Genomic DNA, 115343 nt, shown 5'->3' on the forward strand with positions numbered 1-115343 from the left:
GCGGAAGGCATATCAATTTACAGAAGCCAAAGAGGAACGGGATGAGATTGAGAAAGATATCTGGAAATTAGAGAATCTGGACATTGCCTATAAAAAGAATCCGATTAAAAATGTACAGACTTTGAATTTTACAGCGATTATCCAGGATGACTTACGGGAAGAAACAAAAAAGGCAGTTTATGAGCATTTACATCATGAAGCGATTGCAACGATCATCAAAGAGTTGACAGCCATCCGGAGACTATCCAGATATTTGAAAGAAACATATCCCCAAATCCATTCGGCAGAAGAACTGAATCGGGAGTTGCTGGAAGAATATCTGACGTACCTTGCAACGGAAGCGGAGGGCGTGAATAATTACCGAATGGATTTGACGAGACTCCGAGGACTGCTGGAAACCATTGGAAAATTATATGGGTATCCACACTTAGAAATTTTATTCCTAGCCAGTGACTTGCCCAGACAGGTGCAGCCGAAACTGAAATCTTATTCAGATAGTGAGCTGATTCGTTTTAATGCAGCGCTTGCGGAGCTGGATGAGCAGATGGAGCGGCTTATGGTCATCCACCAGATGTTAGGAACAAGGATATCTGATACCCTTACCCTACAGACAGACTGCCTGTATCGACAGGACGGACATCCTATGATCCAGATCCGGCAGATGAAAACAACTACCTTTGTGAAGCCTATCAGTGCAGAACTGGAATTGCTGATTGAAAAAGCAATAGAGTATAGCAAGAAAAGGTATGGAGATATGGCTTACATTTTTGTGGATGAGAAAAATAGCAAGAGACCGATGCAGTACAATACCGTTCAAAACAAGGTGATGGATCTGATCCAGAAAAAAGACTTGCGGGACGACCATGGAGAACTGTTCGGATTCGGAACGCATATGTTCCGCCATGTATATGGTATCCGCTTAACAGAACTGCATCTGGATGACTGGACCATCGCAAAACTACTGGGGCATACATCTGTAAAGAATGTGAAATTTTACCGGAAGATGAGTCTTCAGATCATTGCGGATGAAACAAGAGAAATCAGAGCAGAGATGAGCCGGATGATCCGGGCGAATCTGGCAGGATGGGGGAAAGAGTATGAGCAAATATGACAAGATGCTGGAAGTAAACCATAAGCAGAGCGTGGAGAAGATTCAGAGGGCAAAACTGACGATCCAAGAAATGATCGAAGAAGAGGATAAAGTGACTGTTCCCAAACTGATGCAAAAGACCGGGCTCTCCAGAGGATTCTTTTATAAGAACCCGGAAGTGCGAAAGGCAGTAGATCGTGCCTTGCAGCTACAGGCTGGCATGGTAGATAAGAGAAGAAAGATTTTAGATATGGCAATGGACAACCGTATCCTGCAGCTGGAGCAACAGGTAGTGAAACTGAAAAGAGAGAACGAGACATTACGGAAAGAAAATGAAGCAATGCGGAAAGCATTGAATAAAAGAGACTTGAATCTGATCAAGAATTTTTAATGAAGAAGAAAACAATCAGCGACTGGCAGGGGCGTGAAGAACGCGCCTGCTGGTGGTTGTGGGGATAAAATATCTAGAAACGTAGTGTGCTATATAGTATAATGTAATAGAAAACAATCAACTTTCAGAAATGAACAACTACATGGAGATTCAGATAAATGAGTAGTCAAGAAACATTTTCTATAACAACACTACAAAGAATGTGTGCTAGATCTGAATATTTGGATGAGTCAGATATTCATATGAATGACAAAACAGTTTCATGGGATGGAAATATCATATATTACAAAACTAAAAAGCCGGCTTCGACAGGAAATGAATTTCTTATTCCTATTCAAGTAAAGGGAAAAGAGTATAATATTCTTCCGGATTCGGATAGCATAAGTTATCCAGTGGATATAAATGATTTGAAAAATTATTTAAAGAATGGCGGAGTAATATTTTTCGTTGATGCAATTTCAAAAACGGAATATAATGACAAAATGTATGCAAAAATCTTACTTCCGGTAGATATTGTCCATATAATGAAAGGAAAAGAAGAACAGGGGAGCATTACGGTACATTTAAACCATGTAAAAACTGTCCGAGAATTAGAAGAACTGTGTGTTCTTTTTAAAGAAAATAGACCTAAACAGGCAATGGTAGGAGTGGGAAAATCAATTCCCGATTATGATAATATATCTAATTTTACTATATCAACATTGCCAACTCCATATATGAATCCTGCAATCGCAATTGCGAAAAGTCCTTTTAAGTATGTGTATACCAAGAAGGATGGGATGGAGATACCAGTTTTATTGACAGATTTAGTTACTGCGACCGAGAGTGAGTGGTTAATAAAAATCGATGATAAAATAGAACAAAGATATCCTGTCCGACATATTTATGAATTAAATCAAACGACTACAAGGATTAGTGAGATCATCGAATTTGTATTAACAGAAAAAAGCCAAAAAACAACCATTCGTTGTATTGAGGCAACTAACTATAATTTTGAAACAGTTTTTCAAGCATCAAAAATTATAATAGCTGTTTCTGATGCAGAGGAAGTAATGATCGAAAATATAAGTCTGGGAAAAAATTTCTTAGGGGAAATACAAACAGCTTTTACAGAAGGATTTCTTGCATATCACAAACGGATTGTTCAATTAGGAGAAACACTTACAGAACTAAATATTAAAAGAAGTTTATTTAAAACGAAAGAAATTTTAGATGCAGAACCTACCATATTTTTTCTGAAAAAGGGATTAGTGGAAATGAAAGTTTTATCGTTACCATTCCAAGCAGATGAAAATTGTGGTCTTTACAAACAAATAATTGGACGTAGGAAATTGCTGTTAGAATATGAAAAGATTCAAGAAGATGGATATATAATTCGTAATTATTTGAAGGATGGTAAACGGATTGCTATCTTTGCCGATATACCAGATGGAAAAACACAGAAAATCAGCAGATGGTTTGCGTTACGAGATGAGGATATATCTCAGATGATATTTGATGAAAATGATCTGTTGGAAGAAATGTACAACACCGGTGAAGAAGAAACGGATCAACTTTTGGGACTAATATTGGATTTTCTAAAATCTTATGATAAGGAAAGAGATAAAAATTTATTGTTATTGGCTGAAAAATTAATAAATATCTTAGAGAAATATTCGATGGATTCAACCATTCTTACAATAAATAGACTTCAAATCATTGCCCGTAAAAGGGAGCTAGAGCTTGAAGAAAGGAAAACATTGGCACAGATTAAATATTCTGAGAATATATTTGCGAGGTGCTGTGCATGTATTTTGCTGAAACAGTTTGATGAATTTGATATACATATGCAGCAATTATCTGCAACAGAAAAAGAAGAATTTTATAGTTGGCCGATAGCTTCTTTATTACCAAATGTAGAAAAAAATGAATAATACAGAAATTAGTGCGGAAGATTCTAAAAAGGATCTTCCATTTTTATTGGGAAATAAGCAGTACAGAAATATGTAGCCTCTATACCAAAACTATTTTGCCAATTTTTGTATGATTAACTCGACTTATTATTTATTTGTCGTATAATGAGAGTATAAAAATTATAAGGAGTAATGGTCGTGGGTAGAGGTAATGATGCAATACCAACATGGAGTGGATTTAATTATCAAGGAAAAATGATGCTATTGTATGTCCTAGAGTTAATAAATCAAATAGCCAAAGATAAAAACAAAGATATAGACGCCTATTCTGTTGAATTAGAAAAAACAGAAGATTTTTGTATTATTTGCGATTCAGAATATAAATCATTTCATCAGGTTAAGGCATATTTGTCTAAAGATAAATGGAACAGTTATAGCAAAGCAATGGACAAATTGTTGAAACATCGGGCTGAATCAAATAATCCAACAGCAAAATGTTATCTTACAGTTGCAAAGGAGATAAAAGATTGGGATGATGCATCTAATACATACAATGTAAGTGTTGAATTATATAAAAGGGCATCAAAAGTAGTTGGTGTATGTGATGTGAGAAATGAAATAGATATGGAAATCTTAGCATATTTGAAAAGTAAAGGCTATTCTGATAAGGCAGAAGAGATTGTATATGGGGAACTATGTTTATTTTTAGATGATAGCATCGCAAGGATGCACAAGCAGGACTCTAAAAAAAGAAAATATATAATAAAATTTTCTGATATCGTAGGAATTATGGAGTCTGCTATCGATAAAGAAGATGTGCGAAAAGAATATTTTTTGAAAGAGAAAATTTACGAATATGTTATGCAGAATATTGAAAAGGCTTTAAATAATTTATGTCAAGATGAATGTGATACTTCTTTAGAAAATTGTAATAGAATATGTGCTGCTAAATGTGGATATGAAAAAATGACTGAAATTGTTGATTATGGTCAGTTTTGTAAATTACTCAATCCGGGTAAAGTAGATGAGTGGGATAACGAATTGAACTTAGTAGAAAATCTTTCAGTTGATAAAATTCAAAGTGAAATTTATGAATTACTGTATAGAAGCGATACTCCAGAAAAAGTTACGGGAGATAATTGTGGAATATATTTACAATCAAAGTATTCACAAGCGCCAAGAAAACAGGTCATACCTACGTTTTTAGATCTTACACGTGGTGCCAGGAAAGAACGGGCGTTACAGAGTATTTTCCAAAATATTATTAATAATACAGACATTATTGATATATTGGCAGGAAATAGTATTACGGTTATTCCGGGAAGCTATTCAGGAACTTTATCCCAAGCACAAATTACATCTGGATGGAAAAATAGCTCTCCAAATAAAGTAGGCGAATATTATAGAGATATAGAATTGATTTCTGCTCAGGAATTGAAGGAAAAATTTGAACAAAATGGAGGTAATCATGATTAATACTATATTGGATATAATCCGTTTATTAAATGATGGAAATATTGTACCGATGCAAAAAGATGAAGATACAAAGATTGATTTGTATAATGAAAAAGTGCAACTGTTTATGGATGCATCTGGAGAAGAAAGCAAGTATTACTATTTTTCGGAACTTGAGATAAATGATGAAAATCAGGATAATTTAGCAGAGATTGAAGATGTAGCATTAAATAGTGATGCATACACAGTCATAGAAAAACCGACACCAAGCGATTCTTACATGATATTGTTCTGGAAAGTGGAGTGTATAGAGGAAAGAATGTATCCAGATATTATAAAAATTGAAGAAAATGAATTCTTTTATAAAAAATATGTGTTCTATTATACAGAAAAAGAACTGCAATGTTTCGAAAAATGGTGTAGGTCATTGAAAACTAATGGGAAACCGATGCTTGATACAGTATTAGAAGCTGTACAGTTCTTGAACGATGAATCGGAGCAAGTACAATTTTTGACGCGTTTATTAAGTAAAGTTCCATTTTTTAATCCAATCTTTCCAAAGGCAGTCATGAATGACTTTGATGAAATGGTAAAACAAAAGATAGATGGAATACGGAAACAAAAACAGAATGTTGAAATGCTAAATGATATGTTTATAAGATCAATAGAAGAAGCATCTTTTGACGTAGAAGTATTGTCCGATATGATATATCAAAAATTATTGGAGGAGTAATTGGATGGGTACACATTTAAGAGTTTATGTATTAGAAATTTTAAGTATATTACAAATAATAAACCTTTAAAATTTGATTTTATGAATAGTAATATTGTGATTTTAGATGGTCAAAATGGATATGGTAAAACTACATTATTTGATGCTATTGAAGTTTTGGTGACTGGGAAAATAAAGCATTTTAACCCTAGTTTACAAAATAGGAAGACGGAAACATTAGGAACACTGGCAAATGATGTAAATAAGGATATAGTTATTTCGGCAATTTTATCATCTGATTTTTCAGATGAAATACATGTAGAAAGAAAACTTTTATGTAAAAATGAATTTCAGAGTATTATCACACTTAATAGTCAAGAAATTAGTCAAGAAGAATTGTATGATAAATTTCATTTGAGTTCCAATATGTTTGATATAGGGACATATATTTCTCAAAGTGAATCTTTGGACTTCTTACAAAATAAGTATAAAAATAGAAAAGATTCTGTATCTTCTCTTTTAGATGACACCGAGATAACTGATAAAATTCAAATGCTGAAATCGGTTCAAGAACATATTCTTGGAAGAGTAGAAAAAGAAATTGGGGATAAAGAAAAACAAATAGGTGTAGTAAGTCAAAGAGTAAATGAGATAAAACGTCAGACAGATCACATTGTTATGAATGCAGAACTGCCAGGGGAAAATATACGATTATTTGACGAAGTTGAATATGAATTTGATGTCATAAAATTAGACCAGGGAGTTACATATGAGACTGTTATTCAGCAGCTTAAACAAATTGAAGGGTTTATAGAAAACTATGAAGAATACCTTCGATATAAAGATAATGCTATCATAAGGGAATTGAAAGCATCACCGAAACGATTATATATGGCATTGTTTTATCGACAGGAGATTGAATTACTTAATAAAAAAGAAAGTCTCATAAAAGAGTTAAATAAGAGCAAAGAATTAGTGACGAATTATAGCAATAATGTCTGGTCAGTAGATGAAACATTGTTCAATAAGATTAAAATAAAAGCAGAAATTATAGCACAAATAAAAACATTATTATTGAACCAGAAAAAAGAACAAAGTCAATTGGATGATGCTGATAAGGTTCTGGCACAGATGACAAAGGCACGAAGGGGACTTATTAAAGAATTTTATAATGCTGCGGAGTCTGGAAAGTTTGATAAAAACAAATGCCCATTGTGTGGAACGGATTTTACGGATATAGATTCAGCTATTATAGAAACAGAACAATTTATAAAAAATATTCATACAGATGGGATAAAAATAATAGAAGATATTGAGACACAAATAACAAATTTATTTCAAAAAGAAATTATTCCTGTGTTGAAAGTGTTTCTTGAGGAAAATAAAGTACTAATAAAAATGGATGATACTTTATCAGGATGTAAGAATCTAGCGGTGGAGAAATTACAGCAGTTGTTGGATAAGGTAAAAATATCAGAGTTTAAATCTCAGGGAATAGAAAAATTTGATATTGAAGAATTTTCTCAACAATATGAAAACTTATTGAAAGAACTTCAAGAAAAGGAAGTTCCAAATAAAATTATTTTTCAAGAAAAGCAGGTTGAATTGTATAAATCCATTCACAATACCTATTATCATAATGAAAAACCGTATCACACAGTGGGAGAGTTACAAAGCAAGGAACAATATGTTGCAAAGTTATTTAATGACAATCTTTCTCAGCAGCTTTCTACGGAAGAGGCCCGACTAAGAAAACTAAAAAGAGATTATGAGGAATACAAGAATAAAACAAAGGATATGACAGATGCAATAAAAGTATTGGTTGGTAAATATGAAGATGCGAATAAAGAATATCAAACACAGCTTCTTAATGCAATTAAAATTCCTTTAATGGTGTATAGTGGAAGGATTATACAAAATTATCCGTTAGGGTTGGGAATTAGAGCAGTCATTAAAACCAATCAGTTAGTATTTGAAGCAGCTTCTAAGAGTGGAAGTGATGTTTATAATATTTTAAGTACAGGACAATTGAATGGTCTTTCGATTGCGCTTTTACTTTCAATAAAAAATGTGTATGGTGATACGAAAGGGTTAGACATTTTACTGATAGATGATCCACTTCAAACAATTGATGATATTAGTGCAATTTCGCTTGCGGATTTGTTGACACAGCAGGGAATAGGGCAAATTGTATTGTCTACGCATGAGGAGGCAAAAGCAGCATTGCTACGATATAAATTTAAACATGCAGGAATGAGTGTTCGGGAACAGAACATGCAAGCACTTTATATGAAAACAGTAACAGAAGAATAGAAAAAGAGAGAAAAGCTAGTAGTGGAGGGCTGAGACTTTGCTACTAGCTCTTCTTATGGAAAATAACACACAGTACACAAGTGTGCATACAGTTAAAGCCTCTATTTTCAAGGCATAAGGGGATAGGGGTACAGTTTACCGATGAGCCTACCGGCAATCTGGACAGCAGGACCAGCCAGGATGTGCTGGGACTGATCAAGACTTCCAGCGAACGTTTCGGGCAGACGGTGGTAATGATTACTCACAATCATGAGATTGCCCAGATGGCGGGCAGAATCATCCGGATGGAAGATGGGAAGATCCGTGGAGGTGGCAAGGCTTATGACGAAGATCAATAATAAAAAGGTGATATCGCAGATTGCCGCCACAACCTATAAGGCAAATAAGAAGAGGAATGTGCTCACGGTATTTGCCATCATACTTACCACATTTTTGATCGGCGTGGTATTCGCTGTCGGCATGAGTTACTGGAATACCATATCCCTTCGCCAGATGCGCATGAACGGGATGGATTACGACATTGAACTGACCGAGCCCAAGGAATCACAGGTTCAGGCAATTCGAGCCATGGATAAGGTAAAGACGGCAGGAATATCGGTCAAATGTGCAATCGTAGAAAAGTACCAGGATAAGGAACTGGAGAAGATCCAGATGTACTGGCTGGATCAGACTGCGTGGAAGGAACAATGCATCCCCGCCCTTGAGGCAAAGGAAGGAACCTATCCTCAGAAAGACAATGAGATCATGCTGTCGTCCGACGCTTTAAGCGCCATGGGAATTAAGGATCCAAAGCAGGGCATGGCGCTTCCGCTGGAATACTTTAAACTGTCACAGGAGAATGAGACGCAAGAATCGCAATACGGGCAATTCGTGCTTTCCGGCTGGTTCCGGGATTATTCTGGAAAAGCGAGAGGATTCGTATCCCGGGAATTCTATGATAGATCCGGGGCGAGCCAGACAGACCTGACCCAGGGAAAATTGCTGATAACCTTGAAAAGTCCCTTGTATTCCAAGAAAGACATTGTAGATATGCAGAATGCCATCTCCCTAGGAAGGATGCAGTCCTTGATCGCTGACTATGACACGATTTCCAACTTTCTGAAGACAGCGGCTATCCTGCTGGGGATGCTGGCGATGATCCTGCTCAGCGGCTATCTTTTTATTTATAATATGCTGTATATATCAATCTCAAAGGATATCCGATACTATGGGCAGTTAAAGACCATTGGCATGACATCCGGGCAGATGAAGCGGATGATCGCAAAGGAGGTCGTATGGAACTGTGCTATAGGGATTCCGCTGGGACTGCTGCTTAGCCTGGTCGTTTCGAGAGGCGTGATACCGCAGATCCTGCAAATTGTGAATCCTACTTTGAATGCGGCGGAAATTACCATTATCAAGCCATGGATCTATCTACTGGCTGCAGCCTTTGCGTTCCTTACGAACCTGGCAGGCAGCAGGAAGCCTGCAAAGATCGCGGGAGATTGCTCGCCGGTGGAGGCCATGCGCTATATTCCGGAATCAGGAAAGAGAAGAAGGGGAGGAGAAAGGGACGCGGGGATAGGCGCTATGGCTGTCCGGAATATTACCCGTGACAAGAAGCAGGCGGTGGTCATCTACGCTTCTTTCATCGTGGCAGTGACCGTCTTTCTCATTATGAATGTCGTGGTAAGGGAGAATGATGCCAAATCTATCTTGAATGCGACTTACAATTATGACATACGGTTCAAGAATGAGACTACCTTGGATGACCAAAAGCCCTTGCTCACAGAAGAAAAGATCCAGGCAATCCGGAAGATAAGCGGGGTTAAGAGCGTAGAAAGCGTGACATCCACAGAAGCAGCTGTCCCATATCAGGAGGAGGTATATGGGGAATTTTATAAAGAACTGTACCAATCCAGGTACACGCCGGGAGGCGATTACGAAGAAGATATGGAAGCCTACCAAAATGATCCTGCGGGCAGCCGGTTTACAACGCGGCTTGTAGGGATTAGCCAGGCGGAATTTCGAAGAATAAACAAGGAACTGGGAAATGTGCTGGATGAAGAGGCGTTCCGGGAAGGAAAGATTACGGTTTTGGATGACTTTCTGCAGGTTGATATGGGCGATGTAATCGGAAAGACGGTTGGATTCACTCTCCCGGACGGCCTACGGCCAAGCCAGGAGGAGGAAGTGCGGATCGCGGCGATCAGTCAAGAATCTCCTGCTTATTTTGCCGGAGGCTATAATCCGGTCATGATGGTCAGCCAGGAGTATATGAATACCCTCATGGGAGAGCCATTCTGCGAGCTGATTCAGGTAACCTATGACGAGCCATTTACCGGGAAAACGGAGAAAGAAGTAAAAAAAGTATTCGAAGGTGAGACGCAGATTACTTATGACTCAAAACTGGAACGTTATGCGGAGATGAAAAGAACAGAGACGCAGGTGAAGGTATTGGGAAACAGCGTTGCGGCCATCATGGCGCTGCTGGCCGCGCTTAACTACTTTAATATGATGGCTGCCAGCGTGCAGAACCGTTCCAGGGAATTTGCCACGTTAGAAAGCATTGGAATGACCTCGAAGCAGATCAGGAAGATGCTGGTCCTGGAAGGAACTGGATATGCAGTGGTATCGATCATTATATCCGTTATCCTGGGGCTGCCTTTAAGTTATGCCGTATTTGAGGGGATGAATATCTACAGGATTGACTATTCTATGCCGTGGCCATGCAATCTCCTTTTGTTTGCCGGAATCCTTATCCTGTGCATGACCGTTCCGGCGGCTATCTATCAGCGGACGCAAAAAAACAGTATCATTGAGCGTCTTTTGTGCTAAGATATAGTCAAGCATAACAGGAGGTGGATTACTAATGATCAGAATAGAAAAAGAAAAGTGCATTGGCTGTGGCGCATGTATAAAGGACTGTCCGGCATCGGCAATCAGGATGACGGAAGAAAAGGCGGAGGTGTATAAAGACTGCCTGCACTGCGGTCACTGCGTCGCCATATGCCCGTCGGAGGCAGTCTCTATCCCGGAGTACGATATGGAGGAGGTAGAAGCATATGACAAAGATGCCTTTACGCTGAAGGCGGAACATTATCTTCATGCAGTAAAGTTCCGCAGAAGCATCCGCAATTTCAAGCCGGTTAAGATTGAGCGCGAGAAGGCGGAAAGAATTCTTCAGGCAGGCCGCTATACTGCCACCGCCAAGAACCGGCAGGCGTGTACATACGTATTTATCCAGGAGCAATTGGAAGAGTTCAAGGATCTCGTCTGGAAGGAAATGCCGTCCATCTTGGAGGAACTTAAGAAAAGCGCCCCGGATTACGCCAGGGCATTCGAATTCTTTTACCTAAAATGGAAGAAAAATCCCAAGGACGATACCTTTTTCTTTAATACGCCTGCGTTTCTTGTCATCGCTTCCGACAATCCTCTGGATGGAGGACTGGCGGCAGCCAATATAGAGAACATGGCTGTAGCAGAAGGCCTGGGAGCGCTGTATAGCGGCTATATGATGCGGGTGATAGGATGCAGTCAGGCGCTGCGGGAATGGCTTGGAATAGGGGAGAAGAGAGTTTCCTGCTGCATGCTCCTGGGCTATCCCGCTGTATCGTATAAAAGGACCGCGCCCAGAAAAAAGGCGGATATTATCTGGAAATAATCTTCAAATTTTTTGGTCTTTCAGCTACAGAAGCCGAAAGACCTGTTCTACGGAAGCGCGCATATTCTCCCGGGCATTCTCCGGCTTCATGGCTTCCTCAAGCGTGGTAACGCCCCGGATGATGGGGAAGAACGCGTCAATACCGGCCTGGTTGCAGGCGGCAGCGTCCTTGGTTACGCTTCCGGCAAAGGCAAGGACTTTCGCGTTATACTTTTTGGCCAGCCGGGCAACTCCGACAGGAGCCTTTCCCATGGCGGTCTGATGATCCAGACGGCCCTCTCCGGTGACGGCCACATCCGCGTCTTTTAACTCTTCTTCCAGCCCCACGGCGTCCAGAATCAGGTCGATTCCCGGGGTAAGTCTTGCATTCAGGAAACTTAGGAAGGCAAAGCCAAGGCCGCCGGCTGCTCCCGCGCCTTCTGTTTCTGCGTAACTGCAGCCGAAGGTATCGGCGGTTATCTGCGCATAGTGCGCCATTGCCTGGTCCAGTGGTTCTTTCTGCGCATCGGTCACGCCCTTTTGCGGCCCATAGATGTAGGTAGCGCCGTTTTTGCCGCAGAGCGGGTTTGTTACATCGCAGGCCACTTGGAAATTGCATTCGGCAAGTCTTGGATTTGTTCTGGTACTGCTGATGGCGGCAACTTTGGAGAGCGCCTGCGCGCCTTCTCCCACATCATTTCCCTGACTGTCGAGAAATACGAATCCAAGCGCCTTTAGCATGCCGATGCCGCCGTCATTGGTGACGCTTCCGCCGATTCCGATTATAAAGTTCCGGCAGCCTTTTTTGATGGCATCGTTGATCATCTCGCCTACGCCGTAGGTGGTGGCAGCCAGGGGATCCTGCCTGTCCGTGGGAACAAGCGTGATTCCGGCGGCAGAAGCCATCTCGATGATGGCGGTCTTCGTTTCTTCCAAGTATCCGTAATATGCTTGGACCTTTGTTCCCATAGGCCCGGTGACCGTAAGATCGACGCGCTCGCCTTTCATTCCTTCGATCAAGGCATCCGTGGTGCCCTCTCCGCCGTCAGCCAGGGGCTTTACAATGACTTCTGCATCCGGCCTGGCGGCAAGGATTCCCTCCTTGACTGCAATACCGGCTTCCATGGAAGTCAGGCTTCCTTTTAAGGAATCGATTGCTACAACAACTTTCATTTCTTTGAACCTCCTGTGTCTGTTATCCATTTCGATACTTTGTTAAGGCGAGTATAGCACATCAGAGTCAAATGGAAAATGTTCCCCGAGACAAAAATGAGACGAATTAGTTAGGAAATATGTTACGGAGTACAATATTTCGCGAATATTTACTCAGGTATCGTATACTTTAGCAATACGGCCAGATACAAAAGAACAGAATCCTTAAAGTCCCGGGGATTCAATCCGCTGATCCGGTGGATGCGGTCAAGTTTATACTGCAGCGTATTTTTGTGGAGAAATAACTTCTCGCTTGTCCGTAACAGGGACCGCCCTTCCTCAAAATAGACACGAAGCAGTTCCTTCTCCTCTTCCGAGAGAAGGGACAGCGTTTTAGCCAGAAATGCTTCCTTGCTCCTGGTACTTAAGGAGGCAAGCAGAATCTCCAGATCCATGTCATCAAACAGGACGAAAGGCTTATCTGATGATGCGCTTTTTAGGGCGATCTGTGCTGTGGAGTAGGAATGTGCCAGATGAAGCAGATGGTCCGCGCAGCCGACGCCGGCAGATAATATATCTGTGTTGGAATCTGCGAAGCCCTTAAGCTGCGCCTGATTCTGTTCGAAGACCGGCTCGTCCAGGATGCCGACGTATTCATTGGGATATTGGAAGCAATAAAGGGATATTTTAAGCCGGTCGAACATCTGGCAAAGCTTCATCTCGGCAGAGGATGGCACGGTAGCATTGGCAGCGGGATGGAGGCGGTAGAGCAGAACCCGTTTCTTAACGGTCCTGTCTATGCGAAGTTCTGCGAGCAGTTCTTCTATGCGGGACAGTTCTTCGGTCCCAAGTTCCGCCGGATTTTCAGATAGAAGCATCTGGATCAGATAAGATTTCTTTTCCGTCAGCGTGCGTGCAGCAGCATTGACTTCCTGTTCCCGTATCAGCAGGCGGGTGATCCGCTCCGCCAGATAAGCGTATTTGCGTACGGACTCGGGCTCTCCGCTGATTCCGATGACGGCAATGAAGGCGCCGTCATGGGAGATGGGGATATTCACGCCTTTGCTGGTGCCTTCATAATTGTCTTCCTCAGCCACTTCGATGGCTGTCATGGTATCTGCGGCCTTTTTTCCGATCTCATGGAATGTGCCGATTCGTTCCTCGTTCGTGCTGGCAAATATTATTCCCTTCCGGTTGATGAAATTAATGTCATGCCCGCAGATATCCTGCACGGTATTCACGATCTGCTGGGCGAGAGTGCGGCTGACGGTAGTGATCATAAGTTTCTCCCTTCCTTGCTATTATCCTGATTATACCGCCTTTGCCTCATGGTTGCAATCAATAAGGCGGTCATTAGATATTGCAACTGCGATAAGGCGGCCTTATAATAAGGACAAGCAAAAAGCGCCCATGATATCAAAGAATCCAGGAAAGAGCAGGTGAAAATAGTATGACATTTTATGCGATCAATGGAAGCCCGAGAAAAAGAGGAAATACGGCAGTTTTGCTGGATAAGGCTTTACAAGGAGTTAAAGATGTAATCCCGGATGCGGATACGAAGATAATTCATGTATATGATTATTCCTACACAGGCTGTGTCAGCTGCTATGCCTGCAAGCGAAAGGGAGGCAAGTATTATGGGCGGTGCGCCAAAAAGGATGCGATCTCTTCGCTTCTGCCGGAACTCTCGCAGGCAGATGGGCTTATCATAGGGTCTCCGGTATATTTTCATAGTCTGACAGGCCAGCTGCAGGCTTTTCTGGAAAGGCTGCTCTATCCATACCTGGCGTATGGAAAGGAATATTATTCGATTGCTCCTAAGCAGATGCCGGTCGCATTTGTATATACGATGAATGCCACAGAAGAGAAAGCACAACAAATGAATTATCAAATAAAACTGTCGCCGATGGAAGAATACGCCGGAGTCGTTTTTTCACCTCCGGCGGTTCTGTACTGCTATGATACTTGCCAGTTTGATGACTACAAGCGATATATGGCACAACGGTTTTCCGAAGAAAAGAAACTACAGCGCAGGCAAGAGCATTTTCCAATAGACTGTGAAAATGCCCGTGGAATGGGGCGGGCAATGGCACAAAAGATTACAGGTCAGAATCCCACTGCCGAAGGAAGTCCTGGCAGAATTTGATGAACTCAATCTGGTTGGCGTGAAAATAACTGTTGTGCAGCGATACCAGATTATAGGCATGAAATTCATAATAATTCTCAATAAAGATCTGCTGCAGGATGCCCTCCCGCAGTTCGGAGGCGACAGCGCTCTTGTATAAAAAAGAGATGCCGATATTGTGCAGCAGCAATTGCTTGACCAGCGGAAGGCTGTTGTTGATCTCGATATGGTTATGAAAATGGATGGTGGATATATGATTATCCCGGAAGATGGATTCCAGCCGTTTCCTGGAGGGAGTCTTATCTGCGCCCAGGATCAGGGTGTTATTATAGACTTCCTCTATGGGGACGGTTTTTCCTGCCAGCGGATGCATGGACGAGCATACGCAGACCACGCTGGAATGGTATAATTCGTAATAATCATGTTCCGTTTTTGATACGATGCCATCCATAAGAAAGAAGTCCAATTCTCCATCGTTGAGCATCTGCGAAAGCGTATTATAGTTATCTGTTACAATTCTCATCCTGCAATCAGGATTTTTTTCCAAATATGAAATAATCAAATAAGGCAGAAAAGATTCTCCGGCAGACTGCTCTGCCCCCAGGCGCAGCATGGCGGAAGCGGAATTGGATTGCCGCAGCTGTTCTTTGATCCGTTCCGAATCGGTATAGAAAGAACTGACGAACTGATACAATACCTCGCCGGAGGTGGTCAGATGGAACTTTTTGCCCACATAAGTATAGAGTTTTACATTGTAGTATTCTTCCAAGTACTTGATATGGTGGGATACCGCGGGCTGTGTAATGTGCAGTTCTTCGGCGGTCTTTGTAAAACTCTTTGTCTGGCATAGGACAAGAAATGTAAAAAATCGTGTGTCAAGCATAGGACTCCTCCAATATTATTCTGAGTAATAGTTGAATTACGAATTGTAATTTTATTGTAATGGCAAAAGATGATATAATCAAGCATAAGTTAGAATAATCGGAAAGCACTTCTAAAAAACGGAAGAACAACACGAATAGTGCGACTACTTCCGGCGATTCAAACAACATACTATAAAGGAGGAGAATGTATGAAACGATTTTGGGCAGGTATTTTGTGTGTAACCATGGGACTTATGCTATTGACCGGATGTGGCGGGTCATCATCTGATTCTGGAAGCGCATCAGGAGGATCATCCGCGGGCAAGGGTTCGGACGACGGAGAGGGGGTTGTCAGATATACTTTGACATCCACGCCTCAGATCGACCCTGGCGTCGGATCAGATCTAGGAGCCGCAACCGTGCTGATCAATGTATATGATCCATTGGTAATGCCTCAAAAAGACGGCAATATCGAGCCTTGGATTGCAAAAGAGTGGTCCGTATCCGAAGATGGCAAGACCTGGACATTCAAATTGAGGGATGATGTGACATTCCACAGCGGCAATCCGCTAACAGCGAATGACGTGGCGTATACCATGCAGCGCCTTCTGGATATGGGAGAGGGATTTGGATACTTATTCAGTTCCACGATCGAGGCGGTCAATGTCATTGATGATACGACGGTAGAGTTTGTCTGTACAAGGCCTACGGGAACGCTTCTTGCATCCCTGGTCAGGCTTTACATACTAGACAGCAAGCTGGTGGCAGAAAACTATGCATCCGGAGATTTTGGGGACAAAGGCGATTATGGAAAAGCGTTTCTTCTGGAGAACGATGCCGGATGCGGACCGTATAAGGTAAAAGAATACGCGGCAAATTCCCATGTACTGTGCGAGCAGTATACAGACTACTGGGCAGGACTAGATAAGAACGCGCCGAAAGGATTCAAGGCAATCGGCTCCAATGAGGCAGTAACCGTCAAGACCATGATGGAACGAGACGAGCTGGAACTGTCGGATGAATATCAGACCTCTGAGACCATCGAAGCGCTGGATAAGATGAAAGGCATTGACATCATGGAGACCACAAGCGGAGATATCATCTATCTTCTTCTTAACAATTCCAAGGCGCCGACGGATGACGAGCATATCAGAAAAGCATTGGCATATATGCTGGACTACGATGTGGTATGCAATCAGGTATATCCGAATTCTAAGAAGGCCGATAGTATTATTTCCAAGAATCTTCTGGGACATAAGAAGATGACGGACTATAGCTTTAATATTGAGAAAGCCAAAGAGGAGATCGCAAAATCCAAGTATGCGGATAATATTCAGGATTATCCGATCGAGGTGTGCTGGGTTGCCGAGACTCCGGACCGTGAGAAATTAGCGCTTCTGATCCAGGCTGCGGCAGACCAGATCGGAGTAAAGGTAAATGTCGTAAAGACGCCATGGGCAAGCGTAGTAGAGAAGTCGGCATCAGCGGAGACGACTCCGAATGTGACGACGACATGGTTTGCGGGAGATTATTCAGAGGCAGGAGCAATATTTGATTCGGCACTAAGTTCTAAGAATGCGGGAACATGGATGAATTGCTGCTGGATAAATGACAGCAAGCTGGACGAAATGATCGATGATGCCCTGACAACCCTTGATACGGATGAAAGAGTTGCAAAATATGAGGCGATCCAGGACTACCTGGCGGATAAATGCGTGATGATCCCGATGGCTGAGGTTACGCTCCGGCTGGCTTACCAGTCCGACTATGTGGAATACAATTCAGCGGATCCTGAGAATTTAAGGCCAGTCATGGGCTATATCAACTATATGCCTGACATCAGGATCTATCCGGATAAGAAGTAGTGAACGTCAAAATAGGAGAGGAGGATCAGGGATGTCACTCCTAAAGAGTATATTAAAACGTTTGGCAAGTTCCATCGTCGTGCTGCTTGGATTGACCATTATTATATTTATCCTGATGCGGATCGTACCAGGGGATCCGGCAAGGCTGGCTTTGGGGGCAAATGTTTCGGAAGAAGTACTGGAAAATTACAGGGAGATCAATCATTTAAATGATTCACTTCCGATGCAATACGTATATTGGATATCCGGAGCCATCCGGGGCGATTTTGGAATGTCCGCCGTGACAAAGCGGGCGGTCATTCAGGATATCAAGGATTTTGCGCCGGCGACGATCGAGCTGGTGCTCTGGGCCGGCTTCCCGTCCATTCTGGTCGCGCTGTACCTGGGAGTCACCAGCGCGCAGCATAAGAACAAATGGCAGGATTACTTGTGCCGCTTTTTAGGATACATATTCGTAGCCACCCCCACCTTCGTGTTTGCGGTGATTTTCCTGCTGGTGTTCGGCTACTGGATCCCTGTGCTGCCTACGATAGGAGGACGGCTCAGCCCGTCCTTTACTATCCCGGATATCACGGGGCTGTATGTGCTGGACGCGCTGCTGGGCGGACAGCCGAAAGCCGCATGGGACGCCTTTCTCCATCTTCTGTTCCCCGCCCTTTCATTGGCATTGGGGAAGACGATGCAGGAGGCCAGGATTACCAGATCCAGCATGCTGCAGAATGCAGATAAGGATTATATCACGATGGTAACGTCCCAGGGCGTGCCAAAGTCGGTGGTGAACAGACGGTTTCTTCTGAAGCCTTCCGTAATTCCTACGGTAACGGTGGTAGGAATGGATATAGCAGCTATGTTCGGCAATGCGTTCCTGGTGGAACGGATCTTCAACTGGCCCGGCCTATCCAGCTATGGAATGACGGCGATACTTAATAAGGACACGAACGCGGTCTGCGCGGTGGTTCTGATCATTGGCCTGGCTTTTGCGCTTACAAGCATAGCGGTAGATATCGTGGCCATGATTCTGGATCCGAGAATGAGACAGAAGCGTACGCGGTAGGAGGTGGTGTAAATGAAAGCAGAGCGAAAAGAAACGATGATAAGAAACTGGTACAAGTTTTCTTCTGGCGGGGTATCCGTGATCGGGCTTGCGATTGTAGTGCTGATTATAGTGCTTGCTATCTTTGCACCAGTGATCGCGCCATATCCGCAGGATGTGGGCGCAGTGGTGAACTTTGAGGAAAGTTCTCTGGCTCCAAGCATGGAGCATATTATGGGAACCGATACCATGGGACGAGATGTATTTTCGAGATTGCTGATCAGCCTGCGAAGCAGTCTGCTTATGGGGATTCTGGTACTGTCGATCGCTGTGCCGGTGGGATTTGTCGTTGGCGTTTTGGCCGGATATTACAAGGATACCTGGATCGAAACGGTGCTGATGCGGATCGTGGATATTTTCCTTTCGGTACCGGCACTGGTACTTGCGCTTGCGATTGCGGCGATATTGGAGCCGAATCTTCGCAATTCCATGATCGCGATCACGATCATGTGGTGGCCGTGGTATGCGAGGCTGTCCTTTGGAGTCGCGTCTTCGCTTCGAACAGAGAATTATATTGTATATGCGGAACTGACAGGCGCGAAGCTAAGCCATATTATCTTCAAAGAATTCCTGCCGAATACCTTCGACCAGATTCTGACTAAGATGACGCTGGATATGGGCTACGTCATCTGTATGGGGGCAACCCTTAGCTTTGTAGGTCTTGGAGAGCAGCCGCCCACGCCGGCCCTTGGCAATATGATCAATGACGGCGTGAAATTCCTGCCGGATATGTGGTGGCTTGCGATCTTCCCGGCGGCGACGATCATCATTATCGTATTGGGCTTCAATCTGCTGGGTGATGGCGTAGGCAATATATTTAATGTGGAGGGCAAATAATGGAAGAAAAGGCAAAAGTATTAGAAGTCAAAGATTTGTCCGTATCCTATACAGTCGCAAATGTAAAGACGCACATATTAGAGGATGTTTCCTTTGCCGTCAGCAAAGGAAAGAGCGTAGGGATCGTCGGGGAGTCCGGCTGCGGAAAGACGACGACGATGCGCGCCATCCTGAATGTTCTTCCTTCCAATGGGAATGTAGAAAAGGGCGAGATATTATACTGCGGCGAAGACGTGCTTAAGATGGCCAATGCCAAACTGCAGGAATACCGGCAAAAAGGCGCGGGCATGATCTTTCAGGATCCATCCAGCGCGCTGAATCCGGTAATATCCATAAAGAACCAGTTTTTAGAGGCCTTGAAATACGCCCACAAGGATAAGAAACTTACGAAAGCGCAGCTCTTAGAAAAAGCAGGGAAATCGCTGGAAGCGGTATCTCTTGCCGACCCGGAGCGAATTCTGAACAGTTATCCGTTCCAGCTATCCGGAGGAATGAGGCAGCGAGTGTGCATTGCCATGACCTTGGCTGCGGAGCGCCAGCTGCTGCTTGCGGACGAGCCGGGAACCGCGTTGGACGTGACGATACAGGATCAGATTCTTAGGCTGATCAAACAGCTGGTGGATTCCGGGGAACTGTCGGTTATCATGGTGACGCATTCTCTTGGGGTCATACGCCAGGTTACGACGGAAGTCAATATTATGTATGCAGGCACGATGGTAGAAGGCGGGGACACCAAAAAGGTATTTGAGCATCCGATCCATCCGTATACAGAGGCGCTGATGAACTGCCTCCCGAAACTGACAGGAAACGGAATCGCTGAAGGTATCCCCGGAAGGATTCCGGACTACAGCAACCCGCCAAAGGGGTGCAGATTCGCTCCCCGCTGTCCTTATGCGCTAAAGAAGTGCCAGAACGAAAGGCCTGTCCGCCATGAAGTTGACGGGGATCACTGGGTAGCATGCTTTCAAGCAGAGGAGGGGAGATCATGAGCGAAGTAATATTGGAAATCAAAGATTTGAAGAAGTATTTCCCTCTGGCCAATGGCAAGACAGTAAAAGCGGTAGACGGCGTGAGCATGAAGATGTATAAGGGAGAGACGCTGGGGCTGGTCGGAGAATCCGGATGCGGAAAAAGTACGATTGCCTATACGGTAGTCGGGATGTATGGAGCAACCTCCGGCCAGGTTATCTATGACAATATGGATATTGTAAAGAAGGGATATAGAAGAACCCTGAAGCAAAAAGGCGATATACAGATCGTGTTCCAGGATCCAGGATCTTCCCTGAATTCCCGGCGCACGATTGAGAAGAGCATGGAAGTGCCGCTGGATATCCACGATAAGATGAGCAAAGAAGAGAAAGAGAAGCGCGTCGAAGAATTGCTGGAAATGGTGGGCCTTCCAAAAGACTATAAGAACAAGATGCCAAGAAACATCGGCGGAGGCGAGAGGCAGCTGGTTTCCGTAGCCAGAGCGCTGGCGACCAACCCGGAACTAATCATTCTGGATGAGCCGACTTCAGCGCTGGACGTTTCAGTCCAGGCAAAGGTCATCAGTACATTGATAGAATTACAGAAGAAGCTGGAACTGTCTTACCTGTTTATCACGCATGATCTGAGCCTGATGCGCAACGTGGCATCCCGTGTGGCGATCCTGTATCTGGGCAGGCTGTGCGAGCTGGCGCCGACAGCGGAGTTCTTCCAGGCGCCGCTGCATCCGTATACGAAGATGCTGCTATCCTCCATTCCGGTAGTTACGGAGGAAGAGGAGGCGATGAAGCCAGATCAGATCGTGTCCCAGGGAGAGATCCCCTCTCCGGTGAATGCGCCAAAAGGATGTACCTTTCACACCAGATGCAAGGACTGCATGGAAATATGCAAGACAACAGCGCCAGTAATGGTGGAAGTAGCGCCGGAGCATATGGTCTGCTGCCATAAGTATACGGCGCAGGCAATCAAGAAAGAGGGGGAGACGGACGTATGATAAGCGGCGATTTGCAGAAAGCGGCAGAGGTTCTGGTAAACGTTCTGCTGAAGACTCAAAAAGGAGAAACCTTCGTGATCACGGCGGATACGGCTGTGGATGCGTCGGTAATTGAAGTAATTGGGCGGGCAGCCTTCGCTGCGGGCGCAAAGCCACTGGTCGCCCTGATTCCCACGCCAGGAGGGGTCAGCCTGGCAGCAGATCCAGATATTCAGGTAGAAGGCTTGAGCGGTATGATCTCCAAAGCGGATGTCTGGGTGGAGTTGAATGTGAAATGGCTGCTGTATTCTACTCCATTTTACAATGCCAAAAAGGCCAATCCAAAACTACGGCATATGTGCCTTACGGGAACCAACGCCGATACACTGATACGCTGTGTCGGAAAAGTCAACTATCCGGCGATGAGAAGATTTTCCGAGATCCTGCGTGAAAGGATCAAAGAGGCCCATAACGTGCGGATGGTCTCCCAGGATGGAGATGAGATTACCTTCGTCAATGTGCCGGACCGCCCTGTTTCCTGCAAACTGGGCGATGCCAGCGTGCCGGGAACACATCTGTTCGTAGGCCAGATCGGATGGACTCCGATGCTGGAGAGCGTAAATGGCACGATCAGCCTGGACGGATCGGTAGCGCCGGATATTGGATTGATCGAGAGTCCGGTAAAAATAGAAGTAAAAGATGGCTGCATTATCTCGATGTCAGGTGGAGAAGAGGCCAAAAGGTATGAGATGTGGCTTAAGAGCTTCGGACATCCCCAGATGCTGCGCATCTCGCATGCCGGCATTGGCTTCCATCCCGGCGCGAAACTGATCGGAGACATTCTCCTGGATCAGCGCGTGTGGGGCTCCACCACGTGGGGATTTGGAAGCATCGGCGCAGGAATGCTGCCTCCAGACGGAGTCTACGCGCCGTCGCATTCAGATGCGGTTTCGTTAAATACAGATATCTATCTGGACGATCAGCCATTGTGGATTCGCGGGAATCTTGTGGACGAGGAATTGAAATCATTCGAAAGTGAATTGACAGCGTTAAGATAGGAGGGAGCATAAAAATGGGAGAGTTCTTATACGAATTTGAACTAGGAAAAGCAGCCGATGTGATTGTAAAAGAATTATTCAAAGTAAAGCCAGGCGAAAACTTTGTGATTACCGCGGACAGCAGAAGCGATGAACGGGTGGTAAACGCCACCGCGCGGGCAATCTATGCCGCCGGGGCCAAGCCGATGGTGATCTGGACGGCTACGCCGCCGGGGCCGGGAAAGCAGGTGGATGACTTCCTGCCATCCGGGGCGATCAAGGCAGCCTTGATGGAAGCCGACTGCTGGATTGAATACAATACGATGTACATCTTATATTCGGATACCTATGAGGAAGTTGCGCATACGAATAAGAAGCTTCGCCTCCTGTGCCTTCCGGGCATGCACGTAGACGTTTTCATCCGCCTGTTTGCCAATACAGACCATGAGGCATTGCGGGATCTATTGCACGCGGTAAGGGATAAGATCCGCTCGGCAAAGCATGTAAGGCTTACCAGTACGGCAGGAGAGGATATCGAGTTTGACAATCATCCCGATTATCCGATCAATGCAAGAGACGGCTATGCCGATGAGCCGGGAACCTTCATGCTGGCAGGAATGATCTCCTGGACCCCGGATCTGGATACCGTAAATGGAGTGATTGCAATTGACGGCTCTCTGGTGCCGCAGTTTGGCGTATTGGAACAGCCGGTAAAGATCTATATGAAGAATGGCGTGATCGATCATGTGGAAGGCGGAGCAATCGCAGAGCAGTGGGAAAAATATATGCGGGACTTCCAGCATCCCCAGATGCTGCGTCCGGCCCACGTTTGCGTGGGATTCCACCCGAATGCAAAACTTACGGGACAGCTGGGAGAAGATGAGCGCATCTATGGAGGCTCCCAGTGGGGCTTTGGGGCAATTGGTAGCTTCCTGATGCCGCCAAATGGCATCCCGGCTCCGTCCCATATAGACGCTACCTGCCTCAGAGTATCCATTTATCTGGACGGAGTGGCGATTACGCAGGATGGCGAGATCGTAGACGAAGAGTTAAAAAAATATGCTGCCAGATTAGGCAGATAGATAAAAAGAGGTTAATGCGTGGAAAAAATATTAGAGGAACTGGTGGAGCAATATCGGGATGAGATTGTGGAAACCACCAAAAAATTAGTCGCCCTTCCGAGCCTATACGAGGAAGGAAACGAAACATATCCATTTGGAGAGCCGATCGGAAAAGCGCTGGAAAAGGTTCTTGAGATATCCGAAGAAATGGGATTTGAAACCTGCAGCCATGACGGCTATGTAGGCACGGTCAAATGGGGCAATGAGGGGAAGCAGATCGGCATCCTGACCCATATTGACGTTGTCCCTCCCGGGGAGGGGTGGACATATCCGCCTTTTGAGGGAACCATAGAAAATGGGAGGCTGTATGGAAGAGGCTCTCTGGACGATAAGGGGCCGATGGCCGCGTCGCTTTTTGCGATGAAGGCGATAAAGGAAAGCGGGCTTCCGGTAAAAAATCATGTGTGCCATATTATCGGAACAGACGAAGAAAGTGGTTTCATGAGATGCCTGAAGAATTATCTGGAAAAGGAGCCGGCTCCCTGGGGCGGATTTTCGCCGGATGGGGAATTTCCAGTTATCCATGCGGAAAAAGGGATCCTTAGGTTCTATGTGACAGACCGCTGGGAGAATACGAATGACGATGACGGGCTTATCCTGGTGGAAGTCGGCGGGGGAACCAAGGTAAATGTAGTGCCGGCGTTTGCGTCCGCGCTTGTACGCGGAGGCGAGGATGCGCAGGGGGTATTGGAACAATGCCGGGACGCCTTTGCGGACAAAGATAAGATATCATTCGAGCCAGAAGACGGTGGATGGAGAGTAAAGGCAAAAGGAATGAGCGGACATTCTTCACAGCCGTGGAATGGGGACAACGCGATTAATACGCTGCTTCGGTATTTGCTGTCGCTTCCCCTTCGTGAAAATGGGCAGATGCTATTCGCGTCTAAGATTGCAGGCCTGTTTGGCGACGGCTATCGCGGAGAACGTCTGGGAGTGGCATGCGAAGATCAATTATCCGGCATTCTCACGCTGTCTCTGGGAGTTCTTAAAATTGGAAGCGAGGATGGAAAGGCCACGGTGGAAATCAGATATCCGATCCATGCTTCAGATGAAGTCATCCAGAAGACCTTGATGGTGGCCTGCCAGGATTCCGGGGTAGATATAGAGATCATACAGGATAAAAAGCATATCTATTATCCGGTAAAGGCGCCGCTGGTGCAGGAACTTCTGAAAGTATATCAGGAAACCACGGGAAGAACGGAAGCGCCAGTCGTGATTGGCGGAGGTACCTATTGCAGGGCGGTAGATAATTTTGTCGCATACGGGCCTGTATTTCCGGGACAGCGGGAACTGGCGCACGAGCCGGACGAGTATATCGGCGTAGAAGATCTGATATTGACGGCGAAAATCTATGCGCAGGCGCTTTATGCGTTATTGAATATGTAAAGCCGGATGGGACAGGAGGTCTGACGATGCTGAAAATAGGATTGATTCAACTGGCGGTTATGGAAGGCAGATGCCAGGAAAATATGCTTCATATTAAAGAACTTGCCAAGAAATATGCCAAGGATGATGTTGACCTGCTCTGTTTTCCGGAATTGTGCGTCAGCGGATATGATTTTGAAAAAGCGCAGCATTGTGCAAACGAGGCGGAGTTCTTTTCCGAACTTGCCAGAGAATGCAATACTGCGATCGCCGCCGGCATTCATGTAGAAGAAGAGGGCCGGCATTACGATGCGGCCTGCCTCTTTGACGAGACGGGGACCCTTCTGGGAGAGTATCGGAAAATCCATCTATGGGATAAGGAATGTGAATTTTTTGAGCGTGGGGACAGCCTTTTGGTGATACCGTTTAAAGGATGGAAGATCGGGCTTCTGATCTGCGCGGATATGAGATTCTTCGAGATATCTACCCCGCTTAAGAATATGGGGGCAGATGTCATCCTTTATCCAAGCGCATGGATTGCGGGCTGGAAAGAACTGCTTCACTTATGCGGCAGAATGCGCGCGGCCGAGAACCAGATCTATACGATTGCCTTAAACCGGGCTTCTGGCGACGTGGCTTACTGCGGCGGAACTGCCCTTATGGGACCGGATGGCAGTATCCGGAGCATGCTGGATCATGATCAGGAGGCGTACCTGGAAGTAGTGCTGGAAAAATCCCAGATCCAGGCGGCAAGAAACGCGCTGGAATGGGAAAGCCTGAAATTTCCGGAGATATATCAAAAGTATGACCAATACAGGTTCATGAAACGAAAGGAGATATGAAAATGGAATGGAACATAGGCGTTGAAATGAGAAATGAATATAGAAGAATGGAACTTGCCCGTGCGGCAATGAAGCTGGTAAGGGATATCATGCTGTGCAAGCCGGGCGAGAACCTGGTGATCACGTATGACACCTGCGTAGATGAAAGAGTCGTTCATGCTTTGACAGAGGCAGCCTATACGATTGAAAGCGTTCCAACGGTCATCTATTATCCGACTGCGGAAGGCTTCTATGCAGACCCGCCAAAGCCGGTGGCCGACGCGATTGCTGCCGCGGACGTGTGGATCGAGCTGACCTACGCTTCGATCATGCATGGACCTGCATATCGCAAAGCAGTGGATGAAAATGGCGCGCGGTATATCTGCGCTACGGGCCTGGATACGGAGATGCTGGTAAACTGCATCGGAAAGATTAATGTAGATAAAGTCATCGAGTTAGGAGAATATTTTAAATACCGCCTGGAAAATGCCCAGGATATTCATGTACTGACCAAAGAAGGAATGGACCTTCGCGGGAACATGGGAGGACGCAAGGTTCGACACTCCGGCATCAAGGCAACGGAGAAAGGCTATCCGGTAATGCTGACCGGGCAGACCAGCTGGTGCCCCATCGAAGAGTCGATCGAAGGAACGCTGGTATTTGACGGGGCCGTATTCCCCCCGGATTCGCTGGGAATCTTAAGAGAGAAGATCTTTATTGAATTCAAAGAAGGCAGAGTCGTGGATGTCACCGGCGGGCCGGAGGCAGAGATATACAAAAAATGGCTGCATTCCTTTGACGATCCGAATATGCTGCGCCTGGCTCACTATTCCCAGGGCTTTAACCCGGGAGTGCGTAAAGTGACCGGCCGTATCGTAGAAGATGAGCGCGTGTTTGGCTGTATGGAATTCGGAATCGGAAGCCAGGGCATCAAGATTGGCGGCAAGCACTGGAGCGCGGCGTCCCATTCCGATGGCATCGTTCTTCATCCGACCATCATCCTGGACGGGGAAAAACTGGAAGAAGACGGCGTGTATGTGGATGAGACGGCATGCAAGCTGTGCAAAGAACTAGGGATCGCTGGATATTAAGGCGGATACATAGCCTCAGGGAGAGAACATGAAGCGTAAAAAAAAGATATTATTTCTTAAGGCAGTTGCCTATGGCGACTTAAATGAGGAGATAAAAACCTATTTGGACCAGTATAAGGACGAGACAACCGAACTGGAAGTAAGGAATATCCAGATCGGCCCTAAGCATCTGGAATATCAATACTACCAGGCATTGGCAGGGGCACAGATACTGAAAGAATTACTAAGGGCGGAAAAGGAGGGATTCGATGCCGCCTGCATCAGCTGCTTCGACGATCCATTCCTGTATCCGGCAAGGGAGATCAGCAAAAATATGGTGGTAACCGCGCCTGGAGAGGCGAGCATGCATCTGGCATCCGTACTTGGAAATTCTTTCTCCATCATAGTAGGAAGAGATAAATGGATCCCGCAGATGAGAGAAAACGTATGCAAATATGGCCTGGAAAGGAAGCTTGCTTCCTTCCGAAGCCTGGGCATGGGCGTGCTGGATTTCCACAAGGATGAAAGGGCTACGATGGAGAGGTTCCGGCAGGAAATTCGCCTGGCTATAGAAAAAGACCGCGCTGAAGTGATCATTCTGGGATGCAGCATGCAGTTTGGGTTTTACAAGGAACTTCAGCAGGAATTTGGCGTTCCGGTGATCGACTGCATGATCGCCAGCCTGAAGCAGGCGGAATATCTGCTGGAACTCCGGGAAAAGGCGGGGTGGCACTTCGGCAGAAGAGGACTGTACGAAAGGCCCGACCCAGAAGAAATGCGTGATTGGCAGTTGGACGAGTGTTTTAACCTGGAAGGTTTGCTTGATTAGTGCCTGTATTGATGTTACAATTTAAAAAAATGATTTTGGCGGTGATCGTTATGCTTAGATGCAAGACCAAATGCAACGATGGCTGGCTCCATGCAAAGCCAGTATAAGGAGCAACATTTGCATGGAGTAGGAATTGGTTGCGAACTTGATATTGCTGGCTTTGCTGCTTGACTATTTAATCAAGGAGGAGGCCTGCATCATGAAGTATATTAATGCAAGCACGATTCTCCCGGACGAGCTGGTCGAGGAACTACAGAAATATGTTCAGGCAGGTTACATATATATTCCTGCAAAAGACGAGCAGCATAAGAACTGGGGCGAATTGTCCGGCTATCGGAAGGAACTTGCGAGACGCAATGCGTTGATCATTGCGGAGTATCGCAGCGGCGCTTCTATGGAAGAACTTGCAAAGCGTTATTCCCTTTCGGTCTATGCCATAAGAAAAATAATATATCAGAAATGATACATGGGAGGGCTGCTTATAGGCAGCCTTCTTTTTGTATACGGAATATTGCTGTATCGTTTCGTATATTGTGGACGTGGGCGCGTGCAAGTATGATAGGAAACAGGAGATGTCTATAAGTATACATTCATACGGAACGACAGACATTAAAACAAAGGACTAACAGGAGGATTTTATAATGGCTACACCGACAAAACTATATCCAAGAACAGGCGACAGGCAGACGATCTATCTGAAAAATGCGATCACAGACCCTAATATTCAGGTTGGGGATTATACGATGTATAACGATTTTGTGAATGACCCCGCAAAATTCCAGCAGAATAACGTATTGTATCATTATCCTGTCAATCAGGATAAACTTATTATAGGTAAGTTCTGCTCTATTGCCTGTGGCGCGAAATTTCTATTTAACAGCGCGAACCATACGCAGCGTTCGCTGTCTACCTATCCGTTTCCTTTATTCTTTGAAGAATGGGGACTGGATATAAAAAATGTAGCAACAGCGTGGGACAATAAAGGCGATATTATAATAGGAAATGATGTTTGGATTGGCTATGAAGCCGTGATCATGGCAGGCGTGACCATAGGAGATGGAGCGATCATAGGTACGCGCGCGATTGTAACAAAAGATGTGCCGCCGTATACGATCGTGGGCGGGGTGCCGGCAAAACCCATTCGCAGGCGGTTTCCGGATCAAGTTATTTCTACGCTATTGGAATTGGAATGGTGGAACTGGCCTGCAGAAAAGATTGCGGAGAATATAGAAGCAATCAAGACTGGGGCTTGGGAAGAATTGAGATAACGATTGGCGTAGCGATGGACTTTCGCCTCATTTAACGAAACAGTCCATTTTTTTAAAAGAATTAGCACTCGACTATTGACAGTGCTAATAAATACTGTTATAGTACTCGTAGAACAATAAAATGCAGTTTTCTAGATGAAGGAGGTTCATCGCTATGAATATAAATAAATTTACGCAAAAGTCGCTTCAGGCTGTCCAGGACTGCGAGAAGGTGGCTCTGGAATATGGCAATCAGGAGATCGAGCAGGAACATCTGCTGTACGCGCTTCTGGTACAGGATGACAGCCTGATCTTAAAATTGATGGAAAAGATGGGCATTGACAAGAATGCCATGGTCAATCGGGTGGAGGAGGCTATCCGGAAGCGCACGAAGGTGCAGGGAGGCCAGCAGTACGTTGGCCAGGATCTGAATAAGGCTTTGATCCACGCCGAGGATGAGGCTAAGCAGATGGGGGATGAGTATGTATCCGTAGAGCATCTGTTCCTTTCTATGATCAAGTATCCGAACAAGGAGATCAAGACGATCTTTCGTGAGATGGGAATCAAGCGGGACGCCTTCTTGCAGGTATTGTCCACGGTGAGGGGCAACCAGCGGGTTACAAGCGATAATCCGGAAGACACCTACGATACGCTGAACAAATACGGCTCGGATCTGGTGGAGCGGGCAAGAGACCAGAAGTTAGATCCGGTCATCGGGCGTGACGCGGAGATCCGCAACCTGGTCCGCATCCTGTCCCGCAAGACGAAGAACAACCCGGTGCTTATCGGCGAGCCCGGCGTCGGCAAGACGGCGGTGGTGGAAGGCCTGGCGCAGCGCATCGTGCGCGGGGACGTGCCGGAAGGGCTTAAGGATAAGACCATATTTTCCCTGGACATGGGAGCCCTGGTAGCCGGAGCCAAGTACAGGGGCGAATTTGAGGAACGTCTGAAGGCGGTTCTGGAAGAAGTCAAGAACAGTGACGGCAGAATCATCCTGTTCATTGACGAACTGCACACCATTGTGGGCGCAGGAAAGACGGATGGAGCCATGGATGCCGGCAATATGCTCAAGCCTATGCTGGCCAGAGGAGAACTTCACTGTATCGGCGCCACTACCCTTGATGAGTACCGCCAGTATATCGAGAAGGACGCGGCCCTGGAGCGCCGGTTCCAGCCGGTCATGGTGGATGAGCCTACGGTGGAGGACGCGATCTCTATCCTGCGTGGCCTGAAGGAACGCTATGAAGTATTCCACGGCGTGAAGATCACCGATGGAGCGCTGGTCGCCGCGGCAACACTGTCTGACCGATACATCTCGGACCGGTTCCTTCCGGATAAAGCCATCGACCTGGTGGATGAGGCCTGCGCACTGATCAAGACGGAATTGGATTCCATGCCTGCAGAGCTGGATGAGATGCAGCGCAAGATCATGCAGATGGAGATTGAAGTGGCGGCCCTTAAGAAGGAGGATGACCGCCTAAGCAAGGAGCGTCTGGAGCACTTGAACCAGGAACTGGCAGAACTCAGAGAATCATTTGCCGGAAAGAAGGCCCAATGGGACAATGAGAAGGTTGGCATAGAACGGGTACAGAAGCTGCGCGAGGAGATCGAACAGGTGAACAAAGAGATTGAAAAAGCGCAACAGGCCTATGACCTGAACCGGGCAGCAGAACTCCAGTATGGCAGGCTTCCTCAACTGCAGAAGCAGCTGGAGGAGGAAGAGACGAAGATTAAGGACGAGGATCGTTCCCTGGTGCATGAGAGCGTCACAGATGAGGAGATCGGAAGAATCGTCTCCCGCTGGACGGGAATCCCGGTCGCCAAGCTCAATGAGAGCGAGCGGAGCAAGACCCTGCATCTGGCGGATGAACTTCATAAAAGAGTGATCGGACAGGATGAAGGGGTAGAACTGGTGACCGAAGCAATCATCCGGTCAAAGGCAGGCATCAAAGACCCGACCAAGCCCATCGGCTCATTTCTGTTCCTTGGACCTACCGGCGTAGGAAAGACGGAACTTGCCAAGGCGCTGGCGGAGAGCCTGTTCGATGATGAGAGCAATATGGTGCGTATCGACATGAGCGAGTATATGGAGAAGTTCTCTGTATCCAGGCTGATTGGAGCGCCTCCGGGATATGTCGGATATGACGAAGGCGGGCAGCTAACCGAGGCGGTCCGCAGGAAGCCATATTCCGTGGTCTTGTTCGATGAGATAGAAAAGGCTCATCCGGACGTATTCAACGTACTGCTCCAGGTGCTGGATGATGGGCGGATTACCGATTCCCAGGGGCGGACGGTAGACTTTAAGAACACCATCCTGATCATGACATCCAACATCGGCTCCGGCTATCTGCTGGACGGCATTGATGATCATGGCAATATCAGCGAGGACAGCCAGCAGGCAGTCATGGAAGAACTGAAGGCTCATTTCAGGCCGGAGTTCTTAAACCGTCTGGATGAAATGATTATGTTCAAGCCATTGACGAAAGATAATATTTATGACATTATTGACTTGTTAGTAGCAGATGCGAATCAGCGTCTCGCGGAGAAAGAGATTTCCATTGCCCTCACTGAAGCGGCGAAAAATTACGTGGTAGAAGGCGGCTATGACCCTACCTATGGAGCAAGGCCACTGAAGCGCTACCTGCAGAAGCATGTAGAGACCCTGGCGGCCAGGCTGATGCTTCAAGGAGACGTAGGCGCGCAGGAGACCATTGTAATTGACGCTAAGGACGGCAGATTAACGGCAAGGAGCCAGTCATTGTGTCAATAATATTTCATATCGACGTGAATTCAGCTTACCTTAGCTGGACGACAATAGAAGAGTTAAAGAATGGAGGAGAGGTAGACTTAAGGACGATCCCGGCCATCATCGGCGGGGATCAGAAGTCCAGGCACGGCGTAGTGCTGGCCAAGTCGCCTCTTGCCAAACAGTGTGGCATTCGGACAGGGGAGCCTGTCGCGAATGCCATTCGTAAATGTCCCGGGCTTGTGATGAGGCCGCCGGACCATAAACTGTACAGGCGATACAGCAATAGGCTGATGGAGTTCTTAAGAACCTATACTGACTACATCGAGCAGGTAAGCGTAGATGAGTGCTATATGGACTTTACGGAGATCGCGCCCCGCTTTGCCTCTCCGGTGGACGGCGCTCTGGAGATTAAGAACGAGGTATGCCGGAAATTCGGCTTTACCGTCAATATCGGCATATCGACCAACAAGCTGCTGGCCAAGATGGCCTCAGATTTTGAGAAGCCTAATAAAGTGCATACGCTGTTCCCGGAGGAGATTCAGGCGAAGATGTGGCCGCTTCCTGTGTGGGAACTGTATATGGCAGGGCGTTCCAGCGTGGAGACGCTAGAGAAGCTGGACATACGCACCATCGGCGATCTGGCCTGCACGGATCCAAAGATACTGGAACTGCATCTGAAGAGCCATGGCAGGAAACTCTGGGAATTTGCCAACGGGATCGATCACTCGGAGGTGGCAAGAGAAAAGGCAGAGGCAAAAGGAATTGGCAACTCCACCACGCTTCCACGGGACGCAAGGACGCAGGAAGAGGCGGAGGCAGTGCTTGAGGATCTGGCCGGAAGCGTCGGAAGAAGGCTTCGAAAGGCAGGACAGAAAGCGGGGATGCTAAGCGTGGAGATAAAGTACCACACCTTTGAATCCGTATCCCATCAAAGACAGCTGGAAAAGCCGACGAATCAGGACCAGGAGATTTACCAGGAGGCGAGGGACCTCTTTCTGGAGTTATGGAATCAGGAGCCCATAAGGCTTCTTGGAATCAGAAGTTCGAAACTAACAGAGGAGGGAGAGCCGGAGCAGCTTAGCATATTTGATATTCGCTTTGAGGCAGATCCGAAAAAAGAAAAGAAGGAAAAGATCAACACTGCCCTGGAACAGATCCGCAAAAAGTATGGCAAGGATATTGTCACAAAGGGTCCCCATTCTTGACAGAAAAATATTTCAACGATATACTGATAATTAGAAGAGCAGCTGCGAATTATAAGTTTATAGTTTGCAGTTGTTCTTTTTTGGCTGATAAGGAGGTATTTGATATGGGAAAGATAAATTGGAAGGAATGGGGGATGGACATTCTTGTGGATCTATTCGCGGGAATGATCATCGCCATAGGAATCTATAACTTTGCGCTGAATGCTAATTTCCCGGTAGCGGGGTTCTCGGGAATTGCCATCATCATGTATCATTTGATCGGGCTGCCGGTGGGAGCCGGGACGATTCTTTTAAATGTTCCGGTGGCAATTTTCTGCTATAAGTTCCTGGGAAGGACATTTTTTATCAAATCTGTAAAGTCTATGGTTATCTCATCCTTCCTGATGGACTATATTGCGCCGCTGCTGCCGGTATACGAGGGCAGCAGGCTTTTGGCGGCGCTGTGCATGGGCGTGCTGTCCGGAGCAGGATATGCGCTGATATTTATGAGAGGCTCATCTACTGGCGGCCAGGATTTCATCAGCGTGGCGATTAAGAAGGTAAAGCCGCATGTTACCCTGGGCATGATTACATTCGTGCTGGATGTGGCAACCATCGTGCTGGGAAGCGTCCTGGTATTCAAGGATGTGGACGGGTTCATCTATGGCGTGATCGTTACTTATCTCATGGCGATCGTCATGGACCGGATCCTTTATGGCATCGACGAAGGCAAGATGACATTTATTGTGACGGAGCATGGCGAGGAGGTTTCAAAGCATATTGACGCCTATTCCGGCAGAGGCTCCACGATTCTAAGAGGAATGGGAGGCTATTCAAAGCAGGAGAAGGATGTGGTGATGTGCGCGTGCAACAACAAGCAGATGTACGCGATCAAGAAGATGGTCCATAAGATCGATCCCCAGGCATTTACGATTATTATGGAGTCCAATGAAGTCGTGGGAGAGGGCTTCAAGGAAGAAAGTGGATTAGATTGACAATTCTGCTGCCCTAGGAGTAGAATTAAAGATAATCAGGTTGGTTTCGCAAAAGATACATGAAGTAATCGGAAATGGAGGCGTATCGTGAGTGTACAGGAGTTCTACGAGTCTATAGGAGTAAACTATACGGATGTATTAAGAAGGCTTGGCAGTGAAAAATTTATTGAGAAATATTTAAAGAAGATGCTGGATGACGGCAACTACGATATATTAAGGCAGGCAGTCGAGAAAGGAGACTTTCCCGAAGCATTCCGGGCATCCCATACCCTCAAAGGAATCTGCCTGAATCTGGGGCTTTCCACGCTTAGCGAATCCAGCAGCATGCTTACAGAGGAACTGAGGGATGATCCTGACGGGAAGAAGGTCAGAGAGTTGTTTGCCAAGGTGGAAGACGATTATAAGAATATTACGGAAGGAATAAGAAATATTCTACTATGATGAAGATGCAGAAGATATTGGTGGTCGACGATTCGGAGATGAACCGCTCGATTCTTGCCGATATGCTGGAAGATGAGTATGAGATTATAGAGGCTAGGAACGGAATCGAGGCAATAACGGCAATCAAGAAGCAGGAAGATGAGATATGTCTTGTGCTTCTTGATATCATAATGCCGGAGATGGATGGCTTCGAAGTACTGACCGTTATGAACAGGGGCGGCTGGATAGAAAATATCCCCGTGATCATGATATCTGCGGAAGTATCGTCCACCTATGTGGACCACGCGTATGATCTGGGGGCAGTGGATTATATCAACCGTCCATTTGATGGCAAGGTCGTACGGCGCAGGGTCAAGAATACGATCATGCTGTACGCCAAGCAGAAGATGCTGCAAGGCATGATCATGGAGCAGGTCTTTGAAAAGGAAAAGAACAGCAATCTCATGATCGAGATACTAAGCAACATTGTCGAATTCCGTAATGGGGAGAGCGGCCTGCATGTACTGCATATCCGCACGATAACGGAGACGCTTCTTAAGCAGCTGGCAAGGAAGACAAGCCAGTATGGCCTGACGCATTCCAGAATCATGATGATCAGCAACGCCTCGGCGCTGCATGACATTGGAAAGGTATCCATCGATGAGAAGATACTGAACAAGCCTGGCAAACTGACGGATGAGGAATTTGAGATTATCAAGACCCATGCCGAGATTGGCGCCGAGATGATGAAGAATGTTCCCTTCCGGCAGAATGAGGAACTGGTAAAGATCGGGTATGATATCTGCCGCTGGCATCATGAGCGGTATGACGGCAAGGGATATCCGGACGGCCTGAAGGGGGAAGAGATACCGATCGCGGCCCAGGTAGTGGCCTTGGCGGACGTATATGACGCGCTGATCAGCGAGCGGGTCTACAAGCCGCCTTTTACCCCGGATCAGGCGCTGTCCATGATCCTGAATGGAGAGTGCGGGACATTTAATCCGGTACTTCTGGAGTGCTTAAGAGAGGCAAAGGATTACATAGAGAAAGAATTGGAAATCAATTCCCTAAAAGAAATGACGCAGAATGAGATGCAGGATATCACGGCGGAATTGATCGCAAAAGGAGATATGACCGCGTCAGACCGCACTTTGCGCCTTCTGGAGCAGGAAAGAATCAAGTACCAGTTCTTTGCTTCCATGTCTCAGGAGATTCAGTTTGAATACAATGCCTTGGCGGACATGCTTATTTTTTCAGAATGGGGGTCCAACTATCTTGGGATCGGCGAGTTAATTATGAAGCCGTTTGAGAATGCGCAGATACTGGAACTTGTCAACAAGGATGATCTGGACGATATCCGCCACAAGGTCAAAAAGACCACCTTCCTGAACCCGATTGTCAGTTCCAATTATCTGCTGACCATCAATAAGGAGAAGCGCTGGTGCAAGCTGGTGGTCCGGGCACTATGGTCAGGCGAGGAAAGCACAGAGATGACGGGAGCCATAGGCAAGTTCACGGACATCCATGAGGAGCATGAGAAGATTGACAGCCTGGAGAAGATGGCGGCCCAGGATTTGCTGACGAATCTGTATAACCATGTGAATGCCAGAAAGCAGATTGAACAAAGGATCCAGGCAGGAGATGGCAAGAAGTTTGGCATGATACTGTTTGATATCGACTATTTTAAGAATGCCAACGATCAATATGGCCATCTGTTTGGAGACTGCGTATTAAAATACATTGCAGGCAAGCTGATGAAGAACATACGTAAGGAAGATATCGCGGCAAGAGTCGGCGGGGATGAATTCATGGTATTCACGGAATATACGGACAACTTTGAGCCGCAGGCGAGCCGGATATTCCGTACGCTTACCGATTACTACGAGAACTTCCGCATCTCCGTGAGCATGGGTGTGGCTACCTATCCGGAAAACGGAAAAGATTATGAGCAGTTATTCCATTGTGCGGATCAGGCGCTGTATGCGTCCAAACGGGGCGGACGAAATCAGTTTAAATTTTACGACGATTCGATGAGAGGGATGCTGTCGGTATTGTCGCCGATCGATTAAGGGGCTGGGAATCCAGCCTCTTTTTTAGGCAGTAATTGCAATTGCCAGAGCACAATTTAATCTTTGCTGTGTGTTGAAATAATGGTATAATAATGCCATATGGCAAAATGGACACAGGAAGTATAAATTTTTAGGAGGCTTATTTTTATGAAACTGACACAGTTATTGGAGCGTTTGGAATATGAGATCCGTCAGGGCAGCGATGAGGTTGAAGTGACAGAATTGATCAATGATTCCCGCAAGGTTACAGAAGGGAGCGTCTTCGTATGCATCAGCGGAGCCGTATCAGACGGACATAAATATATTGACGATGTAGCAGCTAAGGGGGCCGTGGCAGTGATCGTGGAACGCCCGGTAGAAGCGCCAAAAGGGCTTACGGTGATTCACGTGGATGATACCCGTTACGCACTGGCGCTTATGTCCGCCGCCTACTTCGGATATCCCGCAGAGAAGTTAAAGGTCATCGGGATTACCGGGACGAAGGGCAAGACTACGACCACATACATGGTCAAGTCTATCCTGGAGGGAGTGGGCCACAAAGTAGGCCTGATCGGCACCATTGAGGCAATTATCGGGGATAAGGCCATCCCGGCGAACAATACGACGCCGGAGTCTTATACGATCCATCAGTATTTTGCGCAGATGGTGGAAGCCGGATGCGACAGCGTGGTTATGGAGGTTTCCTCCCAGGGCCTGATGCTTCACAGGACAGCCGGCATCCAGTTTGAGATTGGAATCTTTACGAACCTGGGGGAGGATCATATCGGCCCGAACGAGCATAAGGACTTCGAAGATTACAAACGCTGCAAAGGGATCCTGTTTACACAGTGCAATCTGGGAATTGCCAATGTGGATGACAGATGGTATGAAGACGTATTTAAGAATGCCACGTGCAAAGTGGAGACTTTTGGATTCTCGGAGAAGGCAGACCTTCGTGCTACAGACGTGCAGCATATTTCAAGGCCTGGATATCTGGGAGTCAAGTACCAGGTAAATGGCCTGATGGACTTTGATGTGGAGATTGATATTCCGGGCGATTTCAGCGTCTACAATTCCTTAACCGCTATCGCGGTGTGCAGGCATTTTGATGTGCCTGTGGAGAATATTAAGACAGCGCTTAAAGTGGCAAAGGTAAAAGGGCGCATCGAGATGGTAAAGGTGTCGGATGACTTTACGCTGATGATCGACTATGCCCACAATGCCATGAGTCTGGAAAGCCTGCTGCTGACCTTGAGGGATTACCATCCGCAGCGCATTGTTACGGTATTCGGCTGCGGCGGCAACCGCTCGAAGACCCGCAGGTATGAGATGGGAGAAGTGGCAGGACGGCTTTCCGACTTTACGGTTATCACATCAGATAATCCGAGGTTTGAAGAACCCCAGGCCATCATTGACGATATTATTGTAGGGATGAAGAAGACGGATGGAAAATATATATCCATCTGTGACAGGAAAGAGGCCATCAAGTATGTCATCGAGAACGGACAGCCGGGCGACGTCATCATTCTGGCCGGAAAAGGCCATGAGACCTATCAGGAGATCAAGGGCGTCAAGCATGATATGGATGAGCGCGTCCTGATCCGGGAAATATTAGAGGAGTTAGATGTACGCTGATATCATTATTGACATAACACATGAAAAACTGGATAAAGTATTCCAATACAGCATCCCCTCCCATCTTGAGGGGATGCTTAAGGTTGGCACGGAAGTCGTGGTGCCTTTTGGAAGAGGCAATAAAGAGACGAAGGGTTACGTGACCGGATTCTCCAGGGAAGCCGGGTATGATGTATCAAAGATCAAGCCGGTTGCCGGAATTGCCAAGGACAGCGTGGCGATCGAGTCTAAACTGGTGGCTTTGGCTGCCTGGATGAAGGAGTATTATGGGGGGACCATGATACAGGCGCTTAAGACGGTGATTCCCATCAAGCGTACGGAGCGTGTCAAAGAAAAGAGGAGGATCCGCCTGCTGCTTGATGAAGAGGCTGGGAAAAAGATGCTGGATGTCTGCCTTCATAAGAATCAGAAGGCCAGAGCCAGGCTTTTGGCGGCATTATTGGATGAGCCGGAGCAGGAGTACGAACTTTTGACCAGGAAGCTGAATATCACCAGGGCAGTGGTAAGAGCGCTGGAGGAGCAGAAGATCGTGGCGCTTGAATCGGAGCAGGTATTCCGCAATCCCGTAAAGCATAGAGTGCGGGAAAGGGAAGAAGTCAGGCTTACGGATGAGCAGCGGCATGCCATCGGCGTATTCTGGGATGACTATAGACAGGGAAAGCGGGAAAACTATCTTGTATATGGGGTTACCGGAAGCGGGAAGACGGAAGTCTATATGGAGATGATTGACAGAGTGCTGAAGGAAGGCGGGCAGGCCATCGTCCTGATCCCGGAGATTGCCCTTACGTATCAGACGGTCATGCGGTTCTATGGGAAGTTTGGCGACCGGGTGTCCATCTTGAATTCCAGGATGTCCCAGGGAGAGCGGTTTGACCAGATGGAACGGGTGAAGGCAGGAGAGGTTGACGTAATGATTGGCCCGCGCTCTGCCTTATTTACGCCATTTCCCAATCTGGGACTGATCGTCATTGATGAAGAACATGAGACGACCTATAAAAGCGAGCAGGTTCCCAGATATCATGCCAGGGAGACTGCCATGATGCGGGGAAAGATGGAAGGCGCAAGCGTGGTGCTGGGCTCGGCCACTCCGTCGCTGGAAGCCTTCTATGGCTGCAAGAGGGGACGCATCAAGATGCTGGAACTTAAAAACAGGGCTACGCTCCAGGAATTGCCTGAGGTATATGTAGAAGACATGCGCAAGGAGATGAAGGCAGGCAATCGTTCGATTTTAAGCGACCATCTGAAAGAACTGATGGAGGAGCGGCTGGAGAAAAAGGAGCAGATCATGCTTTTTTTGAACCGAAGAGGATATGCGGGCTTTGTTTCTTGCAGAGCCTGCGGATATGTAGTAAAATGTCCTCATTGCGACGTATCCTTATCGGCGCATAAGAATGGGAAGATGGTCTGCCACTACTGCGGATACGAAGAACCCCAAGTCAATCTGTGTCCTTCCTGCGGCTCACCATATATCGGGGGCTTCAAGGCCGGCACCCAGCAGATTGAAGAACTGGTGAAGCGGCAATTTCCAAGTGCCAGGGTCCTCCGGATGGACATGGATACCACAAAGGCCAAGGATGGCCATGAAAAGATCCTGGAGACTTTCGCTAATGAAGAGGCTGATATTCTGATTGGTACCCAGATGATCGTCAAGGGCCATGACTTTCCCAATGTTACTTTGGTTGGAATCCTGGCAGCGGATATGTCTTTGTATTCCAATGATTACCGGGCAGGCGAGCGGACATTCCAGCTTCTGACCCAGGCGGCCGGAAGGGCCGGAAGAGGAAGCAGCAAAGGGGAAGTCATAATCCAGACCTACAGCCCGCAGCACTACAGCATCCAGATGGCAGCAGCCCAGGATTACGAAGGATTCTATAAAGAAGAGATGGATTACCGGGAATTAATGGGGTATCCGCCGGTGGAACAGCTGCTTGCGGTGCTGATGACAGGGCCGGATGAAGGCATGCTTGAGACGGCTGCCAGATATTTAAAGGAATTCGCGCAGCTTGCGGATAAGGATAAGGAACTTCAGATAATCGGCCCGGCCAGCCCCTATGTGGCAAAGGTGAGCGATGTCTACCGGAGAGTGCTCTACTTAAAAGGCGGGAACTATAAAAGGCTGGTAGAGGCGAAGAACCGGATGGAGCAGTATATAGAAATCAATAAAGGATTTCAGTCGCTGAGAATTCAGTTCGACTTTAATCCCATGAATGTATTTTAGAGGAGAGAAGCGTATGGCAACGAGAAAGATCAGAGAAATCGGAGACGAGGTTTTGACAAAACCATGCAAGGAAGTAACGAAGATCACATTAAGGACCAAAGTACTCATCAATGACATGCTGGATACTATGTATGAGGCGCTTGGCGTAGGATTGGCAGCGCCGCAGGTGGGCGTGCTTAAAAGAATCGTGGTAATCGATGTGGGGGAAGGCCCCATTGTGCTCATTAATCCAGAGATTATAGAGACCTCCGGCGAGCAGTCCGGGGAAGAAGGGTGCCTGAGCGTGCCTGGCAAGTCAGGCCTGGTGACGCGCCCGGATTATGTGAAGGTGCGGGCACTGAATGAAGACATGGAAGAGATTGAATTAGAGGGCGAAGGACTTCTTGCGAGAGCATTCTGTCATGAGATCGACCATCTGGATGGAAAGATGTATGTCGATCTGGTAGAAGGAGAATTGCACGACGTGAATTATGAGGAGGAAGCATAGATGAAGGTCATATTCATGGGTACGCCGGAGTTTTCTGTCGGGACGTTAAAAGCCCTGATAGAGGCCGGACATGAGGTGGTGCTGGCAGTCACGCAGCCGGATAAGCCAAAAGGAAGAGGCGGCAGGATGCAGTATCCGCCGGTGAAGGAGATGGCGCTGGAGTATGGGATTCCAGTATTCCAGCCTAAAAAGATCCGTGCGCCGGAGTGCGTAGAAGAACTTCGGAAATATGAGGCGGATATCATGGTAGTCATTGCCTTTGGACAGATTCTTCCGAAAGAGATTCTTGAGATGACGCCTTATGGCTGCGTCAACGTTCATGCGTCCCTCCTGCCCAAGTACAGAGGGGCCGCGCCGATCCAATGGGCAGTCATCAATGGGGAGAAGGTCTCCGGGGTGACTACGATGCAGATGGATGAAGGACTGGATACCGGAGATATGCTTTTAAAAGAAGAAGTGATGCTGGACGAAAAAGAGACCGGAGGAAGCCTGCATGATAAACTGGCTGAGGCAGGCGCCAAACTCTGCGTGCGCACCTTAAAAGCGCTGGAAGATGGAAGCGCCGTGAGAGAGAAGCAGGGAGAAAGCCCCACAGAATATGCCAGAATGCTGACTAAGGAACTGGGCTGCATCGACTGGACTAAAGACGCCGCCTCCATCGAACGTCTGGTCAGAGGCTTGAATCCGTGGCCCAGCGCTTATACGGACTGGAATGGAAAAGTCATGAAGATCTGGGAGGCAAAAGACATGGAAGGCGAGACAGGCAAGGCTCCCGGAACCATCGTCAAGATAGAAAAAGACGGATTCCTGGTGCAGGCAGGAGCGGGACTACTGAAAATCCTGGAACTGCAGATCCCAGGCAAGAAGCGGATGAAGGCAGACGCGTTTCTGAGAGGCTATCAGGTGGAAGAAGGGACGATGCTGGCCTCCAATATCTGAGGAAATCATTAATAATTGTTAAATTTGTATGAAAAGACGTTTTTTTGTCGGGTTTTCATATATAATAACAAATATATTTTTAAAAGCAGGAGGCGTATAAAGTATGTATTATCCTATGTTTTTTGAACCAACATATATGCTGGTCATTATAGGCGTGATCATCTGTCTGTTGGCTTCTTCCAGGATGAAGTCGACATTTAATAAATACTCCCGTGTCAGGAACCATTCCGGCATGACGGGAAGAGAAGCAGCAGAACAGGTCTTAAGAGGGGCCGGCATCTATGATGTAAGAGTCGAGCATATTTCCGGAGATCTGACAGACCACTATGATCCGAGGACCAAGGTGCTGCGGCTGTCGGATGCTACCTATAATTCTACATCCGTGGCAGCGGTGGGAGTTGCGGCACATGAGTGCGGGCATGCGATCCAGCACGCCACAGGGTACGCGCCGCTTAAGATCCGCGGGGCGCTGGTGCCAGTGGCGAACTTTGGAAGCACGATAGCATGGCCGTTGATCCTGATCGGCCTGCTTTTTAGCAGCCAGTCATCCATGCTGTTTTTGAATCTGGGAATCATAGCCTTTTCTTTGGCAGTATTATTCCAGATCGTCACCCTGCCGGTGGAGTTCAATGCGTCCAGCAGGGCCATACGCATATTGGGCAGCAGCGGCATGTTATATGAGGATGAAGTAGATGCTACGAAAAAGGTGCTCTCTGCGGCGGCTCTGACGTATGTGGCAGGCGCAGCCTCTGCAATCCTGCAGCTTCTGCGTATCATACTGCTGGCCAACAGCAGAAGGGATTAGATGGAGGAAGAAGAATGGCAGCATCTGTAAACGGGCGCGAACTCGTGCTTGATATACTGCTTCAGATCACAAGAGACGGGGAATATAGTCATATTGCCCTTAAGAATGTTCTTGATAAATATCAGTATCTTGATAAGAAAGAGCGTGCATTTATCACGAGAGTGGTAAATGGCACGCTTGAACATATGATAGAAATCGACTATATCATTAATCAATTTTCCAAAGTTAAGGTTCAGAAAATGAAGCCTGTCATCAGGACGATCATACGCAGCGCGGTATACCAGTTAAAATATATGGATAGCGTGCCGGATTCCGCTGTCTTAAACGAGGCAGTAAAACTTGCTTCAAAACGTGGATTTTCAACGTTGAAAGGATTTGTAAACGGGGTGTTAAGGAGCATAAGCCGCAATCTGGCAAATGTCGCGTATCCCCCCGAGGAAGACCGGCTTGCGTGGATGGAGGTCCGCTACAGCCTGCCCCAGTGGATCCTAAAGCAGTGGCTTGCATCGTATGATGAAGAGACGGTGAAGAGGATGGCAGAAGATTTCCTGAAAGAGAAGCCCATAACGGTAAGGTGCAATCTGGAAAAGATTACGAAAGAAGAACTGCTCAGACTGCTGAAAGAAGAAGGCGTTACGGTGGAAGAGGAGCCAGATGTCCCTTATGTGCTATACTTATCGGGATATGACCATCTGGCAGGATTAAATAGCTTCCGACAGGGATACTACCAAGTACAGGATATCAGTTCGATGCAGGTAGCCCAGTGGGCAGCGCCTGAGACGGACGATTATATTATTGACGTGTGCGCGGCGCCGGGGGGAAAGGCCATCCATCTGGCGGAGATGCTGGCGGAAACCGGTCATGTGGAAGCCAGGGATCTGACGGAGTATAAGGTAGGGCTGATCCGGGAGAATATCTTAAGGAGCGGCCTTCATAATATAGAAGCAGTCCGTAAGGATGCCACGGTTCAAGATGAATCATCCATTAGAAAAGCAGATATCGTCATAGCCGATCTGCCATGTTCTGGCCTGGGCGTGCTGGGGAAAAAGCCGGATCTGAAGAGCCGGATGACAGAAGAGATGCAGAAGGAATTGGCATTGCTGCAGCGCAGCATGCTAAGAGTCGTTAAGGAGTATGTAAAGCCTGGCGGAAAACTTCTATACAGCACTTGCACGATCAGCAGAGACGAGAATGAAGAGAATGCAAGATGGTTAACGGAAATAGATCCGAAGTTCCGCCTGATCCGCCAGAAGCAGATGCTTCCGGGAAGGGATCCGGGGGATGGATTCTATATCGCCATGTTCCAGAGGGAGAATCATGAGTAAGAAAGATATATGCTCTTATAGTTTTGAAGAATTGAAAGAAGAGATCGCACGGATTGGAGAGAAGGCTTTCCGCAGCACTCAGATCTATGAATGGCTGCATGTAAAACTCGCAGAGAGCTTTGATGAGATGACCAACCTCTCAAAGGCGCTTCGGGAAAAGTTGAAGGAAGAGTATGAGATCGCGAAAGTCAAGATGATTGACCATCAGGTTTCCAAGGTAGATCCTACAGAAAAGTTCCTGTTCGAATTGTGCGACGGCAATATGATCGAGAGCGTGCTGATGAAGTATAACTATGGCAATTCCGTATGCATCTCGTCTCAGGCCGGATGCCGCATGGGATGCCGGTTCTGCGCCTCCACCATCGGAGGGCTGGAAAGAAGCCTGGCGCCTTCCGAGATGCTCAGGCAGATCTATCAGATTCAGAAGATGACGGGAGAGCGGGTATCCAACGTAGTTGTCATGGGCACTGGGGAGCCGCTGGATAATTATGATAACTTCGTGAAATTCATCCATATGCTGAGCGATGAGCATGGACTACATATCAGCCAGCGCAACATCACAGCCTCCACCTGCGGCATTGTTCCGAATATGAAGAGGCTTGCGGATGAAGGCCTTCAGATTACGCTTGCCCTCTCCTTGCATGGATCGACGCAGGAGAAGCGTAAGAAGCTGATGCCGGTGGCAAACCGATACGAACTTCCGGAAGTCCTGGATGCCTGCGATTACTATTTTGAAAAGACGGGGAGGCGGATCACCTTTGAATATAGTCTGGTAGAAGGCGTGAACGATCAGATAGAGGATGCCAGAGAACTGATCTTTATATTGAAGAAGCGGAATTGTCATCTGAATCTGATTCCGGTGAATCCGATCAAGGAGCGGGACTTCAAGAAGCCGGACAGGAAAAATGCCCTTGAATTCAAAAATAAACTTGAAAAAAACGGAATTAATGTTACTATAAGAAGGGAAAGAGGCTCGGATATCGACGGAGCCTGCGGCCAGCTGCGCAGACGCCATACGGCCGCGAATGAAGGAGAACCAGATGAAGATATATGCAATGACTGATGTTGGGAGAAAACGCGAGATAAACCAGGACTACGTATATGTGACGGATAAGCCCATCGGGCCATTCCCGAATCTCCTTGCGGTTGCCGATGGAATGGGCGGCCACAAGGCTGGAGACTTCGCGTCCAAATATACGGTGAAGGTATTGCGGGAAGAATTAGAGGATACGCCTTTGGATAAGCCGGAGGAGATCTTGCGCAACGTCGTTGGCATTGCAAATCATAAGCTGATTGAGGCAGCATCCACAGACATTAAGCTGGAAGGGATGGGCACGACACTGGTAGTAGCCACTGTGGTAGGCAATACGCTTTATTTTGCCAATGTGGGAGACAGCAGGCTCTATCTGATCAACGATAAGATCCGGCAGATCTCCAAGGATCATTCCCTGGTAGAGGAAATGGTAAGGCTTGGAGGCATCAAGGCCGAAGAGGCCAAGAATCACCCGGATAAGAATATTATAACGCGTGCCATTGGAGTCAAGGAAGATGTGGAGGCAGACATCTATGAATACCGCTTGAAAAAGGGGGATGTCATTTTGATGTGTACCGATGGGCTCAGCAACATGGTGGAAGATGAAGATATGTTCGATATCGTCAAGGGTTCCCGGGATGTGGTAGAGGCAGTACAGATGTTGATCGAGAAGGCAAATAGCAATGGCGGGAGAGATAACATAGGGGTTGTTATAGCGGAGCCACTTGCGGATGAGGTGAGTATATGGTAAAAGATGGTATTTTTCTTGGTAAAAGGTATGAAGTGTTAAGTAAGATTGGAGCAGGGGGGATGGCCGATGTCTATAAAGGCAAAGACCATATGCTCAATCGTTACGTGGCAATCAAGGTCCTGAAAAAGGAATTTAAGGAAGACGAGAATTTTGTGCGCAAATTCCGTTCTGAGGCCCAGGCGGCAGCCGGGCTGATACACCCTAATGTGGTAAATGTGTATGACGTTGGGGAAGACCGCGGGCTTTACTACATGGTTATGGAACTCGTGGAAGGAATTACGCTCAAGGAATATATAGATAAGAAGGGAAGGCTTTCCCATAAGGAAACTATAAGCATCGCGATCCAGATGTGTACGGGGATCGGCGTAGCCCACGCGGCCAATATCATCCACAGAGATATCAAGCCGCAGAACATCATCATATCAAAAGACGGCAAGGTAAAGGTAACGGACTTTGGCATTGCCAAGGCAACGACATCCAATACGATCAGTTCCAATGCAATGGGCTCTGTGCATTATACCTCTCCGGAGCAGGCAAGAGGCGGATTCAGCGATCAGAAGAGCGATATCTACTCAATCGGCATTACCCTGTATGAGATGGTAACGGGGCAAGTGCCTTTTGACGGCGACTCTACCGTTTCCGTAGCAATCAAGCATCTGCAGGAGGAGATTACCCCTCCGTCAGAGATCGTGCCGGATATACCGTACAGCCTGGAGCAGATTATATTGAAATGTACCCAGAAGAACGGGGAGAGAAGATACAAGAATACGGATGAGCTGATTCAGGACTTAAAACGCTCGCTGGTAGACCCGGACGGCGATTTTGTCATAATTCCGCCCCTGGGCAATGCGGATACGGTTATTATTACAGATGAAGAATTGGATGATATCCGCAGTTCTTATGATGAAGAAGACGATTTTGACGAGTATGACGAAGATGAATACGGCGACGAAGAGGAATTTGACGAGTACGACGAAGATGACGACGAGTACGATGAGTATGATGACGATGAGGAGTACGGCGGAAAAGGGAAGAAGGGCAAGGGTTCTGATGATGTAAACCCGCGCATGAAGAAGGTTATGAAGATCCTGACCATCGTAGTGGCGATTATTATCGTGTTCATCCTGGTATTTGCCATTGGCAAGGCAGCCGGCATATTTAAAGGCGGATTTGGCATTGATACGGTTGATACCGACGAGAAGGCAAAGGTGAAGGTGCCAAATGTAGTGGGAATGACGGAAGACGAGGCGAAGAAGACCCTGAACAAAAAGGGACTGGGCTTCAAAGTCGTTGCCAGAGAAGAGTCCAAGAAGTATGAGGAAGGCACGGTATCCAAGCAGAAGACGGAGGCGGGCAAGCGGGTTGCCAAGAATACGACCATACAGGTAGTGGTAAGTTCCGGCCTTATAGGAGATGAGATCACGGTACCGGATGTCAGCAACATGAGTGAGAGCGAGGCTCAGAAGGCGCTGGAGGATGCCGGATTTGAGAAGATCACATCGGATTTTGCATACAGCGATTCCGTAGCTGAGGGGGATGTCATTGGCACAACGCCTGCGGCGAATGCCAAGGCTACCAAGGACACGGAGATTGTCATGAAGGTGAGCAAAGGCTCAGAGAAAAAGACGGTTCCGAACGTTGTAGGCCAGCAGGACGGGGATGCCCAGAATGCTATTACCGCCGCAGGATTGACGGTAGGGACGGTTACCTATGAGTATTATGATGACGTTCCGAAGGGCCAGGTAGTATCCCAGACGGTGGCAGGCGGCAAGAAGGTTGCCCCGGGTACCAGCGTAGGACTGACGATCAGCAGCGGACCGAAGCCGCCGGAGAAGATTAGCGTGCCTCCAGTGACGAATACGACGCTGGATAATGCAAGACAGCTTTTAAGCAGTGCAGGCCTTAAGGCTGGAAATATAACCTATCAGCATAGCGATACGGTCGAGTCAGGCAATGTCATCAGCTGTAACCCAGGCGTGGGAAGCAGCGTGGATGAAGGATCGTCTGTAAGCCTGGTCGTAAGCCAGGGACCGGAGCAATCCGGTGGCGGAGAGCAGGAAGGCACCCAGTAACCGAGGCCAAGGAAGCAGACAGGATAGATATATGCAAGGAAAGATAGTAAAGGGTATTGCCGGATTCTACTACGTACATGTAGTAGAATCCGGTGTTTATGAATGTAAGGCCAAGGGCGCGTTCCGCAAGGAGAAGATTAAGCCATTGGTGGGGGATAATGTAATTATTGAAGTGCTGGATGAAGCGCAGAAGACGGGAAACATCAAGGAAGTACTGAAAAGAAAGAATGAACTGGTACGTCCCGCGGTCGCCAACATCGACCAGGCGCTGGTCGTATTTGCCATCGTAAGGCCCAACCCGCATTTTAACCTGCTGGACCGTTTTCTTGTAATGATGGAAAGCAAGAAGATCCCAGTGATTCTCTGTTTTAATAAAGAGGATATCGCAACCGATCCGCAGGTGAAGGAACTAGAAGCCATCTATGAGAACTGCGGCTATCCATTGATTTTTACCAGCGCTCTGGAAGATAAGAATATTGACCAGGTGAAGGAAGTGCTAAGAGGAAAGACGACGGCCATCGCTGGTCCATCCGGGGTGGGCAAGTCATCCATCATCAATATCCTCCAGCCCGAAGCCAATATGGAGACGGGCGCAATCAGCAGCAAGATCGAGAGGGGAAAGCATACCACCAGACATACGGAATTATTTCCGGTGGATGCGGATTCCTATATTATGGATACTCCCGGATTTAGCTCGCTGTATGTTAATGATTTTGAAAAGGAAGAACTGAAATACTACTTCCCCGAGTTTGCAGCATATGAAGGAACGTGCAAGTTCAATGGATGCGATCATATCCATGAACCGGGCTGCGCGGTAAAGGAAGCTGTGGAGGAAGGAAAGATTCATAAAGTACGGTATCAGAATTATATAGAGATGTATGAAGAACTAAAGAATAAGAGGAGGTATTGATGATGGAGTATATATTAGCCCCGTCAATTCTGGCTGCGGATTTCAAGAATCTGGGCCAGGAGATGAAGAAAACAGAAGAAAATGGTGCCAGATATCTGCATTTTGACGTGATGGATGGCATGTTTGTTCCCAGCATATCCTTTGGCATGCCGGTGCTCGCATCGATAAAGGATGGGACAAGCCAGACGATGGATGTACATCTGATGGTGCAGGAGCCCATCCGTTATGTGGAAGCATTTCAGAAAGCCGGCGCGGACATCCTTACAGTGCATTTGGAGGCATGTGAGGATGTGAAAGCGACCATTGATAAGATTCGGGAATGCGGTATGAAGGTTGGCCTGTCTATCTGTCCGGAGACGGAAGCGGAGGCACTAAAGCCTTATCTTAAGGAAGTTGACATGATTCTGGTGATGAGCGTCCATCCAGGATTCGGAGGACAGAAGTTTATCCCGGAATCTCTTGAGAAGATCCGCAAGGTTCGGGAAATGATAGAAGAACAAGGACTTTCCGTAGATGTGGAAGTCGATGGAGGAATCTACCTTACGAATGTCCGGGAAGTGCTGGATGCGGGAGTCAATGTTGTTGTTGCGGGCTCAGCAGTGTTTAAGGGCGAGCCGGAACAGAATACCAAAGAGTTTATGGAGATATTAAGGGATTATGAGTAAAAGGATTGTTATTGTAAGCGGCGGGCAGCTGGATGAGGAACTGACGCTTTCAATTCTTAAGGATGAGAAAAGCCAGTGTATTATTGGAGTAGATAAGGGCATGGAATTTCTGTATGCCCACCAGATCATGCCCAGTTATATTGTTGGTGACTTTGACAGCGTAAATGAAGAGATTGCCGATTATTACAGGAATGAGACCAATGTCCCGATCCGGGAATTCAATCCTGTAAAAGACGCGTCCGACACGGAAATCGCGGTCAGGCTGTCTCTTACGCTCGGGTGCAGCGAACTGATTATTCTGGGCGCCACAGGTGGAAGGATCGACCACCTGTGGGCCAACGTGCAGACCCTTACCATTCCATACAAGGCAGGGGTGGATGCAAAGATTATGGACAGCCAGAATATGATCCGCCTGATCGGGGGCGGTGATACGCATATCCGCAAGGATGAAGCATATGGGCCGTATTTTTCCGTGTTCCCGCTGGGCGAAGAGATCTTTGGATTTAACATAGAGGGCGCAAGGTATCCGCTTAGAAACCATACGCTTACGCCGTACGATAGCCTGTGCGTCAGCAACCAGATTGCAGAAGACGAAGAAGAAGTCATAATCAGTTTTCCGTCCGGCACCGTAATCTTGATGGAGACCCGTGACAAGAGAGAACAAAAGTGATACACTACTGTATGTTCTGAAGAATAATGAAGCATGAAGAGAGGATCTATAGATGAAGTTAGGAATCGTGGGGTTACCCAATGTTGGAAAAAGTACATTATTTAATTCATTGACGAAAGCAGGAGCAGAATCCGCCAATTATCCGTTTTGTACCATTGACCCTAATGTAGGCGTTGTAACCGTGCCGGATGAGAGGCTGAATGTACTGGGCGAGATGTATCACACCAAGAAGATCATTCCCGCGGCAATCGAGTTTGTGGATATTGCCGGACTTGTAAAAGGCGCCTCCAAGGGAGAAGGCCTTGGCAACCAGTTCCTTGCAAATATTCGTGAAGTCGACGCGATCGTCCACGTGGTACGCTGCTTCGAAGATGGCAATATCGTGCACGTAGACGGAAGCATCAACCCGTTGAGGGATATTGAGACCATCAATCTGGAATTAATTTTTTCAGATTTGGAAATACTTGAGCGTAGAATTGCAAAGACTACCAAGGTGGCAAGAAATGACAAGACGGCTGCAAAGGAACTGGCTTTGCTTGAAAAGATCAAGGCACATCTGGAAGAAGGAAGGCTTGCAAAGACTTTCGAGGGCGCTGAGGATGAGGAAGAACTGGCCTGGCTTACGGGGTATAATCTTCTGACCTATAAGCCGGTGATCTATGCGGCGAATGTAGCAGAGGATGATCTGGCCGACGACGGCGCCGGAAACGCCGGAGTACAGGCTGTAAGAGAGTACGCAGGGAAAGAGCAGAGCGAGGTGTTCGTAGTCTGCGCGCAGATCGAGCAGGAGATTGCCGAACTGGATGATGAGGAGAAGAAGATGTTTCTGGAAGATCTGGGATTGGAAGAATCCGGGCTTGAGAAACTGATTAAGGCAAGCTACCGGCTTCTGGGACTGATCAGCTATCTGACTGCCGGAGAGCCGGAGGTACGGGCATGGACCATTACCAAGGGCACGAAGGCTCCCCAGGCGGCAGGAAAGATTCATACAGACTTTGAACGGGGATTTATTCGGGCAGAGGTAGTTGCCTACGATGACCTGATTGAATGCGGAAGCCACAATGCAGCAAAGGAAAAGGGATTAATCAGGCTGGAAGGCAAAGACTACGTCGTACAGGACGGAGATATCATGCTGTTCCGCTTCAACGTATAGGAAGGAAGACCGAAGATGCACAGAACTATTGATTTTCCGAATATAGGGATACACCTTACGTCAGTAGGCGATCATATTACTATATTTGGCTTTGACATCGCGTTTTATGGTATGATTATAGGACTAGGAATACTGACGGGGCTTTTGATTGCCGCGGCAGAGGCAAAAAGAAGCGGGCAGAATCCGGAGGATTATTTTGATCTGGCAATCTATGCGGTGATATTTTCCATTATCGGGGCAAGGCTTTACTATGTGGCCTTCTCCTGGGATATGTACAAGGATGATCTGCTGAGCATCCTGAATATCCGTCAGGGGGGACTTGCAATCTATGGAGGCGTGATCGCGGCGGTAATCACGGTATTTGTATTTGCGAGGGTCAAGAAGATGTCGGCGACGCTGATACTGGATACCGCAGGCCTGGGACTTGTAGCCGGGCAGATGATTGGACGATGGGGCAACTTTTTTAACCGGGAAGCATTTGGCGAGTATACCAACAGTTTTCTGGCTATGCGGCTCCCGGTAGATGCAGTCAGAGGCTCAGATATTACTGAACTGATGCGCAAGAACATGGAGACGGTAAAAGGCGTATCCTATATCCAGGTACATCCTACCTTTCTCTATGAGTCGTTATGGTGCCTGATGGTTTTGATTATCATGCTGATATACAGAAAGCATAAGAAGTTTAACGGCGAGTTATTCCTGGTCTATCTGTTTGGATATGGCTTGGGACGATTCTGGATCGAGGGACTCAGGACAGACCAGCTGCTGATTCCGAAGATTGGGCTTCCGGTATCCCAGATACTGGCAGGAGTGCTGGTGGTGGCATCGCTGGCGCTTATTATCTATAAACGAATTGAATTGAAAAAAGTAGAGAAGGAATAAAAGGGTATCATAGATATCCCCTGCAAAGAATGCGAAGGCAATGTGCCTCAGGACTCTTTGCAGGGGATATTTTCATATAGGAATATGCTATCGTTTCAATATTGCCAGAATGATAAAGAGGGCGCCTCCTATAAAGGACAGATCCTTTGGGCATCGATTGCTGATCTTACGCCCGAGGAACAGGCCGAGATAGGTGAAGGCCTCTCCCATGGCGAATGTGGCAGCCACCGTCAGAGGAACGGAGATCTTGAGGAATGCGGCCATTGTGCCTGCTATGAGACTGTCAATAGACATGGCAAGGGAAAAGAAGATGGCCTCCTTCCAGGACAGGCAGTGACTCTGGTCGGCATCTGCCTCCATAGGATCGCTGTAAATATTAATGATGAAACGTAACTGTGAAAACGTAAAATGTATATCTTTTCGGACTTCCTTATGGTGCCTGAGATACTGCCGGATGCTGGAGTCCGTCAGTTTCAGGCACCCAAGGAAGAGGAGGCTGAAAAAACAGATCTCACGGGTGAATGTCTCCGGGATGATCCGGTCAAGGAGATTGCCGAACAGCAGGGATATGCCCAGGCATAGGCTGCATATCCCATTGACCGCAAGGATCTGCTTCCAGGAAAGCCGAACCTGGTTGGTGCCATATGCGGCGCTGGCAACAAAAGTGTCCAGGCAAAGGGCAGAAACGAGAAGGAAAATATGAAGAAACATAATAACATGCCTTTTTCCCTATTATATTCAGAAAAAGTCGTTCCGACATAACCTGGGATATATTTTGCGGAAGAAAATCATATATTTGCAGAGAAGATTCTTGTTCATAAGACAGAAAGTGGGCAAAATATGACGGTAGGGTACTATATTCTGATTTTCTTGTTTGGGCTGGTGCTCCTGGTATGGGGGAGCAGCCTGTTTGTAGACAGCGCTGTGTCTGTGGCCGGGAGGCTGCATCTTCCTGAGGTACTGATCGGGGCTACGATTGTAAGCCTGGGGACGACGCTTCCGGAGGTGCTGTTTTCAACCATGGCATCCGTGCGGCATCTTCCGGAAATGGCAATTGGCAATGCGCTGGGCTCCATTCTGTGCAATACCGGATTCATTGCAGGAATGATGCTGGTTTTGCGTCCGATTTATCTGAGCGGCAAGGCAGTGGCAAACGTCGTATCCGGGACGGTGTTCCTGGGCTTGTCATTTGCGGTGTATGTGGCGGGCGGCGTCATGGGGCAGGGACTATCCAGGACGACGGGCGGCATGCTTCTCGTCATCTGTATTCTGTTTCTTGCTTATAATGTACGCAATGCTTACAGCCAGCAGCAGGAGGAGAAGGAGATGCATGCCCAGGAACAGGCCTTTGGAATCAGCGACATTATCCGGCTTGTGCTGGAAGCGGTAGTGATCTATATCGGTGCCAGCATGCTGGTGGAAGTAGGGCCGAAGCTTGCCAGGGCCTTTGGCGTCCCGGAAATGATCATTTCTCTTACATTCGTGGCCTTAGGAACCTCTCTTCCGGAACTGGTCACCTCCCTTATGGCCCTTAGAAAGAAGCATGCATCCCTGTCTATGGGAAACATCATAGGAGCGGATATTCTGAATTTTGTGATGGTAGGGGGACTGTCGGCTGTCATCTGCCCGATCCCGTTCCAAGAGAGTATCTTGAAATTAGAACTCCCGGTTATCTTTTTCATGCTGTTTATTCTGTGTGTTCCATCTATTAGCAGGAAGAAGGCTGGCAGGCTGCAGGGGCTTCTTCTACTGGGAAGCTATATCCTGTATCTGACAGTTCTGGCGGCATAAGGTGGTTTTTTCTTGGAAAGAAGTAACCATGATTTGTGCAATATTACTAAAAAGAGAAGGTAAAAATATAGCTACGCAACTAAGGAAGTTGGAAAAGGATGAAAGAACTTTCAGAAGGATTCAAGTTGCTTGAAAATAAAAACAATGCTGTTATACTAAAGTCAGAAAAGACAAGGAAGGTGCACAAAGATGAATGAGAGAGTGAGCAATTTACAGGGGAAATTAATCGTATCCTGCCAGGCGCTGCCGCACGAACCCCTACATTCTTCTTTTATCATGGGAAGAATGGCTGTTGCGGCCAAAGAAGGCGGAGCGGCAGGCATCCGTGCCAATACAAAGGAAGATATTAAGGAGATACAGTCACAGGTCGATCTTCCGGTCATAGGCATCGTAAAGCGTGATTACGAAGGAAGCAAAGTGTATATCACGCCAACCATGAAGGAGATTGATGAGTTGATGGAAGTAGGGCCGGAGATCATCGCAGTGGATGCGACGTCTGACCTTCGCCCGGGTAATATAACGATCGATCAGTTCTTCGGACAGATCAAAGAGAAATATCCTGACCAGCTTCTTATGGCTGACTGCTCTACCATCGAAGAAGCAATTCATGCAGATGAGCTTGGGTTTGACTTTATTGGGACGACGATGGTAGGGTATACGGATCAAAGCAAGGGTGATCGGATAGAAGAAAACGATTTTGAAATCTTGCGCAAGATTGTAGCCAATGTAAAGAATAAGGTCATTGCAGAAGGCAATATTAATACGCCGCAGAAGGCCAGACGCGTGATCGAGCTGGGGGCATTCAGCGTTGTCGTAGGCTCCATTATTACGAGGCCGCAGCTGATCACCAAGTCATTTGCCGAGGAACTAGACAAATAAGAACATTATAACATCACATAAAAATAAAAAATGAAAAGGAGAAAAGCATTATGAGAAACTTGGACAAGTACAAAGGCGTCATTCCTGCATTCTATGCATGTTATGACAAAGAAGGCAACATTAGCCCCAAAGGCGTGCAGGAACTTACTAGATATTTTGTGGAAAAAGGGGTAAAAGGAATCTATGTAAACGGATCTTCCGGAGAGTGCATCTACCAGAGCGTGGAAGATAAGAAGATTGTTCTTGAGAATGTGATGAAGGCGGCAGAAGGAAAACTGACGGTGATCGCCCATGTTGCATGCAATAACACGAAGGATAGCCAGGAACTGGCGCGCCATGCGGAAAGCCTTGGAGTCGACGCGATTGCGGCAATCCCTCCGATCTACTTCCATCTGCCGGAATATGCCATTGCGCAGTACTGGAATGATATTAGTTCTGCTGCGCCAAATACAGATTTTGTAATCTATAATATTCCGCAGCTTGCAGGCGTCGCGCTTACCATGGGCCTGTTTGAGGAAATGAGAAAGAACCCAAGAGTAATCGGCGTTAAGAATTCTTCTATGCCAGTGCAGGATATCCAGATGTTCAAGCAGGCTGCGGGAGAAGACTATATTATCTTCAACGGTCCGGACGAGCAGTTTATGAGCGGCCGCGTGATCGGAGCAGAAGGAGCCATCGGAGGCACTTACGGGGCGATGCCAGAACTGTTCCTTAAGCTGGACGAGCATGTGAAGAATGGAGAGATTGAAAAGGCAAGAGAACTTCAGCACGCGATCAATGCGATCATCTACAAGATGTGTTCTGCCCATGGAAATATGTATGGAGTGATTAAGGAAATTCTTAAGAGGAATGAGAATCTGGAACTTGGCGGAGTCAGGGAGCCGCTGCCTTCATTGATAGACAGCGACATGCCGATCGTAGAAGAGGCGGCCAGAATGATCTGCGAAGCAAAAGAAAAGTATTTGGCATAGTATAAGCCAGCCCAGACACGAATGAGAGAGTTTTAGGAGGAAAAGACATGCAAGGCTTTACAGTAATTGATTTGGTTATTTTGATCGTATATCTGGCGGCAGTCCTGTTCGCCGGCCTTCACTTCGCGAAGAAGGAGATGAAGGGGAAGGAGTATTTCAAGAGTGACGGTACCGTGCCCTGGTGGGTAACGTCCGTATCTATCTTTGCAACCCTGCTTAGTCCGATATCTTTCCTGTCGCTTGCGGGAAACTCCTATGCAGGAACATGGATCATGTGGTTCGCCCAGCTGGGCATGCTGCTGGCAATCCCGCTTACCATCAAGTTCTTCCTGCCAATCTACAGCAAACTGGATATTGATACGGCGTATCACTATCTGGAATTAAGATTCGGAAGCAAAGGACTTCGCGTATTAGGCGCCGTAATGTTCATCATCTACCAGGTAGGGCGCATGTCTATCATCATGTACCTGCCGTGCATGGTATTGGGAAGCCTGACTGGCATCAGCGTGAATCTGCTGATTATCATTATGGGAGTCATCGCGATCATTTATTCTTACACAGGCGGATTAAAGTCCGTACTATGGACAGACTTCATACAAGGATCCGTATTGTTGATCGGCGTTACCTTCGCGCTGGTATTCCTTCTTTCACATATTGACGGAGGGCTTGGAGCCATCTTCACGGCATTTACTGCGGAACACAAATTCCTGGCAGTCGACCAGCCGATCTTTGACATCAATATATTAAAAGACAGCGTTTTCATTATGATCGTGGGCGCAGGCTTTAATACGATGGGCTCTTATGTATCCAGCCAGGACATCGTACAGCGTTTTACGACAACGACAGATACGAAGAAACTGAATAAGATGATGCTGACAAACGGAGCATTATCCATCTTTATTGCCACCGTATTCTACCTGATCGGTACAGGACTGTATGTATTCTACCAGCAGAACGCACTGCCGCCGGCAGCAGCGCAGGATCAGATATTTGCATCCTACATCGCGTTCGAGCTTCCGGTAGGCATCACGGGACTTTTGCTGGCGGCCATCTACGCGGCATCCCAGTCTACGCTGTCAACAGGGCTTAATTCTGTGGCGGCCAGCTGGACCTTGGATATTCAGGCAAGGCTTAGCAAGAAAGAGTTAAGTTTCGAGAAGCAGACCAAGATTGGACAGTATGTTTCCCTGATCGTCGGAATCTTCTCTATCGCGGTAGCCATGGTTCTGGCAAATGGCGGGGTTAAGTCCGCATACGAATGGTTCAACGGATTTATGGGACTGGTACTTGGAATCCTGGTTGGAACATTTATCCTAGGAGCATTTACGAAGGTAGCAAACACCTTTGGAGCAACGCTTGCATTTATCGCCGCATCAGCGGTCATGGTTGGAATCAAGTACTTCGCTCCGGCAGGCTCCGTATCCATCTGGTCCTACTCTTTGATCTCCATCGCGGTATCCTTAGTCGTAGGCATTCCGGCGAGCCTGATCTGGAGAAAGGTAAAGAACGATACATCCGTACCGGCTCCGAACACTACGGTTTTCAAAAAATAAGCCAAGGGAGAATAGAAAATGATATTTGGAAATGTTGGGAATTTAAAAGAATTCCCGTATCTGGAAGAACAGGTACAAGAGTGCTTTGCGTATTTTAAAAGCCATAATATGGCAGACTATGAAAAGGGATGCCATGAGATTGACGGAGACCGGCTGTTCGTAAACGTTGTGGAATATACGACTACGACGACGGAGGAGAGATTCTGGGAAGCCCATAAGAATTATCTGGATGTCCATGTGATGATCCGGGGCACAGAGCAGATCGATGTGAACTTCATACAGAATATGGAGCAGAAAGATTTTGTGGAAAAGGATGATTTTCTTCCGCTGGAAGGAGAAAAGAACGGCCATGTAATATTAAGAGATGGCGATTTCCTGGTCTGCTATCCAAGCGACGGGCACCGGACTGCAATTGCGGTTAATGGACCGGAAGAGATAAAGAAGGCGATATTTAAAGTAAAGATATAATCTGCGGCGAGGCAAACCAGAGAGACTCTCTGGATTTGCCTTTTTGCAGTATAGACGAGGTGAGAAGATATGGATTTGGTACTTTTGATTGGGCAGAGTAATGCGAAAGGTTGTGGGAACCCGGAAGTAAGCGAGATTCCCTGCGGGCATGCATGGGAATACTTGGAAAACTTTACCGGACAGGCTATGATTCCTATGGGGAGGACGCTGCAGCTGTCTGAGGGAAGAGGAACCATCGCCCCGGCATTTGCCAACCGCTACTATGACATTATGGGCGAAGATATATGCATCATTCATTACGCGGTGGATGGCAGCAGGATTAAGAATTGGGTCCATGACAAGAATCATTTCCTTGACGCAGCCATGGAAAAGTTCCGGCATGCAGAAGCATATGTGGGAATGAGGGCGCCGATCGGACGGAGATTCGCCATATGGATACAGGGAGAAAGCGATGGAAAGTATGGGACAGACCCCATCTATTATTTAGAGCGCCTGAAAGAAATCGGATGGATACTGAAAAAGGAATGCAAGATAGAAGAGACCTTTGTAAGCCGGACAGGAAGATGGCTTCCGGATGAAGAGAATCTGGCCCGTTGCCGCCGCATCGGGGCAGCCCAGGAACTGGCATGCATGGAACACGACAATCTGATTCTTGTGAGCAAGATGGCATCTGCATTTTATGAACAAGGACTGCTTAAGGACGAGGTACATTACTGCATGGAGGCGCTGAATATGCTTGGCAGCGAGATTGCAGAAAATATAGGAATATACTATAATGAGAAAAGAAGGCCCGTGCTTTCTGAGACAGAGGATATGGAGCGGGCAAGAGAGGTTCTGAATATACTTAAAAAAGCAGAGGTATCGTTATGAAGAAATATGTAAGTATCGACATTGGGGGAACAGAGATCAAGTATGGACTCATCGATGAAAAGGGGCAGATTCTGACCCGGTCTAAGATGAAGACAGAGGCCTACAAAGGAGGACCCTCCATACTGGAAAAAGCGGTAAGAATCGTGGAGGCCTACCAGGCGTTGGAAGAAATCAGCGGAATATGTATTTCAACCGCAGGTATGGTAGATACTGAAAAAGGAGAGATTTTCTATGCTGCGCCGCTGATTCCCCAATATGCGGGGACAGGATTCAAGGATACGATGATCCAGAAGTTCAGCCTGCCATGCGAGGTTGAAAATGATGTGAACTGCGCAGGGCTTGCGGAATATATGTCAGGCGCGTCAAAAGGCACGAAAGCCTCGCTTATGCTGACCGTGGGTACAGGAATCGGCGGATGCATCATCATAGACGGGAAAGTCTACCATGGCTGCAGCAGCAGCGCCTGCGAGATCGGGTACATGCTCATGGACGGCAGTGATTTTCAGACGCTTGGCGCAGCAAGCATCCTGTCAAAGAAGGTGGCAGCATGGAAGAATGAGCCCGAAGAACAGTGGGATGGATACCGGATATTCGAAGCGGCAAAAGCAGGCGATGAGTTATGCTGTCGGGCGATTGACGAGATGGTGGACGTGCTGGGCAAAGGGATTGCGAATATCTGCTATGTGCTGAACCCGGAAGTGGTGGTGCTGGGTGGTGGAATCATGGCCCAGGAAGAGTATCTGGCAAAGAAGATTCGCGGCGCAGTGGACAAGTATCTGGTGGCAAGCATTGCGTCCCGCACAAGAATCGCGTTCGCGCAGCATAGGAATGACGCGGGCATGCTGGGAGCGTTCTATCATTTCAGAAGCCTTCATGCCAGGTAAAGGGGAGAACGAATGGAATACTATGTAAAATCCGTAGTACCGATTATAGAATCTAATTATGACAATTTTACGACTGTGGAAAAGAATATTGCCGACTACTTCATCCAAAACCACAAGAAGATGGACTTTTCGGCAAAGGCTGTGGCAGAAAGACTGTTCGTGTCTGAGGCATCTTTATCCAGATTTGCCAAGAAATGCGGCTACCGGGGCTACCGGGAGTTCGTATATCAGTATGAGGAGACCTTTGTAGAGAAGCAGGAGACGATCACCGGCAATACCAGGATGGTCCTGAATGCTTACCAGGAACTGCTGAATAAGACATACAGCCTGGTGGATGAAGCGCAGATTGCAAGAATCACGAAGTATCTGAATGAGGCAGAGAGAGTCTTCGTATGCGGAAAGGGAAGTTCCGGCCTGACGGCAAGCGAGATGGAGATCCGCTTCATGAGAATCGGCGTGGATATCGATTCGCTTCAGGACAGCGACCTGATCCGGATGCAGGCGGTATTCCAGGATAAGAAAAGCATGGTGTTCGGCATCAGTATCAGCGGCGAGAAAGAAGAAGTGCTGTATCTTTTGAGGGAAGCAAAAAAAAGAGGGGCAAGGACGGTGCTGATCACGGCGAAGAATAAGGATATCTTCGGTGAATTCTGCAGCGAGGTGGTGCTGTTACCCTCGCTTAAGCACTTGAACCATGGAAATCTGATCTCGCCCCAGTTTCCGATCCTGGTGATGCTGGATATTATCTATTCCTATTACGTGGAGCAGGATAAGTATCAGAAAGAGGTCCTTCATGACAATACATTGCGGGCACTCGAGGAAGGCAGGACAAAGCGCCGGGATATGTTTGAATAGACAACAGGAGGAAGAAATATGATTATAAAAAATGTAAAAGTATTTACAGAAGACAAGGCTTTTATAGATGGACAGATCGCCATCCAGGACGGCGTGTTTGTAACTGGCTGGCAGGAGACGGATGAAGTGATTGACGGGGAAGGATGCTATGCGATCCCGGGACTGATCGACATCCATTTCCACGGATGCAAAGGATATGATTTCTGCGATGGGACCAAAGAGGCCATTGAAGAGATTGCCAGATACGAGGCTTCTATCGGCGTAACCGCCATTTCGCCGGCAACCATGACGCTTCCGGTGGAGGAACTGGAACGAATCTTGTCTGTTGCCGCATCTTATAACAAAGAGAACAGAGAAGGCGCGGATCTGATAGGCATCAATATGGAAGGTCCGTTTATCAGCAAGGTAAAGAAAGGCGCACAAGATGAGAGACACATTATTCAGTGCAATGAAGAGATCTGCCAGAGATTTTTGGATGCCTCTGAAGGCCTGGTCAAATTTGTTGGAATCGCACCGGAAGATAATGCCGATGCTGTCAGATTTATAGAACAGATGAAAGACAAGGTGCGTATTTCCCTGGCGCATACCAATGCAGATTATGATACGGCGATGGCAGCCTTTGATGCAGGAGCGAGCCATGCAGTCCATCTGTATAATGCTATGCCGGCATTTACGCATAGGGCGCCGGGAGTCGTAGGCGCCGTGTCAGACAGCGGCCATGTGATGGCAGAACTGATCTGCGACGGCGTGCACATTCATCCATCGGTGGTTCGGGCAACCTTTAAGATGATGGGAGAAGACCGAATGATTCTCATCAGTGACAGCATGCGGGCGACCGGAATGCCGGATGGGCAGTATACGCTGGGCGGCCTGGATGTAAACGTGGTAGGCAACCGGGCAACTTTGGTATCTGATGGAGCCCTGGCAGGCTCTGCTACCAATCTGCTGGACTGCATGAGGACGGCAGTTAAGAAGATGGGATTGCCTCTGGAGACGGCAGTCGCATGTGCCACCATGAACCCAGCCAGAAGCCTGGGAGAGTATGACAAGTATGGCTCTATCGCACCTGGTAAGAAAGGGAATGTAGTGCTGCTTGATCAGGAACTGAATCTCAAAGCCGTAATTAAGGATGGCAAGAGAATATCATAGCAGTTTCTGGAAATCCTTCTGGATATTTTCATATTTGTCAAGGACAGGCTGGCAGACCAGGCGGGTGGAAGCCATAATCTCATCATAATCTTTTATAAGGATGTCTACAATGTTGCTGTCTATTTTTCCCAGATCCTTTTGCTCGGATACAATAGACAGAACCCGTTCCTTGGGGTAGGCATCCTTATAACTACGCGTACCGGTAAGGGCGCTAACGATATCCGCCACAGCCACGATGCGTTCGCCCACCGTCAGCTCGCTGGCCGTCAGGCCAAGCGGATAGCCGGAGCCGTCCAGTTTTTCATGGTGCCGGAGCGCGATGTTCTGGATGGTTTCATCTATCTCTCCTCCGAATATCTCCCCGGTGATATCTACATGTTTTCGCATGACATTCATTGCCTGGGGGCTCAGCCTGCCCGGGTATTCCAGGATTTCCACCGGAACCCCTACTTTTCCAACATCGTGAAGCAATGCGCCGCACACGATCTTATCCAGATAGTCGGAATCCAGATTCATCCTTCTTCCCAATTCATAACTGATATTCGTCGTGGTTATGGTGTGGGTGACCGTATGCCGGCTTCGAAAATCGATGATGTAGATCAGCATTTTCAAGTAGTCCGTAATCTGCTCCTGGGTAAGCGGGCTTCCCCAGGTAGTAAAGTCAAAGTTATTGCCTTGAGCATCTATACTCTGTAAAGCGTAGTAAAATCCTGGCTCCAGTACCAGATCCACAAGCCAGGATGCAAAACGCCTGTCCCGTCCCTCTCTAAGCTTTAGGGCGCAAGCCTCCCAAGTATTTGATCTCTTGGTCGTAAATACGTCGATTCTGTCAGCAATATGTACGATCTACGCATATCTCTTCGTTTCCTCATCTATTTCATTTATTCCAGCCAGTTCCTCCCACGGCGTGTGATGATATAACACGACAGGGGAAAGTTTTTCCAGAGGAGAGAAGTACTTTAGGAACAGATAGCCATACATAGAATGCTCCCACATATTCTGGGTCTCAAACAGAAGCATTTTGGAGATCTCCTCTGTCTTATATGCCCCGATATCATGGAGCACGGTTACAAGACAGAAGTCCCTTAGTTTATTAACGTCATTTTCTCCGGTCTTTTTCAAGATCTGTGCTGCGATATACGCAACCCGCAGTCCGTGATCCATTAGCCGGGGGTCTACGCAGTTGCAGGTTCTCCGGATAATCTCAAACAAGCTTTTGTTGTCAATGGGCTCTGTATACTGAAGCATAGATAGTGTCCTCCAAGATTTTTATAATTCATTCTATCATAATTAAGAAGTATAAAAAAGAGAATCTGCAGGAATTCTTATTGATGTGTCCTGATACAGGAGATATAATGGGAAGCATAGAAGAGAAAATAACCTGCTCTAAAGGTTAAAATAGATAAGGAGAAGCGAAAAGATGATTGCAAGAGGAGAAGGGGCCTGCCTGGTATGCGGCAAGCCAATCGTATATTATGAAAAGGCGCAGGAAATGGAGTGCGTGATGTGCCATAAGAGGTTTGAAAGCCATGCCAGCTGTGAGGATGGGCATTATATATGTGATGCCTGCCATGCCAAGAAGGGAATCCAGGTGATTATGGAAGGATGCGCCAAGAGCACATCCAGAAACCCTGTAGCCATTATGCAGGAATTGATGATGAATCCCTATATATACATGCATGGGCCGGAGCATCACGTGATGGTGGGAGCAGCCCTTCTTACGGCATACCGTAACAGCGGGGAAAAAATCGATCTGGATGCAGCCCTTCAGGAGATGAAGGCCAGGGGAAGCGAGTATCCCGGCGGAGCCTGCGGCCTGTGGGGATGCTGCGGAGCAGCGGTAAGCACGGGAATGTTCATGAGTATTATTACAAAGGCAACGCCGCTTACAGGACGGTCATGGAAACTGTCAAATCTTATGACTTCCAGGGCGCTTAAGTCTATCGCGGAACTTGGAGGCCCAAGATGCTGCAAGAGGGATTCCTTTACCGCTGCTATAGCCGCGGTAGAACTGGTAAAAGAGGAATTGGGAGTGGAGATGGAACTTCCGGAAAAGATTACCTGTGATTTTTCAAATGAAAACGAGCAGTGCCTGAAGAAGCACTGCCCATATCATAGAATATCATGTTAGCCCATTAGGAAGTCGAAGATATCCCATCCTTCGGAATTGGCACGCTTGTAAAGTTCAGTGTAGCCGCAGCGGGTGCATGAGATGGTCACGAACTTCTTGTTCTGGACATCGAATACCTTGGCAAAATTGCCTCCTGTAGCTTGAAACTGGTCGCTTTCATAGTGGTTGTTTCCGCACTTGGGACATACATATTGTTGTTTTTCCATCATTGTTTCTCCTTTTTATTAGTATACGGTTGAGCCAAAAGGCATCAGTGCCAGTTTGGCCAGTTTAAACTGCTGCAGACCAAAGGGGATGCCGATGATCGTGGCACAAAGAATCGCCCCGATGACAGCCGATTCCACAGCCAGCCAGAAACCGGAGACGATCAGCCAGATTATGTTTAGCAGAAACGAGCCTGCGCCTCCGCCATAGGTTACCTCTTTCCCAAAGGGGAAGAAGCTTAAGGCGGCGAATTTAAAACACTGCATCCCCACTGGAATGCCAACGATGGTGATGCACCACAGCAGGCCCGCAAATGCCCAGCTAAGGCCGCTTAAGCATCCGCCGAAGATAAACCATAAAATATTCCCCAGACATCCCATATAGAACTCCTCCTTTCTTGTATTCTGTGATAAAAGACAGCTGCTCTTGCCGTGGCAGAAGCAACTTATGATTCAGATAATAAAAAAAGACCATTATCATGACTTCCGCCACGATAAAAGTCTTGCACATCTCATTTGATACGGATACCTCTCGGTATCGGGTGACGCTTTCAAATACACATGTAAGTGTTAGGCTACTCCCTTTTATCTGCATGAGAAAAATATACTACGAACAAATCAAAATGTCAATAGGGGAACAGGAAAGATGAAGAAAATATTGTTTTTAGGAGACAGTATTACGGATGCCCACCATAATCTGGGCGTGGATGACAGAGGACTGGGCGACGGATATGTGCAGATGATTGCCCGGCAGCTTGAAGAATCCGGCGAAGAAGCGAGGGTGGAAAACCGGGGCCATGACGGTTTTACTGTCCAGGGATTGTGGAGAATGCTTGGAAGAGACTGCATTCTCAGGAAGCCGGATGTCGTCAGCATACTGATTGGCTGCAATGACGTAGGCATTATGATGAATACAGGAAAAAGCCTTAATGAGCAAGGGTTTGCCCGCTATTACCAAAATCTTCTGGAAGAGATCCTCACAGAGACAGAGGCGGACATAATCTGCATGGGTCCATTCATATTTCCCCATCCAGAGGAATACCGCAGGTGGATTCCCGGGATTCTCATGGCAGAGCAGATGGTGAAGGAAGCAGCGCTTGCCTACGGACTGCCCTTTATCCCTCTGCATGAAGAGATGCTTAAAGAAGCGGACAGAAAAGGGTACGACGCTTTGACGGAAGATGGCATCCACCTTACCCGGGAGGGCGCGAAGATAGTGGCGGGGAAATGGATGGAATGCTGGAGGAAACGAAGGCATGACAATATTAAGATATAATGCAGAAGCGTGCCTGGCATGTTCTTGAAAATTGTGTCGGATGCGTCTTGACAAAGAAGGACAAATAAGTTAGTATTTCAGACAAGCGAGTATATATTGTAAAAGGCTGTGAAAAGAAGAAGTAATAATCGTTACACCCATACAGAAAGCTGCCGGCAGATGAGAGGCGCATGAAGGAAGGGATTATGAATACATCTTGGAGCCGCGCACCAAAAAGCGTTCCCTTACAGAAATAGCAGGGGAGGGTTAAGTAGGCTGCGACGCAAGGCATACGTTACATGCATAAGCTGCGGCACGCGTAAGTTAGGGCACTTATAATTTGTTGCGCGCATGCTTAATGAGGCTGGCAATGCAAACTGCCGGTGAACGAAGGTGGTACCACGGATATATCCGTCCTTATCTAGTAAATGACTATTAGATAGGGACGTTTTTTTGTATTTGAACCAAGAATAATCAGAAGATTTCAGAGAGAAAAGGAGAGAAGAAACATGGGAATTTATGAAGAATTGCAGGCCAGAGGCTTAATCGCCCAGGTGACGGATGAAGATGAGATCAAAGAACTGGTGAACACGGGAAAGGCAACTTTCTATATCGGGTTCGATCCCACCGCGGATAGTCTGCATGTAGGACATTTTATGGCGCTGTGTCTGATGAAGCGTCTGCAGGAAGCAGGAAACAAGCCAATCGCATTGATCGGCGGAGGCACTGGCTACATTGGGGATCCATCCGGAAGATCGGATATGCGTTCCATGATGACGCCGGAGACCATCCAGCACAACTGCGACTGCTTTAAGAAGCAGATGAGCCGGTTCATCGACTTTTCCGAAGGGAAAGCCCTGATGGTCAATAATGCCGACTGGCTTCTGGACTTAAACTATATTGAACTGTTAAGAGAGATAGGGCCGCATTTTTCCGTTAACCGGATGCTGACAGCAGAGTGCTATAAGCAGAGAATGGAAAAGGGATTGAGCTTCCTTGAATTCAATTACATGATTATGCAGAGCTACGACTTCTACATGCTGTTCCAGAAATATGGATGTAATCTGCAGTTTGGCGGCGACGACCAGTGGAGCAACATGCTGGGCGGAACCGAGCTGATCCGCCGCAAACTTGGAAAGAATGCCTGCGCGATGACAATCACGCTGCTGTTGAATTCCGAAGGAAAGAAGATGGGCAAGACCCAGAGCGGAGCCGTGTGGCTGGATCCGAACAAGACCTCTCCGTTTGAGTTCTACCAGTACTGGAGGAACGTGGCAGATGCAGACGTCCTGAAATGCATCCGAATGCTGACATTCCTTCCGTTAGAAGAGATAGACAAGATGGATTCCTGGGAGGGTGCCCAGTTAAATACGGCAAAGGAGATCCTTGCCTTCGAACTTACGAAGCTGGTTCATGGAGAGGAAGAAGCCCAGAAGTCGCAGGAAGCGGCAAGAGCCTTGTTTAGCCAAGGAGCGGCAGCAGACATGCCTACCACCGAACTGAACGAAGAAGACCTGACGGATGGCAATATTGACATTCTGTCCATGCTGGTAAAGAGCGGCCTGGTTCCGTCAAAATCCGAAGCGCGCCGTGCCGTACAGCAGGGAGGCGTAGCCGTGGATGGCGAGAAAGTGGAAGACATCCATGCCACGTTTGCAGGAGAAGATATGGCAGGAGAGGGTATTGTCCTTAAGAAGGGGAAGAAGAACTTCCGTAGAATTGTGATGAAGTAAATATTTGCCATGCTGCGATTGTATAAAGATACCGCCCGTGTTCTCTTTTAGACATGGGCGGTATCCGTTTAGAAATGGATGAAATAAAAAAGAAGAGAAAGACGCTAAAAAACAAAATAAAATACATAGTATGCGATATAAATACTGCCAGTAAAATATTGCCAGTGAAAAAAATAGAAACAGATACTAAGATAAGAAGCGTTTGCAAAATAGAAAAAGTGGATGCATAATGAAGATAGAATAAAAAATCAGAATAACAGGAGGAGATCGCTATGGCATTTCAGGAAATATCACTTGACAGTCTGGAATTCAACCCGTTTCATAAAATTTCAAAGGAATGGATGCTCGTGACTGCCGGAGATGAGAAAAAGAGTAATACAATGACGGCCAGCTGGGGCGGGCTTGGAATAATGTGGGGCAAGAATATTGCTACCGTATACATCCGCCCGCAACGCTATACAAAGGAATTTGTAGATGCGAATGATCTGTTTACCGTATCGTTCTTACCGGAAAGTCAGAGAAAAGCATTGAATATATGCGGTTCCATATCAGGAAGAGAAGTAGAGGATAAGTGGGAGATGGCGGGGCTTCATCCTTTTTATGTAGATGGCACCACCGCCGTCAGGGAGGCCGATCTGGTATTCGTGTGCAAGAAGCAATATCACCAGGAAATGAAGCCGGAATTTTTTGATGTACCTGAGAACGATACGAAATGGTATCCGGACAAGGATTATCATGTTATGTATATGGCGGAGATCGTAAAAGTATTGAAAAAGGAATAATGAAGTAAGTTTTGGAAAAAGGGATCGCAAGGCTGATGCACATGGGTTGAGAGTCCATATGGCATCAGCCTTTGTTTGATTGATTTTTTTTATGCCCTCATGCCACGAAGTAGGGGCAAAGGAAGCCTTGATTTTAGCGGCTTTACGGGCGCGTTTCTGACTGGGCAAGGGAAATATACCTAACCTCTCAAAAATGCCGTCCTACCGCGTGACAAATCCACAGCAAAGGAGTGATGAAGTCATTGACGCTATCCGTACCGCCATATGGGAGCTTGCTATTCATCTTTTTCCGCGTTTGGAAAAAAGAACTGATCTACCGACACATCTAAAAAGGTGACAAGCTCATAAAAGATTTGTAGGCTTGGGTGCTGTCCGCTGTTCTCAATGGACGCGATATAGCGCGGCGTAATGTTCAGCCTGTCCGCTAACTGATTGCGTGATATGCCCTTTGCCTTTCTTGCTTCTTTTATGGCTTGCCCGAAAGCCTTAAAATCATACTTCGCTTTATCCTGCTTCATATTTTTCACCTTATTACATTTTCCGTTCATCTTTCTCTTTTGGATATGATTACACATAGCATGTGATTGACAGTAATAGAGCACATTGTTCATTGTTTCTTTATTGTATATATTCGGTTGACCGTATATAATTAAAAATAATGAGTATGAAAGGACGGTCAATGTATGGACTATATATCTGCCCCGGAAGCTACTGAAAATTGGGGAATCTCTGAACGGAGGGTACAGAAACTTTGCAAAGAAAACCGTATACCGGGAGTTGTCCGCTTTAGCCGGATCTGGCTGATACCAAAGGACGCGAAAAAACCTGAGGATGGACGTATGAAAGCAAAAAACAAACAGGAGGACAACCATGGAATTTAACGAAAAACTACAGCAGCTTAGGACTGGGAAAGGCTTGACACAGGAACAACTAGCGGAGCATTTATATGTATCACGAACAGCAATTTCAAAATGGGAAAGCGGCAAAGGCTACCCTAACATTGAGTCGCTCAAGTGTATTTCCAAATTTTTTTCTGTAACCATAGATGAACTGTTATCAAGTGATGAACTGATTACCCTTGCAGAAACCGAAAACCATTCTAATGTAAAAAGGATTTATAACATTATCAGCGGAATAATAGATGTATTGGCAGTTGCGCTTATCGTATTACCCATCTATGGAGAACCTCAAGGTAACTATTTTTACCATGTAAATCTTCTGTCAATTGCTCGGTTATCTAATATAGATATTGGAATACATTGGGCTATCTATTTACTTATAATTGGGCTAGGAATCGCCAGACTTGCTTTTATTTCTTTTGATAAAGAACGCTTGTGTAGCATTATCTCAAAAATTTCTGTCGCAATAGGGGCGGCAGCAATCTGTTTATTTGCAGCGGCAAGAGAACCATACGTAACTATACTGCTATTTTTGTTTTTTGCTGCTAAGATATTTTTATTGCTACAGCAAAGTAGGACAAAATAAAAATAGTCATAAATTCCTTAAAAACAGGCTCTGACACGGTAAGTGTCGGAACTTTTTTTATTGTGACGGTAGGTTTCTTGCACTTCGAGTTATGTGGATAGATAATCAAAGTGAACTTGCAAATAATTTATCACAACCAAAAGAAAGGAATGTATAGTATGCAAAAGAAATCAAAGAAATGTATCATCAAATCAGGAATTCTGTTTCTAATTTTTATGCTTTTTACTGTTATGATTAAGACCATTGATGTACAGCCCATCGGACCGGAACAGTCTATAATAGGACTTGCCACTCTTAATCAGTTTGTATTTAACCTTTTTGGAGTGAACCTACTTTGGTATAGCATTACTGACTGGCTGGGGGTTGTTGCCATAGTAATTGCTTTGGGGTTTGCAATCTTAGGACTAATCCAACTCATACGACGTAAAAGCATTTGGAAAGTTGATCCACGCATTTTATTGCTTGGTGCATTTTATTTTATCGTCATTTTATTTTATGTTTTCTTTGAATTTGTAATCATCAATTATCGACCGATAATTCTTTCTCAAAATTTAGAAGCATCTTTTCCATCCTCTCATACAATGATTGTAATTTGTATTATGGCTACAGCAATGCTACAGTTTCATTATTATTTACGCGACAAGAAAATTTGTCTATGGATAATAGATATGGTTTCTGTTTTGATTATTGTGGTAACGGTAGTAGGAAGACTTATATCGGGAGTTCATTGGTTTACTGACATCGTGGCAGGCATTTTACTCTCATCAGCATTAGTTGCTCTTTATTATTCCACCCTAAAATATATGGAGGAAAAGAAAATCTAAGAATAAATAATTCCATATACTGACGCACGACGGCAAAAGAAAAAAGCCGTCGTTTCTTTACTACAAACCCCCGGATTGGAGGGGGTGAGAACATGAACCCTGCTCGGCTTGAATGGCAGATCCGGTGCGAGTTTAATGCGTGCTGCAAGCGCACGTTACGCAATGAACTGATTGACGCATGCCGTGTTGCTGTACTTTTTTTCAACATGACTGAAGTTGAGATTGCGGAAGCAATGAAAAGTGCCATAAGGAAGCATTACAGTATATCATGGGACATTCTAGCATCAACATGACGTTGAACTATTATGCTCATGCCATTTCTGACAGTGCATTAGCGGAAATGGATCGGTTGATTGCGTAGCAGTAATTAGAGGTTTTACTACACTACTATATTAACCTTGTTGATGCAGCCAGAATAAAAGTTACAGGCGCGTTCGTAACAGATTTACAATTGATAATCGGCATGATAAAATATAGAAATCAAAAGGAAGCATTGATGAAGTATGTAAACCAGAACAGAGAGTATTTTAGCAGACTGGATCAAGAGACATTCCAGGCAGTACAGGCGTTCTTGAATTCGGGGTAAAGGCTGGAAATCAGGGGAATGATATTGGCATACCGTGATATGAAAATAGCGGCTCAGGAGATCGCCGTAAAATTGATGGATAAGTATGGCCTATCCCAGGAGGATGCGCTAAGGATGATTCGAGATTGTAAATAGCAAGTTGGAAATAGCGGATAATAAAAAATTGCCGGGCAGTCCTGCCCGGCATATTCTTTCTTAAAGTACAAGAAAAATGCTTAGGCATATTTGAAATTTTGTAATGATTTTTTATGAACTTGATAGAAAATACGATACTGCAGACGAAGTAATTAATAGATGCAAAATCTATCGCTTGCCTGCGCGGGAGAAATGACATGAAGATAACAGAGACTAATTTTGTAGAACAATTAAAAGAGCATAATGAAAAGGCGCTCTCTTACATGATACAACAGTATGGAGGCCTGCTTTCTTCCGTGGTCAACAGACATCTGCGCCTGATGAAAGAGTATCGGGAAGAGTGCCTGAATGACGTATTTTTAGGCATTTGGAAGAATATTGGATACTACGATGAGAAAAAGAGTAGTTTTGCCAATTGGGCTGCCGGCATTGCCAGATATAAAGCGGTTGACTATCTCAGAAAGTATTATAAGAATGCCAGTTATGAGAATATCGACGATCTGGACATTCCACAAGATGATAAAGGATTGGAAGAGATCGTAGAGCGTGAAATATCCGATGAATTGGAACAGATGCTAGGCTGTCTGGGAGAACAGGACAAGGAGATATTCCTGAAGTTATACATGGAAGAAAAGGATATGGAGCAGGTGAGCCAGGAGACAGGGCTATCAAAAAATGTAATCTATAACAGGATATCCAGAGGCAGGAGGAAGATACAGAAAGAATATCCCGGAGAGAAGGAGGCATAAAAATGAAGAATATATATGAATTGATGAATGAGATCAAGACGGATACAGAAGATTATCCGCAAGAAGTGTTATCTGAATTCGAGGCGAAAAAATGGAACAAGAAATTGTCGAAGGAACTGAAGCGGCCAAGAAGGAAAAAGTATGCATCCATCGCAGCATGCGCAGTTATCTGTATGGCACTGCTGGCGGCAGGGCCGTTCAGGGAACAGGTAAAAGCGGCTATGAATTCAACCATAGATTCCTTGAACGAATGGCTGGCTATGGATATTACAGATAGGGATATTTCGCCTTATACGAACGTCATCAATACAAGCGTAAAAGATGACAAAATTGATGTGAAGGTTGAAGCCGTGGTTGTAGATGATCGGGAACTTCTGATATCTACAATTCAGGATTTCTCTAAGAGAAAAGACATAAAAAAACATATGAAGCAGCTGGATGGCGATGTGGAACGGCTGGGAATATGGGGACTGGAATTTGACTCCTTTGATGAGATAAGAAAAGAATTAAAAGAAAGACCGGAGGAGGATCCGATTTATAACGAGATTCCGTTTCTTGGTACTATAGTCACTCTCGATGGGGAGCAGATAAAAGGAACGCAGATGATTAAGCCAAAGGATTATGAAAAGGGGAAGATGCGCGTCATATACAGGTATGATATTGACAGAAAAGAAGCATTTGACCTGTCAAAAGAACTGGAGATGAAGATAGAATTCCAGGATGTGAATCGTATCAGCGATGGAAAATGGGAATTTGCATTTAAGGCTGATGGCAGAGAACTGGCGGCCAATACGATGACGGTGGATCTGGACCAGAAGGTAGCGCTGCCCGATGGCAGCGAGATCCGGCTGACTTCTTATAAAAAGAATGAACTGGGAACCTATATTTACTATGAAGGCAAGACGCCGAAGAATTATTCGACACAGTTCAGAGGAACCAATGACAGAGAAGAAACGGTGTGGTTTATTGATTATGGGAATGGAAGGTTCCAGCTGGATCTATGGAACGAGATGAGGACGCAGGATATTGAGAGCCTGACTTTATCCGTATATAGTGCACAGAGAACTTCGAAAGACCAGAGCGTCAAGGAAAGCAGTTACAAGCCATATGGAGAGCCGTTCACAATTCCCGCAAAGTAGGCAGAAGAAATACCAATAGAAAAAGAGAACTGCGCCTGAATATCAAGCGCAGTTCCCGATTAAGACAGACAGTTATTCAAATTTGATATACTGTACGCTATAAGGCGGCAGATCGATCTGGCCATCTAGCTTTACCTCCAATTGGGCCACAAGTTCCTTGGCATTGCCGTTCAGATCCTGATGGCAGGCTGTATAAGGAGTATCTGCCGCATTGATAGCAACGATGATCCGCTCCGTATCAGAGCAGCGTTCGAATACCAGCTGGTGGTTCTGTATAATGATATTCTTATATGAGCCATTGCAGAGGGCATCGCTGTTCTGTCGGATGCGGATTAATTGTTTGATATACTCGGTAAGTTCATTCGGCATAGGGGTTTCGAAGCAGGGGCGCAGGGCATAGTCATTGTCCGGCGCCTTTTCCCCGGGCTGCCCCCATTCGCTGCCGTAATAGAGGCATGGGATGCCTGGCATCCCAAACAGCAGGCCATAGGCGAGTGGGATATGCTTATCGTTGGTCAGTATGCTGGCAAGCCGGGTTACATCATGGTTATCTACGAAAGTTACCAAATGCTTGCCCCGATAAATGCACCAGGGATCAGGGCCAAACTGCCGGTGCAGGGAATGGGCGATCTCGAAAAGATTCATAGAGTTAAAACTGGAATAAATCCCCTTGTAACACTCATAGTTTGTGCAGCTGTGAAGCATCCGTTCATTTACGATCAGATTATAGTCTCCAAATAATACTTCGCCGATCAATACGAACCCATCCTTTAATTCCTCCACATAGGAGCGCAGTCTTTGCATAAAGCCATGGTCCAGACTATAGGCCACGTCCAGGCGCAGCCCGTCGATGTCAAACGTATCCACCCAGTATTTAACACATTCCAGAAGATAGTCTGCGACGGCCGGATTCTGAAGGTTCAGTTTTACCAATTCAAAATGTCCTTCCCAGCCTTCATACCAGAACCCATCATTATAATTGCTGTTGCCGTCGAAATTGATATGGAACCAGTCTTTATACGGGGAATCCCACTTCTTTTCCTGTACGTCCTTAAATGCCCAGAATCCGCGGCCTACATGGTTGAATACGCCGTCCAGGACGATTTTTACTCCATGTGCGTGCAAGTCTTTGCATACACTGGCAAAATCATCATTTGTGCCAAGTCGGCAGTCGATTTTCTTAAAATCCCGGGTATCATACCCGTGGCTGTCGGATTCAAAGATCGGATTCAGCAAGATAGAGTCCACGCCCAGTTCCTGAAGATATCCTGACCAGTCTAGCAGCTTGCGGATGCGGGGAACACATTCCCCGTCATTCTGCGTAGGCGCTCCGCAGAATCCTATTGGATATATTTGATAAAATACGCTGTTATAAGCCCACATAGTTTAAACCTCTCTTTCCTCTAACGAAAATATATGACGGAGGCAGGATATGCCGCCAGTTCATATTATATCAAAAAGAGAAGGAATATACTATACCTGCCGGCATTTCGTTTGACAGCGCTTTTAAGGGCAGTATATAATAAAGGAAGAGATTCCCAGGGTATTAGAATGGGGAAAGAGAAATACATGCTTGGCGGAAGGAGCGGATTATGGCGGAAAAGATAATAGAGACAATGGATTATGGAAGCCTGGTGGATCTTTTCGTGAAATCTGGCCTGGAGATTCATCCAGACGATCCGGTACCAGATGGGCTGGTAACTTGCTTCAGGCTGGAAGATGAGATCACGGGGGAACGCTATGGAGCAGCAGGACTTTGCTTTGATGCAGAAGAATATATTCTAAGATGCGTGGCTGTGGAAGAGGCGCAAAGAGGAAGAGGATATGGAATACGCCTGGTTGACGCGGTCATGAAGAAGGCTGAAGAGATGGGGGCTGTAAGAATCTGGCTGACAGCAAAAGTGCCGGAATTCTATAAAAAGTTTGGCTTTCAGATCGTAAAAAGAGAAGATGCGCCATTTCAGGCAAAATGTATAGAGTGTCCACAATATCACAATGGCTGCGACTCCGAAGTAATGGTGTATGATTATTTGGAAAGAAAAAATGAACCGGGTTAAGATTCCCGGTTCATTTCGCGTTTCAAAAAGAATAAAAACCATATAAGAAGGAGCACGCCTTTAAATATGCTGGTGATTGTAATGCTCCACCAGATTCCGTTTAGGCCTAAAGCCGTTTGAGTGAGGACCAGCGCCAGAGGAATCCTTGAAGCGGTGAATAGGATGCTTACGATAGAAGGCGGAATCGTCCTTCCATACCCTGAGAAAGCGCCTGCGGTTGTAATCTCCACGCTCATGAATAACTGGGAAACGCCCAGTATGATCAGGTAGTCAATACCCAGCGGGATTACATCTGCTTCCCGGATAAAGATTCGGAAGATCGGCTCCGGACAAAGGATTAGCAGCAAAGTGCAGAGAACGCCCCAGATGAGGACGATACCCATGGCGGAGGAGTAGCCCTTCTTGATACGGGTCCGGTTTCCGGCACCATGGTTCTGAGCAATAAAGGAGTTTACAGCGGCGGCAAATCCATCCGATGTCATCCAGGAAATGGACTCTATCTGAGAGCCTACCTTCTGTACTGCTACGGCAGCATCTCCATAGCCTGCTACGAGCCGGGCAATAATCATGGAGATTGCCGTAAAAATCATACTCTGTATAGAGGTTGGAACGCCGATCTTTATAATCGAAGCCATCGCTTTTGAATCCGGCTTTTTACGGACATCTACCTTATGAAAGATCAGGTCATCCTTGGACGCGTAATACAAGAACATCATCGTTACGATAAACTGCGCGATCACGGTTGCCACAGCCGCACCGAGTACTTGCATGCGGGGGAACGGGCCGATGCCAAAGATCAGCATCGGATCCAATACGATGTTGACCGCAAGTCCGGCCGTCGTGGCAAGGAATGCAGCCCGGCTGTTCCCTATGGCGGTAAAAAGGCCGGTGAAGGTCTGGTTTAAAAATGAAAAGATGACAAATCCGCAGGTAACTTGAAGATAAACCTGGGCATCTGCAATTACTTTCGGGCTGTTCAGCCGAAAGAAGCCAATGAAGGGCGTTGAAAATATAACACAGGCAGCGCCATACAAGATTCCGAATAAGATGGCCAGCTGAAGGGCGTTCGAGGCATATCTTGATGCATCTTCCCTGCGTCCTGCTCCCAGTGCATGCCCGACATTGACCTGTCCGCCCATCTTGGATAAGGCAGCCAGTCCGTTGGACAGCCACATATACATGCCTGCGGCGCCCACTGCAGCAACCGCGTTGCTTCCAATCTGCCCAATCCAGATCATATCCGTCAGATTATAGGCCATCTGGATCAGCGAGGTTGCCATAATAGGAATGGCCAGCCTGGTCAGTGACGGCAGGACAGGCCCATTTAGTAAATCTACATTTTTCTGCATAATAATATCCCCCGAGAAAATACTTGAAAATCAAAGCGAAGATATTATAACATATAAAATCAAGGAAAGACAGGAAGATTCTGACAAAAACCACAGAAAAATTCCAGAAAAATGGTTGACACGCGTGGCACCGTATAATATAATAAGGCAGTATGACAAAAGGAGAAACAGCACGAAGCCAAAGCCCCGGAGTCTTGCTGATTTCGATATAATTATCATGAAAATGTTAATGATTCACAGGAGGTAAACCAATGAAGACTTATATGGCTAATCCAGATAAGATTGAAAGAAAATGGTATGTAGTTGACGCTACGGGATATACATTAGGACGCTTGGCATCAGAAGTAGCTAAGGTTTTAAGAGGTAAGAACAAGCCGGAATTTACTCCGCATGTCGACACAGGCGATTATGTAGTAGTAGTAAATGCTGAGAAGATTAAAGTAACAGGCAAGAAGATGAATCAGAAGATTTATTACAACCACTCTGACTATGTTGGCGGAATGAGAGAGACCACGCTGTCTGAGATGATGGATAAGAAGCCTGAGAAAGTAATCGAGCTTGCTGTAAAGGGAATGCTTCCAAAAGGACCTTTAGGAAGAGCAATGATTAAGAAACTTCACGTATATGCTGGACCAGAGCATGAGCAGCAGGCTCAGAAGCCAGTAGAACTGAAATTTTAAGGAGAGGTTGAAAGGAGGACATTACAGTGGCTAAAGCAAGATTCTACGGAACAGGAAGAAGAAAGAAATCTATCGCAAGAGTATATTTGGTACCAGGAACAGGTAACATCACAATAAATAAGAGAAATATTGATGAATATTTCGGACTTGAGACTTTAAAGGTTGTTGTTCGCCAGCCGTTGGTTGCAACAGAGACGAATGATAAGTTCGATGTGATCGTTAACGTTAAGGGCGGCGGATACACAGGACAGGCTGGAGCAATCCGTCACGGAATCTCAAGAGCGCTTCTTGAGGCAGACGCAGACTACAGGCCAGTGCTTAAGAAAGCAGGATTCCTGACTCGTGACCCACGTATGAAAGAGCGTAAGAAATACGGTCTCAAAGCTGCACGTCGTGCACCACAGTTCAGCAAGAGATAATCTGTTATTATTAATGTATATAAAACCCACAGACTTGATGTTTGTGGGTTTTTTTAATACGATAAATGTGGTTTGCCTTATTATATAAAATTTCTTACGGATATAAAGTAAACTATATATCATAATGATGAAAAAGATAAAATAGAAGAACAATGAATAGAATCAATCATATTATGCTTTCAAAAACTGTACAGGCTGTACTAAAGAAAGATTATTCAGTATATATTGATTTTGAAGATGGAAAGGGGCTATCGCACTCATTACTTAGAGCGACAGCCTCTCATTTTAATAAAAATTGTAAACCGTTGCAATGGAAGAGTTGACAATAAAAAGGTTATTGTTTATAGTTACTAAGAAGATTGCAAAGGAGGAAAAGTATATGACTTTAGTAGAAGAATTAAAAGAGATGGTTATGAGTAATGGAAGACTGTCAAGGGAAGAAGCCTGTGCTCTTTTCCGGGAACCATTAGAAGAACTTAGCCGTGCTGCAGACGAGATCAGGAGGCATTATTGCAAAGACGGGTTTGATATCTGTACGATCGTCAATGGAAAAAGCGGCAGGTGTTCTGAGAACTGCAAGTATTGCGCGCAATCCTCCTTCTATCATACAGAGGCAGTAGAATATCCTCTTATGGATGCCAAAGAGATCTTGGATAAGGCTATCGATAATGCCAGGCGCGGGGTGCTGCGCTATTCGATCGTGACATCGGGAAGGCGCCTTGGCGATAAGGAAATTGATCAGATGTGCAGGACTATCCGTAAAATTAAGGAAACAGTGGATATCGAGATCTGCGTTTCTTTTGGACTTCTCGACAAGGAACAGTTTGTAAGACTTCGGGATGCAGGCGTATCCCGGGTACATAACAATCTGGAGACGTCCAGAAAGAACTTCCCGCGTGTATGCACGACCCACACCTTTGACGATAAAGTGGCAGCCATCCGCGCTGCCCAGGATGCGGGGCTGAATGTGTGCAGTGGTGGCATTATGGGACTTGGCGAGACGGAAGAAGATCGAATTGATATGGCGTTTGCCCTGAAAGAGTTAGGAATTAAAAGCGTGCCGATCAACATGCTGAACCCGATTCCGGGAACGCCATATGAAAACGTCCCAAGGCTTAAGGAAGAAGAAATGAAAAGGATCGTCGCCATATACCGCTTTATCCTTCCGTCTGCTGCCATAAGGCTGGCAGGAGGAAGAGGGCTGCTTGCAGATAAAGGGGAAGGATGCTTTCGGTCGGGAGCCAATGCAGTCATATCGGGGGATATGCTGACCACCTCAGGGTATACCATTGAGTCGGATCTGGAGATGATCGGGAGATTAGGGTACAGGACAGCCCTCTGTAACGGGTAAGGCCTTTTTCCATTTTTCCATAGGCTAATAGCATAATCTGTGATAAAATAGAAAGCATATAATTGCTGCACAAGAATGTGACGATTGCGGCAAGGAAGAAAGGATGATGAGGATGGGGGAATTTGTAATCAGCTGCTGTTCAACAGCAGACCTTACAGAAGAGCATTTTAAAACACGTAAAATATCATACATCTGTTTCCATTATGAACTGGATGGGAAAGAATATGCCGATGATCTTGGGAAATCACTTCCCTTTGACCAGTTTTACCAGGCAATGATGAATGGCGCCCAGACCAAGACGTCGCAAGTAAACGCAGAAGAGTTTACGGAATATTTTGAGGGATTCCTGAAGGAGGGAAAAGATATCCTGCATGTATGCCTGTCATCAGGCATCTCTGGCGTAATCAATTCGGCCGTGATTGCAAAGGGAGACCTAGAGGAGCAGTATCCGGACAGGAAGATTTATATAGTGGACTCACTGGGAGCATCTGCGGGATATGGGCTTTTGATGGATCAGCTGGCAGATCTGCGTGATGAGGGGAAAAGTATTGAAGAAGTCTATCAATGGGCCTTGGATAACAGGCTGAAACTACACCACTGGTTCTTTTCTACAGACTTGACCTTCTATATCCGAGGAGGCCGCATATCCAAGACGGCGGGATTTATCGGTGGAGCATTGAATATCTGCCCGCTGCTTGATATGGACAAGGAAGGACATCTGGTTCCAAGATTTAAGATACGAACGAAGCGGAAGGTAATCAAGGCTATAGTAGACAAGATGGAAGAATATGCACAGGGCGGCCTTGAATATTCGGGCAAATGCTATATCTCCCACTCCTATTGCTATGAAGATGCCAAGGAAGTGGCCCGGCTTATTGAAGAGCGGTTTCCAAAGCTGAATGGAAAAGTTGAGATTAATAATGTAGGCACGACCATAGGAAGTCATACGGGTCCCGGAACCGTTGCGCTGTTTTTCTGGGGGAGCGACAGAAACTAGGAGGGTCGGGCTTGATTCTCCTGAAGAGGATTCCTTACCACTTACCGCTGGTTTCCATACCACTTGCTGAAATATTGTTTACTTTCCATCCCAGTTATGGTTAGATAACACCAGGGAGAGGGAAAGATGAAAATACGCATAGAAATCGAAGACAACTTAACAGAGGAAGAGATTATTATACGCAGCGGCAGCCTGAATGCGAAGGTTCAGATGATCCAGAAGGCTATTGCCGAGGCGGTGGACAAAGAGCAGAAGATGTCATTCTTTAAAGGGGACACGGAATATTATCTGCAGCTTGCCGAGATTCTGTTTTTTGAGACAGAAGATGGAGAAGTATATGCTCATACGAGGAAAGAGACCTATCAGGCTAAGTACCGCCTGTATGAACTGGAAGAGGCTCTTCCTGGATATTTTATGAGGGTGTCCAAGTCGACGATATTGAATACGAAGAGAATCTATGCGATTACAAGAACGCTGCCCTCATCCTGCACGGTAGAATTCCAGGGTACGCACAAGCAAGCGTATGTATCCAGGTATTACTACAAGCCGCTTAGGGATAGATTGGAAGAAAAGAGGTAAGGATATGAAGAAGGAACGGATATTTTGGGGATTATTTTTTATAGTTGCGGCAATTTTTCTGCTTGTAAGCCGGCTGGGGTTCCTGGGGGACATTGGCTTATGGAGTTTGCTGCTTACGGTATTCTTTGTCGCATGCCTGGTAAAAAGCATTGCCCATAAGAGTGTTAGCGGCGTGCTGTTCGCGGTGGCGTTCTTATGCATTGTATACGCAAAGCCTCTGGGGATCGAGGCGATTACGCCGTGGCCGGTGCTTGGGGCGGCTGCCTTAGGAAGTATAGGAATCAGTTTCTTATACCATCCCAGAAGGGATTACAGGAATTATGGATGCTGGGGACGCGGCAATCATTATTCAACGGAGACAGAAGAGACTGTGGATGGAAGCCAGATGGAGTTTAGTACTTCATTTGCAGGCAGTATCAAATATGTTAATTCCGATGATTTCCAGAGTGCGGACTTAAAATGTTCGTTTGGCTCGCTGAAGGTGTATTTTGACAATGCTATGATTCAGAATGGCGCGGCGAGGATATTCCTGGATGTTTCATTTGGCGGGGTCGAATTGTTTGTTCCCAAGGAATGGAACGTGGTGAATAATGTAAGCGCATCTTTTGGATCTGTGGACGAGAAGAATTCCAGCAGGAGTTCAGGAGTACCTGTAGTGACGCTGACGGGAAAGGTAAGTTTTGGAGGTATAGAAATAGTATATATTTAAGGAGCAATCAATAGCAGTTATACTTTTGAAATTAAGAAGACTCGGTTGCAAGAGGCAAGGAAAAAGGATTTCCTTGCTTCTTTTTTGGATGAAATAAGATTCCGATATACATTGCTATAAAATGTTCTTGACATTTCTAACTGTACATGATAAAGTTACAGTAATAAATGTAACATTTAAATATACAGTTTGAAAAGAGGTATGGAAATGAAAAAGTATCAGGATATTATCATTGGTTTTGGCAAAGGCGGAAAGACGCTTGCAACAGCACTAAAAAAGGCGGGACGGGAAGTCGCGCTGATTGAAAAATCCGATCAGATGTATGGAGGCACCTGTATTAATGTGGCCTGCATCCCATCAAAGTTTCTGGAGAATGAAGCACGCAGATCAAGCATGATAGGCGGAAGTTTTGAAGATAAGGCACGGCGCTATAAACAAGTGATCCAGGAAAAGAGAGAACTGGTAGGAAAGTTAAGAGATAAGAATTATAAAAAACTGGCAGAAGCGGCAGGAGTCGATGTTATAACAGGCACAGCATTTTTTACAGATCCAAATCATATCATGGTCGCCAATCAGGATGGAATGACAGAGGAATTGGAAGGAGATAACTTCTACATAAATACAGGCGCCAGGCCATTTATTCCTCCGATCAAAGGGATTCATGAAAGCAGCCATGTCTACATAAGCGAGACTCTTATGGAAGAAGAACGTCTTCCGAAGAACTTAGTGATTATTGGAGGAGGATATATTGGTGTTGAGTTTGCTTCCTACTACAGCAATTTTGGCTCTCAGGTGACTGTGATTCAGAATGGAAAAGATTTTATCCCAAGGGAGGATCAGGAAGTGGCCCAGGCCGTTCTGGATCTTCTGAAGAAAAAGGGCGTACGGATTATGGAAAGCACGGAGGTAGAGTCTGTCAGAGATATGGATGATGTGGCGCTTGTAAGCGTAAGCCAGAATGGCAGGCAGGAAATACTGCGGGCAGACGCAGTGCTCGTTGCCACCGGACGTCGGCCGAATATAGAAGGATTGAATCTTGATAAAGCAGGTGTGGATCTGACGGACAGGGGAGCAATCAAGACGGATGAAGGTCTGAGGACTACAGCGTCGCATATCTGGGCAATGGGAGATGTGGTCGGAGGCCTGCAGTTTACCTATATCTCTCTGGATGACTCCAGGATTGTGAAATCCCAAGTGCTGGGAGAGGGAGAACGCACGACCCAGAATAGAGGAGAAGTTCCCTATAGCATCTTTGTAGATCCACCGTTTTCCCGGGTAGGGCTTACAGAAAAGCAGGCGCTGGAAGCAGGATATACGATAAAGAAATCGGTACTTCCCGCACAGGCGATTCCCAAGGCTCTGGTGATTGGACGCCCCGAGGGCCTTCTGAAAGCGATTATTGACGAGGAGACAGGAAAGATTCTTGGCGCGCATTTATTCTGTGCAGAATCTCAGGAGATGATCAATATCATTAAGATGGTTATGGATGCGAACCTACCCTATACAGTGCTGCGGGATGGCATCTTTACCCATCCGACGATGAGCGAGGCGTTAAATGATCTGTTCGCGTTATAAGGTGAGAATATTTCAATATAAAGAAGTGTTAGAAATTTTCAGGAACCTTCCCGATGGAAGGTTCCTGTTTTGCTTTCCACGAGAGTTTTGCGGCTCGGTCCGTAATCTGGCATGCATGTAAATAACTGCTTTCTGCATGTTAATCTAATTCAATAATAATTTAATGATAATCATTAAATTATTATTGAATAAAATTAGAGTATATGGTATAATTCAGATAGGTTAAAAAGAAGAGGAAGGAGAGGATCAAATGTCAGAGGAAGAGATTCGGATGGATTGCGAAAAGACAGAAAAAAAGGAATTTTCAAGAGGATTTCGAATATTGCTGTACTTTGCTATAGCAAATACGGGATTTGCAGGACTTAGTGCAATATATTATATACCTTGGGCGCTGAGAAATCATGGATGGGAGATGGATGGGATGACATATTTTTGCTGGAACTGCATGTTCTATGTGATTATGCTGTTCTGCTTTATTATTTTAGTGAAAATTGCCGTTTCCAAGAGACCATTCTCTGGCGCGCTGGTAACGCTTTTTTACGGAGTAGGCCTGCTGTTTATCACCGGATCTGCCATATTTCCAAGTTTGCCGGGGTATACGCGGCCGCATATGCTCTCGGGGGTTGAAGGAGGATTTTATATCGATATGATTCCGTTTATGGCGGGTCTGGTATTAGTCCTCTTCGGAAGAATTCTGCGGTATGGATTCGAGTATCAAAAAGAGATGGATTCTATTCTGTAGAAAGCGGGGGTTGTGACATGGCAATTATACTAAGACTTGACCGGGTGATGGCGGACCGCAAGATGTCACTGAATGAATTATCAAAGGAAGTGGGAATATCCAATGTAAATCTTTCAAACCTAAAGACAGGAAAGGTAAAAGCAATTCGGTTTTCTACTTTGGAGTCTATCTGCGATGTGCTGGACTGCCAGCCGGGAGACATATTGGAGTATCGTCGGGAAACTTAAAATCAGGTGTGAGAATGTGCTTTGGCACATTCTTTTTTTGATAATATATTAAACTGATAATAAAAAATAATTAGATTATATCTTAATAAAATTAAGATTTATATTAAAATAATTAATTTAATAATTGACATTTTTAATCATATGGATTATATTAGTCTTATCAGAAGGGAAGTGGATGTATGAGAAAAGTAATCAGCCGGTGTCCTGTGTGTGGAGGAGAACTGAAAGTAACCCGTTTAAAATGCGAGGAATGCGAAACGGTGATTGAGAATGACTTTGTGCTGAGCAAGTTCGATTACTTGTCTGGAGAGGAACTTTATTTTACAGAGACCTTTATCCGGTGCAGGGGCAATATCAAGGAAGTTGAGAAAGAACTAAAGATATCCTATCCTACTGTTCGGGCGAAACTGGATGCCATAATCAAGAAACTGGGATATGAAGATGAGGCAAGGCAGGACGAAGAGATGATGAAGCGCGAGGCTGTGCTTAAGGCGCTTGAACAAGGGGAGATTACAGCGGAAGAAGCAATCAGGCAATTAAAATAAGAAATGAAAATAATCTATGAAAAAGGAGAAGAATTATGGATGAGAGACTCAGAATATTAAAAATGGTGGAAGATGGGACTATTACGGCAGAGCAGGCAGCCGAGCTTATGAAGGCAATGGGCGTGGAAGAAGAAAGCCAGGTTCCGGCAAAGTCCCAAGCCGGCTATGATAAGAAGATGTTCCGAATCATCGTAGACAGTGTGGATGGCGATAAAGTAAATGTCCAGTTTCCGGTGGGCGCTATCAAGAAGATCCTGAAAGTGACAGGCAAACTTCCCATTGCGGATAAAGATCTGCAGGGAGTGGATCTGGAGCAGATGATGGAGGCCATCTCGGAATGCCTGGATGAAGAGATCGAAGGCGATTTTGTCAACGTCAATGCGGCGGACGGTACTACTGTAAGAGTATATGTAGGGATATAAAGGAGCAGTCTATGAGAGTAATCGTGAGATCCAAAGATGCGAATTTCAGAATGCCTGTGCCAATCGGGCTAGCTTCTGTTGTTGTAAAGTTGATTCCCAAGGCTGTATTTGATAAGATGGGCGAAGATGTACCTAAGCCATATGACAGCCTTGTCTCAAAGGATATCATTTGCATGATCTTTGAAGAATGCATGGATGTGCTGAAAGAGAACAAAGGCTTGGAAATCATACATGTAGAAGCAGTAGATGGAACATTCGTTTCTATAACCCTATAAAAGCGCCGGATAAAAAATCAGAATTCCTTAATAAAATTCCATTCTTTATTTTAAGAATCCTTGGCTATAATTTTCTTAGATAAAGGAGGGTTGAGGATGCTGAATGTATTTACGCTTTATAGTCTGGCAAGCATGCTCCTTCCCTGCATGGTCTATCAGCTTATTGTGATAGTCAAGGCGCGCAGGAACGGGCAGAGATGCCAGGCTGTACATGTTATCTGGATCTATATTTTCCTGATATATATCTGGATGGTATTCCAGGTGACGGGGATCGGGCTTCTGGGAGATATACTAAGAACGGATACGGATCTTATTCTTGGGGGAGTGAATTTTGTTCCTTTTGATTCCATTGGGATTGGCTATATCTTAAACATTATTATGTGCATGCCATTGGGATTTTTGCTTCCATTAATCTGGGAAGATTGCAGGAAATTGGGGAAAACAGTGCTGATAGGAGCGGGATTTTCATTGCTGATTGAGATTACCCAACTCTTTAACTATCGTGCTACGGATATCGACGACCTGACAGCCAACACGCTTGGAGTTTTATTGGGATATTTCATATGGAAGATATTTGTGCGGCTGTTCGGTACCCGGCTGAAAGCGAAAGCCATAGGAAGGCAAGAGGCGATCATCTATATATTGCTGTCGGTGGCAGGAACCTTTTTGCTGTATAATCCTTATTTGTTGTTTTAGATACTTATACGTTTTTAAAGAAACTATATTCTGGCACTAAGCGGCGGAATGTAGTTTCTTTTTACGTCTTGACAAATCGATATATATTATATATAATTCAAAATGGTCTGTATTCGGACTAATTAAGCGCACTTGAATTGTGTAAGAAAATGTAACAAACTATAAAATTGTGAAACGAGGAGCATGAATGGAACATATATTGGAACACCAATTAAAAGAACTCTATTCCCTGTGGAATGGGATCAATGGATTATACACAAAATGGGCCCAAAAAAGGGGAATGTCATACTATTCCGTATTTGTCCTGTACGCAATCTACAATTCAGAAGGCAAATGCTGTCCCAAAAGGATATGCGACGAGTGGTCCATGCCAAAGCAGACCGTCAGCAGCATCTTAAAAAAATTTGAATCAGAGGGTTACATTTTCTTAGTTACAGATGAAGATGACAGGCGGAATAAGAAGATTATATTGACAGAGAAGGGGAATCGGTTTGCGGGAGGTCTGCTGGATGAACTATACCGTATCGAAAGTTCTGTCATCCAGAAGATAGGTCCGGCGGATATGGAGGAGATTCTCCGGGGAAACCGACTGTTTTATGAATATTTTCAGGAGGAAATAGATTAGGAATCATGAAGGTAGTAAGAAGAGAGTTTTGGAAAAACGTGCTGCCGTCTATGATTGCATTTGCATTTACAGGAGTATATGCGATCGTGGATGGTTTTTATGTGGGCAGAAATGTAGGAGATGCAGGACTGGCAGCCATCAATATGGCTTATCCGCTGGTGGCGCTGATTCAGGCAGCAGGATCGGGACTTGGAATGGCGGGGGCGATTCAGATCGCCATCAACAAAGGGAAGAAAGATAAGCAAGAAGAGCGTCGATACCTGGGGAACGCCATCATACTGCTGGCTGTAGCTGGAATCGTGCTTATGGCAGGGCTTAGCCTTGCCCATATAAGAATATTGGAGATGTTTGGCGCCACAGGAGAGATCCTGTCCTATGCCGGCATTTACATCAAGATTATTGCCGCAGGGGCTATGCTCCAGGTATTCAGTACAGGCATGGTCCCGCTGATCCGCAACTATGATGGGGCGATGACCGCTATGTGCGCTATGGTAGCCGGGTTTGTCACCAACATTATCTTTGACTGGTATTTCGTATCCATCAAAGGATATGGCATTGCCGGAGCAGCAGCGGCCACTTTGATAGGTCAGATGGTAACAGTCGTTCCATGCATGGTTTATCTGATAGTTAAAGTGCGCCTGATGCGCTATGCAATATTCAAGCCTGCAGCGAATACGATAAAATATCTCGCGCTGATAGCGATATCGCCCTTTGGCCTTACGCTGTCTCCGAATATTGTCATCATAATTATCAATAAAAGCGCGATTGCCTATGGCGGAGAACTGGCAGTGTCCTGCTATGCAGTAGTCAGCTATGTCATCTGCGTGGCCCAGCTTCTGATGCAGGGAATCGGAGATGGAGCCCAGCCGCTGATTGGCAGGTACTATGGCAGTTCGAACAAGGAAGAAATGCTGCATGTGCGCAGAATGGCATACCGATTTGGCGGGGGAGTGATGCTTGGATGCGTCATTCTTCTGTATCTGACCAGATTTAGGATGGCGGGGGTATTTGGCGTATCGGAATCCGTAGAGAAATTGTATGGAACGGTGATACTGTATTTTGCGGCAGGCTTGATCTTTGCCGCATTCTTAAGAGTTACTACCTCATATTTCTACGCCGTGGAACAGAACCTGGAAGCATATGTGCTCATCTATGGCGAGCCGCTGCTTCTTTCGCTCTGTATGGCATTCCTCTTCCCAAAGATCTGGGGCCTTGCCGGAGTATGGACAGCGCCGGCATTTACCCAATGCTGTCTGGCACTGGTGGGACTCATCCTGCTAAAAATGCTGGACAAACGAATGCTTGGGAAGGTAAAATGAGCACGTGAGCACGTAACAGAATTGAAAAGTGTTACGTGTTAAATTGAAAACTGCACGTAACAAAGTTGAAAAGTGTTACGTGTCAAACCTACACAACTGGTGTGTAAAATTGATCGGGAGGAGGATATCGTATGGGAGAGCAGTTAACGCAAAGCGACGTCAAGAAGATAAAGGAAGAGATTGAATACCGGAAGCTGGTGGTCCGCAAGAGGGAACTGGAAGCGGTAAAGGAGGCCCGGGCCCAGGGGGACTTGAGCGAGAATTTTGAATACAAGGCAGCGAAGCAGGATAAAAACCGCAACGAAAGCAGGATACGCTACCTGGAGCGGATGCTCAAGAACGCCAGAATCATCTCGGATGATTCTGGGGAAGATGAAGTGGGGATTAATAATACGGTAGAGGTATATTTCGAGGACGATGATGAGACAGAGACCTACCGTCTTGTCACCAGCGTGCGCGGCAATTCCCTTCAAGGCCTGATCAGTATAGAATCCCCACTGGGGAAGGCTATCAAAGGTCGAAAGGCGGGGGACCGCGTAAAGGTTAAGACCAATGGCGACAACGGCTATTACGTGGTGGTCAAGAAGATTGAGAAGACCACGGATGATTCCAATGACACCCTAAGAAAATACTAACTGGCGAAGGGCGCCAAGGAAGAACTAAAATGCGATTCCTCCGGAAATGCTGTACATCTCCGGCGCAATCCTGTGTGTGGAAATTTGTAGGCAACGATTGCGTTAACTGGCAGAGACGCCCAGCCCACGATGAGCATACAGAAACTATCATCTAAAAAATATTTTACTGATTGGCTATACAACAAATTGCGAAAGGTAAAATTGTGGAAAAAGGTTGCAAAGAAACTGGAAAGTAGTATAATTAACGTTGTATAAAACAGAACAACGGGGAGCTTGCAGATAGGAGCAGGCTGAGAGTAGGCTGATATTGCCTTGACCCATAAACCTGATTTGGATAATGCCAACGTAGGGACATAACGTATGTAATCAGACGGATATGCCGAAGGCGGCATATCCGTTTTTCATGCGCAAAAGGAGGAAACAGGAAATGCTGGGAAAGTGTTTGGACAATGTAAGAAAGACGATGCCGCTGGTACATAATATTACCAATTATGTGACGGTCAATGATGTCGCAAATGTGCTGCTTGCCTGCGGGGGAAGCCCGATCATGTCCGATGAGCCGGAGGATGTTCAGGATATTACTGCCATCTGCGGCGGATTGAATATTAATATCGGCACATTGAATAAAAGAACGATAGAAGGCATGTTCGTGGCTGGCCATAAGGCCAATGAATTGGGCCATATGGTGCTTCTTGACCCTGTGGGGGCAGGTGCCAGCGCGCTTCGCACCAATACGGCTGTAAGACTGATGGAGGAACTTCATCTGGACGTCATCCGAGGCAATATCTCGGAGATCAAGACGCTGGCTCTTGGAAGCGGTACCACCAAAGGCGTGGATGCCGATGTGGCGGATGCAGTGACAGAGGAAAATCTGGACGAAGCCGTTGCGTTTGCCAAGGAATTTGCGAAGACATCCGGATCCATCGCAGCAATTACGGGAGCCATCGATCTGGTCAGCGACGGACAGGAGTGCTATGTGATCCGCAATGGCCGTCCGGAGATGGGGAAGATTACCGGCACCGGCTGCCAGCTCTCGGGGCTGATGACTGCTTTTCTAGTGGCCAATCCCGACCAGAAGCTAAAGGCTGCGGCTGCCGCGGTCTGCGCAATGGGACTTGCAGGAGAGATCGGATGGAATTTAATGCAGGAAGGAGACGGCAATTCCACGTACCGGAACCGGATCATCGACGCGATATACCATATGGATATGGAGACTTTGGATAAAGGAGCAAAATATGAAGTGCGATAAGAAAGACCTATTATTATACGCTGTGACGGACAGGCATTGGCTGAACGGCAGGACGCTATACAGCCAGGTGGAGGAAGCGCTAAAAGGAGGCGCCACCTTCATCCAGTTAAGGGAGAAGGAACTGGATGAGGAGCATTTTCTGGAAGAAGCCAAAGAAATCAAAGAACTGTGCAGACGCTATCAAGTTCCGTTCGTCATCAATGACAATGTGGAGATTGCCCTGGCAGTAGATGCGGATGGCGTGCATGTTGGGCAGAGCGATATGGAAGCCGGGGATGTGCGGGCCAAACTGGGGCCGGACAAGATGATCGGCGTCTCCGCCCAGACGGTAGAGCAGGCGGTGATGGCAGAGCAAAATGGCGCCGATTATCTGGGAGTTGGCGCGGTGTTCCCGACCGGCTCGAAAGCAGATGCTCTGGAAGTTAGCCACGATACGCTGAAAGCCATCTGCAAGGCGGTAAAGATACCAGTCATAGCTATCGGCGGGATCAGCAAGGAGAATATTCTGGAACTCTCCGGCAGCGGGGTCTGCGGCATTGCCGTCATCAGCGCGATTTTTGCAAAGGATGATATAGAAGAAGCGGCCAGGGAATTAAGGGGCCTGACAGAGAAGATGGTAACCGCATGATAAGAGGCGCGATATTTGACGTAGACGGGACGCTTCTTGATTCCATGGCAATCTGGGAAGATGCGGGAGCCAGGTATCTGAAAGGGCTTGGCATCCAGGCTCAGGAAGATTTGGGGAAACTTTTATTTCCCATGAGCCTTCAGGAAGGGGCTGCCTACATGAAGGACAGGTATGACCTGAAACTTAGCGTAAGCCAGATTATCGAAGGAGTCGGGGATACGGTAAGAGACTACTACTTTTATGAGGCTCCTCTAAAGAACGGGGCAGCCAATTTTTTGGGGAAATTGTCAAGAAAAGATATTCCCATGGCGGTGGCAACATCCAGCGAGTTGGAGCATATTGAAGCGGCATTTAAAAGACTGAATGTGAATCAATATTTTCAGAAGATTTTTACCTGCTCCCAGGTGGGCGCAGGCAAGAGCAGACCGGATATCTACTTTGCGGCCGGCAGGTATCTGGGGACAGAGCCCCGGGAGACCTATGTGTTCGAAGATGTGCTTCATGCCATCGAGACGGCGGATAAAGCCGGCTTCAAGACGGTGGGCGTATACGATAGATTCAGCGAATTGAAGCAGGAGGAGATCCGAAAGCACTCGGATATTTATCTTGAGGACTTGACCGATTTTCAGACATTTTGGGAATATGCATCCAGGTGATGCTTAGACCGGCGGCAGATTGGGGGCACCACCTTCTGTCGCTTGATAAAATTAATGCAGGATTTTATGAGGAGGATATGTACAGATGAGAACAGCATTAACAATCGCTGGGAGCGATTCCAGCGGAGGCGCCGGCATCCAGGCAGATATCAAGACGATGATCGCAAATGGCGTATATGCCATGAGCGCGATCACAGCTTTAACTGCGCAGAATACTACCGGCGTGACAGGCATTATGGAGGTGACTCCAGATTTTTTAGCAGAACAGTTAGATGATATTTTTACGGATATCTACCCAGATGCGGTTAAGATAGGAATGGTATCGGCAAGCCCACTGATCCGCATCATCGCGGAAAAGTTAAAAGTTTACAAGGCAGACAAGATTGTCGTGGATCCGGTCATGGTTGCCACCAGCGGATCCAGGCTGATCAGTGACGAGGCGATTGAGACGTTGAAAGAGTGCCTGCTTCCGATGGCAAGCGTGCTGACGCCCAACATACCGGAGGCAGAAGTGCTGTCCGGCCTGGCAATTGAGACGCAGGAAGACATGGTGGCTGCGGCGGGAGCCATCAGCAGGACCTATTCCTGCGCGGTCCTTCTAAAAGGAGGCCATCAGATCAATGATGCCAATGACCTTCTGTACCGGGAAGATTCTTATAAATGGTTCAATGGCAGGCGCATAGATAACCCGAATACCCACGGCACGGGCTGCACGCTTTCAAGCGCCATCGCCTCGAATCTGGCGAAAGGATTTGACCTTGACGCCTCTGTAGAACGTGCCAAGGCGTATATATCCGGCGCGCTGAGCGCGATGCTTGACCTGGGACGGGGAAGCGGCCCGATGGATCACGGATTTGCCCTGACGGGAGAGTTTATCCAGGAGAAGGAAGAGAGAATTGCTCCTGATTCAAACAAAGGGGAGGCGTGCTAGGAAATGGAAGAAAAGCGTACCTCTATATTTGAAAATGGACTGATCTGGTTTGGCGCAGGGGTATCAATTGCGGAGATTCTTACGGGTACCTATCTTGCGCCGCTGGGATTTAAAAGAGGACTGGCGGCTATCGTCCTTGGCCATATCATTGGATGCGTCATGCTGTTTCTGGCGGGCGTGATTGGAGGCAAGGCCAGACGAAGCGCCATGGAGACCGTGAAGATGAGCTTCGGCCAGAAAGGAAGCCTTCTGTTCTCTGTTCTGAATGTATTGCAGCTGGTGGGCTGGACGGCCATCATGATCTACGATGGAGCGCTGGCGGCGAACGGCGTGGTCCGTACCGGCAGATGGGCATGGTGCCTGGTCATCGGCATTCTGATCATTCTCTGGATCATGATTGGGATCACCAATCTTGGGAAAGTCAATGCCTTTGCCATGACAGCGCTCTTTATTCTGACGCTGATTCTGTGCAAGGTGATCTTCTTTGACAGTGGTGCCATAGGCATGGCCGCCGATGACAGCATGACCTTCGGAGCGGCAGTGGAACTGTCTGTTGCCATGCCCCTATCCTGGCTTCCGCTGATCGGCGATTACACCAGGGAGGCCAGGGAGCCTGTAAAGGCGACGGCGGCAAGCGCTATCGTATATGGGCTTGTCAGCTGCTGGATGTACGTGATTGGAATGGGGGCCGCGATCTATACGGGAGAGTATGATATTGCTCAGATTATGCTGAAGGCGGGACTTGGCATTGCAGGCCTTCTGATCATCGTGTTCTCCACGGTCACCACAACCTTTCTGGATGCATATTCCGCCGGAATATCCAGCGAATCTATCATCGCCAGGTGGAACGGAAAGCATGTGGCTGTCATTGTGACGGTGATCGGAACGATTGCGGCTATCGTGTATCCGATGGACAATATCACGGACTTCCTGTATTTGATAGGCTCTGTGTTCGCGCCGATGATCGCCATCCAGATCGCGGACTTCTTCCTTTTGAAAAGGGACAGCAGCAAAGATCGGGCCAATATCCCCAACCTGCTGGTATGGGCTGTGGGATTTGCTATATACAGGATTCTGATGCACATAGATATGCCGGTAGGCAATACACTTCCGGATATGGTAATCACCATTCTTCTGTGCCTGATCGTAAGCAGGATTCTGAAGCAGAAAAAGTAGTTCCTGATTAAAAATAATAGTAGAAAATAGGCGGTTGCAACCAATAGTTGACAAATAGTTGGTAGATTGCAACCGCCTATTCTGTTATGCTTGTTACATGGAGGTGAGCAGGATGTCGCTAGGAAAAAATATCGCATCCAGGAGAAAGAGCCAGAATTTTTCGCAGGAAGACATTGCGACTCTGGTGGGCGTAAGCCGGCAGGCAGTCTCCAAGTGGGAGAAGGATCTGTCAAGCCCCAGCACGGAGAATATCATACGTCTGGCGGAGATTCTTCGGGTATCCGTTGAAGAACTGACGGGTGGCCGCCCGGCGGCAGCAGGCAGAGACAGAGAAGACAGGAGCGTGTACCGTGTATCAGACAGTAGATATCTGTGGCTTCTGATCAAAGACCGGTTATTCATCAGGCTGGCCAACCCGGTGCTGATATTCTTGTATCTGGAAACATGGCAGACCATGTACCAGTTAGCCTATATCGGAATGCTGAAAAGGAATCTTTTATGGCTGTCCATCTATTCTTTCGGAATATTGCTGTTTATCCTGGAAGGGGCAGCCGCTGTCTATATTGCGGCAAGACGCCGGGTGATCCTTGGCGGGGAATCCCTGGAACTGTCGGAAGAGGGTATCGTCGTGGTGGACATGTCCTACCGCAAGAAGGCGGACATCCACTGGCGGGAAGTAAAGCGGGTAAAGGAAAGCAGGCATTATTATTTCCTTATCCTGGAAGGGCGGCGTTTTCTGCCAATTCCCAGGCAGGATATGACAGAGGCCCAGGAGAGTCTGCTGAAAAAGCATGCCAGGCGCGTCCGGGGCATAAAGCTGCGCATCGTGATTGCAGCATTCTGGATATTCGTAACAGCATGCGGCACCTTTGCCGTAGGAAGGTGCATGGTGAATCTCAATGGAAAGCTTGCCTGGAAGATTCAGGAGGCAAAGACGGACAAAAAGGTAAGGCTTAAGGAAAAGAACTTTTACAAAACCGGGCTTTCAGGAATTATGGATAGGGTGCAAACGAAAGTAGAACTGATGCCTCACCTTATGACCGAGAATGTGGATATTATATTTAAGAAAGATGGAGAGATTGAAAGCATCTATGCCTTCATCTATGGATACGATATGGACTATAAGCTCAGGACTACGTATCTGGTATCCTACGAGCCGCAGACAGACAAGCGGATGCTGATACACACTCAAGACTGGACGGGAGTCGATAAGAGCGAGCAGAAAGAATACGATCCGGACAATGATATGGAGATACTCTTTCAAATGGCGGAGAATATTAATGTCCAGGATGTAGTAAGGCAGTGGGATGAAGAGCGTTACGGATTCTATTATAAAGGAATTGCATCCTGGGGATATCTGGGAGCGGCGGATGGCATCCGCTATATCGACCAGAAAGGAAAGGTTACGCTGCCTGCCGATTATTCAAGCGTGGAAGTGAAGGGGCCAAGCCTCTCCATCTACTGTCCAGATAAGAAGGAAGAACGGACGCCCATCCGATTTGTCTATGCACCGTCGGAAACCATGTAATACGTGCCAATCAGGAACAGAGGATACGACTAGGAAGAAGGAGAACGAGTAGAATGAGCAAGTACAGAAAAATGGCAGGAGTCATAGCCTTATGCGTCTGTGCCGCGGTGCTGTGCACGGGATGCAGGTATCAATTTTTTGAGCAGATTCCGGTAATTGGAAAACTGTTTAAAGATGGGCAGGATGTGAAGCCGGGCTACACGGATTCAGGACAGTATGACCTGCCGGCAGCCCTCAAAAAGGCAAAGCGTCCCGAGTCTTTTAACGAAAATGTTATTAACGAAATAAAAAAATTGACACCTTTGGAGGAGTCGGATGTCATTGTGACAGAAGACCGCTATGAGAGCAAAGATGTGCAGTCTATGGAGATTCCGAAGAACCCATACGAGGTTCTGGCTGCGGATCCGGATGACTATGCAGCCGCTGCTGCTACCATGCTGGAGCGGTATTTTGCCTCCTATCTCTATGAAGATACAGAAACTATTGACGAGCCGAATATTCCAAAGGAGAAGTATTACTCTTATATCGAGGTGCAATGGTCCAGGCCGCTGGCCGGAAGCAGGGAGGAATTTGCTGTTGCTGCCGCAGTCAAGATCCACGATGTAAATCCGGAGGATACCATATATACGGAATTTGGGGAAATCGGCAATGACAATGCCATACACTGCAACCTTACGGTATATGGCGAACAGGCTAAGGATTATACCTTTAATCTGAAAGGAATCGCGCAGACGGAGGATGTAATAAACGCTATTGAAGAAAAGTTCCAGCCTGTCCGGGCAGAGGCGACTCCTGTTTCGCCGGACCGGTATAAGATAGAGGGAGAGACTCTGTCCATTTCCTATGACAACGGAGTTACCTGGAAAAGCGTTCCTATCATGATGGATCAGTTGTTCGGGGAAGATCCTCAGACAGATCGGACCTCTCTTTTAAGCGGCAGTTATTATATTGCGCCAGATAAGACCTTTTTCGTCTACGGAGGACGGGAAAAAATGCCGGTCACCATGACCGTGTCGGAGGATGCCGGTGAGACATGGACCAACAAGGAAGTGCTGGATCACCCCGGCGTTAGACGTAGTTATGCAGGGATGAGCGGGGATGGCAGTTTTATCTATGCGCTGATGTGCGTGGATAAGACCATGGGGTCCGAAGCGACCGTACTCTCTGTCAGCAAGGACATGGGAAACACATGGACAGCCAAAAAGCCGATCGATGATTTTATGACGTTCCTAGTAAATGGCTTTACCTTCTTTGACAGCATGAATGGAATGGCGGCGGTCACGGACCATGAAATGCTGGACTTTAAGAGGACAAAAGACGGAGGGAATACCTGGGAGGAAGTACGTATGGATCCTCCGGCAGAGGGGTGGACCATGGTTTATGCCCCGCAGAAAGAAAATGATACATGGATATTCTACGTAGGGCAGGATGGATACGAAGAAATGGCGGGCGTATTATACAAGTATATCAGCACGGATATGGGAGAGACTTGGGAAAATACGGGAAGGGTAATATTGTAGAATAAGAATCGATGCTTGCCTTTCTGGAATTTCTATGCTATCCTATCCAAAGAAAACTAAGATGAAATGGAGATGAGAGGATGAGGACAGCTTCTTGCTAATGGAAACGTAACTGCATAGCAGGATGTACATGGGGATTGCATGCCCATTCGTTTTGCTGTGCACGGATAGCAGGAAAGTTGAACAAATCCATCTGCTGGGCAGGCAATTCATTCGTCTTTAAATAGAGAATATTTTGCGTACGTTATTACGTAGTGACCGACTTTGCGCATCCATGCTGCGGGATGCTAAAAGAACGTGCTGCCAAGGCTGCAGGGAAGGCTTTCCTGCAGTCTTTTTTTGATAAGTTTTAATAGTTGAATGGGGGCATGCATTATGGCATTGATAGATGTAGTAGATTTAAGCTTCGCCTATGAGGGAAGTTATGATAACGTATTTGAACATGTGTCGTTCCAGATAGACACGGACTGGAAATTAGGATTTGTTGGGCGTAACGGGCGCGGGAAGACGACATTTTTGAATCTGCTTTTGGGAAACTACGAATATCAGGGGAGGATATCTTCCAATATGGAATTTGCGTATTTTCCATATGAAGCAAAGGATAAAAGGCGTATGACGATCGAGATTTTAGAAGAGATCTGCCCCGGCTTTGAACAATGGCGGATTTACCGGGAACTGAATCTGCTGGAGGTGGCAGCAGAGGTCTTATTCCGCCCTTTTGAAACGCTAAGCCACGGCGAACGGACAAAAGTTATGCTGGCCGTGTTATTTGCAGGCGAGGATCGATTCCTTCTGATCGATGAGCCGACCAACCATCTGGATATGGAAGCAAGGGATAAGGTGGCCCGGTATTTGAACAGCAAGAAAGGATTTATCCTGGTATCCCATGACCGCAGGTTCCTGGATGCCTGCGTGGATCATATCCTTTCCATCAACAAGATGGATATTGAGGTGCAGAAGGGAACTTTTAGTTCCTGGTATGCCAATAAAGAGGCAAAAGACCAGCAGGAGATGGAACAAAATGAAAAATTGAAAAAAGAAGTCCGACGGTTAAGCCGGGCTGCCAGACGCTCCGGGGAATGGTCTGACAAAGTGGAGAATAGTAAAAAGGGCCAGCGGGTAGCAGGCCTCAGGCCGGATAGGGGGCATATCGGACATCAGGCTGCGAAGATGATGAAGCGCTCCAAGGTATTAGAAGGCCGTAGGCAGCAGGCGGTTGAGGAGAAGTCCCGGCTGCTTAAAAATATTGATACCGCTGAAGAACTCAGACTCTATCCCCTGGAATATCATACGGACCGGCTGGCAGAATTTAAGAATGTGTCAATCTCTTACGATGGACGAAACGTATGCGAAGGCGTGAACTTCGAAGTAAGACGCGGGGAAAGGATCTGTCTGAGAGGAAGAAATGGATGTGGAAAATCCAGCATCCTGAAGATGATTCTGGGAGAAAAGATTCCATACACCGGAGAAACGCAGGTCGGAACAGGAATAAAGATATCTTATGTTCCCCAGGATGCTTCATTCTTGCAGGGAAGCCTGGAAGATATGGCGCTGGAATATGATCTGGATGAAAGCCTGTTTAAGGCAATGCTGAGGAAGTTGGATCTGGAAAGGAGCCAGTTTGATAAGGATATCGGGCAGTACAGCGCTGGACAGAAGAAGAAGGTGCTGCTCGCAAGAAGCCTCTGCCAGAGAGCCCACCTGTACATCTGGGATGAGCCTCTTAACTACATTGACGTTCTCTCCAGAATACAGATCGAGCAGCTGCTGATGGCATATAAGCCTGCTATGATCTTCGTGGAGCACGATGCGGCATTCTGCGAGAAGGTGGCTACGAAGCAAGTACGGATAGGCAATCTTGGGGGCGAATAATTTTTAGGACATTTTGCTCAAACATGGATTGCGAACGTAAGTTCGGCGTGGTATGATACATGTATATGGAATTAGCAGCTCATACTATTAGCAAGTGCGGGAGGAATTAAGATGGAACAGATGTCCTTGTTTGACGACCGGCAGGCCAGCGCGCCGCTGGCAAGCCGATTAAGGCCCTCTTCTTTGGAAGACTTCGTGGGCCAGGAGCACCTTCTTGGGAAGGGAAGGATGTTAAGACAGCTGATCGAGCGAGACCAGATATCTTCCATGATATTCTGGGGGCCGCCCGGCGTAGGAAAGACGACGCTTGCCAGTATCATAGCCGGACGCACGAAGGCGGATTTTATCAATTTCAGCGCAGTCACCAGCGGAATCAAGGAGATCAAGGAGGTCATGAGGCAGGCGGAGGAAAGCCGCTGCATGGGGATTCGAACCGTACTATTCGTCGATGAGATTCACCGGTTCAATAAGGCCCAGCAGGATGCCTTCCTTCCATTTGTGGAAAAAGGGAGCATCGTCCTGATCGGCGCCACTACAGAGAATCCCTCCTTTGAAGTGAATGCGGCGCTTCTTTCCAGGTGCCGGGTATTCGTGCTGAAGGCTTTGGAAGAGACGGATTTGGTAAAATTATTGACCAATGCCCTGAATAGCCCGGCGGGCCTAAAAGACCAGAATGTCCGGATTACGCAGCAGCAGCTTAAGGCCATTGCGGCGTTTGCCAACGGGGATGCCAGAACGGCGCTGAATATTCTGGAGATGGCGGTGCTTAACGGCGAGATCACGGCAGATGGCATGACGGTTACCAATGAAGGACTGGAGCAGTGCATCAGCAAGAAGTCCCTTTTATATGATAAAAATGGTGAAGAACATTATAACTTGATTTCGGCGCTTCACAAGTCCATGCGTAACAGCGACCCGGATGCAGCCATCTACTGGATGTGCCGCATGCTGGAGGGAGGGGAGAATCCCCTGTATATCGCGAGAAGGCTGATCCGTTTTGCAAGCGAGGATATTGGAATGGCGGACAGCCATGCTCTTCAGGTGGCAGTTGCGGCCTATCAGGCGTGTCATTTTCTGGGAATGCCGGAGTGCGATGTGCACCTGACCCATGCAGTCACCTATCTGTCCATGGCGCCCAAGTCCAATGCCCTCTATATGGCGTGCGAGGCATGCAAGAAGGATGTGAAGAATCTGCGTGCCCAGCCGGTTCCGCTACAGATTCGCAATGCGCCTACCAGCCTGATGAAGGAACTGGACTATGGGAAAGGCTATGAATATGCCCACGATACAGAAGAGAAGCTTACGCATATGCAGTGCATGCCTGAAGGAATGGAAGACAGGAAATACTACCGGCCTACCACGCAGGGAGAAGAAGAAAGGGTAAAGGAACGGCTGGAAGCAATCGAGGCATGGCGCAGAAGTTAACATAGCGGGAAAGGCCCCGGCTAAAAAGACTAGGATGAAGAAGGATGGAAAGAAGATGAAAGAGGAAAAAAGCGCATTTGAGAGAATCTACGATATTATCCGGGAGATTCCCGAAGGAAAGGTGGCTTCCTATGGACAGGTAGCAGAACTTGCGGGAAACCGCCGGTGGGCACGGGTGGTAGGCTATGCCCTTCATGCTGTGCCAGAAGACAGCGAACTTCCCTGCCACCGGGTGGTAACTAAGGATGGTAATGTATCCTGCGCCTTTAGCGGGGGCATCTGCAACCGGCAGATGGAATTGCTGAAAAAAGAAGGGGTAGGATTTATAGACGATCATGTGGATATGCGACGCTTTCAATGGTCGAAGCGCCTATTCTGATGCTTGGGCTCGCAAGGCGGGGTCAGACCGATCCATCTTTCTAAAGATTAAGATTATTTGAATATCGTCCTGCATAGGGAATTTATAGAGAATATCATGCTATAATATTTCCCGAAAGGCAGGGCGATATTTTTATGGAAATAAAGAAAAAGATGCTGGCAGCGGATGATGAGCCGGGAATCATCCATCTGTTAAAGGATTATTTTGAAATGCAGGACTACCAGGTGATAGAGGCCGAAAATGGGATGGAAGTACTGGAGAAGATATCCCAGAACCCGGATATTATTCTTCTGGATGTGAATATGCCAGGATTGGATGGATTTGAAGTATGCGAGAGAATCCGCGCGCATGTCTCCTGCCCCATCCTTTTTTTGACGGCAAAGATAGAAGAGGCTGACAGGATCAAGGGCCTGATGCTGGGAGGCGATGACTATATATTGAAACCCTTCAGTATCGAAGAACTGGGAGCAAGAGTGGAAGCCCATCTGCGAAGGGAAGAACGAATTAAGCGCAAAAAGCCGGTGAAGATCTGTGGAGCGCTGGCAATACGCTATGAAGAACGCTGCGTATATATCGGGGAAGATTTGCTTGGGCTTACCAAGACAGAATATGGAATCCTGGAACTTCTGTCTCTCAATCCAGGACAGGTATTCAGCAAAGAGCAGCTCTATGAAAAAGTCCGGGGGTATGAAGGGGATGCAGATGCAGGCATCATAACAGAGCATATCCGAAGAATCAGGGCAAAGATCAGCCGTTACACAGATAAGGCATATATTGAGACGGTATGGGGAGTGGGATATCGATGGATTGGATAAATGAGAAATTTGAAAAACTGTTTTCCTGGGTGAGGAATCTTACTTTCCGCAGGGCAATGATCGCTTATATCCTATTGACATCCGTTATCGTATGGGCATTATCTTTTGTTACAATGCGTCTGTGCTGGCAGTGGGAGAACAGTCTGTGGAAACAATATGACAGTATCAATGACTTAGGCAATGTCATAGTTGAAAATGGCTTGATGTGGATGAATTCGATGTGGAGGCAGCAGGTAGATGGCAGGCTGATCGTATTGGATATGATCCGGGTGTGGTGTCCGTTCTTCTATTTCCTGACAGGAATCATTGTGGCGATCTGCCTTTTTTACCGAAGGCGGCTTCGGACGCCGCTTGGAATTCTGGAAGACTCCGCGGCTGCCATCAGAGGAAATGATCTGGACTTTCGGATCGCCTATGACAGCAGGGATGAGATGGGCAGGCTGTGCCAGTCATTTGAAGAGATGCGCCAGGAACTGGTATGCAATAAGGAAAACATGTGGAAACTGGTGGATCGGCAGAAAGAGTTGAATGCGGCGTTTGCCCATGATCTTCGAACGCCGCTAACGGTATTAAAAGGATATACGGATTTTTTGGCCAGATATATCCCGGAGGGCAAGGTAAGCCAGGAAAAGATGCAGGATACCCTGGAATTGATGTCGGATCATATTAAGAGGCTGGAACGCTACAGCTATACCATGAAAGAAGTCAGAGGAATCGACGAGGTACCGCTGCGGGCTGAGGATATGGCACTTGAGGGGATACAGAGCAAGATAGGAGAAGTGGTATTTGCCTTGAACCAGATCGGGGATATCTGGATCGATTATGCCAGATCTGATACGGAATGCGAGATATACGCGGATGACAGCCTGATCGTGGAAGTACTTGAGAATCTGCTTTCCAACGCTATTCGCTATGCCAGGACAAAGATCCAGGTAATGGATGACTATGATGCGGCCAGCAGCGAGCTGATCCTGGCAGTCAGAGATGATGGGCCGGGATTTGCCAAAGAACAGATGCGAAAGGCGCTCAGGCCTTATTATAAAGAGTATGAAGACGATGCAAAGGATGAACACTTCGGCATAGGGCTCCATATCTGCAGGCAGTTGTGCCGCAAGCACGGCGGAACGCTGGACATTGCCAACAGCGTGGAAGGCGGTGCCATCGCCACAGCATCCTTCTCCTGCAAAAAGGAATCAAGAGAATCTTAATATTTCGTAGGGAAAATATAGATATTTGTATTCTATGCTATAGATATCCGAATAGAAAGAGAGGAGAATCAGAATGGATATAAGTATCAAGATAGAAGGCCTGAATCAATATTATGGCAGAAAACAGGCGCTTAAGGATGTGAATCTTTATATCAAGACGGGCATGTTCGGACTGCTTGGAAGGAATGGGGCAGGAAAGACGACCCTTATGAAGGTCCTGGCCACGCTTCTTAAGAAGTCCGAGGGAAATGTATCAATATGTGGCATCCCGGTGGAGGATGCCAGGGAAATCAGACGGATCGTAGGGTATCTGCCCCAGGAATTCTCCATGTATCCGAATATGACGGTATATGAGGCGATGGATTATCTGGGCGTGCTTTCCGGCATGGATCAAAAAAGCAGAAAACAGAAGATTCCAAAACTTTTATATAAGGTAAATCTACAGGAAGACCAGAAGAAAAAAGTAAAAGCATTATCAGGGGGAATGAAGAGACGGCTGGGGATAGCCCAGGCTATCCTGCATGATCCCAAGATACTGATAGTGGATGAGCCTACGGCGGGACTGGACCCTGAGGAGCGTGTCAGGTTCCGCAATCTGCTGTGCGAGATCGCAAAGGATCGGATTGTGATTCTGTCTACGCACATCGTGGGGGATATCGAGGCTACCTGCGAGGACATCGCGGTGCTGGACGAGGGGAGCCTGATCTACCAGGGAACGGTGGCAGAGTTGACCAGTCTGGCAGAAGGAAAGGTATATATGGCGGAAATCAGCAGGAAAGAACTGGAAGCGTTAAAGGAAAAATACATGGTGACCAGCATGCTTACCCTGGGGAATAATGTGATGGCGCGTTTTATATCTGAAACCAGGCCCTTTGAGTCGGCGAAACCTTGCGAGGCAGGGGTGGAGGACGCCTATCTGTATCTGATGCATGGGAAGCGGGGTGGACGATAATGCTCTTTAAGCTTTTCATGAAAGAATGTTCCCAAACGGTAAAAAGCCTGACTTATTGGCTGATGGTGATCATCATGGTACTGTTTTTCGCCTCCCAGATGGGACAGATGGATATGGAGAAGGCGCCGGAAAAAGGCTTGGAGGATTATGGCGTCAAGCCGAGCAAGGATAAGAATATCATTATGAGCGCAACCTTGGGAATGCTTGCCGGCGAATACGCCGAAGGAAGATACACGACCTATCCCATCGGATTTGTCAAGTCAGTGACGCTTGGCAAGGAAGAAGAGGCGAAAGTAGGAGAGATATTGAAAGAAGCCACGGGGCTTGACAAAGAAGAGATAGAAGAGAAGATAGATGAATTCTATGAAAACAGCGGCGGCATCATTACCTCCGGGCCAGTGCTTGAGCCATTGGAAAGCCTCTCTTACGGGCGGTTTGAAGAGATCATGCAAGAAGTAGATGATATGCTGGGAGGCGGATCATCCTATGCTTTGGATTCGCTCGGAGATAACGGCTCTGAACCTAAGACCTATGAAGATGCGGTGAAAGAGTACGAAGAACTGGTACAAAAGGACGGCTATACCGGAGGCTATGCCCGCCTTTTCAGCGACTACATGGTGATCATTCTGGGAATTCTTCCAGTATTCCTGGCTGTTACCAGGGAACTGCGGGATCGAAGGGCGAATATGCAGGAGCTGATCTATGTCCGAAGGTCCTCTTCCATGATGATCATCGCAAGCAGGTACCTGTCTATGGTCGTGATGATATTGATTCCAGTCTTTGCGTTATCTATACAGCCTTTGGCAGGCTGCGTCACCTATGCAAAAACAGCCGGAATATCGGTGGATTACCTGGCATTTGCAAAGTATATCGCAGGATGGCTGCTGCCCACCGTCATGGTGGTGACGGCGCTTGGCATGCTCTTGACGGAACTGACGGATACTGCGCTTGCAGTGCTGGTACAGGGAGCCTGGTGGTTCGTCTCCATCTTTATGGGGGCGAAGACGATGAACGGAGGAAGGTATGGATGGAATCTGATTCCCAGGCATAATACGATTCTGAATTACAGCGGATACCAGGAGGGGTTCTCGCAGCTGCTGTCTAACAGAATCTTGTATGCATCGCTTGCGGTCATCGCCGTATCCGTGACAGCCTGGATCTATTCGCAGAAAAGGAAAGGGAGGATGAATATTCGTGGAAAGATATCTGCAAATCGGAAAAGTCAATCTAACGCATAATGTCCTGTGGCATTTGCTGGCCTGCGCCCTGCTTCTGTGCGCCTCCCCGCTAGTGCTGGGCATCAGCAATCTGGGAGAACGTGATACCGCAAAGGTACTGGAAATGTTCGTGGCGCTCATTGGCATCATAATGATCCCGTCGGTGTTTCTGCCGGAGCAGAACCGTGACATCCGGGAATTGATCCGTTCCAAGTATACAGGCTGTGGAATCGTATATGGCATCCGGCTAATGACAAGCGTGCTGATTCTTGCAGCGCTTCTGGGGATATACGTCTGGATCCTTGCCAGGGGAAATTGCAGTTTCCCGGTTGCCGGCTATTATTGCGGTACTTTGGCGGAAATGCTGTTCCTTGGCGGATTAGGGTTGTTCTTTTACGGACTTTCTGATAATCTTGTGATAGGATATATGATCCCGTTTTTCTACTATATCGTTGCGATAGGAAGCGGAGATAAATACTTGAGAATGTTCTATCCATTTTCCATGCAGAAAGGCAGTTATGACGAGAAATACTATCTGCTGGCCGGTGCCGTCATCATGATCGGCGCAGGAGTATGCCTGAGGTGCCGGAAGCGCTAGTGCCGGCGCATGGAGATAATGAGATAGAGCGGGACAATATAAGGATACCGGAATAACCGGCAGGAGGATGAGCAGATGGAACAGAAGACCGTGAATCTATATACCCGTCAGAATGATAAGACCCTGTATCAGCTGGAGCGAAATGGCAGGATTATCAATGAAAGGATCTATGTAGAACTGCATTTTGGAGATATCGCCCCCTTATTTATGGAAAGCTACGACTGGTTTACCAGGGAGGCGGCTAAGAAAGTGGCAAAGCCTGAGGATGTAAAGGCCCCGATCTGGTGCTCGATAAGCCCGGATAACTGCTTAAAGCCGATTCCGGATACCGTGGTCTATGTGCTGGAAGTGCCCCAGGATCAGATCATTTACTTTGATGATGTGAAGTGGGATTATGTACTGAACCGTATCTATCTTCCGAAGGATGACGAAGATGCCGCCGCTTATAAGCGGCACCTGAAAGAGATCGGGGTAGAGAATGGGTTTGAATTCTTTGAGGGCAGATACAAGGGCATGTTCCCGGAGGAAGTAGAGCGCATCCGCGCCAGCTGGAAGCGGGTCTTTGAGATCGACAACTGGACCATATTTAACGTCTGCGGCAATATCTGGGAGATTAAGAAGGAATGGGTAAAGCGTATCGTGCGGCCCGGGGAGAGCGTGGACTAGTCCACGCTAGATGGAACGCAGGTTTGGCGCGTATTTCCCGGTCCCATCCTTCTGGCGGACGCGCAGAGTACGAGGCAGCCTAAGAGAAGAGACTGCATTTGTAAAAGTAGTCAGCTGCGGGATGGAAAAAGCAGCGGTCATAAGCAGGCAGGACAGGATCAGCAGAAGAGAGCCGCTTAGCGTATCGATCCCCCTTAGCAGGTCCGTGCAGCCTTTCAGATAGGAGTAGGCCAGGCCATGGAACAGATAGATCGCCATGGTCCGGGTTCCGATATAGGAATAGAATGTCCGGCGGCCAGACATCAGCAATGCCACCGCCAGCGTCATGGCAAAGCCGATGCCATAGCAGATTACCCGGCAGATGACGCCTTCGATAATACTCTGATCCAGATAATCATAGTTATATCTTCCATAGAAGATTTTGGGAGAAAGATTCCTATGGAAAGGGTCAAAAGCCAGAAAGCATGCAAAGGCAGCAACGCCTGCGCATGCGATCATCCGGTTTTTCAGAGTGCGCATTCTTACAAGCAGGCTTCGGTCAAATGCCGACCCTGCCAGGAAGTAAGGGAAAAATACCAGGGTACGCGGAATGCTTAAGAAATTGTCCGGCATATCAAGGCATCCGGCCAGAAGTCCTGCGAGAATGGAAATGGCCATATAATGCGGAATCTTTCGGATATGCGGAGCCAGCAGCCGCCAGAAAAACAGCGCCTGGATATACCACAGGGAGAATTTGGGGTATAACAGGTACAGCCCGGTTGGCTTATGGATGATGAAGGTGTAAACAAGGTAATAGATGATTTCATATATAATATAAGGTATGGCAAGTTTCTGGAACAAGATGCCAAGCGAAAGCGCGCGTTTTGAAAAATAGCCGGATATGAAGATAAAGGCCGGCATATGGAAAGACACTACCAGCCATTTCAAAGCGTACAGGAACTCGTTATCCTTGTAGCTGAGTTCGATAAAGTGTCCGATTACTACCAGCGCGATCAGAAGCGCCTTATAATTATCAAATAGATAGTCCCGCTTTTTTGTATTTCCCGACGGCATAATTTCAACTCCTATGATCAAATTCTATTTTTAGCCTAATACATTCTACTCCTGGATTCTTATCAGGACAAGAAGTAAAATGTATAAAAAAATTAATGATATTTTCATGAATTTGTAACATTTTTATATTAATGGATAAAAGAGGGGAACTAGGTTTATAATACAGATATAAGGCACTCGTAGACGAAGCGGCAGATAGTCAAATTGCAGTTTCAGCCATATTCTGGAAGGTGATCGTATGGGAGATTTTATTGTTTTTATTACGCCGTTTATTATTGCCCTGAATGGCATCTTGCTGATCGCGACCGAAGTGATAGACTGGAAGAATAAGAAAAAGCGACGGGAAGGCGCTGGCGGGGAAGCAGATAAAAGGCAGGAAGAGTATGAAGAGATAAAAAGAAAATGGAGGGATGGCTCCTAAAGGCATAAAAAAACGGTTCCGATCAGGAACCGTTTTTTTATGCCCGATTCTATTCCGGAGTGGGAAGAATCAGAAGAGACAAGTTGGTCAGATCCGCATTGTCCTCCCCGGCGGAGATCAGGGAATTGAAATTCACCGGCACATTCACCGTAGTCTCTTCCCCATAAGTAGGCGCTGCGGCATATTTTTCCAAGGTTGCTACCAGGCCTGCCGATACCTCGTCAATCGAATAGTAAGTACCCTGCTGAAATTCATTCATTGCATCAATCAAGCTGTTATTTGGCACGACAGTGACATCCATAGTGTAGTTGAAGCCTCCGGCATCCTTTTTGGGAATCCCTGTGGAGTACTGGCACTGCTTCATAATATTCTTAAGGGCATCCTTATATCTCTGCACATAGGCCTCGCCTAACTCTGAAGGAGGATCGAACGTCTCCATCTCATACCAGGCAAGAGCCTCTTCCTCGGTGCGGCTGGTATGTTTGGCAAATTGAGTTACCTCTCCCTTAAAACTGGCATCCAGATAAGATTGCAAAAAGTTCTGGATGTCCAGGATCTCGCAGACTGCATTGTATGGCTCCATGCAGTCGTACAAAGCCTGGGAAAGAAATGCTTTCAGGCTGTCGTCGCTTATGGCGAAGGAATCCCCATCCTTCTTAACCTCCAAAGTCGAGATGACTTCGGCCTGGTACTTTGGCTTATCGGCAAGTATTTTCGCGTCTGCTTCAAGGAGGGCGGAGGTCTCCGCAGCCAGATCAGATGATTTTAAGGCGTTGGCCTTCTCGCTGTCAGAAGACTTTAAGGTCTCTCCCACATTGAGCGGGGTATAGGTGACGTCAACTTTATAGTTTCCGTCATCTCCTTTTTTGGCGGAGGCTACTTCAAACTCTATGGTCTTGAAGCATTCCTGCAGGAACTTCTGGTAGGGCTCCTTTAGTTCTTCCGGAAACTGGAGTACATACTCCTGATTACTTTTGGCGATTCCATCATCCAGAACGGCGGCGAAGCAATCCGCCTTTTCCTTTTTCATAGAAGTAATCTCCTCGCCGACGTATTTATCGGCGGAGTCCTTGCCGCATCCGGCCAGGCATAGCATGGACAGCAGGAAGGCGGCAGATAGGATGATTTTCTTTTTCATAACGCTAACCCTCATTCCTTTCTTATATAAAATTATGATAACTGTATTTATTGTAACATCAAGAAACAGACGCTTCAACAGGAGGTTCAAGAAGTTTCAAATACCACTGGAAAAACCTATGTATTTTATATATAATAAGATAACAGGTCAAAACCAATGAAAAAGGAGATGTATTCATGGAAAGGTTATCAATTGAGAAAGAACTGCAGGGAAATTCATATCCGGGACGCGGGATTATCATAGGCAGGAGCGCTGACGGGACCAAGGCCGTAACCGCTTATTTTATTATGGGAAGAAGCGTTAACAGCCGCAACCGAATCTTTGTGGAGGATGGGGAAGGCATCCGCACGCAGGCATTTGATCCGTCAAAACTGACTGATCCGAGCCTGATCATCTATGCGCCGGTGCGCGTGCTTGGCAATAAGACAATTGTAACAAATGGAGACCAGACGGATACCATCTATGAGGGAATGGACAAGCAGATGACATTTGAACAGTCCTTAAGAAGCAGGGAGTTTGAGCCGGACGGCCCCAACTATACGCCAAGGATTTCGGGAATCATGCATATCGAGAATGGCACATACAACTATGCGATGTCCATCTTAAAGAGCAATAATGGCAGTCCGGACAGCTGTAACCGCTATACGTTCGCTTATGAGAACCCGGCAGCAGGCGAAGGGCATTTTATCCATACATACAAGTGCGACGGCGACCCGCTGCCAAGTTTTGAGGGTGAGCCGAAACTGATCGCGGTTCCGGATGATATAGATGCATTTACAGATACATTGTGGAGCAGTCTGAATGAAGACAATAAGGTGTCTCTGTTCGTCCGCTACATTGATATCGCTTCTGGTACATGTGCGACCAGGATTGTAAATAAGAACCAGTAAGTCAAAAGGCAAGGATAATAAATACAAAGGAGCAAGAGAAGATGAAAGAATTAGAGTTGAAATATGGCTGCAATCCAAATCAGAAGCCATCCAGGATCTATATGGCAGGCGGCGGGGAACTTCCCATCCAGGTATTATGCGGAAGGCCGGGATATATTAACTTCCTGGACGCGTTTAATGGGTGGCAGCTGGTAAGCGAGCTTAAGAAAGCCACGGGACTTCCGGCAGCAACCTCCTTCAAGCATGTATCCCCGGCGGGTGCGGCCGTAGGACTGCCGCTTAGCGATACGCTGGCAAAGATCTACTGGGTGGATGATCTGGGAGAATTGTCCCCGCTTGCCTGTGCATATGCAAGAGCAAGGGGAGCAGACCGCATGTCTTCATTCGGAGATTTCATCTCCTTATCCGATGTGTGCGATGTGGACACGGCCAGGCTGATCAAGCGCGAGGTATCCGATGGCGTCATTGCGCCAGGATATGAGCCGAAGGCTCTCGAACTTCTGAAGCAGAAAAAGAATGGCAATTACAATGTCATCCAGATTGATCCGGATTATGTGCCGGAGCCGCTGGAGCACAAGGATGTGTTTGGCATTACGTTCGAGCAGGGGAGAAATGAACTGAAGATCGATGACGAATTCTTCTCCAATATCGTGACGGATAACAAGGAACTGACAGAGCAGGCTAAGATTGATCTTGCCATCTCTATGATCACATTAAAATACACCCAGTCCAATTCCGTATGCTTCGTAAAAGACGGACAGGCGATCGGCATCGGCGCAGGGCAGCAGTCCAGAATTCACTGCACGCGCCTGGCAGGTACCAAGGCTGACAACTGGTGGCTGAGACAGTCCCCACAGGTTATGAACCTTCCATTCGTGGATTCCATTCGCCGTGCTGACCGGGACAATGCGATTGATCTTTATATCGGTGACGATTATATGGATGTCCTGGCAGATGACGCATGGCCGGCAATCTTCAAAGAGAAGCCGGAAGTATTCTCTAGGGAAGCAAAGAGAGAATGGCTTGACAAGATGACGGATGTGGCCCTTGGCTCAGACGCATTCTTCCCATTTGGCGACAACATTGATCGCGCGCATAAGAGCGGCGTAAAGTATGTCGCGCAGCCGGGCGGCTCTGTGAGAGACGACAATGTGATCGCAACCTGTAATAAGTATGGAATGGTGATGTCCTTTACGGGAATCCGGCTGTTCCATCATTAGGGATTTGTAACTTCAAATGCAGTCAAAATAAGGAAACCGTGCCTATTCGGCAGGAAATCTGGATGATTTCCCGTCTCAGAGACACTTGGGGATTTTGCTTGTGGCAAAATCCCCATTCCTTATTTTGGCTGCATTTTCAGTAACAACTCCTACGGCTCATCCGACGGAAAAGAAAAGCCCCTGCCCCCTGCAGACGCCTGGCGTTCACTAAAGTTCAAAAAACTATCGCGGCGGGGAATCCTGGCGCATAAAAGGCCTTTACGGGGAAGGTGTACGTTAACGCCAGCAAACCTTATGACTTTGCCGGTAAATTGCGACAGCGAGGGAGGGGGAGGGCGAATTCTGCAGGGAAGCGGACAGGACGAAGAATCCGTCCCCTCCCCTCCCTCGCGTACGCCAATTTCACTACAAATCCCCCAAAATGTAGTATTCTTTAAACGTTTGTCCTTCTTTGTACATTCAATTTTCTGACAATTTCCCTTACAATAGTTTTTAAAGGAAGGTGATGCAGATGTCCATAGCAGAGATTCTGGTTATCTCCATCGGCCTATCCATTGATGTATTTGTGGCGGTGGCATATCTTGGGGCGGGCTTTTCTAAGATCCGTGCGAGAAATTTGGCCGGACTTAGCCTTTTATTTGGCGGGATGCAGCTTGGAGGCCTGATTATCGGCAATCTGGTCACTTTGCTTCCGGCAGTTCCGACAGACCACTCGAAGAAAGTGGCTGATGGCTGGGAAGGAATAACGGTACTAATCTTTGCAGGACTTGGAATCTATATGATATGCAAGGGCGTGAAAAGGGAACAGGTCCTGGAACGCCGGAAAGACGCGATCGAATGGAAGACGACGACGGCCCTGGCTCTGGTGACCAGCATAGATGCATTTATGGCAGGCGTAGGGATGGGATTTTTGGATACGGAGGTGATTGCCCAGGCGATCACACTATTTCCGGTGACAGTCCTGCAGGTTATTTTGGGCGTATATGCAGGGTACAGGCTTGGCCTGAAGCACAACAGGCATGCATACTGGATTGGAGGAGCAATGCTTCTTTTGGCCAGCGCGGACGTAGTAATCCACTATTATATATAGATTGAACGAAAGAAGAAGGAGGAAGCGTATTATGAGCACATTATCACACAAAGCGGCAAGAGGCGCGTATGGAACCGCGATCGACATGGTCTTAAGGCACATGAATAAGGACAGGGAAAAAGGAATGCTTCAACTGGTGGATCTGACAGAACGCTATATGGGCAGCCATTTTGACAGCAAGAATTATGAGGCAGCCAGGCGTATGATAAAGGATCCTGAGAGTAAATGGATGAAGTATATCAACCGTCTGCTGGACGAGGTAGATCCCTACGTCATCCGCCAGTCAGCCCTGAATCTTGGCTATGAAGCAGGACTTTATGGCACCAAGACCATACGGGAGATGAGAAAAAAGTATGACTGCAATATCCCATGGCTGATTCTGATGGACCCCACCAGCGCCTGCAACCTGCATTGCACCGGATGCTGGGCAGCAGAATATGGCAACAGGCTGAATCTCACATTCGATGAATTGGATGGGATCATTACCCAGGGCAAAGAACTGGGGATCTATTTCTATATGTATACCGGCGGAGAGCCGCTGGTACGTAAAGCCGATATTATAAAACTATGTGAGAAGCATAATGACTGTGCCTTCCACGCATTTACCAATGGGACGCTGGTAGACGAGGCGTTTTGCGAGGATATGAGAAGAGTGGGGAATCTTTCCTTGTCTATCAGCCTGGAAGGCTTTGAAGAAGTCAATGATTTTCGTAGAGGGAACGGGGTATTTGACAAGGTAATGCATGCCATGGATCTGCTAAAGCAGTCCGGACAGATATTCGGGACATCCATCTGCTATACGAGCAAGAATATTGATACGGTGACTTCGGATGAATTCCTGGATCTGATTATAGAAAAAGGCTGCCGGTTTACCTGGTATTTCCATTATATGCCGGTGGGAAACGATGCGGCGCCGGAACTTCTTCCAACGAAGGAGCAGAGAGAGTACATGTACCACAGGATACGGGAAATCCGGGCAATGGAAGGCGGCAAGCCAATCTATGCCATGGACTTCCAGAATGATGGAGAGTTTGTAGGCGGCTGCATTGCAGGCGGACGGAACTATTGCCATATCAATCCCAACGGCGATGTGGAGCCGTGCGTATTCATCCATTATTCCAGCGCGAATATCAGGGAAGTCTCTCTGCTGGATGCGCTCAGGCAGCCCTTGTTTATGGCATACAGGGATAATCAGCCATTCAACGGCAATCATTTGCGGCCATGCCCGATGCTTGAGAATCCCGAGATCCTGATGCGTATGGTAAAGGAGACAGGCGCAAAGTCTACGGACCTTAAGTCCCCTGAGACGGTGGAGCATCTGTGCGGCAAATGTCATGAGTATGCCGAAAACTGGAAGGAAACTGCCGAGAAGATATGGGAAGAGAATCCTCATCATAAGATGAATTATGAAAATTACAAGCAGAGCCATAAGTCGGCAAGCTGACCTTTCTTGTATCATAGGAAACTCCGTTCCCTATGATACAAAATCCTCCGCGAGAATGTGAAGAGCGCATTCTTTGCTCTGCTAGGAAAGAAGGAATCCCCTTGAAGAAAAATAACTGGTGGAAAATCATATTCATTGTAATAGTCCTCATCATCCTCTGTCTGTTATTTGGAGATTCCTTCTCTTCTATACAAAAGGAAATATCGGATACGACAGGGCAGACGTTGCTTGGAATCTGCCTTTGCGGCGTATTCTATAACCTTTCGGAGGGACTGGTATACGTCTGGCTTGCCAGAAGGCATCAGAATGATTTTCATTATAGGGACGGCATCGCCTGCTCGTACTATACTGCGTTTTACCGTACGGTTACCCTTGGAAGCGGGACGGCGGCAGCGACAGTATATTTTTTATTTAAGAAAGGGATTCAGGTGCCGGAAGGGGTTGCCATCTGTGCAGTCCAATATGTATTGCAGAGGATTGCGGTGGCTGTGTTTGGAGGGCTGGGCTTTTTCTTCTGCGGCGCCTATATGAACCGCTGGTTTGGGGAATACCGCATGGAACTGATTCTGGGCTATGGCCTGACTGCCGTCTTCTGTCTGATCCTGATACTGGCCTGCGTATCCGGACGGTTCCACCGTACGCTGGCATGGCTGGGAAGAAAAGCAGACAGAAAGCACAAATATGAAAATAAGATTATGCAGATGGAAGGCAAAGGCATGCTTCTAAGGCAGGAGACGGTGAACCTTATAAAAGACAGGAGGGATATAATCCTGGTAATGCTGATGGAACTGGCAAAACTGGGCTGCTGGTACGTGATTCCGTATATGATCCTGCACCCTGCGGGTTCGGGGATTTTTGAGACAGCCTGCGTCACTTCGCTAATATTGATGCTGGCGGGCATTATTCCCGCGCCTGGCGGGCTTGGCAGCACGGAAGGGGTGTTCATCCTGCTGTTTTCCAGGATCGCAGGAGGCGTCGAGGCGGCTTCCGCCATGCTGCTCTACCGGTTCGCGACCTATATGGTTCCTTGTGCGCTTGGCGGCATCTGTGTTATAATATTCCATAAATACTGGAAGGCAAATGGTGACAAAGGGTGATTGAATGGAACGTAGAAGCGAAAAGACAAAGGCTTTGCTGGGCGAGGAATTTAAAGAACTGGTGGTGGAAAAGTCTTTTGAAAAAATAACAATTAAGATGATTACGGATGCGGCAGGGGTCATCCGTCCGACTTTTTATAATTATTTTCAAGATAAATACGAGGTTATGGAATGGCTGTTATGGGAAGACGTCTTTCAAAGCGTGACGGAGCTTATTTCCATGGATATGGCGCTGGAAGCAATGAAGATGCTGTTTCGCAAGATTGGAGCGGATAAGGCGTATTATAGAAAGGTTTTTGAAGTAGAAGGACAGAATTCTTTTGAAGAGATGCTGTATCAGAGAATCTACGACGTGGCTCGGCAACTGATCGAAAAGCATCCTCTGAAAGTGGAAGAGGACGCGCCCATCATCAGCGAGGAGATATTCTTAAGATTCCAGTCTATCACTTTGGTCAATGGGATCAAATACTGGCTGCTGTATGAAACGGATGAGATATCCGCGGATACGGCGCTTAAGTTTTATGAATTTCTGATGTCCCATTCTCTGTTGGAGATTATCGATGATGATATATTAGGCAGGGTTATTAATTAGGATCATAATTTCTAATTAATGCCTTGTTTTTTTATGTCTCAAATGGTATGATAGTCGAGGTGTAAAAAGCCCTGAAACAATAGGAAAGAGAAGTGATAGCATGAATCAGTATGACGTGATTATTATAGGCGCGGGTCCCTCCGGGATTTTCTGCGCATATGAATTGATGAGACAAAAACCGGATCTGAAGGTTTTAATGATTGAAAAGGGTCGTTCGATTGAAAAGAGACAGTGCCCGAAGAGAAAGACCAAGACTTGCGTGGGCTGCCAGCCCTGCTCGATTACTACAGGATTTGCCGGAGCCGGAGCATTTTCGGATGGGAAATTATCCCTCTCCCCGGATGTGGGAGGAACGCTTCCGGAGATTCTGGGATATGAGAGGGCAACAGAACTGATCCACGAGGCAGACGACATCTATCTGAAGTTCGGAGCAGATCAGAAAGTCTATGGCATCGAGGATTATGAGGCCATCGAGAATATCCGCGCCAAGGCGATCCGCGCGAACCTGAAGCTGATTGAATGTCCAATCCGCCATCTTGGAACCGAGGAAGGATATAAGATCTATACCAGGCTGCAGGAGCATCTAAAATCCTGCGGCGTTGAGATCAGGTTCATGACCATGGTCAAGGATATTATCGTGGAAGATGGCGCTGCCACAGGAGTCGTGACGGATAAGGGCGAGGAATTCTATGCGCCGGAGATTGTGGCAGGAATCGGAAGAGAAGGCTCTGAGTGGTTCTCCCATATCTGCAAGGAGCATGAGATCGAGACGCGCAACGGCACGGTGGATGTAGGCGTACGCGTGGAAGTCCGGGATGAGATCATGAAGGAACTTAATGAGAAGCTTTACGAGGCGAAGCTGGTATATTATACGCCGACGTTTGATGATAAAGTCCGCGTGTTCTGCACCAACCCCTCAGGGGAAGTGGCAACGGAGTATTACGATGACGGCCTGGCGGTGGTAAATGGCCATGCATATAAATCCAAGGATATGAAGACGAATAATACCAATTTTGCGCTGCTGGTTTCCAAGAATTTTACGGAGCCGTTCAAATCACCCATTGAATACGGCAAGCAGATCGCGCAGCTTGGAAATATGCTGTGCGATGGCAAGATACTTCTGCAGCGCTACGGGGATTTCCGTCGGGGCAGGCGTACTACCGAGGAACGGCTGAACCGTAACAACATCGTACCGACGCTGAAAGACGCGGTTCCGGGAGATCTGTCGCTGGTATTCCCGCACCGGATCATGGTAGCCATCGATGAGATGATCCAGGCGCTTGACAAAGTGACCCCGGGCATCGCTTCCGATGAGACGCTTTTGTACGGCGTGGAAGTGAAGTTCTATTCCAATAAAGTGGTCGTGAATCAGGATTTTGAGACCAGCGTAAAAGGCCTTCGGGCAATGGGCGACGGCGCTTCCATCACCAGAGGGCTTCAACAGGCATCCGCCAATGGCATAAGTGTCGCAAGAAGCATATTAGCAAAGTAGAGACAGGTAAGAATATAAAAGGGGACGTAATGCTTTTGACAATGTTACGGCCCCTTTTGACGTTATTTTTTTACATTTGGGTTGTATATAAAGTAAAAAAAATATATAATAGTAAAGGTGTGAATGCTGATAGTGCAAAAAAATCGGTAAATATGGCAAATGATTTGAAGGAGAAGTATTGCTATGGGAAAATATTTTGGAACAGATGGATTCCGCGGGGAAGCCAATGAGGTATTGACGGTTGAACATGCATTCAAAGTGGGAAGGTTTCTTGGATGGTACTACGGCCAGGATCATAAGGCCAAGGTCGTGATCGGAAAGGATACCAGAAGAAGCAGCTACATGTTCGAGTATGCGCTGGTTGCGGGACTTACGGCATCCGGAGCAAATGCGTATCTGCTCCACGTTACGACGACGCCAAGCGTATCCTATGTGACAAGGACGGAGAATTTTGACTGTGGAATCATGATTTCTGCCAGCCACAATCCTTTCTATGATAATGGGATCAAGGTGATCAACGGAAAAGGACATAAGCTGGAGGCTGAAGTAGAAGAAAAGATAGAACGCTATATAGATGGCGAGATGGGCGAGCTGCCGCTTGCCAAGAAGGAGGAGATTGGCCGTACCGTAGACTATGCGGC

General features: G+C 46.9%; 114 protein-coding genes, 2 pseudogenes, 1 riboswitch and 1 other annotated feature (2 of these 118 running past the window's edge). Of the genes and pseudogenes, 103 read left to right on the forward strand and 13 right to left on the reverse strand.

The window, feature by feature from the left end; genetic code table 11:
- From K0036_RS04910 to K0036_RS04950, 9 genes and pseudogenes are all read left to right on the forward strand, one after another.
- Positions 1-1111, forward strand: the 3' portion of a protein-coding gene (locus K0036_RS04910) for a tyrosine-type recombinase/integrase (protein WP_118188776.1). Its footprint begins 386 nt before the window's first position; 1111 of the gene's 1497 nt are visible here — the last part of the coding sequence; the start codon falls outside the window, past its left edge; its stop codon occupies positions 1109-1111.
- A complete protein-coding gene (locus tag K0036_RS04915; protein ID WP_118188777.1) occupies positions 1098-1481 on the forward strand; it encodes a DUF6262 family protein in 384 nt (127 codons plus the stop codon). The genes K0036_RS04910 and K0036_RS04915 overlap by 14 nt, the downstream gene beginning before the upstream one ends.
- Before the next feature lie 158 nt (positions 1482-1639).
- The gene (locus tag K0036_RS04920; protein ID WP_118188778.1) at positions 1640-3394 is read left to right on the forward strand and encodes a hypothetical protein; all 1755 of its coding nucleotides are present in this window, start codon (positions 1640-1642) and stop codon (positions 3392-3394) included.
- A 171-nt stretch (positions 3395-3565) separates the two neighbouring features.
- A complete protein-coding gene (locus tag K0036_RS04925) occupies positions 3566-4849 on the forward strand; it encodes an ABC-three component system protein (RefSeq protein WP_243035279.1) in 1284 nt (427 codons plus the stop codon).
- Positions 4842-5561, forward strand: a complete 720-nt coding sequence (locus K0036_RS04930) for an ABC-three component system middle component 1 (protein WP_117468201.1) — start codon at positions 4842-4844, stop codon at positions 5559-5561. Before K0036_RS04925 ends, K0036_RS04930 begins: the two co-directional genes overlap by 8 nt.
- The gene (locus K0036_RS04935; protein WP_220430867.1) at positions 5562-7853 is read left to right on the forward strand and encodes an AAA family ATPase; all 2292 of its coding nucleotides are present in this window, start codon (positions 5562-5564) and stop codon (positions 7851-7853) included.
- Between the two features lie 140 nt (positions 7854-7993).
- Positions 7994-8191 (forward strand): annotated as a pseudogene (locus K0036_RS04940) (ABC transporter ATP-binding protein); the annotation flags it as partial.
- Entirely contained in the window at positions 8175-10670 is a 2496-nt protein-coding gene (locus tag K0036_RS04945; RefSeq protein ID WP_220430869.1) for an ABC transporter permease, read from the forward strand. The pseudogene K0036_RS04940 and the gene K0036_RS04945, both read left to right, overlap by 17 nt.
- 34 nt (positions 10671-10704) lie before the next feature.
- Positions 10705-11496, forward strand: a complete 792-nt coding sequence (locus K0036_RS04950; protein ID WP_025644915.1) for a nitroreductase family protein — start codon at positions 10705-10707, stop codon at positions 11494-11496.
- Positions 11497-11520: 24 nt separating this feature from the next.
- Here the strand turns inward: K0036_RS04950 and K0036_RS04955 are convergent, their stop codons facing one another.
- Positions 11521-12648: a glycerate kinase gene (locus K0036_RS04955; RefSeq protein WP_173693747.1), complete on the reverse strand. Its 1128-nt coding sequence runs from the start codon at positions 12646-12648 to the stop codon at positions 11521-11523.
- Positions 12649-12797: 149 nt separating this feature from the next.
- Positions 12798-13907 (reverse strand): CdaR family transcriptional regulator, encoded by a 1110-nt coding sequence (locus K0036_RS04960; protein ID WP_220430870.1) that lies wholly within the window; start codon positions 13905-13907, stop codon positions 12798-12800.
- A 170-nt stretch (positions 13908-14077) separates the two neighbouring features.
- On the opposite strand from K0036_RS04960, the gene K0036_RS04965 reads away from it, so the two are divergent.
- Positions 14078-14773, forward strand: a complete 696-nt coding sequence (locus tag K0036_RS04965; protein WP_220430871.1) for a flavodoxin family protein — start codon at positions 14078-14080, stop codon at positions 14771-14773.
- Here the strand turns inward: K0036_RS04965 and K0036_RS04970 are convergent.
- Positions 14727-15635 (reverse strand): LysR family transcriptional regulator, encoded by a 909-nt coding sequence (locus K0036_RS04970; RefSeq protein ID WP_025644910.1) that lies wholly within the window; start codon positions 15633-15635, stop codon positions 14727-14729. The two genes, K0036_RS04965 and K0036_RS04970, sit on opposite strands and share 47 nt — an antisense overlap.
- 189 nt (positions 15636-15824) lie before the next feature.
- Between K0036_RS04970 and K0036_RS04975 the strand changes: the two genes are divergently transcribed.
- The 32 genes from K0036_RS04975 to lgt all read left to right on the forward strand — a co-directional run bounded on the left by K0036_RS04975 (position 15825) and on the right by lgt (position 51801).
- Entirely contained in the window at positions 15825-17480 is a 1656-nt protein-coding gene (locus K0036_RS04975) for an ABC transporter substrate-binding protein (RefSeq protein WP_173693750.1), read from the forward strand.
- A 31-nt stretch (positions 17481-17511) separates the two neighbouring features.
- Positions 17512-18534, forward strand: coding sequence for an ABC transporter permease (locus K0036_RS04980; protein WP_025644907.1), 1023 nt, complete (start codon positions 17512-17514; stop codon positions 18532-18534).
- A gap of 12 nt (positions 18535-18546) precedes the next feature.
- A complete protein-coding gene (locus K0036_RS04985; protein ID WP_025644905.1) occupies positions 18547-19410 on the forward strand; it encodes an ABC transporter permease in 864 nt (287 codons plus the stop codon).
- Complete coding sequence (locus K0036_RS04990; protein WP_220430872.1) at positions 19410-20399, forward strand: ABC transporter ATP-binding protein; 990 nt, start codon at positions 19410-19412, stop codon at positions 20397-20399. The genes K0036_RS04985 and K0036_RS04990 overlap by 1 nt, the downstream gene beginning before the upstream one ends.
- Positions 20396-21391 (forward strand): oligopeptide/dipeptide ABC transporter ATP-binding protein, encoded by a 996-nt coding sequence (locus K0036_RS04995; RefSeq protein WP_025644902.1) that lies wholly within the window; start codon positions 20396-20398, stop codon positions 21389-21391. The genes K0036_RS04990 and K0036_RS04995 overlap by 4 nt, the downstream gene beginning before the upstream one ends.
- Positions 21388-22428, forward strand: coding sequence for an aminopeptidase (locus tag K0036_RS05000; protein ID WP_220430873.1), 1041 nt, complete (start codon positions 21388-21390; stop codon positions 22426-22428). Before K0036_RS04995 ends, K0036_RS05000 begins: the two co-directional genes overlap by 4 nt.
- Positions 22429-22442: 14 nt before the next feature.
- The gene (locus tag K0036_RS05005; RefSeq protein WP_220430874.1) at positions 22443-23489 is read left to right on the forward strand and encodes an aminopeptidase; all 1047 of its coding nucleotides are present in this window, start codon (positions 22443-22445) and stop codon (positions 23487-23489) included.
- Between the two features lie 18 nt (positions 23490-23507).
- Positions 23508-24914 (forward strand): dipeptidase PepV, encoded by a 1407-nt coding sequence (pepV, locus tag K0036_RS05010; RefSeq protein WP_220430875.1) that lies wholly within the window; start codon positions 23508-23510, stop codon positions 24912-24914.
- Between the two features lie 26 nt (positions 24915-24940).
- Positions 24941-25735 carry a carbon-nitrogen hydrolase family protein gene (locus K0036_RS05015; protein ID WP_025644893.1) on the forward strand — a complete coding sequence of 265 codons (795 nt, stop codon included), beginning with the start codon at positions 24941-24943 and terminating at the stop codon, positions 25733-25735.
- Between the two features lie 2 nt (positions 25736-25737).
- Positions 25738-26805: a hypothetical protein gene (locus tag K0036_RS05020; protein WP_025644891.1), complete on the forward strand. Its 1068-nt coding sequence runs from the start codon at positions 25738-25740 to the stop codon at positions 26803-26805.
- A 28-nt stretch (positions 26806-26833) separates the two neighbouring features.
- Positions 26834-27613 (forward strand): aspartate/glutamate racemase family protein, encoded by a 780-nt coding sequence (locus K0036_RS05025; RefSeq protein ID WP_220430876.1) that lies wholly within the window; start codon positions 26834-26836, stop codon positions 27611-27613.
- A gap of 199 nt (positions 27614-27812) precedes the next feature.
- On the forward strand, positions 27813-28076 hold the full coding sequence (locus K0036_RS05030) for a CD3324 family protein (protein WP_025644887.1): 264 nt from the start codon (positions 27813-27815) through the stop codon (positions 28074-28076).
- A gap of 178 nt (positions 28077-28254) precedes the next feature.
- Positions 28255-28881 (forward strand): CatB-related O-acetyltransferase, encoded by a 627-nt coding sequence (locus tag K0036_RS05035; RefSeq protein WP_025644884.1) that lies wholly within the window; start codon positions 28255-28257, stop codon positions 28879-28881.
- A gap of 154 nt (positions 28882-29035) precedes the next feature.
- Positions 29036-31630: an ATP-dependent chaperone ClpB gene (gene clpB / locus K0036_RS05040; RefSeq protein ID WP_220430877.1), complete on the forward strand. Its 2595-nt coding sequence runs from the start codon at positions 29036-29038 to the stop codon at positions 31628-31630.
- Positions 31618-32814 carry a DNA polymerase IV gene (locus K0036_RS05045; protein WP_334300877.1) on the forward strand — a complete coding sequence of 399 codons (1197 nt, stop codon included), beginning with the start codon at positions 31618-31620 and terminating at the stop codon, positions 32812-32814. Before clpB ends, K0036_RS05045 begins: the two co-directional genes overlap by 13 nt.
- Positions 32815-32918: 104 nt before the next feature.
- Positions 32919-33788 (forward strand): YitT family protein, encoded by an 870-nt coding sequence (locus K0036_RS05050; RefSeq protein ID WP_025644878.1) that lies wholly within the window; start codon positions 32919-32921, stop codon positions 33786-33788.
- Between the two features lie 87 nt (positions 33789-33875).
- Positions 33876-34229 (forward strand): Hpt domain-containing protein, encoded by a 354-nt coding sequence (locus K0036_RS05055; protein WP_025644876.1) that lies wholly within the window; start codon positions 33876-33878, stop codon positions 34227-34229.
- Positions 34226-36277, forward strand: a complete 2052-nt coding sequence (locus tag K0036_RS05060) for a diguanylate cyclase domain-containing protein (RefSeq protein WP_025644874.1) — start codon at positions 34226-34228, stop codon at positions 36275-36277. Before K0036_RS05055 ends, K0036_RS05060 begins: the two co-directional genes overlap by 4 nt.
- Before the next feature lie 147 nt (positions 36278-36424).
- Complete coding sequence (locus tag K0036_RS05065) at positions 36425-37891, forward strand: UDP-N-acetylmuramoyl-L-alanyl-D-glutamate--2,6-diaminopimelate ligase (RefSeq protein ID WP_173693758.1); 1467 nt, start codon at positions 36425-36427, stop codon at positions 37889-37891.
- On the forward strand, positions 37881-40109 hold the full coding sequence (gene priA / locus K0036_RS05070; protein WP_220430878.1) for a replication restart helicase PriA: 2229 nt from the start codon (positions 37881-37883) through the stop codon (positions 40107-40109). Before K0036_RS05065 ends, priA begins: the two co-directional genes overlap by 11 nt.
- A 13-nt stretch (positions 40110-40122) precedes the next feature.
- Positions 40123-40596, forward strand: coding sequence for a peptide deformylase (gene def / locus K0036_RS05075; protein ID WP_025644868.1), 474 nt, complete (start codon positions 40123-40125; stop codon positions 40594-40596).
- Positions 40597-41535: a methionyl-tRNA formyltransferase gene (gene fmt, locus K0036_RS05080; RefSeq protein WP_220430879.1), complete on the forward strand. Its 939-nt coding sequence runs from the start codon at positions 40597-40599 to the stop codon at positions 41533-41535.
- Positions 41536-41638: 103 nt separating this feature from the next.
- The gene (locus tag K0036_RS05085; RefSeq protein WP_025644864.1) at positions 41639-42340 is read left to right on the forward strand and encodes a zinc metallopeptidase; all 702 of its coding nucleotides are present in this window, start codon (positions 41639-41641) and stop codon (positions 42338-42340) included.
- Positions 42341-42354: 14 nt separating this feature from the next.
- Positions 42355-43665: a 16S rRNA (cytosine(967)-C(5))-methyltransferase RsmB gene (rsmB, locus tag K0036_RS05090; protein ID WP_220430880.1), complete on the forward strand. Its 1311-nt coding sequence runs from the start codon at positions 42355-42357 to the stop codon at positions 43663-43665.
- Entirely contained in the window at positions 43658-44728 is a 1071-nt protein-coding gene (gene rlmN, locus K0036_RS05095) for a 23S rRNA (adenine(2503)-C(2))-methyltransferase RlmN (RefSeq protein WP_220430881.1), read from the forward strand. Before rsmB ends, rlmN begins: the two co-directional genes overlap by 8 nt.
- Complete coding sequence (locus tag K0036_RS05100; protein ID WP_025644858.1) at positions 44706-45449, forward strand: Stp1/IreP family PP2C-type Ser/Thr phosphatase; 744 nt, start codon at positions 44706-44708, stop codon at positions 45447-45449. Before rlmN ends, K0036_RS05100 begins: the two co-directional genes overlap by 23 nt.
- Complete coding sequence (gene pknB / locus K0036_RS05105) at positions 45443-47521, forward strand: Stk1 family PASTA domain-containing Ser/Thr kinase (RefSeq protein WP_025644850.1); 2079 nt, start codon at positions 45443-45445, stop codon at positions 47519-47521. The genes K0036_RS05100 and pknB overlap by 7 nt, the downstream gene beginning before the upstream one ends.
- A gap of 31 nt (positions 47522-47552) precedes the next feature.
- On the forward strand, positions 47553-48431 hold the full coding sequence (rsgA, locus tag K0036_RS05110; RefSeq protein WP_220430882.1) for a ribosome small subunit-dependent GTPase A: 879 nt from the start codon (positions 47553-47555) through the stop codon (positions 48429-48431).
- A gap of 2 nt (positions 48432-48433) precedes the next feature.
- Positions 48434-49096 carry a ribulose-phosphate 3-epimerase gene (gene rpe / locus K0036_RS05115; RefSeq protein ID WP_220430883.1) on the forward strand — a complete coding sequence of 221 codons (663 nt, stop codon included), beginning with the start codon at positions 48434-48436 and terminating at the stop codon, positions 49094-49096.
- Positions 49089-49766, forward strand: coding sequence for a thiamine diphosphokinase (locus K0036_RS05120; RefSeq protein ID WP_025644844.1), 678 nt, complete (start codon positions 49089-49091; stop codon positions 49764-49766). The genes rpe and K0036_RS05120 overlap by 8 nt, the downstream gene beginning before the upstream one ends.
- A gap of 52 nt (positions 49767-49818) precedes the next feature.
- Positions 49819-50919, forward strand: coding sequence for a redox-regulated ATPase YchF (gene ychF, locus K0036_RS05125; RefSeq protein WP_025644842.1), 1101 nt, complete (start codon positions 49819-49821; stop codon positions 50917-50919).
- A 15-nt stretch (positions 50920-50934) separates the two neighbouring features.
- A complete protein-coding gene (gene lgt / locus K0036_RS05130; RefSeq protein ID WP_173693762.1) occupies positions 50935-51801 on the forward strand; it encodes a prolipoprotein diacylglyceryl transferase in 867 nt (288 codons plus the stop codon).
- Positions 51802-51888: 87 nt separating this feature from the next.
- On the opposite strand, the gene K0036_RS05135 is transcribed toward lgt, so the two are convergent.
- Positions 51889-52512, reverse strand: a complete 624-nt coding sequence (locus K0036_RS05135; RefSeq protein ID WP_173693763.1) for a manganese efflux pump — start codon at positions 52510-52512, stop codon at positions 51889-51891.
- Positions 52513-52641: 129 nt separating this feature from the next.
- Here K0036_RS05135 and K0036_RS05140 point away from each other — a divergent pair, with 129 nt between their 5' ends.
- The 9 genes from K0036_RS05140 (at position 52642) to nagA (ending at position 61221) form a co-directional block, all read left to right on the forward strand.
- Positions 52642-53592, forward strand: a complete 951-nt coding sequence (locus K0036_RS05140) for a calcium/sodium antiporter (protein ID WP_025644835.1) — start codon at positions 52642-52644, stop codon at positions 53590-53592.
- A 189-nt stretch (positions 53593-53781) separates the two neighbouring features.
- The gene (locus K0036_RS05145) at positions 53782-54471 is read left to right on the forward strand and encodes an N-acetylmannosamine-6-phosphate 2-epimerase (protein ID WP_025644833.1); all 690 of its coding nucleotides are present in this window, start codon (positions 53782-53784) and stop codon (positions 54469-54471) included.
- Between the two features lie 50 nt (positions 54472-54521).
- Positions 54522-55442, forward strand: a complete 921-nt coding sequence (locus K0036_RS05150) for a dihydrodipicolinate synthase family protein (RefSeq protein WP_173693765.1) — start codon at positions 54522-54524, stop codon at positions 55440-55442.
- Between the two features lie 47 nt (positions 55443-55489).
- Positions 55490-56995, forward strand: a complete 1506-nt coding sequence (locus tag K0036_RS05155; protein ID WP_025644829.1) for a sodium:solute symporter — start codon at positions 55490-55492, stop codon at positions 56993-56995.
- An 18-nt stretch (positions 56996-57013) separates the two neighbouring features.
- A complete protein-coding gene (locus K0036_RS05160; RefSeq protein WP_025644827.1) occupies positions 57014-57463 on the forward strand; it encodes a YhcH/YjgK/YiaL family protein in 450 nt (149 codons plus the stop codon).
- Positions 57464-57532: 69 nt separating this feature from the next.
- On the forward strand, positions 57533-58333 hold the full coding sequence (locus tag K0036_RS05165; protein ID WP_173693766.1) for a sialate O-acetylesterase: 801 nt from the start codon (positions 57533-57535) through the stop codon (positions 58331-58333).
- Entirely contained in the window at positions 58330-59217 is an 888-nt protein-coding gene (locus K0036_RS05170; RefSeq protein WP_025644823.1) for an ROK family protein, read from the forward strand. Before K0036_RS05165 ends, K0036_RS05170 begins: the two co-directional genes overlap by 4 nt.
- A gap of 12 nt (positions 59218-59229) precedes the next feature.
- Positions 59230-60072 carry a MurR/RpiR family transcriptional regulator gene (locus K0036_RS05175; protein WP_220430884.1) on the forward strand — a complete coding sequence of 281 codons (843 nt, stop codon included), beginning with the start codon at positions 59230-59232 and terminating at the stop codon, positions 60070-60072.
- An 18-nt stretch (positions 60073-60090) separates the two neighbouring features.
- The gene (gene nagA, locus K0036_RS05180) at positions 60091-61221 is read left to right on the forward strand and encodes an N-acetylglucosamine-6-phosphate deacetylase (protein WP_220430885.1); all 1131 of its coding nucleotides are present in this window, start codon (positions 60091-60093) and stop codon (positions 61219-61221) included.
- Here nagA and K0036_RS19015 read toward each other — a convergent pair.
- Together K0036_RS19015 and K0036_RS19020 are read right to left on the reverse strand one after the other, a co-directional pair.
- Positions 61216-61953 carry an HD-GYP domain-containing protein gene (locus K0036_RS19015; protein ID WP_259283397.1) on the reverse strand — a complete coding sequence of 246 codons (738 nt, stop codon included), beginning with the start codon at positions 61951-61953 and terminating at the stop codon, positions 61216-61218. The two genes, nagA and K0036_RS19015, sit on opposite strands and share 6 nt — an antisense overlap.
- Positions 61954-62067: 114 nt before the next feature.
- On the reverse strand, positions 62068-62469 hold the full coding sequence (locus tag K0036_RS19020; RefSeq protein WP_259283398.1) for an HD domain-containing protein: 402 nt from the start codon (positions 62467-62469) through the stop codon (positions 62068-62070).
- A gap of 172 nt (positions 62470-62641) precedes the next feature.
- Here K0036_RS19020 and K0036_RS05190 point away from each other — a divergent pair, with 172 nt between their 5' ends.
- A complete protein-coding gene (locus K0036_RS05190) occupies positions 62642-63352 on the forward strand; it encodes a DUF5714 domain-containing protein (RefSeq protein WP_220430886.1) in 711 nt (236 codons plus the stop codon).
- On the opposite strand, the gene K0036_RS05195 is transcribed toward K0036_RS05190, so the two are convergent.
- A complete protein-coding gene (locus tag K0036_RS05195; RefSeq protein ID WP_004605217.1) occupies positions 63349-63558 on the reverse strand; it encodes a zinc ribbon domain-containing protein in 210 nt (69 codons plus the stop codon). The two genes, K0036_RS05190 and K0036_RS05195, sit on opposite strands and share 4 nt — an antisense overlap.
- 18 nt (positions 63559-63576) lie before the next feature.
- The gene (locus K0036_RS05200; protein ID WP_004605218.1) at positions 63577-63936 is read right to left on the reverse strand and encodes a YccF domain-containing protein; all 360 of its coding nucleotides are present in this window, start codon (positions 63934-63936) and stop codon (positions 63577-63579) included.
- 265 nt (positions 63937-64201) lie between these two features.
- Here K0036_RS05200 and K0036_RS05205 point away from each other — a divergent pair, with 265 nt between their 5' ends.
- From K0036_RS05205 to K0036_RS05220, 4 genes are all read left to right on the forward strand, one after another.
- A complete protein-coding gene (locus K0036_RS05205) occupies positions 64202-64831 on the forward strand; it encodes an SGNH/GDSL hydrolase family protein (protein ID WP_220430887.1) in 630 nt (209 codons plus the stop codon).
- Between the two features lie 99 nt (positions 64832-64930).
- Positions 64931-65232, forward strand: a binding site (T-box leader).
- Between the two features lie 87 nt (positions 65233-65319).
- The gene (gene tyrS, locus K0036_RS05210) at positions 65320-66543 is read left to right on the forward strand and encodes a tyrosine--tRNA ligase (RefSeq protein ID WP_025644810.1); all 1224 of its coding nucleotides are present in this window, start codon (positions 65320-65322) and stop codon (positions 66541-66543) included.
- 74 nt (positions 66544-66617) lie between these two features.
- On the forward strand, positions 66618-66773 hold the full coding sequence (locus K0036_RS05215; RefSeq protein WP_220430888.1) for a hypothetical protein: 156 nt from the start codon (positions 66618-66620) through the stop codon (positions 66771-66773).
- A 42-nt stretch (positions 66774-66815) separates the two neighbouring features.
- Positions 66816-67325, forward strand: a complete 510-nt coding sequence (locus K0036_RS05220; protein WP_220430889.1) for a flavin reductase family protein — start codon at positions 66816-66818, stop codon at positions 67323-67325.
- Positions 67326-67603: 278 nt separating this feature from the next.
- On the opposite strand, the pseudogene K0036_RS05225 reads toward K0036_RS05220, so the two are convergent.
- Positions 67604-67843, reverse strand: a pseudogene (locus K0036_RS05225) (helix-turn-helix domain-containing protein); the annotation flags it as partial.
- Between the two features lie 165 nt (positions 67844-68008).
- On the opposite strand from K0036_RS05225, the gene K0036_RS05230 reads away from it, so the two are divergent.
- The 5 genes from K0036_RS05230 (at position 68009) to K0036_RS05250 (ending at position 72243) form a co-directional block, all read left to right on the forward strand.
- The gene (locus tag K0036_RS05230) at positions 68009-68206 is read left to right on the forward strand and encodes a helix-turn-helix domain-containing protein (protein WP_220430890.1); all 198 of its coding nucleotides are present in this window, start codon (positions 68009-68011) and stop codon (positions 68204-68206) included.
- Positions 68196-68810 (forward strand): helix-turn-helix domain-containing protein, encoded by a 615-nt coding sequence (locus K0036_RS05235; RefSeq protein ID WP_220430891.1) that lies wholly within the window; start codon positions 68196-68198, stop codon positions 68808-68810. Before K0036_RS05230 ends, K0036_RS05235 begins: the two co-directional genes overlap by 11 nt.
- Positions 68811-68968: 158 nt before the next feature.
- Positions 68969-69634: a phosphatase PAP2 family protein gene (locus K0036_RS05240; RefSeq protein ID WP_220430892.1), complete on the forward strand. Its 666-nt coding sequence runs from the start codon at positions 68969-68971 to the stop codon at positions 69632-69634.
- 918 nt (positions 69635-70552) lie between these two features.
- Positions 70553-71104, forward strand: a complete 552-nt coding sequence (locus tag K0036_RS05245; RefSeq protein WP_220430893.1) for a sigma-70 family RNA polymerase sigma factor — start codon at positions 70553-70555, stop codon at positions 71102-71104.
- A 2-nt stretch (positions 71105-71106) separates the two neighbouring features.
- Positions 71107-72243, forward strand: a complete 1137-nt coding sequence (locus K0036_RS05250; protein WP_220430894.1) for a DUF4179 domain-containing protein — start codon at positions 71107-71109, stop codon at positions 72241-72243.
- 72 nt (positions 72244-72315) lie between these two features.
- Here the strand turns inward: K0036_RS05250 and K0036_RS05255 are convergent, their stop codons facing one another.
- Positions 72316-73626, reverse strand: coding sequence for an alpha-amylase family glycosyl hydrolase (locus K0036_RS05255; RefSeq protein ID WP_220430895.1), 1311 nt, complete (start codon positions 73624-73626; stop codon positions 72316-72318).
- Positions 73627-73835: 209 nt separating this feature from the next.
- Between K0036_RS05255 and K0036_RS05260 the strand changes: the two genes are divergently transcribed.
- Positions 73836-74300, forward strand: a complete 465-nt coding sequence (locus tag K0036_RS05260) for a GNAT family N-acetyltransferase (protein WP_220430896.1) — start codon at positions 73836-73838, stop codon at positions 74298-74300.
- Here K0036_RS05260 and K0036_RS05265 read toward each other — a convergent pair.
- Positions 74297-75649 (reverse strand): MATE family efflux transporter, encoded by a 1353-nt coding sequence (locus K0036_RS05265; RefSeq protein ID WP_025644794.1) that lies wholly within the window; start codon positions 75647-75649, stop codon positions 74297-74299. The genes K0036_RS05260 and K0036_RS05265 overlap by 4 nt on opposite strands.
- A 251-nt stretch (positions 75650-75900) precedes the next feature.
- On the opposite strand from K0036_RS05265, the gene rplM reads away from it, so the two are divergent.
- The 32 genes from rplM (at position 75901) to K0036_RS05425 (ending at position 104265) form a co-directional block, all read left to right on the forward strand.
- Positions 75901-76329: a 50S ribosomal protein L13 gene (gene rplM, locus K0036_RS05270; RefSeq protein ID WP_004605230.1), complete on the forward strand. Its 429-nt coding sequence runs from the start codon at positions 75901-75903 to the stop codon at positions 76327-76329.
- Between the two features lie 26 nt (positions 76330-76355).
- Positions 76356-76748 (forward strand): 30S ribosomal protein S9, encoded by a 393-nt coding sequence (gene rpsI, locus K0036_RS05275; protein WP_004605231.1) that lies wholly within the window; start codon positions 76356-76358, stop codon positions 76746-76748.
- Between the two features lie 379 nt (positions 76749-77127).
- Positions 77128-78099, forward strand: a complete 972-nt coding sequence (gene bioB, locus K0036_RS05280) for a biotin synthase BioB (RefSeq protein ID WP_220430897.1) — start codon at positions 77128-77130, stop codon at positions 78097-78099.
- A gap of 112 nt (positions 78100-78211) precedes the next feature.
- Positions 78212-79096, forward strand: coding sequence for a DegV family protein (locus tag K0036_RS05285; RefSeq protein WP_220430898.1), 885 nt, complete (start codon positions 78212-78214; stop codon positions 79094-79096).
- Positions 79097-79222: 126 nt separating this feature from the next.
- A complete protein-coding gene (locus K0036_RS05290; protein WP_173694787.1) occupies positions 79223-79675 on the forward strand; it encodes a LytTR family DNA-binding domain-containing protein in 453 nt (150 codons plus the stop codon).
- A 4-nt stretch (positions 79676-79679) separates the two neighbouring features.
- Positions 79680-80384 carry a LiaF transmembrane domain-containing protein gene (locus tag K0036_RS05295; RefSeq protein WP_173694786.1) on the forward strand — a complete coding sequence of 235 codons (705 nt, stop codon included), beginning with the start codon at positions 79680-79682 and terminating at the stop codon, positions 80382-80384.
- 201 nt (positions 80385-80585) lie between these two features.
- Positions 80586-81959 carry an FAD-dependent oxidoreductase gene (locus K0036_RS05300; RefSeq protein WP_220430899.1) on the forward strand — a complete coding sequence of 458 codons (1374 nt, stop codon included), beginning with the start codon at positions 80586-80588 and terminating at the stop codon, positions 81957-81959.
- A 250-nt stretch (positions 81960-82209) separates the two neighbouring features.
- Positions 82210-82701: a DUF2975 domain-containing protein gene (locus K0036_RS05305; RefSeq protein WP_220430900.1), complete on the forward strand. Its 492-nt coding sequence runs from the start codon at positions 82210-82212 to the stop codon at positions 82699-82701.
- Between the two features lie 17 nt (positions 82702-82718).
- Entirely contained in the window at positions 82719-82928 is a 210-nt protein-coding gene (locus tag K0036_RS05310) for a helix-turn-helix domain-containing protein (RefSeq protein WP_004605307.1), read from the forward strand.
- Positions 82929-83107: 179 nt separating this feature from the next.
- A complete protein-coding gene (locus K0036_RS05315) occupies positions 83108-83473 on the forward strand; it encodes a DUF2089 domain-containing protein (protein ID WP_025644779.1) in 366 nt (121 codons plus the stop codon).
- Between the two features lie 35 nt (positions 83474-83508).
- Entirely contained in the window at positions 83509-83895 is a 387-nt protein-coding gene (locus K0036_RS05320) for an SHOCT-like domain-containing protein (protein WP_173694785.1), read from the forward strand.
- Positions 83896-83906: 11 nt separating this feature from the next.
- Positions 83907-84170 (forward strand): hypothetical protein, encoded by a 264-nt coding sequence (locus K0036_RS05325; RefSeq protein ID WP_004605310.1) that lies wholly within the window; start codon positions 83907-83909, stop codon positions 84168-84170.
- Positions 84171-84266: 96 nt separating this feature from the next.
- Positions 84267-84866, forward strand: coding sequence for a VanZ family protein (locus K0036_RS05330; RefSeq protein ID WP_025644775.1), 600 nt, complete (start codon positions 84267-84269; stop codon positions 84864-84866).
- A gap of 187 nt (positions 84867-85053) precedes the next feature.
- Positions 85054-85491, forward strand: coding sequence for a MarR family winged helix-turn-helix transcriptional regulator (locus K0036_RS05335; RefSeq protein WP_025644773.1), 438 nt, complete (start codon positions 85054-85056; stop codon positions 85489-85491).
- A 5-nt stretch (positions 85492-85496) separates the two neighbouring features.
- Positions 85497-86810, forward strand: a complete 1314-nt coding sequence (locus K0036_RS05340) for an MATE family efflux transporter (protein WP_220430901.1) — start codon at positions 85497-85499, stop codon at positions 86808-86810.
- Between the two features lie 131 nt (positions 86811-86941).
- Positions 86942-87445 carry a transcription elongation factor GreA gene (gene greA, locus K0036_RS05345; protein WP_173694783.1) on the forward strand — a complete coding sequence of 168 codons (504 nt, stop codon included), beginning with the start codon at positions 86942-86944 and terminating at the stop codon, positions 87443-87445.
- A 255-nt stretch (positions 87446-87700) separates the two neighbouring features.
- A riboswitch (TPP riboswitch) is annotated at positions 87701-87815 on the forward strand.
- 57 nt (positions 87816-87872) lie between these two features.
- Positions 87873-88694: a hydroxyethylthiazole kinase gene (gene thiM / locus K0036_RS05350; protein WP_220430902.1), complete on the forward strand. Its 822-nt coding sequence runs from the start codon at positions 87873-87875 to the stop codon at positions 88692-88694.
- Positions 88681-89322, forward strand: a complete 642-nt coding sequence (gene thiE / locus K0036_RS05355) for a thiamine phosphate synthase (RefSeq protein ID WP_220430903.1) — start codon at positions 88681-88683, stop codon at positions 89320-89322. Before thiM ends, thiE begins: the two co-directional genes overlap by 14 nt.
- A complete protein-coding gene (locus tag K0036_RS05360; RefSeq protein ID WP_220430904.1) occupies positions 89319-89978 on the forward strand; it encodes an HAD family hydrolase in 660 nt (219 codons plus the stop codon). The genes thiE and K0036_RS05360 overlap by 4 nt, the downstream gene beginning before the upstream one ends.
- An 85-nt stretch (positions 89979-90063) precedes the next feature.
- On the forward strand, positions 90064-90909 hold the full coding sequence (gene thiD, locus K0036_RS05365) for a bifunctional hydroxymethylpyrimidine kinase/phosphomethylpyrimidine kinase (RefSeq protein WP_220430905.1): 846 nt from the start codon (positions 90064-90066) through the stop codon (positions 90907-90909).
- A 3-nt stretch (positions 90910-90912) separates the two neighbouring features.
- Positions 90913-92085 carry a putative hydroxymethylpyrimidine transporter CytX gene (gene cytX, locus K0036_RS05370; protein WP_220430906.1) on the forward strand — a complete coding sequence of 391 codons (1173 nt, stop codon included), beginning with the start codon at positions 90913-90915 and terminating at the stop codon, positions 92083-92085.
- 112 nt (positions 92086-92197) lie between these two features.
- Positions 92198-93613, forward strand: a complete 1416-nt coding sequence (locus tag K0036_RS05375; protein ID WP_259283399.1) for a helix-turn-helix domain-containing protein — start codon at positions 92198-92200, stop codon at positions 93611-93613.
- Between the two features lie 53 nt (positions 93614-93666).
- Complete coding sequence (locus tag K0036_RS05380) at positions 93667-95133, forward strand: WD40/YVTN/BNR-like repeat-containing protein (RefSeq protein WP_220430908.1); 1467 nt, start codon at positions 93667-93669, stop codon at positions 95131-95133.
- A gap of 375 nt (positions 95134-95508) precedes the next feature.
- The gene (gene abc-f / locus K0036_RS05385) at positions 95509-97005 is read left to right on the forward strand and encodes a ribosomal protection-like ABC-F family protein (RefSeq protein WP_220430909.1); all 1497 of its coding nucleotides are present in this window, start codon (positions 95509-95511) and stop codon (positions 97003-97005) included.
- A 111-nt stretch (positions 97006-97116) separates the two neighbouring features.
- A complete protein-coding gene (locus tag K0036_RS05390) occupies positions 97117-98430 on the forward strand; it encodes a replication-associated recombination protein A (RefSeq protein WP_220430910.1) in 1314 nt (437 codons plus the stop codon).
- 55 nt (positions 98431-98485) lie between these two features.
- Entirely contained in the window at positions 98486-98809 is a 324-nt protein-coding gene (locus tag K0036_RS05395; protein ID WP_025644749.1) for an MGMT family protein, read from the forward strand.
- A 134-nt stretch (positions 98810-98943) separates the two neighbouring features.
- Positions 98944-99624, forward strand: coding sequence for a response regulator transcription factor (locus K0036_RS05400; protein WP_004605605.1), 681 nt, complete (start codon positions 98944-98946; stop codon positions 99622-99624).
- Positions 99612-100832, forward strand: coding sequence for a HAMP domain-containing sensor histidine kinase (locus K0036_RS05405; RefSeq protein ID WP_220430911.1), 1221 nt, complete (start codon positions 99612-99614; stop codon positions 100830-100832). Before K0036_RS05400 ends, K0036_RS05405 begins: the two co-directional genes overlap by 13 nt.
- A gap of 73 nt (positions 100833-100905) precedes the next feature.
- The gene (locus K0036_RS05410) at positions 100906-101784 is read left to right on the forward strand and encodes an ABC transporter ATP-binding protein (RefSeq protein WP_220430912.1); all 879 of its coding nucleotides are present in this window, start codon (positions 100906-100908) and stop codon (positions 101782-101784) included.
- Positions 101784-103022 carry an ABC transporter permease gene (locus K0036_RS05415; protein ID WP_220430913.1) on the forward strand — a complete coding sequence of 413 codons (1239 nt, stop codon included), beginning with the start codon at positions 101784-101786 and terminating at the stop codon, positions 103020-103022. Before K0036_RS05410 ends, K0036_RS05415 begins: the two co-directional genes overlap by 1 nt.
- Positions 102979-103599: a hypothetical protein gene (locus tag K0036_RS05420; RefSeq protein ID WP_220430914.1), complete on the forward strand. Its 621-nt coding sequence runs from the start codon at positions 102979-102981 to the stop codon at positions 103597-103599. Before K0036_RS05415 ends, K0036_RS05420 begins: the two co-directional genes overlap by 44 nt.
- Before the next feature lie 75 nt (positions 103600-103674).
- Positions 103675-104265: a DUF3841 domain-containing protein gene (locus tag K0036_RS05425; protein ID WP_004605610.1), complete on the forward strand. Its 591-nt coding sequence runs from the start codon at positions 103675-103677 to the stop codon at positions 104263-104265.
- Between the two features lie 6 nt (positions 104266-104271).
- Here K0036_RS05425 and K0036_RS05430 read toward each other — a convergent pair whose 3' ends face one another.
- Positions 104272-105318: an acyltransferase family protein gene (locus K0036_RS05430; RefSeq protein WP_220430915.1), complete on the reverse strand. Its 1047-nt coding sequence runs from the start codon at positions 105316-105318 to the stop codon at positions 104272-104274.
- Between the two features lie 238 nt (positions 105319-105556).
- Between K0036_RS05430 and K0036_RS05435 the strand changes: the two genes are divergently transcribed.
- Complete coding sequence (locus K0036_RS05435) at positions 105557-105739, forward strand: hypothetical protein (protein ID WP_025644734.1); 183 nt, start codon at positions 105557-105559, stop codon at positions 105737-105739.
- 49 nt (positions 105740-105788) lie between these two features.
- Here the strand turns inward: K0036_RS05435 and K0036_RS05440 are convergent, their stop codons facing one another.
- Complete coding sequence (locus K0036_RS05440; protein ID WP_220430916.1) at positions 105789-106877, reverse strand: hypothetical protein; 1089 nt, start codon at positions 106875-106877, stop codon at positions 105789-105791.
- 176 nt (positions 106878-107053) lie between these two features.
- On the opposite strand from K0036_RS05440, the gene K0036_RS05445 reads away from it, so the two are divergent.
- The 8 genes from K0036_RS05445 to glmM form a co-directional block, all read left to right on the forward strand.
- A complete protein-coding gene (locus tag K0036_RS05445) occupies positions 107054-107767 on the forward strand; it encodes an IMP cyclohydrolase (RefSeq protein WP_025644730.1) in 714 nt (237 codons plus the stop codon).
- 41 nt (positions 107768-107808) lie between these two features.
- Positions 107809-108987, forward strand: coding sequence for a phosphoribosylaminoimidazolecarboxamide formyltransferase (locus tag K0036_RS05450; protein WP_220430917.1), 1179 nt, complete (start codon positions 107809-107811; stop codon positions 108985-108987).
- Between the two features lie 511 nt (positions 108988-109498).
- Complete coding sequence (locus tag K0036_RS05455) at positions 109499-110077, forward strand: manganese efflux pump MntP family protein (RefSeq protein ID WP_227036218.1); 579 nt, start codon at positions 109499-109501, stop codon at positions 110075-110077.
- Positions 110078-110108: 31 nt separating this feature from the next.
- Positions 110109-111521: a radical SAM protein gene (locus K0036_RS05460; protein ID WP_025644717.1), complete on the forward strand. Its 1413-nt coding sequence runs from the start codon at positions 110109-110111 to the stop codon at positions 111519-111521.
- Positions 111522-111622: 101 nt separating this feature from the next.
- Entirely contained in the window at positions 111623-112618 is a 996-nt protein-coding gene (locus K0036_RS05465) for a lysylphosphatidylglycerol synthase transmembrane domain-containing protein (RefSeq protein ID WP_220430918.1), read from the forward strand.
- Between the two features lie 4 nt (positions 112619-112622).
- A complete protein-coding gene (locus K0036_RS05470; RefSeq protein ID WP_025644713.1) occupies positions 112623-113210 on the forward strand; it encodes a TetR family transcriptional regulator in 588 nt (195 codons plus the stop codon).
- A 100-nt stretch (positions 113211-113310) separates the two neighbouring features.
- Positions 113311-114702 carry an NAD(P)/FAD-dependent oxidoreductase gene (locus tag K0036_RS05475; protein ID WP_173694768.1) on the forward strand — a complete coding sequence of 464 codons (1392 nt, stop codon included), beginning with the start codon at positions 113311-113313 and terminating at the stop codon, positions 114700-114702.
- A 183-nt stretch (positions 114703-114885) separates the two neighbouring features.
- Positions 114886-115343 carry the start of a phosphoglucosamine mutase gene (glmM, locus tag K0036_RS05480; protein ID WP_025644711.1) on the forward strand. 889 nt of this gene lie beyond the right edge of the window, so 458 of the gene's 1347 nt are visible here — the first part of the coding sequence; the start codon lies at positions 114886-114888; its stop codon lies off the right edge, out of view.

Source organism: [Clostridium] scindens (genome assembly GCF_019597925.1).
Lineage (GTDB): Bacteria > Bacillota > Clostridia > Lachnospirales > Lachnospiraceae > Clostridium_AP.

What these genes read in the sequence shown, in the direction of transcription:
- K0036_RS05100 (WP_025644858.1), top strand. Translation starts at nt 44,706, where the DNA reads ATGAAGATATATGCAATGACTGATGTTGGGAGAAAACGCGAGATAAAC.
- K0036_RS05320 (WP_173694785.1), top strand. Translation starts at nt 83,509, where the DNA reads ATGGATGAGAGACTCAGAATATTAAAAATGGTGGAAGATGGGACTATT.
- K0036_RS05330 (WP_025644775.1), top strand. Translation starts at nt 84,267, where the DNA reads ATGCTGAATGTATTTACGCTTTATAGTCTGGCAAGCATGCTCCTTCCC.
- K0036_RS05295 (WP_173694786.1), top strand. Translation starts at nt 79,680, where the DNA reads ATGAAGAAGGAACGGATATTTTGGGGATTATTTTTTATAGTTGCGGCA.
- K0036_RS05440 (WP_220430916.1), bottom strand. Translation starts at nt 106,877, where the DNA reads ATGAAAAAGAAAATCATCCTATCTGCCGCCTTCCTGCTGTCCATGCTA.
- thiE (WP_220430903.1), top strand. Translation starts at nt 88,681, where the DNA reads ATGAAGTGCGATAAGAAAGACCTATTATTATACGCTGTGACGGACAGG.
- lgt (WP_173693762.1), top strand. Translation starts at nt 50,935, where the DNA reads ATGCACAGAACTATTGATTTTCCGAATATAGGGATACACCTTACGTCA.
- K0036_RS05120 (WP_025644844.1), top strand. Translation starts at nt 49,089, where the DNA reads ATGAGTAAAAGGATTGTTATTGTAAGCGGCGGGCAGCTGGATGAGGAA.
- bioB (WP_220430897.1), top strand. Translation starts at nt 77,128, where the DNA reads ATGACTTTAGTAGAAGAATTAAAAGAGATGGTTATGAGTAATGGAAGA.
- K0036_RS04925 (WP_243035279.1), top strand. Translation starts at nt 3,566, where the DNA reads ATGGTCGTGGGTAGAGGTAATGATGCAATACCAACATGGAGTGGATTT.
- K0036_RS05175 (WP_220430884.1), top strand. Translation starts at nt 59,230, where the DNA reads ATGGAATACTATGTAAAATCCGTAGTACCGATTATAGAATCTAATTAT.
- K0036_RS05000 (WP_220430873.1), top strand. Translation starts at nt 21,388, where the DNA reads ATGATAAGCGGCGATTTGCAGAAAGCGGCAGAGGTTCTGGTAAACGTT.
- K0036_RS05375 (WP_259283399.1), top strand. Translation starts at nt 92,198, where the DNA reads ATGTCGCTAGGAAAAAATATCGCATCCAGGAGAAAGAGCCAGAATTTT.
- K0036_RS04980 (WP_025644907.1), top strand. Translation starts at nt 17,512, where the DNA reads ATGTCACTCCTAAAGAGTATATTAAAACGTTTGGCAAGTTCCATCGTC.
- K0036_RS05400 (WP_004605605.1), top strand. Translation starts at nt 98,944, where the DNA reads ATGGAAATAAAGAAAAAGATGCTGGCAGCGGATGATGAGCCGGGAATC.
- K0036_RS05215 (WP_220430888.1), top strand. Translation starts at nt 66,618, where the DNA reads ATGGATGAAATAAAAAAGAAGAGAAAGACGCTAAAAAACAAAATAAAA.
- K0036_RS05170 (WP_025644823.1), top strand. Translation starts at nt 58,330, where the DNA reads ATGAAGAAATATGTAAGTATCGACATTGGGGGAACAGAGATCAAGTAT.
- K0036_RS05335 (WP_025644773.1), top strand. Translation starts at nt 85,054, where the DNA reads ATGGAACATATATTGGAACACCAATTAAAAGAACTCTATTCCCTGTGG.
- def (WP_025644868.1), top strand. Translation starts at nt 40,123, where the DNA reads ATGGCAACGAGAAAGATCAGAGAAATCGGAGACGAGGTTTTGACAAAA.
- K0036_RS05390 (WP_220430910.1), top strand. Translation starts at nt 97,117, where the DNA reads ATGGAACAGATGTCCTTGTTTGACGACCGGCAGGCCAGCGCGCCGCTG.
- K0036_RS05220 (WP_220430889.1), top strand. Translation starts at nt 66,816, where the DNA reads ATGGCATTTCAGGAAATATCACTTGACAGTCTGGAATTCAACCCGTTT.
- K0036_RS05205 (WP_220430887.1), top strand. Translation starts at nt 64,202, where the DNA reads ATGAAGAAAATATTGTTTTTAGGAGACAGTATTACGGATGCCCACCAT.
- K0036_RS05415 (WP_220430913.1), top strand. Translation starts at nt 101,784, where the DNA reads ATGCTCTTTAAGCTTTTCATGAAAGAATGTTCCCAAACGGTAAAAAGC.
- K0036_RS05460 (WP_025644717.1), top strand. Translation starts at nt 110,109, where the DNA reads ATGAGCACATTATCACACAAAGCGGCAAGAGGCGCGTATGGAACCGCG.
- K0036_RS05430 (WP_220430915.1), bottom strand. Translation starts at nt 105,318, where the DNA reads ATGCCGTCGGGAAATACAAAAAAGCGGGACTATCTATTTGATAATTAT.
- K0036_RS05410 (WP_220430912.1), top strand. Translation starts at nt 100,906, where the DNA reads ATGGATATAAGTATCAAGATAGAAGGCCTGAATCAATATTATGGCAGA.
- K0036_RS05135 (WP_173693763.1), bottom strand. Translation starts at nt 52,512, where the DNA reads ATGTTTCTTCATATTTTCCTTCTCGTTTCTGCCCTTTGCCTGGACACT.
- K0036_RS05145 (WP_025644833.1), top strand. Translation starts at nt 53,782, where the DNA reads ATGAATGAGAGAGTGAGCAATTTACAGGGGAAATTAATCGTATCCTGC.
- K0036_RS05235 (WP_220430891.1), top strand. Translation starts at nt 68,196, where the DNA reads ATGGAATTTAACGAAAAACTACAGCAGCTTAGGACTGGGAAAGGCTTG.
- K0036_RS05150 (WP_173693765.1), top strand. Translation starts at nt 54,522, where the DNA reads ATGAGAAACTTGGACAAGTACAAAGGCGTCATTCCTGCATTCTATGCA.
- K0036_RS04955 (WP_173693747.1), bottom strand. Translation starts at nt 12,648, where the DNA reads ATGAAAGTTGTTGTAGCAATCGATTCCTTAAAAGGAAGCCTGACTTCC.
- K0036_RS04965 (WP_220430871.1), top strand. Translation starts at nt 14,078, where the DNA reads ATGACATTTTATGCGATCAATGGAAGCCCGAGAAAAAGAGGAAATACG.
- K0036_RS05450 (WP_220430917.1), top strand. Translation starts at nt 107,809, where the DNA reads ATGAAAGAATTAGAGTTGAAATATGGCTGCAATCCAAATCAGAAGCCA.
- cytX (WP_220430906.1), top strand. Translation starts at nt 90,913, where the DNA reads ATGGAAGAAAAGCGTACCTCTATATTTGAAAATGGACTGATCTGGTTT.
- ychF (WP_025644842.1), top strand. Translation starts at nt 49,819, where the DNA reads ATGAAGTTAGGAATCGTGGGGTTACCCAATGTTGGAAAAAGTACATTA.
- thiM (WP_220430902.1), top strand. Translation starts at nt 87,873, where the DNA reads ATGCTGGGAAAGTGTTTGGACAATGTAAGAAAGACGATGCCGCTGGTA.
- K0036_RS05315 (WP_025644779.1), top strand. Translation starts at nt 83,108, where the DNA reads ATGAGAAAAGTAATCAGCCGGTGTCCTGTGTGTGGAGGAGAACTGAAA.
- rsmB (WP_220430880.1), top strand. Translation starts at nt 42,355, where the DNA reads ATGGCAGCATCTGTAAACGGGCGCGAACTCGTGCTTGATATACTGCTT.
- K0036_RS05020 (WP_025644891.1), top strand. Translation starts at nt 25,738, where the DNA reads ATGGAATGGAACATAGGCGTTGAAATGAGAAATGAATATAGAAGAATG.
- rplM (WP_004605230.1), top strand. Translation starts at nt 75,901, where the DNA reads ATGAAGACTTATATGGCTAATCCAGATAAGATTGAAAGAAAATGGTAT.
- K0036_RS05155 (WP_025644829.1), top strand. Translation starts at nt 55,490, where the DNA reads ATGCAAGGCTTTACAGTAATTGATTTGGTTATTTTGATCGTATATCTG.
- K0036_RS05340 (WP_220430901.1), top strand. Translation starts at nt 85,497, where the DNA reads ATGAAGGTAGTAAGAAGAGAGTTTTGGAAAAACGTGCTGCCGTCTATG.
- K0036_RS05050 (WP_025644878.1), top strand. Translation starts at nt 32,919, where the DNA reads ATGGGAAAGATAAATTGGAAGGAATGGGGGATGGACATTCTTGTGGAT.
- K0036_RS05060 (WP_025644874.1), top strand. Translation starts at nt 34,226, where the DNA reads ATGATGAAGATGCAGAAGATATTGGTGGTCGACGATTCGGAGATGAAC.
- K0036_RS05250 (WP_220430894.1), top strand. Translation starts at nt 71,107, where the DNA reads ATGAAGAATATATATGAATTGATGAATGAGATCAAGACGGATACAGAA.
- rpe (WP_220430883.1), top strand. Translation starts at nt 48,434, where the DNA reads ATGGAGTATATATTAGCCCCGTCAATTCTGGCTGCGGATTTCAAGAAT.
- K0036_RS04995 (WP_025644902.1), top strand. Translation starts at nt 20,396, where the DNA reads ATGAGCGAAGTAATATTGGAAATCAAAGATTTGAAGAAGTATTTCCCT.
- tyrS (WP_025644810.1), top strand. Translation starts at nt 65,320, where the DNA reads ATGGGAATTTATGAAGAATTGCAGGCCAGAGGCTTAATCGCCCAGGTG.
- K0036_RS05455 (WP_227036218.1), top strand. Translation starts at nt 109,499, where the DNA reads ATGTCCATAGCAGAGATTCTGGTTATCTCCATCGGCCTATCCATTGAT.
- K0036_RS04945 (WP_220430869.1), top strand. Translation starts at nt 8,175, where the DNA reads ATGACGAAGATCAATAATAAAAAGGTGATATCGCAGATTGCCGCCACA.
- K0036_RS05005 (WP_220430874.1), top strand. Translation starts at nt 22,443, where the DNA reads ATGGGAGAGTTCTTATACGAATTTGAACTAGGAAAAGCAGCCGATGTG.
- K0036_RS05065 (WP_173693758.1), top strand. Translation starts at nt 36,425, where the DNA reads ATGAAACTGACACAGTTATTGGAGCGTTTGGAATATGAGATCCGTCAG.
- fmt (WP_220430879.1), top strand. Translation starts at nt 40,597, where the DNA reads ATGAAGGTCATATTCATGGGTACGCCGGAGTTTTCTGTCGGGACGTTA.
- K0036_RS05435 (WP_025644734.1), top strand. Translation starts at nt 105,557, where the DNA reads ATGGGAGATTTTATTGTTTTTATTACGCCGTTTATTATTGCCCTGAAT.
- K0036_RS05380 (WP_220430908.1), top strand. Translation starts at nt 93,667, where the DNA reads ATGAGCAAGTACAGAAAAATGGCAGGAGTCATAGCCTTATGCGTCTGT.
- K0036_RS04960 (WP_220430870.1), bottom strand. Translation starts at nt 13,907, where the DNA reads ATGATCACTACCGTCAGCCGCACTCTCGCCCAGCAGATCGTGAATACC.
- K0036_RS04970 (WP_025644910.1), bottom strand. Translation starts at nt 15,635, where the DNA reads ATGCTTGACACACGATTTTTTACATTTCTTGTCCTATGCCAGACAAAG.
- K0036_RS05200 (WP_004605218.1), bottom strand. Translation starts at nt 63,936, where the DNA reads ATGGGATGTCTGGGGAATATTTTATGGTTTATCTTCGGCGGATGCTTA.
- K0036_RS04990 (WP_220430872.1), top strand. Translation starts at nt 19,410, where the DNA reads ATGGAAGAAAAGGCAAAAGTATTAGAAGTCAAAGATTTGTCCGTATCC.
- K0036_RS05285 (WP_220430898.1), top strand. Translation starts at nt 78,212, where the DNA reads ATGGGGGAATTTGTAATCAGCTGCTGTTCAACAGCAGACCTTACAGAA.
- K0036_RS05260 (WP_220430896.1), top strand. Translation starts at nt 73,836, where the DNA reads ATGGCGGAAAAGATAATAGAGACAATGGATTATGGAAGCCTGGTGGAT.
- K0036_RS05025 (WP_220430876.1), top strand. Translation starts at nt 26,834, where the DNA reads ATGAAGCGTAAAAAAAAGATATTATTTCTTAAGGCAGTTGCCTATGGC.
- greA (WP_173694783.1), top strand. Translation starts at nt 86,942, where the DNA reads ATGGGAGAGCAGTTAACGCAAAGCGACGTCAAGAAGATAAAGGAAGAG.
- K0036_RS05230 (WP_220430890.1), top strand. Translation starts at nt 68,009, where the DNA reads ATGGACTATATATCTGCCCCGGAAGCTACTGAAAATTGGGGAATCTCT.
- K0036_RS05085 (WP_025644864.1), top strand. Translation starts at nt 41,639, where the DNA reads ATGTATTATCCTATGTTTTTTGAACCAACATATATGCTGGTCATTATA.
- K0036_RS05140 (WP_025644835.1), top strand. Translation starts at nt 52,642, where the DNA reads ATGACGGTAGGGTACTATATTCTGATTTTCTTGTTTGGGCTGGTGCTC.
- K0036_RS05470 (WP_025644713.1), top strand. Translation starts at nt 112,623, where the DNA reads ATGGAACGTAGAAGCGAAAAGACAAAGGCTTTGCTGGGCGAGGAATTT.
- K0036_RS05395 (WP_025644749.1), top strand. Translation starts at nt 98,486, where the DNA reads ATGAAAGAGGAAAAAAGCGCATTTGAGAGAATCTACGATATTATCCGG.
- K0036_RS04915 (WP_118188777.1), top strand. Translation starts at nt 1,098, where the DNA reads ATGAGCAAATATGACAAGATGCTGGAAGTAAACCATAAGCAGAGCGTG.
- K0036_RS19020 (WP_259283398.1), bottom strand. Translation starts at nt 62,469, where the DNA reads ATGCTTCAGTATACAGAGCCCATTGACAACAAAAGCTTGTTTGAGATT.
- K0036_RS05305 (WP_220430900.1), top strand. Translation starts at nt 82,210, where the DNA reads ATGTCAGAGGAAGAGATTCGGATGGATTGCGAAAAGACAGAAAAAAAG.
- K0036_RS05310 (WP_004605307.1), top strand. Translation starts at nt 82,719, where the DNA reads ATGGCAATTATACTAAGACTTGACCGGGTGATGGCGGACCGCAAGATG.
- abc-f (WP_220430909.1), top strand. Translation starts at nt 95,509, where the DNA reads ATGGCATTGATAGATGTAGTAGATTTAAGCTTCGCCTATGAGGGAAGT.
- thiD (WP_220430905.1), top strand. Translation starts at nt 90,064, where the DNA reads ATGAGAACAGCATTAACAATCGCTGGGAGCGATTCCAGCGGAGGCGCC.
- K0036_RS05030 (WP_025644887.1), top strand. Translation starts at nt 27,813, where the DNA reads ATGAAGTATATTAATGCAAGCACGATTCTCCCGGACGAGCTGGTCGAG.
- K0036_RS05195 (WP_004605217.1), bottom strand. Translation starts at nt 63,558, where the DNA reads ATGGAAAAACAACAATATGTATGTCCCAAGTGCGGAAACAACCACTAT.
- K0036_RS05035 (WP_025644884.1), top strand. Translation starts at nt 28,255, where the DNA reads ATGGCTACACCGACAAAACTATATCCAAGAACAGGCGACAGGCAGACG.
- clpB (WP_220430877.1), top strand. Translation starts at nt 29,036, where the DNA reads ATGAATATAAATAAATTTACGCAAAAGTCGCTTCAGGCTGTCCAGGAC.
- K0036_RS05015 (WP_025644893.1), top strand. Translation starts at nt 24,941, where the DNA reads ATGCTGAAAATAGGATTGATTCAACTGGCGGTTATGGAAGGCAGATGC.
- K0036_RS04930 (WP_117468201.1), top strand. Translation starts at nt 4,842, where the DNA reads ATGATTAATACTATATTGGATATAATCCGTTTATTAAATGATGGAAAT.
- K0036_RS05165 (WP_173693766.1), top strand. Translation starts at nt 57,533, where the DNA reads ATGGATTTGGTACTTTTGATTGGGCAGAGTAATGCGAAAGGTTGTGGG.
- pknB (WP_025644850.1), top strand. Translation starts at nt 45,443, where the DNA reads ATGGTAAAAGATGGTATTTTTCTTGGTAAAAGGTATGAAGTGTTAAGT.
- priA (WP_220430878.1), top strand. Translation starts at nt 37,881, where the DNA reads ATGTACGCTGATATCATTATTGACATAACACATGAAAAACTGGATAAA.
- K0036_RS05445 (WP_025644730.1), top strand. Translation starts at nt 107,054, where the DNA reads ATGGAAAGGTTATCAATTGAGAAAGAACTGCAGGGAAATTCATATCCG.
- K0036_RS05240 (WP_220430892.1), top strand. Translation starts at nt 68,969, where the DNA reads ATGCAAAAGAAATCAAAGAAATGTATCATCAAATCAGGAATTCTGTTT.
- K0036_RS05245 (WP_220430893.1), top strand. Translation starts at nt 70,553, where the DNA reads ATGAAGATAACAGAGACTAATTTTGTAGAACAATTAAAAGAGCATAAT.
- K0036_RS05255 (WP_220430895.1), bottom strand. Translation starts at nt 73,626, where the DNA reads ATGTGGGCTTATAACAGCGTATTTTATCAAATATATCCAATAGGATTC.
- K0036_RS05190 (WP_220430886.1), top strand. Translation starts at nt 62,642, where the DNA reads ATGATTGCAAGAGGAGAAGGGGCCTGCCTGGTATGCGGCAAGCCAATC.
- rsgA (WP_220430882.1), top strand. Translation starts at nt 47,553, where the DNA reads ATGCAAGGAAAGATAGTAAAGGGTATTGCCGGATTCTACTACGTACAT.
- K0036_RS05325 (WP_004605310.1), top strand. Translation starts at nt 83,907, where the DNA reads ATGAGAGTAATCGTGAGATCCAAAGATGCGAATTTCAGAATGCCTGTG.
- K0036_RS05360 (WP_220430904.1), top strand. Translation starts at nt 89,319, where the DNA reads ATGATAAGAGGCGCGATATTTGACGTAGACGGGACGCTTCTTGATTCC.
- K0036_RS05300 (WP_220430899.1), top strand. Translation starts at nt 80,586, where the DNA reads ATGGAAATGAAAAAGTATCAGGATATTATCATTGGTTTTGGCAAAGGC.
- K0036_RS04975 (WP_173693750.1), top strand. Translation starts at nt 15,825, where the DNA reads ATGAAACGATTTTGGGCAGGTATTTTGTGTGTAACCATGGGACTTATG.
- K0036_RS05290 (WP_173694787.1), top strand. Translation starts at nt 79,223, where the DNA reads ATGAAAATACGCATAGAAATCGAAGACAACTTAACAGAGGAAGAGATT.
- K0036_RS05265 (WP_025644794.1), bottom strand. Translation starts at nt 75,649, where the DNA reads ATGCAGAAAAATGTAGATTTACTAAATGGGCCTGTCCTGCCGTCACTG.
- rlmN (WP_220430881.1), top strand. Translation starts at nt 43,658, where the DNA reads ATGAGTAAGAAAGATATATGCTCTTATAGTTTTGAAGAATTGAAAGAA.
- K0036_RS04920 (WP_118188778.1), top strand. Translation starts at nt 1,640, where the DNA reads ATGAGTAGTCAAGAAACATTTTCTATAACAACACTACAAAGAATGTGT.
- K0036_RS05475 (WP_173694768.1), top strand. Translation starts at nt 113,311, where the DNA reads ATGAATCAGTATGACGTGATTATTATAGGCGCGGGTCCCTCCGGGATT.
- K0036_RS05405 (WP_220430911.1), top strand. Translation starts at nt 99,612, where the DNA reads ATGGATTGGATAAATGAGAAATTTGAAAAACTGTTTTCCTGGGTGAGG.
- nagA (WP_220430885.1), top strand. Translation starts at nt 60,091, where the DNA reads ATGATTATAAAAAATGTAAAAGTATTTACAGAAGACAAGGCTTTTATA.
- K0036_RS05425 (WP_004605610.1), top strand. Translation starts at nt 103,675, where the DNA reads ATGGAACAGAAGACCGTGAATCTATATACCCGTCAGAATGATAAGACC.
- K0036_RS04950 (WP_025644915.1), top strand. Translation starts at nt 10,705, where the DNA reads ATGATCAGAATAGAAAAAGAAAAGTGCATTGGCTGTGGCGCATGTATA.
- K0036_RS05160 (WP_025644827.1), top strand. Translation starts at nt 57,014, where the DNA reads ATGATATTTGGAAATGTTGGGAATTTAAAAGAATTCCCGTATCTGGAA.
- K0036_RS04985 (WP_025644905.1), top strand. Translation starts at nt 18,547, where the DNA reads ATGAAAGCAGAGCGAAAAGAAACGATGATAAGAAACTGGTACAAGTTT.